Source organism: Rhizobacter sp. Root1238 (assembly GCF_001425825.1).
Lineage (GTDB): Bacteria > Pseudomonadota > Gammaproteobacteria > Burkholderiales > Burkholderiaceae_C > Rhizobacter.
On record NZ_LMDM01000015.1, the window covers coordinates 1 to 115,343 of the forward strand.

The following is a 115,343-nucleotide window of genomic DNA, read 5'->3' on the forward strand; positions in this document are numbered from 1 at the left end:
ACTGACTGTCGCCGACACTGACTGTCGCCGACTGTTTGACCACAGCGAACGAAGTGAGCGGAGGGAGTTTCGGCGACGGGCCATGAAGCCAGCCAGCGGAGGGAAGTCCTCGGCCCTCTGGGGGCCGAGGACCGCCCCCGACGGCGCGCCACAGCCTCCCCACCCGCGCCTTTGCCAAACGAACCGACCCGTCAAGCAGCCGGCAGCGTCTTCGTGAACAAGGTCGCCCCGGTCAGGTCCTTCAGGTTCACCGTGAAGGCCTTGGTCTTCGCATCGATGTCGACCTGCCCGAAGAACTGGTAGCCCTCGCTCGGCGCCGTGTTCTGCACCGGTGGCGCCTTTTCGTAGACCACCTGCACGCCGAACGTCGCGTCGGGCTTGTTCGGCCCGAAGCTGCCGGCGTTCAGCGGACCGGAGATGAACTCCCAGAACGGCAGGAAGTCGCTGAACTTCGCCTTGCGCGGGTCGTAGAAATTCGCCGCCGTGTAGTGCACGTCGGCCGTCAGCCAGACGATGTTCTTGATGTTCGCCCGCTTGATCTCGCGCAGCAGCCGCGCGATCTCCAGCTCGCGGCCGAGCGGCACGCCGTCGTCGCCGTTGGCGATCGCCTCCCACTTGTCGCGGCCCTGCGCGTCCTTGCCGTCGGGCACCTGCACGCCGATCGGCATGTCGGCGGCGATCACCTTCCAGGTCGCCTTCGAACGCTTCAGCCCGTCGAGCAGCCACGCGATCTGCGGGCGTCCCATGAACGCGCTCTCGGCGGTCTCGGCGGTCTGCAGGTTGGCACCGTTCGGGCCGCGGTAGCTGCGCATGTCGACGACGAACACGTCGAGCAGCGGCCCCTGCGGCAGATGGCGGTACACCCGCTCGCTCTCGGCATCGGGCCCGCGGCGCAGCGGCGCGTACTCGAGGAACGCGCGGCTCGCGCGCGCCACCAGCAGCGGCACGTTCTTCTCGGTGTAGCGCGCGTCGCCCGACACGTCCTTCGAGTCCGACCAGTTGTTGCTGACCTCGTGGTCGTCCCACTGCCAGATCTGCGGCACCTCGGCCGACAGGCGCCGGATGTTGGCATCCATCAGGTTGTAGCGGTAGCGCCCGCGGTATTCGTTCAGCGTCTCGGCCACCTTGCTGACCTCTTCGGTCACCAGGTTGTTCCAGGTGCTGCCGTCGGGCAACTTCAGCTGCGCGGCGATCGGGCCGTCGGCATAGATCGTGTCGCCGCTGTGCAGGAAGAAATCGGGGTTCACCTTGCGGATCTGTTCGTAGATCTTCATGCCGCCCCAGGCCTCGTTGATGCCGAAGCCCTGGCCGGCGGTGTCGCCGCTCCAGGCGAAACGCACATCGCGCAACGGCTTGCCATGCGAGGCCGCCGGCAAACGCAAGTGGCCCGGCATCGGCTCGGACAGCACGCGCTCGTTGTGCAGGTCCTGCAGCACGACGCGGTAGAACACCTCCTGGCCCGCCGGCAGGCCCGTCAGGTCGACGCGGCCGGTGAAGTCGCTGTCTTCGAGCAGGTGCGGCCCGCGCACGCGGTTCAGGTTGGCGAAGCTCGCCGTGCTCGACCACTCGACCCACAGGCGCGCCGGCCGGTCGCTGCGCGTCCAGACGATCGCGCTGTCGGCCCGCGCATCGCCAGACTGCACGCCGGACGGAAACTGCGGACGCATCGCATCGCGCGTGACCACCGCGGCCGCACCGGACGGGGCCGGCTGGGCCGACGACAGCCCCGGCACGGTGCCCGCACCCGCCAACAGCAACGCGTTCGACAAGAAGATCCGGCGGTCCATTCGATTCGTCCTCGGTGATGCATGAAAACGCGCAGTCTGCGGTGCCCGTGTGGCAGCTTCATGAACCGATCCGACACCGCGGGCGCTGTCCTGGTCGGCAATTGCGCAGACACCGTGCAGGCGATGCATTTCACAGAACGCGGCATCAACAACTTGTATGGCCGGGCATGAGCCGCTTGGGCTCCGTTCTGATTACGCTTGTGACGCGGCCGATGGCAGGCCAGCACCGTTCAGGGAGAAGCCCATTGAGTCACCTTCATGCATCGACCGCATCGGCCGCCTGGGCCCATGTCGTGACCCGATTGACGTGGCGCCTGGCGTGCCACCACCTGCGCCGCATGCGCACGCTGGTGCCGCCGATCGCGCTGCTGGTCGGCGGCGCATACGGTTGCCTGGCGGCCAGCCATTTCGGCATCGGCGATGCGGCCGCCGTGCTGATGGTGCCCGGCGACCTCGGCCTCGCCGGCCGGGGCCCCGATGCGCTGCTGCTGTTCTGGACGCTGTCCTATGCCTTGCTGCCGCTGCAGGTGATGGGGCTGAACGACGTGTCGACGCGGTGGCAGCTGATCGAGCAACTGCGGCCGCTGGCCCTGCACGCCGCACCACTCAGGCCGGGTCGGCGGAACCTCCGGTACGCCGCCGCGGCGATCGCCGTGCTGGCGTTGCTCGGCATCGGGAAGATCCTGTTCGGCTCTGCCGCGCGGGACCTGGCGGTCCAGACGCCGGGCGCGCTGCTCGCCTTCCTGGTCGTCAACTGGCTGCTGCTGCACCTGCTGATGGCGATCGTCACGCTGACCACTTCCTTCTTCGCCGCCTGCGGCAGCAACGCGCCGGGCAGCCGCGACACGACCGATCGCCTGCGGCCCTGGGCCGATTCGCGCCATGCGTCGGGCTGACGGGTTCGCGGTCGACAACTGAAAGGAAGGAAACGAACGCCAGTCCGCGGGCTTCTCCCCGGACGGCTGGCGCGCCGATTGCCTAAGCTGCCGCATGGCCCTCGTGCAGCCGCTTTCGTCCGTGCCGGCGGTGTCCACCGCGGGTGGGCCGCGGCCCACCGGCGCAGGTGCGGGCGCCCCGGCCATCCTCGACATCGAGGCCTCGGGCTTCGGCCGCGACAGCTACCCGATCGAGGTCGGCTACGTGCTGCCCGACGGCAGCAGCTTCTGCAGCCTGATCCGGCCGGCGCGCCACTGGACGCACTGGGATCCGGCCGCCGAGCAGGTGCACCAGATCCGCCGCGAGACGCTGCTGGTGCACGGCCGGCCGGTGCCCGAGGTCGCGCAATGGCTGAACGACCAGCTGCACGGCTTGACGCTCTACAGCGATGGCTGGGCCCACGACTACCCCTGGCTCGGTGCGCTGTATGAAGAAGCAGGCCTGGTGCCGAGCTTCCGGCTTGACAACCTGCGCTCGCTGTTGACAGAAGCCGAAGCCCGCGACTGGTATGCCACCAAGCAGGCCGTCAGCAATGAGCTGGGGCTGACTCGGCACCGGGCAAGTGCGGATGCGCGCTTGCTGCAACGCACGCTGCTGCGGCTGCGCGAGTGAATCGCCGCCAAGCCAATTCCACCGTGATCGCCGGCTCGGGTCCGGCACTTGCATACAACGGCCCGCCACACGCCTGCCGAGTGGGCCGAGCGGCCGGAACGCCTCATTTTGGTGAGCCGGCTTGTATGCAACCGATCCATGCCTCACGCTGGTGCCTGCCATCCGCAACAAGCCCGAACACATTGCCGACCGCATCGTCGACGCGATCCTCGCGCGCAAGCTCGCGCCCGGTGCCCGCCTCGGTGAACAGCCGCTCGCCGACCTGTTCGGCGTCAGCCGAACCATCGTCCGCGAAGCGCTGACTCGGCTGGCGGCGCGCGGCATGGTCGAGGTCAATTCGCGCCGCGGCTGGTTCGTCGTGCAGCCGTCGCCGGAGGACGCACGCGAGGCGTTCGCCGCGCGGCGCCTGATCGAGACCGGCCTGCTGCAGTCGCTGGCCGCACCGCTGGCCGGCGCGCCGCTGCGACGGCTGCGTGCGCACGTGGCGCAGGAGCAGGCCGCGGTGGCGGCGGCCGATGCGGGCGAGCGCAGCTTCCTGCTCGGGGACTTCCACGTCTGCCTCGCCGAGTGCGCCGGCAACGGCACGCTGGCCGAGATCCTGCGCGACCTGACCGCCCGCACCACGCTGATCGCGGTGCTGTACCAGTCGAACCACGAGGCCGCGCAGTCGTGTGCCGAGCATGCCGGGATCGTCGCCGCGCTCGAACGCGGCGATGCGGCCGCCGCCGCCGAGCTGATGCGCCGCCACATCGACAGCGTGGCCGCCCACCTCGACCCGAGCGGGGCCGTCGACCCGCTGGCCTCGCTGCGCAGCGCGCTGTCGCCGGTCGGGAATGGAAAAAAGACAGGCAAGGCACAGCCCTTGCATACAAGCCCGCCGGTCGCACCCGATTCTTCTTCCTCATCCACCCCGGAGTACTGACGATGAGCCACCGCTGTTTCCTGAAAGCCCTCGGCCTGCTGGCCGCCGCCCCGCTGCTGTTCGCGGCGTCCGCCGCGCTGGCGCAGACCGCGCTCGACGACGTGCTGGCGAAGAAGCTGATCACGATCGCGATCCCGACCGACTACCCGCCGTACGGCTTCGTCGGCACCGACCTGAAGCCGCAGGGCCTGGACGTCGACATGGCCACGCTGATCGCCGCGAAGCTGGGCGTGAAGGTCGAGCTGGTGCCGGTGACGAGCTCGAACCGCATCCCGTACCTGCAGACGAAGAAGGCCGATCTGGTGATCTCGACGCTCGGCAAGAACCCCGAGCGCGAGAAGGTGATCGACTTCACCGCCGCGTACTCGCCGTTCTTCCAGGCGGTGTTCGGCCCGAAGACGCTGACGGTGAAGACGCCCGCCGACCTGGCCGGCAAGAGCATCGGCGTGACGCGCGGCGCGATGGAAGACCAGGAGCTCGGCAAGATCGCGCCGTCGGGCCTGGACGTGAAGCGCTTCGAGGACAACAACGTGACCGTCTCGGCCTATGTGTCGGGCCAGACCCAGCTGATCGCGACCGGCGCGTCGGTGGCCGGCGCGATGATGGCGAAGAACCCGCAGCTCGGCACCGAGTTCAAGCTGCTGCTGAAGGACTCGCCGAACTTCATCGGCGTGGCCAAGGGCGAGGACAAGCTGCGCGCGAAGGTCAACGAGGTCATTGCCGACGCGAAGAAGAGCGGCGAGCTCGACAAGATGGCGGTGAGGTGGCTCGGCCGGCCCGCCGGCGATCTCCCGCAGTAATCCAAGCCAAGCCGCGATGATCAGCCTCGACTTCCCGGCCGTGCTGGCCGAGTGGCCGCTGATGGCCAAGGGCGTGGGCATCACGCTCGCGCTGACCGGCGTGTCGGCGGTGTTCGGCCTCGGGCTCGGCGTGGCCTGCGCGTGGGCGCGGCTGCACGGCGCGGCAGGGCTGCGCTTCGCGGCCGGCGCCTACGTGGAGCTGATCCGCAACACGCCGTTCATCGTGCAGCTGTTCTTCCTGTTCTTCGGGCTGCCGAGCCTGGGCGTGCGGCTGTCGCCCGAGGCCGCGTCGGTGCTCGCGATGGTGATCAACCTCGGCGCCTATGCGGCCGAGATCGTGCGGGCCGGCATCGCCGCCACACCGCGCGGCCAGATCGAGGCGGCGCGCAGCCTGGCGCTCAGCGAGATCCAGGTGTTCACCCGCGTCGTGCTGCCGCCGGCGCTGAAGCGCGTGTGGCCGGCGATGGTCAGCCAGATCGTCATCGTGATGCTGGGTTCGGCGGTCTGCGGGCAGATCGCGACGGCCGAGCTCTCGCATGCGGTGAACCTGATCCAGGGGCGCAACTTCCGGGCCTTCGAGGCCTTCATCGTCGGCACCGCGATCTACCTGGTGCTGTCGATCGCGCTGCGCCGGTTGCTGAACTGGGTCGGCCCCCGCTTCATCTTCGGAAAGTAGCCAATGGTCGACTTCACGCTGTGGGAGATCCTGCGCAACCTGCTGCTCGCGCTGCGCTGGACGGTGGCGCTGTCGCTGGTCGCCTTCATCGGCGGCGCGATCGTCGGGCTGGCGCTGCTGGTCGCGCGGCTGGCGAAGCTGCCGGGCGCCGAGCGGCTGGTGGCCGGCTACGTGCAGCTGTTCCAGGGCACGCCGCTGCTGATGCAGTTGTTCTTCCTGTTCTTCGGGCTGTCGGGCCTGGGGCTGTCGCTGTCGAACTGGACCGCCGCGGCCATCGCGCTGACGCTCTACAGCAGCGCGTTCTTCACCGAGATCTGGCGCGGCTGCGTCAACGCGGTGCCGAAAGGCCAGTGGGAGGCGTCGAGCGCGCTCGCGATGAACCTGGGCGAGCAGCTGCGCCACGTGATCGGTCCGCAGGCGCTGCGGGTCGCGGTGCCGCCGACGGTCGGCTTCGCGGTGCAGATCATCAAGGGCACCGCGCTCGCGTCGGTGATCGGCTTCGCCGAGCTGACCAAGACCGGCTCGACGATCGCCAACGCGACCTTCCGGCCGTTCACCGTGTTCGCGTTCGTCGCGCTGCTGTATTTCGCGTTGTGCTTCCCGGTGTCCCTGTGGGCCCGTTCGCTGGAGAGAAAACTGCATGGCCACGCCTGAAGTCATCGTCGAGATCGCCGCGCTGCGCAAGCGCTTCGGCACGAACGAGGTGCTGAAGGGCATCGACCTGTCGGTGACGCGCGGCGAGGTGATCGCGATCATCGGCAAGAGCGGCTCGGGCAAGAGCACGCTGTTGCGCTGCGTGAACGGGCTGGAGCAGTTCCAGGAGGGCACGCTGACAGTCGACGGCCAGCCGCTGCTGCACGGCAATGCGGCGGCGATGCGCGCGCTGCGCCAGCGCGTCGGGATGATCTTCCAGGGCTTCAACCTGTTCCCTCACCTCAGCGTGGGCCGCAACGTGATGCTCGCGCCGACGCTGGTCAAGAAGAAGGCGAACCCGGACTGCACCGAACAGGCGCGCAAGCTGCTGGAGCGCGTCGGGCTGGCCGAGAAGTTCGATGCGCAGCCGGAGCAGTTGTCGGGCGGCCAGCAGCAGCGTGTCGCGATCGCGCGGGCGCTCGCGATGGAACCGGCGGTGCTGCTGTGCGACGAGATCACGTCGGCGCTGGACCCGGAGCTGGTCGGCGAGGTGCTGCGCGTCGTCGAGACGCTGGCCGACGAGGGCATGACGCTGCTGATGGTCACGCACGAGATGAACTTCGCCCGCAAGGTCGCCGACCGCGTGGTGTTCATGCATGCCGGGCGGATTCACGAGGTCGGCTCGCCGGAGCAGGTGTTCGGCGCGCCGCAGACGGCAGAGTTGAAGCAGTTCCTGTCGGCGTTGCACTGACACTGCACTGCCTGAATCGAGCAGGTTCAGCGGCGCGCTGAAAAGCGGAGAGAATCGACCGGAGGGCAGAATGAGCTGCCATGAGGAACGATGAATCCATGCTTTGCCGACCTGGAGCGCCACCGTGATCAAGCGGGTCCATGAGAAGAATCAGCTGTCACGACTGGTTCTGAACGGCTACAAGTCGATCGCCGGATGCGACATCGATCTGTGCCGTCTCAATGTTCTGATCGGCGCCAACGGTGCCGGCAAGTCGAACTTCATCGGCTTCTTCCGACTGATCAGCAGAATCCTTGACGAGCAGTTGCAGAACACCGTCGGCGCGGCCGGTGGTCCAGACGCACTGCTGCACTTCGGCCGCAAGACCACCGAGGAAATGCGCGCCGAGCTCTACTTCGGAAGCCACCACGGCTACAAGTTCAATCTGCGTCCGACGCAGGACAACCGGATGATGTTCGCCCGCGAGGTGCTCTGGTGGAATTTCCGGGGTGAGCAGCAGCCGCATACCGGACATTTCGAGACCCGCTTCGCTGAGCCGGCGGAGCACGACTCGATCCAGGATGCGGTGGTGAGCGCCATGCGCAGCTGGCGCGTCCATCACTTCCACGACACCGGCGCAACTGCCTTGGTCAAGCAGATTCACGCGATCAACGACAACGAGTACCTGCGCGAAGACGGTCGCAACCTCGCGGCCTTCCTCTACCGTCTGCAACAACACCACGCCGCGCACTACAAGCGCATCGTCAAGTCCATCCAGCTGGTCGCGCCTTCATTCGGCGATTTCCACTTGCGTCCGACGGTTGGCAACGCCGAGAAGATCCAGTTGGAGTGGACCGAGGCAGGCCAGGACGCGCCGTTCAACGCCAGCGCACTGTCCGACGGCACGCTGCGCTTCATCTGCCTGGCGACCGTGCTGCAACAGCCAGAAGCGTTCATGCCGTCGTCCATCCTGATCGACGAACCCGAGCTGGGCCTGCATCCCTACGCCATCGCGGTGCTCGGCGCCATGATGAAGTCGGTGACCCAACAGTACCAACTCATCATCTCGACCCAATCGGTGGATCTGGTGAACGAGTTCGATGCCGAGGACCTCGTCGTCGTCGACAAGAGCGGCGGCGCGTCGACATTCAAGCGATTGGACTCGAACGAGCTATCCGACTGGCTCGCCGATTACAGCCTCGGCGAGCTCTGGAAGAAGAACCTGCTGGGTGGGAGACCCACGCGGTGAAGCGGGTCCACATCCTGGTAGAGGGGCAGACCGAAGAGACTTTCGTGCGCGAGCTGCTCGTCGAGCACTGCGCGCGCGCAGGCGTCTACGTCACGCCGATCCTGTTGCGCACGAGTCCCGGCCACAAGGGCGGTGTGACCCGCTATGCCAAGGTCAAGCCGCAGATAGCTCGCCTGTGCAGGCACGACTCGACGTCGGTCGTGACGACGTTGATCGATCTCTACGCTCTGCCGAAGGACTTTCCCGGCCAGGCAGATGCGGATTTTCCGATCCAAGGGAGAGGCGCGCAGAAGGCCGAGTTCATCGAAGCAAGCTGGGCCGCCGACATCGACGAGCACAACTTCATCCCGCACCTCATGGTGCACGAATTCGAGGCGCTGCTCTTCGTTGAGCCCGAGCGATTCGCCGACTGGACAGACACGCAGGCCGTCGTCGAGCAACTGCAGGCCGCGGCAGCGGCCCACCACACACCTGAGGACATCAACGACAGCCCGCACACCGCGCCGTCGAAACGCATTCTGCAGGCCATGCCGGCATACCAGAAGAAATTTCACGGCCCACTGATCGCCAGTGAGATCGGGCTGGACGCACTTCGACAGGCATGCCCTCATTTCGGGGCATGGCTGACACGGGTGGAAGCACTCGCCGAAGACGCGCCACCGCAACCTTAGCCGCCGTTCAACTCCTTGCGCTTGCGCTCGTCTTCGAGTTCGCGCGCCCGCACGCAATGCGGGTGGTCGTGGAACGCCGGGTTGGTCTCGCACTCGCGCAGGATGCAGGTCAGGCGCGCGAGGAACTTGCGTGCGCCGCAGGCTTCGCCCGGCGTCTTCGGGCCGGCGGCCTCGGTGGCGGCCGCCGCGGCGGGCGTCGTGGCGACGGCCGGCTGCGCAGCCTGGGTCGTCGACGGCAGCTCGGCCACGGCAGCCTTCGGTTCGGCGCGGTGCTTGGCAGCCCCAGCAGTGGCCTTGCCATCGGCCGCCTGCGCGGCGGCGGGCTCCGACGCCGCGGCATCCGCCACGGCCGGCAGTGTCGCCACCGCAGCAGGCTCGACGACCGCGGCGACCGGCGCCGACGCCGGCGGCTCGATCGCGATCGGCGCGGGCGCCGACGCGGCAGCCGGCTCGGCGTAGGTCGGTTCCACCTCGGGCCCGCCGCGACCCTTCATCGCGAACACCGCCGCGATCGCCAGCACGGCGACACCGGCCAGGCCGGCGATCAGCACGCCGCGGCGCTTCGGCGGCTCGGCCGCCGGCAGTGCAGCGACCTCGCGGCGCGGCGGCGCCGGGGGTGGCGGTGACAGCGGCGGTGACGGAACCACAGCCGCGGTCCGTGGCGCGACCGCCGTCTTCGGCTGCGTTGCCGCCACCGTCGGCTGGAACACCGTCGGCTGCCCGTCGATCGGCTGCGTCGGCGACCACGCGGCCTGCACCTGCTCGCGCGACACCGGCTGCGTCGCCTCGCCGTCGGCCAGCGGCCGCTCCGGCGGCACGAGCCGCCCGTCGAGCGCATCGCGGAACTGCGCGACGTTCTGCGGCCGGTGGCTCGGCCGCACCGCGAGCGCCCAGTCGATCGAGCGCAGCAGCGGCTGGCCGATGGTGCCGCGCTGCACTTCATCGAGCTGCGCGAGCGGCTTGGCATCGTCGTGCACCGCGCGCGCGGCCGACGGCACCGGCGGCCGGCCGGTGATCACGAAATGCAGCACCGCGCCGAGCGCGTACAGGTCGGTCCACGGCCCCTGGCGCAGCTGGCCGACGTCGGCGTACTGCTCGATCGGCGCGTAGTTCGGCTTCAGGATGGCGGTCAGCGTCTGCGTGCGGTCGCCGATCACTCGGCGCGCGGCGCCGAAATCCAGCAGCACCGGCAGCCCCGACGGCAGCAGCAGGATGTTGTCGGGCGCGATGTCGCGGTGGAACACGTCTTCGTCGTGCAGCACCTGCAGCGCGCCGAGCAGCGGGTCGATCACGCCGCGGATCCACGCATCGCTCGGCACGCCGGCGAGCGCCTTGCGTTCTTCCTTCAGCGTGCGGCCGGCGTAGTACGGCATCACCATGTAGGCGGTGCCGTTGGCTTCCCAGAAGCGGTAGACCTTGACCAGCGACGGGTGGTCGAAGCGCGCGAGCAGCTTGGCCTCGTTGACGAACGAGCGCAGCCCGATGCCGAAGGTCTCGAGGTGCGACTGCGAGCGCAGCGACACCTGGTCGCCATCGCCGCGGGCGGCCATCGCGGCGGGCATGTACTCCTTGATCGCGACCTGGCGCTCCAGCGCATGGTCCATCGCGAGGTAGACGATGCCGAAGCCGCCGACACCGAGCACGCGCAGGATCTCGAACTCGCCGAGCCGGGTGCCGGGACGCAGCGCGCCCTGGTCGTCTTGAAGGCCCGCGCTGCCGGTCGGTGTGCTCATCGGGCCAGTTTACCCGGCGACTTCGCCCCTACACTTCCGCCGTCCCGTCCACCACCCTTCGTCGACCCGACCATGACCACCGACAAGATCACCGCCGCCATCTCCACCCGCGCCAACGTCTACTTCGACGGCAAATGCGTCTCGCACGGCATCGAGCTCGCCGACGGCAGCAAGAAGAGCGTCGGCGTGATCCTGCCGGCCACGCTGCGTTTCACGACCGGCGCGCCGGAGGTGATGGAGGTCGTCGAAGGCGGCTGCCGCATCCGCCTCGACGGCAGCGAGGCCTGGCAGTCGTACGCTGCCGGCCAGTCGTTCTCGGTGCCGGGCCAGTCGGCCTTCGACATCGAGGTGACCAGCACGATGCACTACATCTGCCACTTCGGTTGACGGGCTGGCGCGGCCGAGCCGCGCACCGGCGACAGGCCATGCCGTGAAACCAATGCAAAATCCGTCAGATGGGACGATGGGTACTTTGGAGCGGATGGGGGGATCGACGCCGAGCCGGCCTGCTGCTGGCCGCGGTCGGCCTGTGCTGGATCGCAGGCGCGGCGCGCGCGGCGGACGCGCCCGAAGGCAAGCCGCTGCTGACGATCATCGGCGGCATCCAGCACCGCAACGGCCCTGACGGCCTGTCATTCGATGCAGCGGCGCTGCAGAAGCTGCCGCAGCTCAGCTTCTGGACCCGCACGCCGTGGTACGCGACGCCGCGCAAGTTCACCGGCGTGCGGCTGCGCGACCTGCTGGCCGCCGCCGGTGCGCAGGGCCAGCTGGTGCGTGCGGTGGCGTTGAACGACTACAAGGTCGACATCCCGATCGAGGACGCTGCGACCAGCGACGTGATGGTGGCCTGGCTGCTCGACGACAAGCCGATGCCGGTGCGCGACAAGGGGCCCCTCGTCATCATCTACCCGTTCGACGACCAGCCCGAGCTGCGCACCGCGGTGCACTACGGCCGAGCGGTCTGGCAGCTGCGGCTGCTCGACATCCGATGACCGGCGCGCCGCCGCCGGTGACTGCGCCCCGCCGCGGCTGGCTGGTGATGCTGGCGACCACGCTGGTGCTCGCGCTGGCCGCCGCCGCCTATGTGCAGTGGCGCCAGTACGACCTGCTCGACAGCAGCGTGCACTACCAGAACGACGCGCTCGGCTGGAGCTTTTTCCAGCTGGAGACCGAGCACCTGCGGCTGCGCAACGAGATGCACGTGGCGCTGGCCGACCTGTCGCTCGCGCAATCGCGTGCCGCGCCGCGCGAGTCGCTGCAGAACCGCTACGACATCTTCGTGAGCCGCATCGGCCTGGTCGACCACGAGCGCGCGGCGCGCATCATGCCGGACCACGGCATCTACACGCAGGCGATGCTGCAGGTGCGCGCCTTCGTCGACGAGGCCGACCGCTACCTCGGCGAGAAACCGGCGGCCGCGCTCGACGTCGCCGCGCTGCGCCAGCTGCTGGTGCAGCTCGACGGGCTGAGCGTGCCGCTGCACGAGCTGTCGCTCGGCGCGTCGCACCTGCTGTACGAGCGGGTCTCGCAGCGCAATGCGGCAGTGCGTACGCAATCGAAGCTGAGCCTCGGCCTGACGCTGTTCCAGTGCGTGCTGCTGATCGCCTTCGCGCTGATCGTGCTGCGGCAGTTCCGCAGCCTGTCCGAACGCGGCGAGCGGCTGCAGGCGCTGGCCGACAACCTGGCGGTGGCCCGCACCGAGGCCGAATCGGCCAGTCGCGCGAAGAGCGTGTTCCTGGCCAACATGAGCCACGAGATCCGCACGCCCTTCCACGGCATGCTGGGGATGATGTCGCTGCTGCAGGACACCCCGCTGTCGAAGCAGCAGGCCGGCTTCCTGGCCACCGCGAAGGATTCGGCGAACCACCTGCTCGCGATCCTGAACGACATCCTCGACATCTCGAAGCTCGAATCGGGCAACCTGCAGGTCGCGCCGCAGCCGCTGGACCTGGTGGCGATGCTCGGCCAGGTCGATGCGCTGATGCGGGTGCAGGCGCATGCCAAGGGCCTGCAGCTGCAGGTCAGCATCGCGCCCGACGTGCCGCACTGGGTGAATGCCGACGCGACGCGGCTGAAGCAGATCCTGTTCAACCTGCTGAGCAACGCGCTGAAGTTCTCGAACGCCGGCATGGTGAGCCTGGCGGTGACGCGGCAGGCCGACGGCGCGCTGCTGTTCAGCGTGGTCGACACCGGCATCGGCATGGACGCCGCGATGCTCTCCCGCTTGTTCCAGCGCTTCTCACAGGGCGACGACACCACCTCGCGCCGCCACGGCGGCGCCGGACTCGGGCTGGAGATCTCGCGCAGCCTGGCGCGCTTGATGGGCGGCGACATCGCGGTCAGCAGCCAGGCCGGCGTCGGCAGCCGCTTCGTCGTGACGCTGCCGCTGCCGGCGGTCGCGGCACCGGGCGGCGCCATGCCGGGCCTCGCCGCCGACGGCACGGCGCCCGCCCGACCGTTGCGCGTGCTGGTCGCCGAAGACCATCCGGTGAACCGCGCCTACCTGGAGGCGGTGCTCGACAAGCTGGGCCACCAGGCGGTGTTCAGCGAGAACGGCGAGCAGGCGGTGCGCGCGGTGCAGGCGCAGGACTTCGACGTCGTGCTGATGGACCTGCACATGCCGTTGATGGACGGCTTCGCGGCGGCGCGCGCGATCCGCGCAATGCCGCCGCCGAAGGGCGAGCTGCCGATCATCGCGCTCACCGCCGACGCGTTCCAGGAATCGCAGGAGCGCACCCGCCAGGCCGGCATGAACGGCTTCCTGACGAAGCCGGCGCACCTGCCGCAACTGCGCGAGGTGCTCGGCCGCTACGGGCAGCAGGCGACGCCGGTGTTCGCCGCGGTCGACGGCAGCACGGCGGCCGCATCGGCCTCGCCGCTCGACCAGGCGACGGTCGACAACGTCAGCGTCGCGCTGTCGCCGGGCAAGTACGCCGAGCTGCTCGGCCGCTTCTTCGGCCTGCACAGCGGCACGCTGCAATCGCTGCGGCAGACCCACGGCCGGCGCGACCACGAGAGCATGCGCAGCCAGGCGCATGCGCTGAAGGGCGCGGCACTGAGCCTCGGGCTGCGCAGCGTGGCCGACAGCGCGACGCGGCTGCAGGAGGCCGCGGCCGAAGGCTCCACGACACCGGTCGAGCCGCTGCTCGACGAGCTGGACCGGCACATGGGGATCACGCGCGACCTGTGCGTGAAGCTCGGGCTGCTGTAGCCCGGCGGGCTACGGGCCCTGGCGCCAGCGCGCCGCCGCCTGCCCGCGCGTGTCGACGCCCAGCTTGCCGAGCAGGTTGGCCACGTGCCGCTTCACGGTGTGCGGGCTCAGTTCGAGCCCGCGCGCGATCAGCTTGTTGCTGTCGCCGGCGGCCAGGCGGGCGAGCACCTCGCGCTCGCGTTCGCTGAGGCCGGCCAGGCCTTCCGAACGCCCACGCGGCACGGCCGCGTCGTCGTCCTGCGGCACCCGCGCCGCCGCACCGCCCGGCCGTGCCGCGCGCACGGCGGGGTCTTCGCGCGGCGCAAGCGTCGCGGCCAGCCGGCCCAGCATCGCCTTCTGGTCCGTCGACAGCCGCTCGCCCCAGCGCGTGTCGCGCAGCCTCTGCAGCACCGGCCAGCCGCACAGCAGCGCGCCGCCGACCGAGCCGCCCGCCATCGCCCGTGCGATCCACGGCCGCAGCGTCGCCGCGGCCTCGTCGAGCGCACCCAGCCGCAGCCGCACGTCGGCCAGCAGCACCGTCGCCTGCCCGGCCGGGAAGAAGCACGACGGCTCGTGGTCGATCGCCAGCGGCGCCAGCAGCGCCTGCGCGTCGTGCAGCCGCCCGTCGACCAACGCGACGAACGCGCGGCTGAAGCGGTGGCCGTCGTCGGCGGCCGCCCATTCGCACGGGTTCGGCACCTGCGCGAGCCGGGCGTCCAGCTCGCGCAGCGTGGCCTCGTCCTGCAGGATCCACGCGGCGCGGCTGTGCGTGAAGATCGCCTCGGACTCGTGCGTCAGCCGGTTCGGTGCCGAGCCGTGTTCGGCGATGTCGTGCCGGCATTCCAGCGCCGCCGCATACGCCGCCTCGCGCCGGCCGCCCACCGCATCGACCAGCATGTGCGCCAGGTGGTTCTCGGTCAGCACGCTGCGCGGCCGGCCGAGCCAGCGGCAGTCTTCGTCGGCGCGCGCCAGCCAGTGCCCGGCCTCGTCGAGCCGGCCGGCCGAGAACGCCAGCCACACCCGCGCATGCAGCACGCCGGCGCGCAGCTGCGTCGGCGTGTCGCCGAACAACGCGGTCGCGCGCTCGCCGAAGCGATCCAGCAGCCCGTCCATGCCCGGCATGCCGACCCACAGGCTGTGGAAGAAGCAGGCGTCCCACACCGCTGGCTCGGGCACGCGCTCCAGCGCCTGCAGCATCTGCGCGAACCACGGCGCCACGTCGGCCGCGCGCGCCTGCGCATACGCCGCCCAGGCCGCACCGAAGCACACGATGGCGCGTGTGCCGTCGTCCAGCGGCAGCGCCAGCAGCTTCGGCAGCTCGCGCGCGGCCACCTCGGTCTGCGCCATGTTCTCCATCGCGAGGCAGGCATACGCCCGTGCTCGCCAGGCCTGCGCCTCCCGGCCGGCCGCCCGGAAGCCGGCCTCGGCCTGCTGCATCGCGGCCAGCATCGTGTCGAACGCGAAGGTCGGGAAGCAGCTCAGCCCGCGCAGGAAATGCAGCTCGGGCCGGCGCTCGAACTCGGCCGGCGGAAACAGCGCCAGCATGCGCGCGAGGCTCGGCCCGCCGCCGATCGCCAGCAGCTCGGCGCCGCGCCCGGCCACCGCCTGCGCCGCTTCGTCCCAGGCGCCGGCGCGCGCCAGGTAGCCGACGGCGCGCGGCAGGTCGTCTTCGCCCTCGGCCGCGCGGCGCAGCAAGGTCGGCAGCTCGTCGGCGCGCTCGCGCTGCAGGCGGTCTTCGAGGAAATCGCGGAACAGGTCGTGCAGGCGCAGCGTCAGCTCGTCGGCATCGAGCACGCTGACGAACAGGCCGCGCCGCTCCACCTCGGCCAGCAGCCGCGCCGCATGCGGCGACCCGCTGACGTGGGCGCAGCGCGCGGCGGTCAGCTCCGGCAGCACCGCGCAGCACAGCAGGAAGCTGCGCAACTCGGCCGGCATGTCGTCGAGCACCTCGGCCGCGAGGTAGTCGAACAGGTGGCGCTGCGTCAGCACGCCGGCCCGCGCGCCGTTGCCGCCGGGCCGGGCCGACAGGTTCAGGCGCAGCCCGGCGGCCCAGCCGTCGGTGCGCTCCAGCAGCTCGCGCGCGACGTCGGCATCCGCCGGCAGCCCGGCGCCGGCCAGCAGCGCGGCCACCTCGTCCTGGTTGAAGCGCAGCTCGTACTGGCGGAACTCGCCGAGTTCGCCGGCCGCGCGCCAGCGGCCCATCGCAAGCGGCGGCTCGAGCCGGCTCGCCATCGCGACGCTCCAGCGCGCCGGCAGCCGTTCGATCACCCACTGCAGCAGCTCGAACACCTGCGGGTCGGCGATGCGGTGCACGTCGTCGAGCACCAGCAGGCCGCGCGCCGCCTCGGCACCCGCCAGCGCGTTGATCAGCTCGTCGGCCACCGCACGCAGTCCGCGCTCGCCGAGCGCCAGCGTGGCCAGCGCATCCGGGTCGACGCGCCACGGCAGGTCGTGCGGCTCCAGCGCGCGGCCCAGGCACGCGAGGAAGCGCGGCAACTGGTCGTCCTCGTCGGCGCTGACCCACGCGAGCGCGGTGCCCGGCGGCAGCCACCGGATCTGCCGCGCCAACGCCGAGGTCTTGCCGTAGCCGGCCGGCGCGAGCAGCAGGGTCAACCGCCGCTGCAGCAGCGAGGCGCCCAGCGCGAGCTCCAGCGCCGGCCGCCCGACCAAGCTGGTGCGTGGCCGCGGCGGCTGGATCTTGGCCAGCGCGAAGGCGTGGGAAGCGGGAGCGGACGACATCGCGGGATTCTGATGGCGCCAGGCGACGCCGAGCCCGCGCACGACCTCCTCAAATGGGGGGATGGCCCGCCGTCTCGCGACCGGATGGCTCTTTCGGCCGATGCGGCGCGGGGCCGCGGCCCGCAGCATCGCGACATGCTCGTCATCAACCACAGCGCCCTGCCCCGCGACCCGCCGGACGGCCCGAACCCGCGTGTCGGCGTCGCCGGGTTCGCCCAGGGCATCCGCGGCTTCGAGGCCTTCACGCAGCAGCTGGAGCCGGGCGCGTCCACCGGCACGCGGCACCACGACGGCGAGCTGGCCATCCTGGTGCTGCAGGGCAGCGGCAAGCTGCAGCTGCCCGACGGCCCGCAGCGCTTCCAGGCGCCGTGCACGCTGGTCGTGCCGCCGGGTGCCGAGCACCAGGTCGTCAACCATGGCGGCGGCCTGTTGCAACTGGTGACGGTCGCGGCTCCCCCAAAGGGGGTGGCTCCTCGTTGACGCGGCCGCTGGCTCCTTCGGGCGATGTGGCGCCGCGGCGGCGCCGGAACACTGCGAACCTCACTGCAACACCCCGGCGGAGCCCGAGAGATGAACAAGTGGTTGAAACGCGGCGCCTTCACGGTGACCGCCCTGGTCGCGGCCTCGGCCGCCGCGCTGGTGCTCGGCGCGCAGCTGGGCGAGCGCAAGATGCAGCGCCAGGTCGCGCTGCAGGTCGGCGCGGTGACGCTGCCGGGCGACGCGGCGGGGCTGGCGCGCGGCAAGTACCTGTACCTGTCGCGCGGCTGCACCGAATGCCATGGCGTCGATGGCGCCGGCAAGGACGTGGTCAACGACGGCAAGGGCATGCGGGTGCGGGCGCCCAACATCACGCCGGCAGCTGGCAGCGCGGTCGAGCGCTACACCGTCGCCGACTGGGTGCGCACCGTGCGCCACGGCGTGAAGCCCGACGGCCGCCCGGCGATCGTGATGCCGAGCGAGGACTACAACCGGCTGACCGATGCCGACCTCGGCGCGCTGGTCGCCTGGCTGCGGCAGATGCCGCCCGCGCCGGGTGGCCCGGCGGTGATCGAGTTCCCGCTGCCGGTGAAGGCGCTGTATGCCGCCGGCGTGATCCACGATGCCGCCGAGATCATCGACCACGCGCTGCCGCCGTCGCAGCCGGTGCCGGAAGCGGCAACCGCGGCGCACGGTGCCTATGTCGCGAACGCCTGCATCGGCTGCCACGGCGCCGGCTTGTCGGGCGGGCGCATTCCCGGCGCGCCGCCCGAGTGGCCGGCCGCCGCGAACCTGACGCCGGGCGACGGCAGCGCGATGGCGCGCTACGCCGATGCCGATGCGTTCATCCAGATGCTGCGCAGCGGCCGCCGCCCCGACGGCAGCGCGGTCGACCGCGTGATGCCGTTCGAGTCGCTGCAGGCGCTGAACGACACCGACGCGCAGGCGCTGTACCTGCACCTGAAGGGGCTCGCACCGCGACCCGCCGGCAAGCGCTGAAGCCTTTCCTTTTTTTCACAGAGAGACTCCGATGAAAAATTCGTTCCTCCACGGGCTGGCCGCCTTGCTCGCCAGCCTCGCGCTGGCCGCCTGCGGCGGCGGCGATTCCAACAATGGCGGCAACACGACGCCGCCGCCGGCCACCGCCAGCGTCACCGGTCACGTCGTCGACATGGACAGCGACCTGGCCGTGGCCGACGCCACCGTCAGCGCCGGCGCGGCGAGCACGAAGACCGCCGCCGACGGCAGCTTCACGCTGACCGGCGTCGCGCCGGCCGAGCGCGTCAGCGTCAAGGTCGAGGCCGCCGGGCACGGCGCGAACGTCGCCGTGGTCAAGCTCACCGGCGGCGGCACCGGCAACACCGCCGACATCCGCGTGCGCCTGCTGAAGCTCGCCGCACCGCAGACCTTCGATGCCGCGGCCGCCGCCACCATCGGCAATGCCGCCGGCACCGCGCAGGTGGCGCTGCCCGCCAACAGCCTGGTCGACGCCACGACCGGTGCGCCGGTGGCCGGCACCGTGTCGGTCAGCGTCACGCCGGTCGACCCGGCGCGCGATCCCGAGCGCATGCCCGGCGGCTACACGACGCTGCAGAACGGCAGCGTGCGCACGATCGAGAGCTTCGGCGCGGTCAAGGTCGACCTGCGCGATGCCGACGGCAAGCGCTTGAACCTGAAGCCCGGCAGCAGCGCCACGGTGCGCATCCCGCTGTCGACCCGCTCGCCGAACCCGCCCGCCAGCGTGCCGCTGTGGCATTTCGACGAAGCCAGCGCGCGCTGGGTGCAGGAAGGCACGGCCACGCTCGCCGGCACCGGCGCGAACCAGTACTACGAAGGCACCGTCACGCACTTCAGCTACTGGAACGCCGACCAGATCGCCGAGACGGTCGAACTCGAAGGCTGCGTGAAGACCGCCGACGGCAAGCCGGCGGCGAACGTGCTCGTCAGCACCAGCGGTGTCGACTACTCGGGTCGCAGTTCGGCGGTGACCGACGACAACGGCCACTTCGTCGTGCAGGTGCGCAAGGATTCGACCACCTCGGTGTGGGCCGCGACCGACAAGCTCGTGACGCCGATCCACCAGGTGACGATGGGCAGCGAGAACGGCGCGATGACCGAGTGCATGGTGCTCGAGACCGCGACCACCGGCAGCAAGCTCGCGCCGAAGGTGACGAGCAACCCGCGCGCGCAGACGGTCGCGATCGGCGAGACCGTGGTGTTCTACGCCACCATCGACGGCACGCAGCCGATGACCTACGTCTGGCTGCGCAACGGCGTCGAGATCGCCGGCAGCGACAGCAGCTTCCTGTGGCTGCCCGAGGTGACGCTGGCCGACAACGGCGCCGTCTACAGCCTGCGCGGCACGAACGCCGCCGGCAGCGTGACCACACTGGCCGCGAAGCTCACCGTCAGCGCGACGCCGATCCCGCCGACGCTGGTGTTCGCGCCGCGTGACACGACGGTCGATTCCGGCGAGCTCGCGGTCTTCTCGGTGGCGGTGAACGGCAGCGCGCCGTTCACCTACCAATGGAAGCGCAACGGCCAGCCGATCGCCGGTGCGACCGCCGCCGTGTACACCTTCGCGACGGTGGATGCCGACGACGGTGCGCTGTTCAGCGTGTCCGTCGGCAACGCCGGCGGCACGCTGCAGACCGATGCCGCGAAGCTGACGGTGGTGCCGGCGCAATCGGCCCCGGTGATCACGACGCAGCCGCGGGGCATCGTCGTCAACGTCGGCAGCACCGCGACCTTCGCGGTCGAGGCCAAGGGCAGCGCGCCGCTGAGCTACCAGTGGCAGCGCAACGGCACCGACATCGCCGGCGCGACCGGCCCGCTGCTGACGCTGGATGCGGTGACCGCCGCCGACAATGGCGCGCAGTTCCAGGTGGTCGTGAAGAACCCGAAGGGCAGCATCACCAGCGCCGCCGCGACGTTGACGGTCAACCAGGCCAGCGACGACCAGCAGGCGAAGCTGCTCGCGCTGATGACCGCGTGGCTGCCGGGCATGGAAGCCGCCGGTGCACCGCTGCAGTTCGCCGACGATGACTTCAAGATGCTCCGGCTCGACGCGGTGTGTGCCGGCGGCACGGCCGCGGTCACGCTCGACGGCGCCGCCGCTCCCGCCGCGGGCAGCACGCTGCCCACCGGCAACCACACGCTGGCCGCGCAGTTCACCGGCTGCCAGACCGAAGACGCGTCGGTGTACAGCGGCACCAGCAGCCTGGCGTACAGCTTCGCCGACCTGGCGCACCGCGTCGGCTCGGCGCAGTCGACGGTGACCGACTTCCGCGTGACGGCCAACGACATCAACGACACCGAGAAGACGAGCCGCGTGCAGGGCAACGCGAAGGTCGAGCTCGACGGCAGCCTGAACGGCACGACCGAGACCACGAAGCTGCGCTACCTGCCGGCCAACGGGCTGACCGTGACCGACGTGGCGAGCCAGTCGGTGACGACCTTCACCGGCGGCAATGCGCTGATGCACACGGTGACGCAGGGCGTGGAGCCCACGGTGCAGACGCTGCTGATCCGCGAGGAGTACGCACAGCTCGCGTTCAGCCGCGGCGGCGTGAACTACACGGTCGACGGCTTCTTCCAGCTCGACTTCGGCACGCAACCCGGCAGCCTGAGCGGCAGCGGCACCGTGACGATCAGCGGCAACGGCCAGGTGATCGGCCGCGTGCGCGGCACGTCCGGCGGGCTGGTGGTCGAGATCGTCAACGGCGGCCTGCTCGGCATGCTGCCGCCGGCGAAGCCGCAGTCGGCAACGACCGTCGCACGATCGCTCGCGAAAGCCGCCGCCCGCGGCCGCTGATCAGAGCACCCCGGTCGTCATCGCCTTCAGGGTGGCGGCGGCCCGGGTCGTGCACTCCAGCTTGCGGAAGATGTTCTCCAGGTGGGCCCGCACGGTGCTCGGGCTGATGCCGAGCGTGCGGGCCGCTTCCTTGTTGCTTTCGCCGAGGCTGATGCAACGCAGCACCTCGACCTCGCGGCCGGTCAGGGTCGAGGCCGGCTCCGCATCGGCCCGCGCCGCGACGGCGCGGGAGGCGCCGCCCAATGCGGCCACCACGTCGGCATCGAACAGCCCGCGCTGCGCGTCGCGCTGCAGCTGTGCCAGCGCCTCGTCGAACGACAGCGCGGCCCGGCCCGGGCGGGCAGTCTGCAGCATCGCCGATTGCGTCGCCACCGCGAGCACGCGGGCCTCGGCGCCGATCGCCGCGCCGGACACGCCGCGGAAGAAACCCGAACCGTCGAGGCGCTCGTCGGCATGCGAGGCGAGCTCGGCCTCGTCGGCCAGGCTGCCGATGCGGCGCGCGGCGCGCGCGGTCCAGTACGGCACCAGCCGCAGCCGCTCCATCGCCGATTCGCTCGGCGCGCTGGGCTGGTCCCACAGCGCGTTCGGCACCGCCGCACGGCCCATGCCGTGCACCAGGCCCGCGCGGTACAGCCGCTGGCGCGACAGCGCCGGCAGGCCCAGGCGCTCGGCGCAGGCGGCGGCCACCTGCGCGACACGGCGCGAGTAGCCGGTCAGCCACGGCAGCTTCAGGTCGATCACGTCGGCGATCAGTTCGAGCGAGGTGGTGTCGGTGCCGATGACCGGCGCGGTGTCGACGCAGGCCGGGTCCTGCTCCAGCGTGTGCAGCCAGTCGACCGCATGGCGACGCACTGCCTCGACCAGCTCGGCCGGGTAGGCCGCAGCGGCGCGCGAGGCCAGGTAGCTCAGCGCGCGCTCGAGGTCGTAGACGCGGCTGAAGATCTCCAGGTCGCTCGCGGCCGAGACGATGAACACCTCGGCCGGGATCTCGGGCGGGCGCAGGCCGTGCGGGCCGTGGCCGTCATGGCGCTCGAAGACCTGGCGCAGCGACCGTTCGACGGCCGGCGGCATGCCGAGCGTGTGGGCGACGTCGCCGGACACCTCGCAGTGGATCTGCGCGAGCGGCGCGATCGAGCCGGCCAGGTGCGCCGGCAGGCCGGCCGCGAGCATCGCCTGCCGGCCGCCGACGTCGTCGCCCATCAGTTCGGAGAACTCCGGCGCGTTCGCGGTGCAGCCCGACCAGCGCAGCAGCGAGACGTAGGCGGCGTGGGAGCAGGTGTCGCCACCCAGCCCGAGCGCCGCCGCGAGCTGCGCCGCGATCCATGCGGTGCGCGCCGAATGGTCGACCGGTTGGCCCATGCTGAGGTCGCCGACAAAGGCGAGCGCCTTGACGGCATCGAAGACGGTGACCCGGGCGTCGGGCAGCGCGGCGGAGGGGGAGGACATCGGTCGAAGGACTCTGGAAATGAAGAAGGGCCCGCCGCACGCGGCAGGCCCCCGCATCATGCCGCGATCAGCGGGCGGCTTGCGTGGCCTGCACCGCGTCCAGGATGACCGCTGCCACCTTGGCGGGCTGCGACTGCTGCGGCACGTGGCTGCTGGCGACGCTCGAGACCTTGGCATGGATCGCCTTGGCCATCGCGCGCTGCTGCTCCGGCACGATCATGTGGTCGTTGTCGGCGACGAGGTACCACGACGGCTTCTGCTTCCACGCGGCGACCGACACCTTCTGCTCGAAGGCCTTCGCCTGGATCGGGCCTTGCGTCGCGGTCATCACCGCGGTCGCGGCGGCGGGCAGGTCCTGCGCGAAGTGCTGGCTCATGCCTTCCTGCGTCAGCGACAGGAAGCCGCCGCCGTCGGCCTTCAGGTGGGCCAGGCCGGCGCCGGGCGCGAAGCCCTTGCCGACGTCGCCGACCGACTGGCCGGCGTCCGGCGCGAAGGCGGCGACGTAGACGAGGCCGGCGACCTTGGCGTTGTCGCCCGCTTCGGTGATGACCATGCCGCCCCACGAGTGGCCGACCAGCACGACCTTGCCGGGCTGCGCATCGATCGCGCGCTTCGCGGCGGCGACGTCGTCGGCCAGCGATGTCAGCGGGTTCTGCACCGCGACGACGTGCAGGCCCTTGGCCTGCAGCAGCGGCACGACCTTGGCCCAGTCGGAGCCGTCGGCGAACGCGCCGTGGACGATCACGACGCTGGGCTGGGTGGTGTCCGCAGCCGCCGGGGTGGCGGCAGCGGCCGAGGCAGCGACGATGGAGGCGGTGAGGCCGACGGTGGCCAGCTTGACGAGGTTCATGATGGTTTCCAGGTGCGTTGTCAGAGCACGAACTGTCCGCTCAGCTGCGGTTCGGCACCATCGGACGAACATCCGAGGCGGCTGCGAAGGCCGGGCCTGTCGCTGACCGTCTCGCCCGCCCATCCGAAGCGCAGTGGACATCTTGATCGTGCCCACTGATTGCACCTGCCCCGGACGCTATCGCGCCCGCGCCGTCACATGCAAGGTCACGCCGGCATGCTGCTGCAAACGGCTGATCACGGCGAAGAGATTGCGAGCCTGGGGATTTCCCATCGGACCGAACATGCGAATGAGGCTTTTCGGTGAGGTGCCCGTGGCGGCGCCGAGCTTCTCGAAACCAACCGTGGCCTTGATGTAGTCGCGCAGAATCCCCTTGCCGGTTTCTACGTCGCCAGCCAGCATCGTTTCCACGCCTTCCTTGAGCAGCGCATCGCGAAACGCGGGATCGGCCAGCACTCGCGCCTGAACCGTCTGCTTGAAATCTCTTGTGAGGGCCATGGCTTACTTCTCCAATCGTTTGCGCCGCTTGTAGTTCGCCCAGCGAGCTTGCGCGGACTCGATGTCGTGCTGCTGCCGCCTCTTGGTCCCACCGGCGAGCAGGTCAGACTGGCAACCACCTCAACAGGTAGTTCGTCATCCGCCGCGCGGCCCCCCGGTGCGCAGCCGCGAACGCCCTCGCCTGCGCCGCGCGTTGCTCGCGCTCCGGGCTGTCGAGCAGCGCACACGCCGTGCCGACGCCCGCCGCCATGTCCGCCACCCGCAGGGCCGCCCCGGCGGCCTGCGACAGCTCCGCCGCCTGCGCGAAGTTGAAGGTGTGCGGCCCCATCACGATCGGGCAGCCGCAGGCCGCCGCTTCGATCAGGTTCTGCCCGCCCAGCGGCGCGAAGCTGCCGCCGAGCAGCGCCACGTCGGACATCGCGTAGTACAGCGCCATCTCGCGCATCGAATCGCCCAGCCACACGTCGGCGCCCGACGCATCGGCCGGCGGCGTGTCGCCCCAGCCGCTGCGCCGCGCGAGCGTGAACCCGGCCGCCTGCACCAGCGCGGCGACCTCGTCGAAGCGCTGCGGATGGCGCGGCACGATCAGCAGCAGCGGGCGGTCCGCCGGCGGTTGCTTCGCCCACTCGGCCAGCAGCATCGCCTCCTCGCCCTCGCGCATCACCGCGCCCAGCAGCACCGGCCGCGCGAGCGCATGCCGCCACGCACGGCCGCGCGCCAGCAGGGCCTCGTCCGGCGCCATGTCGAACTTCAGGTTGCCGCAGACGACCACCTCGCGCGCGCCCGAATCGCGCAGCCGCTGCGCATCGGCCTCGGTCTGCGCCAGCACCAGCGTGATCGCCTCGACCGCCGGCCGCAGCACCGCCGCCAGCCGCTCGCCCTGGCGCCGGCTCTTCTCGCTGAGCCGCGCATTCGCCAGCACCACCGGAATGCCGCTGCCCTGCGCGCGCCGCAGCAGGTTGGGCCAGATCTCGGTTTCCATCAGCACGCCGACGCGTGGACGGAACTGCTCGAAGAAGCGCTGCACGACGCCCGGCGTGTCGTACGGCAGCCAGGCCTGCGCATCGCCGTCGCGCAGCAGCGCCTTGCCGGCCTCGCGGCCGGTGGCGGTGCCGTGCGTCAGCAGCAGCCGCAGGTTCGGCCGCTCGGCGCGCAAGGCGTCGATCAAGGCCGCTGCCGCCAGCGTCTCGCCGAGCGACACCGCATGCACCCACACGTCGCCGACCCAGCGCTCGCCACGGTAGTCGCCCAGCCGCTCCAGCACCTTGTGCCGGTACAGCGGCTCGGCCCGGCCGCGCAGCCACAGCCGCAGCAGGTAGGCCGGCTTCAGCGACGCCAGCAGCAGCGAATAGGCCTGCCGTGCCAGCCATTGCCGCCAGGTGGCGGTCGGAACATCGTGTGCGGGATCCACGGCGCCCGTCATGCCCGCGCCGCGGCGCGCACGACCTGCCAGGCGGCCCACACCAGGTCGACCTCCGGCGTCGGCGTGCGTTCGACCGACACCTGGTGCCGGTGGCCGTGCGCCATCTGCGGGCCGGTACGCCACGCGGTCGGAAAGTTGTACAGCTGCACATGCGGCAGCCCGAGCGCGACCGCGATGTGGCTCAGCCCGCTGTCGACACCGATCACGCCCTGCGCCGCGCCCATGCGGTCGACCAGCGCGTCGAGCGACATCGCCGGCCACACCTCGGCATGCGCACCGAAGGCCTGCTGCAGGCGCTGCGCGCGCGCCAGCTCCTCGGCCCCCGCATGCGGCAGCGCGATGCGCCAGCCGGAGCCGATGCAGCGCTGGCCGAATTCGATCCAGTGCTGCTCGGGCCACAGCTTGTCGTCGCGCGAACTGCCGTGCACGAACACCAGCGTCGGCGGCGGCAGCGGCTGCGCATCGGCGCGCAGCCCGAACTGCGGCGGACCCTGCACGGTGTAGTTCAGCGCCATGCCGGCCAGCTTGCGCGAGCGGTCGAGCGCATGCACGTGCGGCTCCATCGCGAGCGGCTGGTCGATCAGCCAGCGCGCCGGCCATTCGAAGCCGGAGCCGTCGGTGCGGTTCGCGAGGCCGAAGCTCGGCCCGTCGGCCAGCCGCGCGACCAGCGCCGATTTGGTCAGGCCCTGCAGGTCGAGCACCGCGTCGTAGCGGTGCTGCCCCAGCTGCCGGCGGAATGCGCGCCATTCGTCGCGCACCGGGCGCGTCCACCACGCGCGGCGCCAGCGGCGCTGCGCGCATTCGATCACCTCGCTGACGCCGTGCACGCGCCGCACCAGCGGCGCGAAGCCCGGCTCGACGACCCAGTCGACCTGCGCATGGCGGTAGACCGCCCGCAGGTCGTGGACGACAGGCATCGCATGCACCACGTCGCCGAGTGACGACAGCTTGACGATCAGGACGCGCACGACGACGGCGACGCGGTCAATGCGCGGCGGCCGCGATCTGCGCGTCGGGCTTGGCCACGCGCAGCGCGGCCATGAAGTCGGCCTCGATGCGGTGCAGCGCCGCCTCGGTGTGCCCTTCGAAGCGCAGCACCAGCACCGGCGTGGTGTTCGACGAACGGATCAGCCCGAAGCCGTCGTCGTACTCGGCACGCAGCCCGTCGATCGTGATGATCTCCTTCGCGCCGGGGAAGCGCGCGCCGTCGAGCAGCTTCTGCACCACCTGCTTCGGCTCGCCTTCGTCGCACGCGACGTTCAGCTCGGGCGTGCTGAAGCTGGTCGGCAGCGCGTTCAGCACCTGGCTAGGGTTCTTGCCGCGCGACAGGATCTCCAGCAGGCGCGCCGCGGTGTAGGTGGCATCGTCGAAGCCGTACCAGCGCTCGCCGAAGAAGATGTGGCCGCTCATCTCGCCGGCCAGCGGCGCCTTCAGCTCCTTCATCTTCGCCTTCACGAGCGAGTGGCCGGTCTTCCACATCAGCGGCTTGCCGCCGGCGGCGCGGATGGTCGGCGCGAGGCGCTGCGTGCACTTCACGTCGAAGATGATGGTGCCGCCCTGGTTGCGCGACAGCACGTCGGTGGCAAACAGCATCAGCTGGCGATCGGGGTAGATGATGTTGCCTTCCTTCGTGACCACGCCGAGCCGGTCGCCGTCGCCGTCGAACGCGAGGCCCAGCTCGGCATCGGTCTCCTTCACGGTGCGGATCAGGTCGGCCAGGTTCTCGGGCTTGCTCGGGTCCGGGTGGTGGTTCGGGAAATCGCCGTCGACCTCGGAGTAGAGCTCGGTCACCTCGCAGCCGAGCGCGCGCAGGATGCCGGGCGCCGACGCACCGGGGATGCCGTTGCCGGAGTCGACGACGATCTTCATCCTGCGGGCCAGCTTGCAGTCGCCGACGATGCGTGCGCGGTACTCGGCCAGCACGTCCATCGTGCCGGTGCGGCCGCTGGCCACGGTGTAGTTCTCGGCCTCCATGCGGATGCGCAGCGCCTGGATCTCGTCGCCGTAGATCGCGCGGCCGGCCAGCACCATCTTGAAGCCGTTGTAGTCCTTCGGGTTATGGCTGCCGGTGACCTGGATGCCGCTGTTGCAGCCATGCTGGCCGCGCGTGGCGGCCACGTAGTACAGCATCGGCGTCGTCACGGCGCCGATGTCAACGACGTCGAGCCCGGTCGACGCGAGGCCGCGGATCAGCGCGGCGACCAGGCCCGGCCCCGACAGGCGGCCGTCACGGCCCACCGCCACGGCCTTCTCACCCGCCTTCAGTGCTTCGCTGCCGAAGGCACGGCCCAGGTGCTCCGCGAACGCTTCGTCGATCGTCTTGCCGACGATGCCGCGGATGTCATAGGCCTTGAAGTTGGACGCAGTCACTTGCATTCGGTTTCTCCTGGAGAGGTGCGCATTGTAGGGAGCGTCTGACATGCAGCCTTCGGGCCAACGCGATGCAGACGCAGCCCACAGCGGGCCGAGCGCCGGGCCGCCCCAAGCCGGCCCGCGTCCCCTCGGGGGACCGTTCGGCGTACTCGCCGGACGAGGGGTCGTCGATATGTCCGAAAACGGCGAGTCTTGCCGCGCCAGGGTTCGATAATGACGCCATGCCTTCCTTCGATTCCGATGCCGCCTACCTGGCCATCAAGGCCCGCGACGCCCGCTTCGACGGCCGCTGGTTCGTCGGCGTCACGTCCACCGGCATTTATTGCCGACCGATTTGCCGCGTGCGCACGCCGCGCCGCGAGAACTGCGTGTTCTTCGACACGCCGGCCCAGGCCGAGGCGGCGAGCTTCCGCCCCTGCATGAAGTGCCGGCCCGAGGTCGCGCCCGGGCCGGGGCTCGCGTGGACGGTGATGGATGCATCTCGCACGCTGGCCCGCCAGGCGGCGCACTGGCTGGACCATGCGGCGGCCGAGGAAGAAACGCCGTCGATCGCGGCACTGGCCGCGCACCTGGGCGTCAGCGACCGCCACCTGCGGCGCATCTTCGCGGCCGAGCATGGCGTGACGCCGCTGCAGTACGTGCAGACACGCCGGCTGCTGCTGGCCAAGCAGCTGCTGACCGACACCCGCTTGCCGGTCGCGCAGGTCGCGCTGGCGAGCGGCTTTCGCAGCCTGCGGCGCTTCAACGCCGCCTTCGCCGACAGCTACCGGATGAGCCCGACGCGGCTGCGCGGCGATGCCACCCCCGAGGCCGTCTCGCCCGCCGACGGCGTGACGGTCACGCTCGGCTTCCGCACGCCCTACGACACGGCCGCGATGCTGCGCTTCCTGACGGCGCGCGCGGTGCCGGGCGTCGAGGCGGTCGAGGCCTGCAGCGTGCGGCGCAGCGTGCGCGCCGGCGTGCTCGGACCCGAGGCCGGCTGGCTCGAAGCCGCGTTCATCGACGCGACGCCGACGCGCCCGGCCAGCCTGCGGCTGCGCTATGCGCCGACGCTCGCGCGGCACAGCGGCCGCGTCGTGATGGCGGTGCGGCGCTGGCTCGACCTCGATGCCGCGCCGCAGACCATCGACGACGCGCTGCACGACCTGCCCGGAGCGCCGGGCCTGCGGATGCCGGGCAGCATCGACGCGTTCGAGATGGCCGTGCGCGCCGTGCTCGGCCAGCAGGTCACGGTCGCGGCGGCGCGCACGCTGGCACGGCGGCTGATCGAGCGCTTCGGCGAGCCGATCGCCACGCCGTGGGACGACATCGCCCGCGGCTTCCCGTCGCCGGCCGTGCTGGCCGCGGCGCCGCTTGCGCACATCGCCGAACTCGGCATCATCCGCACCCGTGTCGGCGCGATCCAGGCGCTCGCGAACGCCTGGCCCGAGCTGACGCGGCTGCTCGCGTTGCCGCACCAGCCCGAGGCGCTGATGACGGCGCTGGCCGGGCTGCCCGGCATCGGCCCGTGGACGGCGCACTACCTCGCGATGCGCGCGCTCGGCTGGCCCGACGCCTTCCCACCGAAGGACGTCGCGGTGCTGAATGCGATGAAGACCTTGTTCGGCACGCAGAACCAGCGCGAAGCCGATGCCCGCGCCGAGGCCTGGCGGCCCTGGCGCTCCTATGCGGTGCTCAGGTTGTGGAACAGCCTGGCGCCTTTGCCGCTCGCTTCAACCTCTACCGGAGACACCTGATGAACACCTCCAGCACACTCAACCGCCGCCTGCAGGCCGTCTGCACCGCGCAAGCCGCCTTCGATTCGCCGCTAGGTCCGATGCTGCTCGCGCGCACCGCGAACGGCGTGGCCGGCATGTGGTTCGAAGGCCAGAAGGCCCATCCGGGCGAGTTGCCCACGGTGCCGCACGACCCGGACGATCCGCTGCTGAAGGAAGCGGCCCGGCAGCTGCGCGACTACTTCGCCGGAACGCGCACGCAGTTCGAGCTGCCGCTGGACCTGCAGGGCACGCCGTTCCAGCAGATCGTCTGGCAGGCGCTGCTGCGCATCCCGGCCGGCGGCACCTGCACCTATGCGGCGATCGCGCGCGAGGTCGGCGCGCCGCAGGCGGTGCGGGCGGTCGGCGCGGCGGTCGGGCGCAACCCGGTCTCGGTGATCGTGCCGTGCCACCGCGTGCTGGGCCATGACGGCAGCCTCACCGGCTATGCCGGCGGCCTGCACCGCAAGCAGGCGCTGCTGCAACTCGAAGGCGTCGGTGGAATGCAGGAGGCCTTGTCTTGAAGCGCGCCGATGCGATCGAACTGACCGGGCTCGCCGCGATCTGGGGCGCCTCCTTCCTCTTCATGCGCATGGGCGCGGCCGAGTTCGGCCCCGTCGCGCTGGCGGCCGTGCGCGTCTGGGGCGCCACGCTGTTCCTGCTGCCGCTGCTCGCGCTGCGCGGCCAGGCCGGCGCGCTGCGCGCGCACTGGCGGCCGATCTTCGTCGTCGGCATCACGAACTCGGCGCTGCCCTTCCTGTGCTTCAGCTACGCCGCGCTGTCGATCACGGCCGGGCTGTCGTCGATCTTCAATGCCGCGACGCCATTGTTCGGCGCGCTGATCGCCTGGGGCTGGCTGCGCGACAAGCTGACGCCTGCGCGCATCGCGGGCCTCGCGATCGGCTTCCTCGGCGTGCTGTGGCTCGCGTGGGACAAGGCGAGCTTCAAGCCGGGCGCGAGCAGCGGCTGGGCGGTGCTCGCCTGCCTGGCGGCGACGCTGCTGTACGGCTTCTCGGGCAGCTTCACGAAGCGCTACCTGACCGGCGTGCCGCCGCTCGCGGTCGCCACCGGCAGCCAGCTGTCGTCGGCGCTGCTGCTGGCAGTGCCGGCGCTGGTGTGGTGGCCCGCCGCGATGCCGTCGATCACCGCGTGGTCGGCCGCGGCGCTGCTGGCGGTGGGCTGCACCGGCATCGCGTACATCCTGTTCTTCCGGCTGATCGCCCACATCGGGCCGGCGAACGCGTTGTCGGTCACCTTCCTGATCCCGGTGTTCGCGGTGCTGTGGGGCTGGCTGTTCCTGCACGAAGGCCTGACGCCGCAGATGCTCGCCGGCTGTGCGGTGATCCTGCTCGGCACCAGCCTGACGACCGGTGTGCTGAAACCGCCTGCCTGGTTTTCCAGACATTTCGCCTGATTTGCATGGTTTTCCAGTCAATGTATAGTGAAGCAATCATTCTGATGAAAATGATTGCTTTGCCATGCAAACCGATGCCACGCCGCGGGTTTCCCAGATCGTCGAGCCGCAGCAGCCGCTGCCTGCACAGCTGAAGGCCTTGCGCCGTGCCGGCCGCCGCTCGCTGGTGAGCCTGGCCGAGCGCACCGGGCTGAGCCGGCTGACCGTGGCGGCGGCCGAAGGCCAGGCCGATGCGCGGCTGTCGACGCTGACCGCGCTGTTCGACGAACTCGGCTACACGCTGGTGCCGGTGCCCAAGGCGCTGCTGGCCGAGACGGTCGCGTTCATCGCCAACCAGGGGCAGTCGGTGTCGCTGCCGGCCGGTGTCAGCGCGCCGCTCGGGGTGGCGCAGCAGGCGTTCCGGTACGGCGTCGACAAGACCACCAACATCGACGACGACGACGACGGCGAGACGCCCTCATGAACCGCCACGCCGGTCGCCACACCGACCCGATCACGATGGCCGAGCTGCGGCTGCACGTGCCCGATGCGGCACAGCCGCGGCGCATCGGCTGGCTGTCGCAGGTCGGCGACAACATCCGCGTGTCGTTCGACGAGGCCTACGTCGGCGACGCGACCCGGCCGACGCTGTCGCAGCTGTACCGCGGGGCCGACGAGGCACAGACCCGCGCGATCCTTTCGGCCGTCAACGACGAACGCCTGGTGCGCATCGGCCGGCTGCCGGTGTTCTTCGAGAACATGCTGCCCGAGGGGCACAACCGCGACCGGCTGGCCGAGCGGCGCGGCGTCGAGCGCGACGACGAGTTCGAGCTGCTGGCCGCCGCCGGCCACGACCTGCCCGGCGCGCTGGAAGTGCTGCCGGCGCATGAGGTTCCGACCGGCGTGGTCGAGCTGCATGCGACGAAACGGCTGGAGCCGCTGGAGCCGTCGGCGGTGGCCGCGCCGGTCGAAGACGGCTTCTCGCTCGGCGGCTTCGTCACCAAGTTCTCGATGGTGCACCGCGGCGCGCGCTATGTGGTGCGCAGCGGCACCGAGGCCGGCGAGGTGCTGGTGAAGCTGCCGTCAACGGCGTACCCGGACCTGGTGCACAACGAGGCATGCTGCTACCGGTTGGCCGAGGCGGTCGGCGTGCGCACGGCCGGCGCGAGTGCGCGGCCGGTGGCCGAGCTCGAGCTGCCCGGTGTCGCACTGCCGTTCAGCCACTACCTGCACGTGCCGCGCTTCGACCGCCGGCCGCTGCTCGACGGCCGCACGCAGCGCGTGCACTTCGAGGAGCTGACGCAGGCGCTCGGCATCGACAGCCGCCGCAAGTACCGCGACCTGCCGGCCGCGATGCGGGCCTTGCTGGTGCTGCTGAAGCAATCCCCGGCCAGCGACGTGCACGATCTCGACGAGGTGTTCCGCCGCTGGACGGCGTATGCGCTGATGGGCAACACCGATGCGCATTCGAAGAACTGGGCGCTGCTGTACGAAGACGGCATGCACCCGCGGCTCGCGCCGGCCTATGACATGGTGTGCGTCGCGGCCTACTTCGATCCGGCCGACCCGCGCGCGCTGTCGCAGAACCGCCGGATGGACGAATCGCTGAAGGCGTGGAACGAAAATGCCGCGGAGGCGCTGGCCAAGGCGGCAGGCCTGCTGGCGTTCAACCGGTTCCGGCGCGTCGTGCGCGAGACGAGCGAACGTGCCCGCGCGCTGTGGCCTGCGCTGCTGGCGGAGGCGCCGGAGCGCGTTGTGAGAACCATCACGCAGCGGTTGGCGTAGCGCGGCTACGAGCAGCTGTTCACCAGCTTCCCGTACAGCGTGTTCAGGTCCAGCTGCGACTGGAACCCCGCCGGCGCGTGGCCGTAGAAGCCGCTGTCGCGCAGCCGTTGCCCGACAGTGGGTGGCCCGGCGTGCCAAGCGTCGGGTAGTAGACGATGCCGTCCTGGTTGGCCGCGCCGTTGAAATTCGACGCATACGGCCAGGCCTTCAGCCCATGGCCCTTGGCCTCCTGCACCGTCTTCATGCGGTTGGTGCCGTTGTCCATCTCGAACGACACCGTGCCGTCGAGGTTTCATGGCCGTTGCGGTACGGGCTGCCGGCCGGCGTGAACGCGAAGAAATCGGTGTGGAAGACGGTGATCATTCCCTCCATCGTGCCGAACGGCGTGCCGTCCTTGCGCACCGAGATGATCGCGCCTTCGAGGTCGTTCTCGTGCTCCTGGTCGAAGGCCGTGTCCGACCAGTCGCGCGGGTGGTAGAACGAATAGCTGATGAACCAGTGCGTGCAGCTCTCTGCTCTCTCCCCTCGTGCCACGGTTGATGTGGCTGCGAGGGGAGGGAGCGCCGATGTCGCGTCGATGGCCCGACGCGGTCAGAACGATGGCAGCGCAAGCCGCTCAGCGGTCGTAGTACGGATCGTCCGGATGGCGGTGCGACGGGATGAAACTTCCGCGCGGCGGCGTGTTGTAGCTGACGCTGCTGACCGGATCCGAAGGGCCCGACACGCGCTGGCGGGGAGCGAGCGTCTGCTGGTACCGGCTCTCCGGCGTGTAGTACCGGCTCTGGTCCTCCGGATGCGGCGCATGCATCGGGTAATTCCGGTTGAACTGCGAGTACATCGCACCGGCCGCATCGGGACCTGAAATGCTCGAGCCCGGGTTGTGATGCCGGTACATCGCGGCCGCGCCGTCGGCCGTGTACGGCGTCATCGGGAACACTGCCGAATGGGTGGGTTGAGGTCCACCACGGCCATACCGCGCCTCGCGCATCGGCGGAATGTGGCTCTGGCGGAAGACTCCCGCTTCACCGTGATACAGCGGGTCGTGCGACGGCGGCCGCGACGAGGCCACCATCACGTTGCCACCCTGGCTGTCCATGATGTGCCGGCCCGGGTTCACGACATAGACGCCGTCGGTGCTGGCGCGGCCCGTGGGGTCGCCGATGCCGACGTGGTGGCCTGCGTGCAGGCCGACGTCGGAAATGCTGTCGTAGTTGCGTTCATCCGTCGTGTGCCGGTAGACCTCGACGCCCTGCGGACGCGGCAGGTCGCGCCGCGGCGCCCGCGTCGACGCGCTGGGACGCGGGTAGCCGCCGTCCGACTCGTCGCCCGACGAGATGGAATCGAAGCTGTCGCGCCGCCGGCGACCGCCGCCGCCGCCGGGGATGCCGATGGCCGACGAGCGCGACGGCGACGGGCCCCATGAATCGTCCGTCGGACCGCGCGAACGGCTTGGGATGTCGCGCGGCTGGGACCTGCTGCTGGCGGGTTGGTACGAGCCGTAGCGCGGCCCGAGGCGTCCGTTGTCCATCGTGAATTCCTTTTCAATCCGGTTTGAATGAGGAATTCAGTATTCGACCGGCAGCGGTGGTGATCACCGGATTCATGCGAAGGCAACGGGGCCGAATCCGAAGCCCGGTCCTTCGACTTTGTATCAATCGAACGCCAAGGTCTCGTCGCCGGCGCCCGCTTCGCAGCCCGGGCCGAGCGGCTGCCAGCCGCGGCGCACCACCACCTTGTGCTCGTCGTGGCACAGCTCCACGCGCTCGGCCTGCGGCAGCTGCCGGTGCACGAAAGCCTCGATCGCGGCCGGCGTGCTGATGTGCAGCGCCATCGCGTAGAGGTCGTCGCGCGGGTGGTCGTCGACGTGGATCAACGGCACGAACTGCGCCGCGAACATCAGCCCGTGCGAGCCGATCTCGACCGGCGCCGGCGCGTAGCCCTGCGCCTTCAGCCACTGCTGCGCCTGCTCGCGCGAAACGCGGCCCGGGTCGAAGCCGCCCCAGGCGCTGGCGATCAGCTCCATCACCCATTGGTTGCAGTTCTGGTAGCGCGTGCTGAACACGTAGGCATTGGCGCTGTAGCGGGCCGCCAGCAGGTCGAGCGCCAGCCGGCGGTCGAGCGACGTGCGCGCGAGCGCGGCGCCCTCGGCTTCGGGCAGCAGCACGATCGAGACGTGGCCGATGGACGGCCGGTCGGCACCGAGCAGGAAGCCGGCTACGCCCTGGTCGAAGAGGCGCGGACGCGATTCCTCGCAGGCGTAGTAGAGCTGGCGCACCGACCAGGCGCTGTCGGCATCGGCTTTCAGCAGGATGCCGGCGTGCGAATAGAGCAGCCCGAAGCGGCTCAGGTCCAGCCCCGAGCGCGAGATCAAGGCCACGTTGCGGCCCGAGCGATCGAGTTGCCGGCGCACCACGGCGGCGAAGCGCAGCAGCTTGTCCTGCTGGCCGGCATCGATCGCCGCCGGGCGATCGCAGAACTGCGCGCTGGCGGCCTGCGCGCCGCCGCACCAGGCACCGCAGGCCAGCACCGCCGCCGCGACCGCCGTGCGGCCGCGGGGCACCGTCACAGCGTGACGACGCGCGAATCGAGGTCGCGCCGCCAGTCGTCGGTCAGCACGAGGAAGAAGGCCTCGCGGGTGTCGACACGGGCGAACTCGAAACCGTACGGGCGCTGATTCGCCTGCACCAGGTCCCCGGTGCCGAGCGGCCGCGCAGCGAGCGCCTGGCGCGGCAACTCGAGGATGAACTCGCGCGACGCACCGTCCGCGGTGGCCTGCAGCGTCAGCTGCATCATCGCGGGGCGGCCGGCGACTTCCGCCACCTCGGCCACCTCGATCACGCGGTACTGGCCTTCGGCGACGTCCTTGTCGCGCTTCGAGCTGTTGCTCGACCCCTTGATCGAATCGGACACGCTGCCGGACGAGGCCGATCCGGCACTCGAGGCCGACGAAGCGAAGCTCTCGGCCTGGACCGGCAGCTGGGTGCCGAGGGCCAGCAGCGACAGCGCGGACAGGCAGGTCGCGCGAATGAGGGGCAGTCGGGTCATGGTCATCCTTCGGTGATGCGGGACAAGGGACGCGGGGTACGGCGCAGCATAGCCGACGACGCGCGAGAATCCGCCCATGCCCCGCCCCCCTCCGCTGACACCCCGCAAGGCACCGCAGCAGGCCCGTTCGCAGCGCACGGTCGAAGCGCTGCTCGAGGCCGCGGCGCAGGTGCTCGAAGCCCGCGGCATGGCCGGCTTCAACACGAACGCGGTGGCCGAGCGGGCGGGCGTCGGCATCGGCTCGCTGTACCAATACTTCCCGTCCAAGGAGGCGCTGACGCTCGGGCTGATGCAGCGCGAGGGCGAGCGCTTCCATGCCGAGGCGCGGGCCGCGCTGGCGCAGCCGGACGGCGCGACCGCCTTGCGCGTGCTGATCGCCGCCTCGGTGGCGCAGCAGCTGCGGCGGCCCGAGCTGGCGCGCCTGCTCGATGTCGAAGAGAGCCGTCCCGAGCTGCGTGCCGCGGTGGTCAAGGGGGCGTTCCGCTCGGTGGTCGCCGAGTTGCTGGGGCGCGCCGACCTGCCGCGCCAGCCCGACCCCGAACGGGCGGTCGACGATGTCGGCGCCATCGTGCGCGGCCTCGTCGACGGTGCCGGGGAACGCGGCGAATCCGACGAGCCGGCGCTGCGCCGGCGCGTCGAGGCCGCCGTCTTCGGCTACCTGCGCCTGGCCGCCGTCAGCCCCGAAAGCGAGTCGGACAAGCGCTGAGCCGCCGTCCGTCCCGGGGCCGGCCGAGCGCCTGCCGATGCGAGTAGATCGAACGGCCCCCGCTTCCTACGATGCCGTCCTTTCTCACCCGAGGCATCGCCCCATGAACCACATCACCACCACCATGAAGCTCAACCACCTGAGCTTCCCGTCGAACGACCTCGCCGCGAGCACCCGCTTCTTCGAGCAGCGGCTCGGCTGCACGTCCACCGCCCACCCGGGCTACAACATCCTGAAGCGGCCCGGCTTCGACATCGTGCTCGAGCAGGCGCAGGGCTTCCAGGTCGACTGGCCGCACAACTTCCACATCGGCTTCGAGCTGCCGACGGCCGAGGACGTGCGCACGCTGTACGAGCGCTTCAAGGCCGACGGCATCGAGATCCAGGTCGAGCTGGTGCGCAGCCCGCGCGGCACGCGCTTCTTCTGCGTCGCGCCCGGCGGCTTGCTGGTCGAGATCAACACCCGTGCCGATGCGCCGGAAGCCGTCCGCGCGACGATGACCTGACAGCCCTCACCCCCGGGAGGACCCGCCCCTCCCGACCCATCGGTTAAGGCCAATACGACCTCCATTCGCGCCAAGGGAGGTCGATGTGCGAGAAAGTACACAGTCGAATCCCACACTCGCCGGAGAAGATAGCCCTGTTACGAACAGCAACAATGTTGGGACAGGGAGTACAAAAAGAATGGAAGCTATCTCGGATGTGCGATGCATGGCCGTGCTCGTACCGGACGGATCCAGCATCGTCGGCGTGGCCGGTCCGGCCGAAGTGTTCACCGTGGCCAACGCGCTGCTCGCGCGGGCCAACCGGCCCCCGGCCTACCGCGTCGCCTGTGTCTCGCGGCACGGCGGCGGGGTCGCCACCTCGGCGGGGTTCGCGCTGCAGACCCAGCCGCTGGACAGCCTGCCACCGGCCACCGTCGACACGCTGCTGGTGTGCGGCGGCCCGGAGATCGGGCCGGCGCTGCGCGATGCGGTGCTGATCGACTGGATCGCCCAGGCCGCACCGAAGGCGCGGCGCGTCGGCTCGATCGGCACCGGTTCGTTCCTGCTGGCCGCCGCCGGCCTGTTGAATGGCCAGCGCGCGGTCACGCTGGCGGGGAATGGCGACGATTTCAGGGCACGCTTCCCGCGCGTGCAACTCGAAGACGACCCGATCTACGTGCAGTCGGGCAAGTTCTGGACGGCCGCCGGCATGACGGCCGGCATCGACATGGCACTCGCGCTGGTGCGCGCCGACCTGGGTCCGCAGATCGGGCTGGACGTCGCCCGCACGCTGGTCGTGTTCATGGCGCGCTCCGGCAGCCAGGCGCAGCGCAGCACCTTGCTGAACCTGCAGGAGCGCCTCGCGCAACGCGGCACCGACAGCATGCTGACCGACCTGCTCGGCTGGGTCGCGACGCGCCTGAGCCAGCCCACCACGGTGACCGACATGGCCGGGCGCGCCGGCATGAGCCCGCGCAATTTCGCCCGCTTCTTCGTGCGCAGCACCGGGCAGACGCCGGCCAAGGTGGTGGAGCAGCTGCGCGTCGAGCGTGCCTGCCACCTGCTGGAGTCGTCGCCGGTGTCGATCAAGGCGATCGCGGCCCAGAGCGGCTTCGTCGACGACGAACGCATGCGCCGTGCGTTCGTTCGCCAGCTCGGCTGCACGCCGGCCGAATACCGCGCCCGCCTCGGCGGCGCGGACCTGCGCGCCCGCAGGCCGGGTTCCGGGCAACGGCACACGCGTCGCGCGCCGTTGGCGCAGCACGAGATCCGCCCGCAAGGAGAACCCGCATGACCGAGCTGTTGCTGTGGCTCGGCAGTGCGGCGGTGCTCCTGGCGGCCGGCGTGGCGACCGGCTGGCACTTCGGGCGGGCGCGCGAGATGAAGCGGGTGTCGCGCCGCGTCTCCATCGTGCTGGGCCAGGTCGAGCGCCGGCACAGGAAGGAGCTGAACCGCTTCCAGACCACCTTCGCGAAACAGGCGCAGGAGCTGAAGGAGGTGCGGGCGAAGCAACGCCTGCGCGAGGCGGCCGACCACCCGGCGAGCGCGCAGGTGCAGGTGCGCTCGCCGGGGTATCCGCAGGCGACATCCCGTTCGCTGAGTTCGCTGAGTTCGCTGACCGAAAGGCCGACGCTGCCGGAGCACGGCTTCGCGCCGACGCAGCCGATGCAGCATGCCAACCGCTGACCCCCGATCACCGAGACCCCACGCGCGCCCATGCACACCCCGTACATCGCCCTGCAGTTCCCGACCGTGCCGGCGCCGTTCGCGCCGACGCCGTCGGGCAGGCCCCTGACGCAGCGGCTCAGCGAAGACGCCGGTTTCCTGCACGACTACCTGCGCGACGGCCTGAACCTGATCGAGCCGTTCCGGACCGCCGAACACTACGCCGGCTTCCTGACGGTGCTGTACCACATGCTCGCCGACGTTCGGCGGCTCTATGCCGACGAGGAAGTCTGGCGCGTGATCCCCGACCCCGAGCTGGTCGACGCACCGCGCGCGCGCCGCATGGAGGCCGATCTGCAAGACCTGCGGGCCTGGCCGCCGAACCCCGGCGCGACACCGGCGACCCATGGCCTCGGGCTGATGGAGGCGCTGGGCTGGCTGTATGCGAGCGAGGGCCTGATGCTGAGCCTGGACATGATGGCGCAGGCGCAGAACCTCGGCGAGCAGCTCGGCCTGAGCGAGACGCACGGCGGGCGCCACCTGCTGTCGCCGCTGGCCAGCCGCACCCGCGCATGGCGAAGCCTGGCTGCGGTGCTCGACTCGGCCCGCTTCTCGCACGGGCAGGGCACCGACTTCGTGTCGGGCGCGAGCCTCGCGTACCACCGCCTCGACGAGCTGCTGTCGCTGGCACTGCGGCCGCGCACCGACACCGAGCCGGCCGAGATGGCCTGAACGGCTCGACATCGGGCACCGGCGCGGGCCGAGGTAGCCTTGCGCGATGGATTCCCTGATCACTGCCTCGGCGCGCGCGCTGGCCGCCGGCGACCCGCTCGGCGCGCTGAAGCGGATCGCGCTGCGCGACGACCCGCCGGCGCTGGCGCTGCGCGGCATCGCGATGGCGCAACTCGGTGAGCACCCGCGCGCCCGCGAACTGCTGCGCAGCGCGGCCCGCGGCTTCGGCGCGCATGAAGGGCTGGCGCGGGCGCGCTGCGTCGTCGCCGAGGCCGAGGTGGCGCTGGCGATGCGCGACCTCGGCGGCTCGCCGCGCGCGCTGGCCGATGCCGCGCTCGCACTCGAGGCGCGCGACGACCACGCGAATGCGCTGCAGGCGCGCCTGATCGCCGCGCGCCGGCTGCTGCTGCTGGGCCGGCTCGACGAGGCCGGCGCCGCGCTCGCGCAGCTCGATGTGCGCGGGCTGCCGGCATCGCTCGCGGCCGTGGCCGAACTGAGCGCCGCCGAACTCGCGCTGCGCTCGCTGCGGCCCGTGCCGGCGCGTGCGGCGCTCGTTCGCGCGCAGGCGGCCGCGGAGCGTGCCGGCGTGCCCGCGCTCGCCGCCGAGGTGGCCGAGGCACAGGCCGCGCTCGACCGGCCGGCCGCGCGCCGCGTGCGCCACCCCGACGCCGGCGGCGAACAGGCCTTGCGCATCGACGAGGTCGCGGCGCTGCTGGGCTCCGACGCGCTGGTCGTCGATGCCTGCCGCCACGGGCTGCAGGCGGCGGACACCTGGTTGCCGCTGGCCCGCCGGCCGGTGCTGTTCGGGCTGGCGCGCGCGCTGGCGCAGGCGTGGCCGGGCGACGTCGACCGCGACGAGCTGATCGAGCGTGTGTTCAACACCCGCCGCCCCGACGCGACGCACCGGGCGCGGCTGCGGGTCGAGATCGGCCGGCTGCGCGCGCTGGTCAAGCCGCTGGCCGACCTCGAAGCGACCTCGCGCGGCTTCGTGCTCCAGCCGCGCGGTGCGCGCGAGGTCGTGCTGCTCGCACCGCCGATCGATGGCGACCCGGGTTCGCTGCTGGCGCTGCTGTGCGACGGTGCGGCCTGGTCGACCTCGGCTTTGGCGCTGGCCCTCGGCGCCAGCCAGCGCACCGTGCAGCGCGCGCTCGCCGAGCTCGAAGCCGCCGGCCGCGTGCGGGCGATCGGGCAGGCGCGCTCGCGCCGCTGGCTCGCACCGCCGCTGGCCGGTTTCACGACGATCTTGTTACTCCCTGCTGCGCTGCCGATTGCATAGAGTTGTCTCACGGCGCCGATCCGCGGCGCGAGACAAGGAGCAGCAGTGAACCTCAAGACCCCGCAGACCCCGGCCCCCCGGGCGCGCATGGCCGAGATCGTGCGCGAGTACGGCCCGTTCGGCGATTCGACCAAGGTGGCCGGCGTCACGCACGACGGCCACCAGGTGTGGGCCGCCACCGGCGCCGCGCTGGTGGCGTTCGATCCGGCGAGCGGCAACACGACGCGCACGCTGAAGCTGCCCTGCGATGCCGGCACCGCGTTCGACGGCACCCACCTGTACCAGATCGCCGAATCGCGCATCGACAAGATCGACCCGGTGAGCGGCCAGGTGCTGGCGTCGATTCCGGCACCGGGCCACGGCGGCGACTCGGGGCTCGCATGGGCCGAGGGCAGCCTGTGGGTCGGGCAGCACCGCGAACGCAGGATCCACCAGATCGACCCGGCCACTGGCGCGATCCGGCGGACCATCGAATCCAACCGCTTCGTCACCGGCGTGACCTGGGTCGACGGCGAGCTGTGGCACGGCACCTGGGAGGGCGACGAGAGCGAGGTGCGTCGCATCGACCCGCAGAGCGGCGCCGTGCTGGACCGGCTGACGATGCCGGCCGGCGTCAACGTCAGCGGACTCGAATCCGATGGCGCCGACCTCTTCTATTGCGGCGGCGGCGGCACCGGCAAGGTCCGCGCCGTGCGGCGCCCGAAAGCGTGAGCGGCTGGACGCTCGCATCGCCCTCTCTTCATCCCTCCCCTCAACCCGTCCTTCCACCCGAACGGCTCGCCGAGCCGAGGAGCATCGCCATGAGCACTGACAACACCGTGAACCATCCCGTCGTTTCCCGTGACCGCTGGATCGCCGAGCGCAAGGCGCTGCTGGAGCGCGAGAAGGCGCTGACCCGGCAGCACGACGAACTGGCGCGCCAGCGCCGCGCGCTGCCGTGGGTGCGCGTCGAGACCGACTACCTCTTCGACACCCCCGACGGCAAGCGCTCGCTGGCCGAGCTGTTCGAAGGCCGCCGGCAACTCGTGGTGCAGCACTTCATGCTCGCACCCGGCTGGGAAGCGGGCTGCAAGAGCTGCTCGTTCATGGCCGACCACCTCGACGGGGCCGTGCCGCACCTGGCGCATCGCGACGTCGCGATGCTGGTGGTGTCGCGCGCGCCGCTGGCCGAGATCGAGCGCTTTCGCGAACGCATGGGCTGGCAGTTCCGCTGGGTGTCGTCGAACGGCACCGACTTCAACCGCGATTTCGGCGTCACGTTCACGCCGGACGAGGTGGCGCGCGGCGAGGCCTACTACAACTACAAGCTGCAGCCGTTCCCGGCCGAAGAGGCGCCCGGCATCAGCGTGTTCTGCAAGGACGACGCCGGCCGGGTGTTCCACACCTACTCGACCTTCGGGCGCGGCGTCGAGCTGATGATGGGCACCTACGACCTGCTGGACCTGACGCCGAAGGGCCGCGACGAAGAGGGCATGAGCCACACGATGGAGTGGGTGCGCCATCACGACCGCTACGAGACCGCGCCGCCCGCGAAGGCAGCAGCGGCTTCGTGCTGCTCGGCGCATGCCTGAGCCATGGCCAGCCTGTGGCCGTGGCTGGCGCTCGCCGGGCTCGGTGCCTTGCACGGGCTGAGCCCGCTCAACGGCTGGGGGCTCGTGGCGGCCTGCGGCCTGCGCATGCGCGAGAGAGCGCCGGTGCGCCGGGCGCTGTGCGCCATCGGCCTCGGGCATGTGGCGTCGATCGTGGCGGTGGCGTTCGTGTTCGCGCACGGCGGGTCGGTGGACCGGGACAGCGTCTGGTGGGTGGCCGGTGGGCTGCTGGCCATGCTGCTCATCGGGGTGGCGGCCTGTCGCGCGCTGCGAGGCCCGGCAGCACCCGCCGCGGCCGGCGCCTCGAACGCCGGCCGCGCGCTGATGGCGACATGGTCGTTCCTGATGACCACCGCGCACGGCGCCGGCCCTGATGCTGGTGCCGGCGTTCATGCCGCTGTGCCTCGCCGGCAACCCGGCGCGCGAAATCACCGCGTCGGGCTCGCTGGGCCTCGCGCTGGCGGCCGTGCTGGTTCACACGGCGGCGATGCTGGCCACCACCGGCCTCGTCGCCACCGGCGTCTGCCGCGGCGTCGCTGCGATGCGGCGATAAGATGGCCTCGTGGCAGTGCCAGGAGAAAAAGTGACTGAGATGAAAAGGTTGCCGACGGCCGTTCCCGGACTTGACGAGATCCTGCACGGAGGTCTGTTCGAAGGCGGCGTCTACATCCTCGAAGGGCCTCCGGGCGTCGGCAAGACGACCCTCGCGAACCAGATCGCCTACCAGGCGCATGCCAACGACGGCACCAAGACGCTCTACGTGACCCTGCTCGCCGAGTCGCACTCGCGCATGGTGCAGCACATGCAGGGCCAGGCCTACTTCAAGCCCGAAGCGGTCAATTCCGCGGTGATCTACGTCAGCGCCTACCGCGAACTGGAGCAGCAAGGCCTGAAGGCCGTCGTCGACCTGGTGCGCGGCGAACTGGCACGGCACAAGGCCTCGCTGTTCGTCGTCGACGGCCTGGTCGTCGAGAACCAGGAACTGGGGCCCGACGAGCGCATCCGGCAGTTCGTCCACGGCTTGCAGAGCGTGGCCTCCGCGATGACCTGCACCGGCCTGCTGCTGACCAGCGGCGGCAACCGCTCGCTCAACGCCGAGCAGACGATGGTCGACGGCATCTTCGCGTTCGAGGACTACGTCTACCAATGGCGCGCCGAGCGCCGGATCCAGATCCGCAAGTTCCGCGGCAGCGCGGTCGAGCGGGGCATGCACACGTTCTGCATCACCGATGAGGGGCTGCGCTTCTTCCCGCGGCTCGAAGGCCTGCCCTGGAACCCGCGTGCCGATGCGCATGCCGACGAGCGGCCTGTTTCTTCGGGGATGGCGGCGCTGGACGATGCCTGTGTTCACGGCGGCTTCGTCCGCGGCAGCAGCACGGTGGTGGTCGGCGACAGTGGCGCCGGCAAGACCTTGTTCGCGTTGGCGTTTGCCGCGCAGGCCAGCCTGCAGCAGCGGTGCCTGCTGCTGACGAGCGCCGACGCTCCCGGCGATCTCGTCCGTTTCGGCGAAGCCTTCTCGCTGCCCATTTCCGACGGCATCGACAGCGGCGCACTGGAGATCCAGTGGGAGCCGCAGGAAGACGAGGGCATGGACCAGATCGGGCACAAGCTGCTGCGGCTCGTCGACGAGTTCGGCTCGAAACGACTGGTGATCGACGGCCTGGCTGCACTCGCCGACACCGTCGCGTTTCCCGAGCGGGGCTATCGGTTTATCGGGCGCCTATTGCGCGAATTGAAGGCGAGGGGCGTAACGTCGGTGTTCACATTGGATCCGGCCGCGCTCGGATCCGCGGCGGGCAGGCCCTCGGCCGAGGGCCTGATCGCCTGGTTCGACAATGTGCTGGAGATGTCGCAGGCTGTCGGGGCGGAGGATGGCCGCGAACTGGCCATCCGGAAGATGCGTGGGGTGCGCGTGACTCGCACCAGGTTTCAGTTCGGGTGTGGCGCAGCCGGACTGACGGTGTCGTAACTTTTCGGGAGCACCATGCCGATGAAGTTGATCCTGATAGTCGAAGACGAGTACGGAAACGCCGAAGTGCTGCAGATGCTGCTGGAGGCGGAAGGCTACCGGGTGGCCGCGGCAGCGAATGGCAAGGCCGCGCTGGACTTGTTGGGCGGCGAGAAGCCGGCCGCGATTCTTTCGGATTTCATGATGCCGCACATGACCGGCAGCGAACTGGGCCTCGCGTTGCGAGCCAATCCTGCACTCGCCGACATCCCGTTCGTCTTCGTCAGCGCCAGCGATGAGGCCGTCGTGCACGAGCTGTTCAAGGATTACGACGCGTTCGTCAAGAAGCCGATCGAGGCAGAGAGCCTGTTGCAGCTGGTGGCGCACTTCGTCGCGAACGGACGGCCGGCGGAGCAGGACAGGCGAGACCCGGAAGTCGATCGCTCGATGCGACTGCTGCTGCGCGGCGTGAAGTTTCCGCCCGGCTGAACGGTCGAGGGCCGTCGCGGGTGGCGTTGTCGCCCGCTCGTCAGCGCGCCTGCGCGCGCAGCGTTCCCGGCGGCACACCGAAGATGCGTTTGAAGGCGCGGCTGAAGGAGGCTTCGGACTCATACCCCAGGCGCTGGGCGATGTCGGCGACGGTCGCTCCACCGTGACGCAGCCATCCGCCGGCCACGTGCATGCGCCAGTGCGCGAGATAGCGCGCCGGCGACAGCCCCACCGCCGCGCTGAAGCGCTCGGTGAAGACCGACCGCGACAAGCCCGCGATCGCGGCCAGCGCAACGACCGTCCAGAGATGACCCGGCTGGCGATGGATCGCCGCGAGCGCCCGGCCGATCTGCGCGTCGCGCGCACCGGCCATCCACCCCTTCAGGTCTTCCGCGTGGGTCTCGGCCCAGCTGCGCACCATGCAGGTGACCACCGCATCGGCGAGCCGCGCCATCACGGTCGCGGCGCCGACGCGGCGCGATGCCACTTCGGCCGCCATCAGCGACAGCAGCGCAGGCAGTGCGGGGTCGCTCGCATCGGCGCGCCGCAGGACCAGGACCGCCGGCATCAGTTGCGTGAGCGGGTGCACGGCCGGTTCGTCGAACTCGAGCGAGCAGCACACGATCAGCGAGCGCGCACCGCCACCGCCGGCGCGCATGTTGTGCGTGGTGGGACCGATCGGATCCTGCTCGAACTCCTCGAGCGGCCGGACACGGGAGTCGAGCGCGTCGGCAATGGCATGACCGGTGCCGCGCGGCAGCAGCGCCACATCGCCCGCGCCGATCCGGATCGGCTCCTGCGACGGAAGCTTCAGCCAGCATCCGCCCTCGACCGCGAAGTGGAAACACACGCCGTCCTGGGGCGGAATCTGCACGCCCCAGGGCGCGGTCATGTCGGTGCGGCAGTAGGACGCGCGCACCAGCCGCAGGTCCTGCAGGACCGGGCTCATCAGGTCGAGGTCGGGTGGCGGTGCGCTCATGCCGAGGAGTTTGCGCGGGCTGAGCGCACGCGTCGGGTGCGGGGTCTTCAGCGCGGCGGCGCGGTGCGTGCGTTCGCCATCGGTTCGCTCACGGGGCGGTGCGCGTGTAGACGGCGCGGGTCGCCAGCGCCTCCTTGCGGCCCGGTGGCGTGAAGTAGAGCTCGATGACGTGGCGGTCCTGATTCTCGATGTGGATCACCGTGCGCATCGGGACCACCTTGCCGACGAAGTCCTCGCCCGCGACGCCCTGGTCGACGAAGGTGCCGAAGAGGTCGATGCGCGTGCCCGGCACCGACCCCGACTGGCTGGCATATCGCATCATTCCGGCGTTCGTCTCGTCGATGGTGACCCATTCGTAGCGCGCGGCCATGTTGTCGTAGCCGAGCCAGCCGCGGCGCCAGTAGCGCGACTTCATCAGCGTGCCTTCGGTCGTGTCCTCGAGGTAGCGGCCACCGGCCACCCATTGGCGGCGGGTGACGATGTCATCGGACGTGATCGGCGGAGCGTCTTCGCGCCGACCCAGCGTCGCGTAGACGCCCATCTGCACGCGCCAGGTGCCCGCCAGCGGTGCGAGCGCGAGATGGCCCGGGCCCGGCAAGCCGCGACGCACCCACGCCGGCATGTCGGTGGGCGCTGCAGCCACGGGCGTGGTGGCGCCGTCCTTGTCCTTGTCCTGCGCCTGCGCGGCGCCGAGCGCGATGCCGAGCACCGCGATGCCGACGGCCCTGATGGGCACACGCTGCCAGCGGTTGTTCATGAAGACCTCTCGTGAATGCAAAGGCTCAGTGTGCCCACCGACACGGCCTGCAACCATGGCCCGGTGACCGGTTTGGCTGGCCGTTTGTCTTGCTCGCCTGTGGAGACACTCGATCCCCGAGGACGCTTCTGGATTGCGTCTCCAGAAGCGGAAAAGCCCTTTTGACGATATTTCGATAATTCTCGTACAGTCAACACATGGAACAGGACGACGTGATTCGGGCGCTCGCTGCGCTTGCCCACCCCTTGCGACTCCAGGTCTTCAGGGCCTTGGTCGTTGCCGGCCCGAGTGGAATGACGCCGGGCGTGATGAGCGAAGGGCTCGGAACCGTGCCCACGACCTTGTCCTTCCACCTCAAGGAACTGATGAGCGCCGGCCTGGTAACGCAGGAGCGCGTCAGCCGCCATCTCGTCTACCGGGCCGCCTATGACCAGATGAACGGCGTCATCGGCTTTCTCACCGAAAACTGCTGCGCAGGCGAATCCTGCGCAGTGCAACCCGAGTCCGCCAGGTGCGGATGCTGACTCACCCACAGGAGACCGACATGAAGCGATTCCACGTCCATGCCCACGTGCAGGATCTGCAGGCCAGCATTGCCTTCTATTCGAAGATGTTCTCCGCGGAGCCCACCCGTGTCGAGAGCGACTACGCGAAGTGGATGATCGAGGATCCCCGCATCAACTTCGCGATCTCCACGCGGGGCGGCACACCCGGGGTCGACCACCTCGGCATCCAGGCCGACACCGACGAGGAACTCGCAGCGTTGAAGGCGAGCGCCGAGGCGGCCGACATGACGCTGCTGGACGTGGGCGAAACGAGTTGCTGCTACGCGCGCAGCGACAAGTATTGGCTGACCGACCCGCAAGGCATCGCCTGGGAGCAGTTCCGGACGCTGGGCAACATCCCCGTGTTCAGCGAGAAGTCGCCGACGATGGAGCCCAGCTCAGCCGCCTGCTGTGCGACCCGCACGCCTCGCGGCAAGCCTCTCAACGTTCCCCTGACGGCGGCGCCCTCCCCGTCCTGCTGCTGACGCCTCGATGCCCAGGTTCAGCCTGCCTCGCTCGCCGAGCTTCTCGGGACCGCTCTGGCAGCACGATCTCGTTCGAAGCCCGGGCCCTCGGTCTGTGTCAGCACGGTGTTCCGCCTGCAGTCCCGTCGCGGGGCTGTAGGCAGAGGTCCAGGTGGGGGGTGAAGAGAGTCAGGGCGTGAACGGCAACGCGGCCTCGAAGCCTTCCAGTTCTTCGGCCAGCGTCCCGCGGCTGCGGAAATTCCGGCCGGCCTTGCCATACCAATACTCGGCATCTTCCAGGTCGCCCTCTTGAATGTGCAAGATGCCGTGCAGCCAGGCAGCCAAGGGCGAGTCGTCCTGCTGAACGAGGTTGTGCGCCTCGGTCCATTGCCCGGCCCGCAGGTGAACCAGCACTTGGCAAAGAAGGGCGTGGTTCATGCCACCAGCCGGATTCAGGGCGCACAGCCGTCGAGGCCGCAGACCGGTGGCGCGTCGTCCTTCGCCGCCGCAGTGGCACCACCTGTCTGCTGCGCCAGCCAGCTGCGCCAGGCGTCCGGTTGGCCAAGGTAGGGGCCGACGTCCACGATCGTGAAGCGGCCTTCGCGCTCCAACGCGACGGTCGGGAAGCCCTGGCCCCCCACGCGCGCCAGCAGCGCCCGGCTCCGTTCGATGTGAGCCGCCGTGGCTGCGCCATCGAGTCGCTGGTACGCGCTGCCGAAGGCTTCGGCGTCCAGCCCGAGCTCTGCGGCCAGTTCCTCGAGCACAGCGCGCTCGGCGATGCGACGGCCCTCGACGTAGTGCGCCTTCTGCAGGCGCGCCAGCATGTCCAGCCCGGCACCCGCCAGTTCATCGGCGGCCAAGATCGCGGTGATGGGCGGCGCCGAATCCAGCACCGCGCCAGTGTCACGCAGCAGGCCTTCGAAGTAGGCCTGCCCGAAGGGCTGACCCGTGGCCTGCGCTATGCGGCGATCGTGGGCCATCACGAACTGGCGCAACTCGGGCGTGACGGCGCGGCGTGCAGCGCCCGCCATCATGCCGCCGCCGTGCGCCTGCACGCGAAGCGTGTCGCGCGCCACACGGACCAGCGGCGCGGCGCCGTAGCACCAGCCGCACAGCGGGTCGTGGATGTAATGCAGGGTCGCGGTGCTCATGGTCAATCTCAGTCCCGAAGGATGAACTACGAATGCAAACATTCTGCGGCTGCCCGCGAGCTTCAGGCTGCACTGACCTCCGCTTCCTGCCGATGTCGATGGGCATGACCGCGCAGCATGTCGACTTGACGCAACGCTTCTGGTGAGGAGGCGGGTAACCATTTGCATCGTCATCAATCGATAAGGATTTCCGGACCTGCCCTCTTCTACGCTCGCCTCTCAACGAGGAGACCTGCGTGTCCAACAGCAAAGTTCAGTTCAACGCTTCGCACCCCGCCCGGCCGGATGTCATGCGCCGCAGGCTGTCCATGGGGCTGGGCCTGCTTCCCATGCTCCCCGCACTGCCGCTGCTGCCGGGCTGCCGTGACGACGACGATGACGCCTCCGCAGATGCCCGCGCTGCCGGCCTGCGGGCTCCGGCCTCGGAGAGCGGCACCTTCCGCCACCCGGGACTGCTGGTCACCGAAGACGACGCCAGCCGCATTCGCGCGCTCATCAAGGCAGGCCAGGAGCCGTGGACTGGTTGGTGGAACAAGCTGTGCGCCGAGCGCAACGCCGCCTTGGACGCCAAGCCCACTCCGCTGCCGGCGGTCTACCGGGCTGACAGCAGCAAGTACGCACTGTATGGCGACATCTGGCGCGCCTGGACCCTGGTGCTGCGCTGGAAGCTCTCCGACCCGCAGGACAACCGCTATGCCGACAAGGCCGTGGAGTTCCTCGACGCGTGGGCGAACACGTTGAAGGAGGTCGGGACGGTTCCTCCCGGATCCACAGCCCATGACGACCACACCTTCATCATCCTGGCCGGCATCCAGGGCCACCAGCTGGCGCAGATCGGCGAGATCCTGCGCACCTACCCCGGCTGGGCGCCGGCGAGCCTGAAGCGCTTCCAGGAGATGCTGCTTAAGGTCTTCGCCCCGGTCTCGTCGTCGTTCCTCAGCGACGGGCGCATCGGGTCCCATGCCAACTGGGACCTGGCCTCGCTGGCCGGCGCCATGGCCATCGGCGTGTTCTGCGACCAGCCCGACCTGTACCGGCTGGCCTGCGATTGCTACGCGGGCAACAACCGCGGCAAGCTCAGGAATTTCGGCAATGGCTCGATCATGCATGGCGTCTACTTCATGCATCCGGGCCACTTCGGGCAGTGGGAGGAGAGCGGCCGCGACCAGGGCCATTCGACGCTGGGCATGTCGCTCGGCGGCGACCTGCTGGAGATGGCCTGGAACCAGGGCGACGATCTCTACGGGATGTACAACAACCGCTTCCTGGCAGCGGCGGAGTACGTGGCGCGCTCCAACCTGCTGGACGAGAACGGCAAGCCCTACCCGCTGCCGTATGCGCGCGAACACAATCCGTCGCAGCCCCACACCTCCCTGTGGACCGAGGTGAACCAGTCGTTCCAGCACGGCCGCAACGCCTGGGAGCCCATCTACAACCACTACGTCAACCGCATGGGACTGGCCGCACCCAACGTCACGCGCATGGCCTTGCAGTGCGAGCCGAAGTACGGCGGCAGCAGCGACGACGTCTGGTGGCCGACGCTGATCCATCGCCGTCCGGGCTATTCCGAGACGATGAAGCCGGCGTCGGGCCTCACCGCCCACCTGCGCGGCGACCGCGTCGTGCTGTCGTGGTGGGGCAGCCTCGGCGCAACCTCGTATGCGGTCAAGCGAGGCCCCGGGGCCGACGGCCCCTTCAGCCTCCTGCGCACGGTGCCGGCGAGCGAGCTGCTCACCTACAGCGATACACCGCCCAAGGGCGTCTGGTTCTACCAGGTCACCGCCCAAGGCGTCGGTGCCCCGAGCGAGGGCTCCAACGTGGCCCGCATCGCCGTTTCGGGCGAGCCCCGCTTGTCGATGCCGCTGAACGGCGTGAACAACACCGGGACCGCCGGCACGCTGTTCACCGCCGCCGGCACCTCGGCCTCGGTGGAGGGCAAGCTGCTGGACGGTGCCGCCTGGGGCGAGGGTCGCCGCAACGACAAGGCCCTCGTGTTCGACGGCAAGAAGGCGGGCCTGCAACTGCCGGCAGGACTGTTCAGCGACCTGGACGACTTCAGCGTGTCCCTGTGGGCCTACGCCAACTCGCTGCACTGGGACAGCTGCCTGTTCTTCGCGGGGCAGGATGCGTTCTCCTGCATGTTCATTGCCCCCCAGGCGGGCAAGGGGCTGCGTTTCGGGATCTACGGCGCAACACACAATGATGCGCAGGTGGTGGAAGCCCCCTGGTTCATGCCGATTCGCCGCTGGGTCCATGTGGCGGTCACGCTGCAGGGCAACACCGGGCGGCTCTACGTCGACGGCACCGAAGTGGCGAAATCCGACGACATCCTGCTGTCGCCGCGCCAGGTCGGCGACCAGGTGACCTTCCTGGGACGCAACTGGTCGCATCCGTCGTTCGACGGCCGCATCCAGGACTTCCGCGTGCATGCTGGCGCGCTGAGTGCAGCAGAGATTGCCGCACTGGCGCAGTGACGATGGAGGATCCGGCAGCGGCCGGATCGTGCTCCCCGCGGCGCGTCGCGTCGCGTGCTGCAACGCATCGAGCAGTGGTCCGTGATTTGGAATTCGAGCGAACCCGCAGCACAAGCTTCAGGCAGCGCTCAGAAGCGGAAAAGCCCTTGCAACTCAGTGAGCTGCAAGGGCTTTTTGTTGGCGGAGTGGACGGGGCTCGAACCCGCGACCCCCGGCGTGACAGGCCGGTATTCTAACCAACTGAACTACCACTCCAATTTCTTCTTACCGCAGCGGGTTTCCGTTTCGATTCGCAGCCTTTCAGCCGTCGACTCTCTGCGCAAGCCCCGCCAAACTTGGCGTCCCCTAGGGGATTCGAACCCCTGTAATCACCGTGAAAGGGTGGTGTCCTAGGCCTCTAGACGAAGGGGACAGAAACTCTTCACATCTTCACCACTTCGAACAGCGCACCCCGACTCGAAGTCTTGGTGGAGGTAAGCGGGATCGAACCGCTGACCTCTTGCATGCCATGCAAGCGCTCTCCCAGCTGAGCTATACCCCCTTGGGTTCCCTGTCGGCCGCTCTTTCGAGCCACCTTCAGACGCTGCGCTGTTCTCACTAGCGAAGACCACGATTATAGGCAGATTTTTCAGGCCTTCTGGAGACGCTCCAGAATTTTTTCGCGCGCGAACAGCTCGAGCACCGCATCGACCGACGGCGTCTGCGCACGCCCGCACACCAGCACGCGAACCGCATGCGCCAGCTGCGGCATCTTGAGGCCATGCGCCGCAAGCGTCTCCTTGATCGCGACCGCGATCGCGGGCTTGCTCCACTCGCTCAGCGCAGCGAGCTTGTCGCGCAGCGTCGCGAGCGCCGGCCTGACCGCATCGGTCACGTGGGCCGCCAGGTCTTCGGCGCTCGGTGCCACGTCGGCGAAATACATCTGCAGCCAGTCGGCCAGTTCCACCGTCGTCGAGCAACGGTCCTTGAACAGGCCGCAGCGCGCGGCCACCTCGTCGTCCGACACGCTGATGCCGCGGCGCGCGAACTGCCCCACCACCAGCGCGGCCAGGCGGCGCTCGTCGATGGTCTTCAGGTAGTGCGCGTTGACCCATGCGAGCTTCGCCGCATCCCACTGCGCCGGGCTCTTCGACAGGTGGGTGCCGTCGAACCACGACACCAGCTGCTCGCGCGTGAACAGCTCTTCGTCGCCATGGCTCCAGCCCAGGCGCGCCAGGTAGTTCAGCATCGCCTCCGGCAGGAAACCGTTCTCCTCGTACGCCGTCACGCTGACCGCGCCGCGCCGCTTCGACAGCTTCTGCCCGTCGTCGCCGAGGATCACCGGCACGTGGCCGAACAGCGGCAGCGGCGCCTTCAGCGCATTGAAGATGTTGATCTGCCACGGCGTGTTGTTCACATGCTCGTCGCCGCGGAACACGTGGCTGATCGCCATGTCCCAGTCGTCGACGACCACCGCGAAGTTGTAGGTCGGCACGCCGTCGGCCCGCATGATGATCAGGTCGTCGATCTCCTTGTTCGCGATGCTGATCGGGCCCTTGACCAGGTCGTCCCAGGTGACGATGCCGTCGTGCGGATTGGCAAAGCGGATCACCGGTTCCACGCCGGCCGGCAGCGCCGGCAGCGTCTTGCCCGGCGCGGGGCGCCAGCGGCCGTCGTAGTGCGTCTTCTCGCCGCGCGCACGTTGTTCCTCGCGCATCACGTCGAGTTCCCCGGGCGTCGTGTAGCAGCGGTAGGCGCTGCCTTCGGCGAGCATCTGGTCGACCACCGCGCGGTAGCGCTCGAGCCGCTGCATCTGGTAGATCGGGCCCTCGTTGTAGTCGAGCCCGAGCCAGCGCATCGACGCGATGATCTGGTCGACCGAATCCTGCGTCGAGCGGGCGACGTCGGTGTCTTCGATGCGCAGCACGAACTCGCCGCCGAAGTGGCGCGCGAAGGCCCACGAGTACAGCGCGGTGCGGGCCGTGCCCAGGTGCAGGAAGCCGGTGGGCGACGGGGCGATGCGGGTGCGGATCGGTCGGGTCATGGTGTCGGGATCAAAGGAAATCGAGGCCGGCCAAGCCACGCAGCAGGTCGGCCTTCAGGTCTTGCACGTCGTCCAGGCCGACGGCCACGCGGACCAGGCCCTGCGTGATGCCGGCGGCCTGGCGCTGGTCTTCGGTCAGGCGGCCGTGCGAGGTGCTGGCCGGGTGCGTGATCGTGGTCTTGGTGTCGCCCAGGTTGGCGGTGATCGAGCAGACCTGCGTCTGGTCGATCACGTGGAAGGCGTTCTTGCGCGCGCTCGTGGCGTCGGTGCTCTTCACGGTGAACGACACCACAGCGCCGCCCGAGCCCGATTGCTGCGCCATCGCCAGGTCGTGCTGCGGGTGCGAACGCAGGCCGGGGTAGAACACCCGCGCCACCTGCGGCTGCTGCTCGAGCCAGCCTGCCAGTTCAAGTGCGCGATCGCCCTGCGCCTGCATCCGGATCGACAGCGTCTCCAGGCCCTTCAGCACCACCCAGGCGTTGAACGGCGACAGCGACATCCCCGCGCTGCGCATCACCGGAACGAACCTGTCGTTGATCAACGACTCCGGTCCGCAGACCGCACCGGCGATCACGCGCCCCTGCCCGTCGAGGTACTTGGTGCCCGAATGCACGACCAGGTCGGCCCCGTACTCGATCGGCCTCTGCAGCGCCGGCGAGCAGAAGCAGTTGTCGACCGCCAGCAGCGCGCCGGCATCGTGCGCGATCTGCGCCAGCGCACGGATGTCGCAGACCTCGGTCAGCGGGTTGGTCGGCGATTCGGCGAACAGCAGCTTCGTGTTCGGCTTCACCGCCCGCCGCCAGTCGTCGGGATCGGTCTGCGACACGAACGTGGTCTCGACGCCGAACTTCGCGAACTCGCGGCCGAACAACATGATGGTCGAGCCGAACACGCTGCGCGAGCAGATCACATGGTCGCCGGCCTTCAGCAGCGCCATGCCGAGCAGCAGGATCGCGCTCATGCCGCTGGCCGTGCCGATGCAGGCCTGCGCGCCTTCGAGCGCCGCCAGGCGGCGCTCGAACATGGTCACCGTCGGGTTGCTGAAGCGCGAGTAGATGAAGGCGTCTTCCTCGTTCGCGAAACGCGCGGCGGCACTCGCCGCGTCGGGCTGCACGAAGCTGCTGGTCAGGAACAGCGCCTCGGAATTCTCGCCCCACGCGCTCGGCGGCAGGCCTTCGCGCACGGCCAGCGTGTCGCGCCGCACGTCGGCCGGCAGCTCGACGCGCGGAATGCCTCGCTTCGCCGGCGCGCCGGCCATCAGCCGCGCTCCGTCGTTGCGCTCTGCAGTGCGAGGCGCGAGCGGTCGGCGTTTTCCTCCTCGTCGCCGCCCTGGGACTTCCGCTGCGTGGCGATCGCGTCGAAATCGGCGGCCGTCACGTCGCCGGTCACGTAGTAGCCGTCGAAGCACGAGGCCTCGAAGCCGTTCAGCGTCGGGTTCAGCGCGCCGACGACCTTCTTCATCGCGGCCACGTCCTGGTAGATCAGCGCGTCGGCGCCGATGAACTGGCGGATCTCCTCGATGCTGCGGTTGTGCGCGATCAGCTCTTCGCTGGTCGGCATGTCGATGCCGTACACATTCGGGAAGCGCACCGGCGGCGCGGCCGACGCCATGTAGACCTTGCGCGCACCGGCGTCGCGCGCCATCTGCACGATCTCCTTCGACGTGGTGCCGCGCACGATGGAGTCGTCGACCAGCAGCACGTTGCGGCCCTTGAATTCCACCGCGATCGCGTTGAGCTTCTGGCGCACCGATTTCTTGCGCACGCCCTGCCCCGGCATGATGAAGGTGCGGCCGACGTAGCGGTTCTTCACGAAGCCTTCGCGGTACGGCTTGCCGATCTTCTGCGCGAGCTGCATCGCCGAAGGGCGGCTCGATTCGGGGATCGGGATCACCACGTCGATCTCGTTCGGCGGCATCGTCGAGATCAGGCGCTGCGCCAGCGTCTCCCCCATGTTGAGGCGCGCCTGGTAGACCGACACGCCGTCCATCACCGAATCGGGCCGCGCCAGGTACACGAACTCGAACATGCAGGGGTTCAGCGTCGGGTTCTCGGCGCACTGCTGCGTGTGGATCTTGCCGGCCAGGTCGACGAAGATCGCCTCGCCCGGCGCCACGTCGCGGATCAGCTTGCGGCCGGTGCCTTCGAGCGCCACCGATTCGCTGGCCACCATCACGTCCGGGCCGTCGGGCGTCATCACTTCGCCGAAGCACAGCGGGCGGATGCCGTACGGGTCGCGGAAGGCCAGCAGGCCGTAGCCGGCGATCAGCGCGACCACCGCGTACGAGCCCTTGATGCGCTTGTGCACCGCGCCGACCGCCTTGAAGATCTCGTCGGTGGTCAACGGCAGGTTGCGGGCGGCCATTTCGAGTTCGTGCGCGAGGACGTTGATCAGCACCTCGGTGTCGCTCTCGGTGTTGATGTGGCGGCGATCGACGTCGAACAGCTCCTGCTTCAGCGAATGCGCGTTGGTCAGGTTGCCGTTGTGCACCAGCACGATGCCGAACGGCGCGTTGACGTAGAAAGGCTGCGCCTCTTCCTCGTTGTAGGCGTTGCCGGCGGTCGGGTAGCGCACCTGGCCCAGGCCGACGGTGCCCGGCAGCCCGCGCATGTTGCGGGTGCGGAACACGTCGCGCACCATGCCGCGCGCCTTGTGCATGAAGCACTTGGTGCCCTGCATCGTGACGATGCCGGCGGCGTCCTGGCCGCGGTGCTGCAGCAGCAGCAGCGCGTCGTAGATCATCTGGTTGACCGGCGTCTTCGAGATCACGCCAACGATGCCGCACATGGGAGAGTCCTTGCGTTGTTCAACCGGTCCGCGTCATGCGGGCAGGTGGGAAGAGAGTTGAGGCGGAAGCAGAGGCTTCAAGCCCGCCAGGGCTGCATTGAGCCACGGCGCGCCGGCCGATGCGCGCCAGGCCGGCGATGTCACCAGCGGTGTCATGCCCACCACCATGCCGACAGCCAGCAGCACGACCACGCCGCGCAGCAGTCCGAAGAAGCCGCCGAGCAGGCGGTCGATGAGGCTCAGCGGCGTCACGTGGATCAGGAAGCGCAGCAGCCGCGCCAGGATGCCCCAGACGATCAGCGCCGCGACGAAGGTGAGCGCGAACGCGGCCGCCTGGTTGATGCCGGAGCCGATGCGGCCGACCGGAATGTGCGGTGCGACCATCGGCGTCAACCATTGGGCAGCGAACCAGGCCGCGAACCAGCCGACCAGCGACAGCAGCTCGAACACCAGGCCGCGCACGAGGCCCACCAGGACGGAAAGGCCCAGGATGCCGAGAAAAATTGCATCGACCCAGCCCATCGGCGCCGTCACAGCGTCAGGATGGCCGACGGCAGGCCGGCGGTCTTGATCTTCGCAGCCGCCTTGTCGGCCTCGTCGCGCGACGCGAACGGGCCGACCCGCACGCGGATGCGGTTGCCGGCCGAGGTCTCGACCACCTGGGTGTAGGTCTTCAGCCCGAGCTTCTCGACCTTGTGACGGGCATCGCGAGCGGCCGTCAGCTCGGCGAATGCACCGACCTGCACGACGAAGCGGCCGGCGGCCTCGGGCGTCGCGGGCTTGCCGTCGAGCAGGGCCTGCACGCGGGCGCTGTCGTTGGGCTTGGCGGCGGGCTTGTCGGTCGGCTTGCGCTCGACCGGCGCAGGCGCAGGCGCGGGTGCCGGCGTCGGCTTCGGGGTGACCGCGGCCACGACCGGCGGCGGTGCCACCGCAGCCGGTGCCGAGGCCGGCAGCTCGCGGCCCGCATCGGCGACGTTCTCGGTGATCACGCTCGGCGGCAGCGGCGCCGGCTTCGCGGCGGCGGCCCTGACACCGGTCGATGCAGGCGCCGGCGCGGGCGCGGCCGAGGTGTCGCGCCGCAGCTCCACCGGCGTGTCGACCGGCAACGGCCGCGGCTGGGTTTCGAACAACAGCGGGAAGCCGATCACGCCGGCGATCACCAGCACGGCCGCGCCGACGAGCCGCTGGCGCGCGCGCGTGCGGGCCTGTGCGACGGTGTCGGGAGATTCGGCCACCGGGGGCGCCTTCGCCTTGGACGAGGCCTTGGCAGCGCGGTCGGACACGTTGTTGGGCGCGCTGTTGGGCATGCCATTGGCCGCATTGCCCGTGTTGCGCTTCAGGAAGGACAGCAGACCCATGAAGAGCTGATTCCAGGTGAGCAGAGAGCGATCAGCTCAGGTGCTTGGCAGAGAGACGGGGGATGCCGTCCTTCAGCACGCCGCCCACGGTGAAGAACGAGCCGAAGACGACGATTCTATCAGCCGGGTCTGCGGTCACTATCGTCGCGCGCAGGGCCTCGTCGGGGTTCGTGTGACGGAATGTGGTGACCGGGCCCGGGCCCTTCAGCGCAAGGCGTTCGTGCAGTTGCTGCAGATCGGCCGCGGTGGCCGCCCGCGCGATCGGCAGGTCGGTGAAATGCCACGTGTCGACCAGCGGCGCCATGCGGCGGATGATCGCTTCGAGGTCCTTGTCGGCCATCGCGCCGAACACCACGTGCGTGCGCGGGAAGAAACCCATCTGGTCGAGGTTCTCGGCCAGCGCGCCGACCGCATGCGGGTTGTGCGCGACGTCGAGCACCAGCGTCGGCTGGCCGGGCACGATCTGGAAGCGTCCGGTCAGCTCGACCGACGCGAAGCCGTTGCGCACCGCCTGCGCGGTGATCGGCAGCCGGTCGCGCAGCGCCTCGAACGCGGCCAGCGCGGCCGACGCGTTCAGCAGCTGGTTCGCGCCGCGCAGCGCCGGGTAGGCGAGTCCGTTGAAGCGCTTGTCGCGCCCGCCCCAGCCCCATTGCTGCTGGTCGCCGGCGTAGTTGAAGTCGCGGCCGAGCAGCCGCAGGTCGGCACCGATCTCGGCGGCACGCGCGACGATGCTGGCCGGCACCATCGGGTCGCCGACCACCACCGGCTTGCCGGTGCGCATGATGCCGGCCTTCTCGCGGCCGATCGACTCGCGGTCGGTGCCGAGGTAGGCGGTGTGGTCGATGTCGATGCTGGTGATGACCGCGCAGTCGGTGTCGATCGCGTTGACGGTGTCGAGCCGGCCGCCGAGGCCGACCTCGAGGATCACCATGTCGAGCGGCGCGCTCGCGAGCAGCCGCAGGATCGCCATCGTCGTGAACTCGAAGTAGGTCAGCGGCATGCCGGCGCGCGCGTCCTCGACGGCCTGGAAGTGCGGGATCAGCTCGGCCGCGTCGACGCTGCGGCCGTTCACGCGGCAACGCTCCTCGAAGTGCACGAAGTGCGGCTTGATGTAGAGCCCGACGCGGTAGCCGGCCTGCAGCCCGATCGATTCCAGCATCGCGCAGGTGGACCCCTTGCCGTTGGTGCCGGCCACCGTGATCACCGGCACCTGGAAATCGATGCCCAGCCGCTGCTTGATCAGCAGGCTGCGCTCGAGGCCCATGTCGATGTCCTTGGAGTGCAACTGCTCGCAGTGGGCGAGCCAGTCGGCGAGGGTGGTCGGTGTGGCCATGGTGGTGTCAGAAGAAGGAAAGGCGGCCGAGGCCGCCTTTCAGTGGGGCAGCGAGGTTCGGTGTCAGGCCACCGCGTCGGCGCTCTGGCGCTGCAGCATCGCCAGCGAGCGGGCGATCGTCGTGCGCAGTTCGCGCCGGTCGACGATGCCGTCGATGGCACCGGTCTTGACCAGGAACTCGGCGCGCTGGAAGCCCTCGGGCAGCTTCTCGCGCACGGTGTTCTCGATCACGCGCGGGCCGGCAAAGCCGATCAGCGCCTTCGGCTCGGCCAGCACGATGTCGCCGACGAACGCGAAGCTCGCCGAGACACCGCCCATCGTCGGATCGGTCAGCACGCTGATGTACGGCAGCTTCGCCTTCGCCAGCAGCGTCAGCGCGGCATTGGTCTTGGCCATCTGCATCAGGCTCAGCAGGCCCTCCTGCATGCGCGCGCCGCCAGTGGCCGCGAAGCTGACGAACGGCACCTTCTGCTCGACCGCCGCCTCGACGCCGCGCACGAAGCGCTCGCCGACCACCGAGCCCATCGAGCCGCCCATGAAGTCGAACTCGAAGCAGGCCGCCACCAGCGGGATGCTGAGCACCGCGCCGCCCATCACGATCAGCGCATCGGTCTCGCCGGTGCTCTCGAGCGATTCCTTCAGCCGTTCGGGGTAGCGCTTGCTGTCCTTGAACTTCAGCGCGTCGACCGGCAGCACCTCCTGGCCGATCTCGTAGCGGCCTTCGCCGTCGAGGAAGGCATCGAGCCGCGCGCGGGCGCGGATGCGGTGGTGGTGGCCGCACTTCGGGCAGACGTTGATGTTCTGCTCGAGGTCGCTCTTGTAGAGCACGGTGTCGCACGACGGGCACTTGATCCACAGGCCTTCGGGCACCGTGCGGCGCTCGCTCGGGTCCGTCTGCTGCATCTTCGGCGGAAGCAGTTTCTCGAGCCAACTCATGCGGGAGCTCCTTTCAGGGTATCGAGGGCGGCGCGGATCTCGGCGATGAACGCCGCGGCCGCGGGGACGACATTGTCGCGCGTCTGGGTGTCGAGCAATTGCACGATGCGGGAGCCGATGACCACCGCATCCGACACCCTGGCGACCGCGATGGCGGTCTCGGCGTCGCGGATGCCGAAGCCTACACCCACCGGCACCTGCACATGGGCCTGGATCCGCGGCACCATCCGGGCCACCGCGTCGGTGTCGAGGTGGCCGGCGCCGGTCACGCCCTTCAGCGACACGTAGTAGACATAGCCGCTCGCGATGCGGCCGACGTCTTTCATGCGCTGCTCGGTGGACGTGGGCGCGAGCAGGAAGATCGGGTCGAGCTGCTTCGCCTTCAGCCGGGCGGCGAAGGCCTCGCATTCCTCGGGCGGGTAGTCGACGACCAGCACGCCGTCGACGCCGGCCTCGGCGGCATCGCGCACGAAGGCGCTCTCACCGGCGTCCGCGGCATGGCGCTGGTCGTAGCGCTCCACCGGGTTCGCGTAGCCCATCAGCACCAGCGGCGTCGTCGTGTTGCGGGCCCGGAAGCCGCGCACGTAGTCGAGCACCTGCACCATGCCGATCTTCTTCGCCAGCGCGCGCTCGGCGGCCTTCTGGATCACGGGGCCGTCGGCCATCGGGTCGGAGAACGGCACGCCGAGCTCGATCACGTCGGCGCCGGCATCGGCCATCGCGAGCATCAGCTCGACCGTCGCATCCGGGTACGGGTCGCCGGCGGTGATGTACGGGATCAGCGCCTTGCGGCCTTCCTTCTTCAGTGCGGCGAAACGGTTGGCGATGCGGCTCATGCGGCCCCCTTGACGGTCTGGCCCGCTTCGGACGGTTGCGCATAGACCTTCTGGCCCGACAGGTCGGCGACGGTGCCGATGTCCTTGTCGCCACGGCCGGACAGGTTGACCAGCAGGTGCTGGTCGGGGCGCATCGTCGGCGCGAGCTTCATCGCATGCGCGACCGCATGCGAGGACTCCAGCGCCGGGATGATGCCCTCGGTGCGGCACAGGTAGTGGAAGGCCTTCAGCGCCTCGTCGTCGGTGATGCCGACGTACTCGGCACGACCGGTGTCCTTCAGGTACGCATGCTCCGGGCCGACGCCGGGGTAGTCGAGGCCGGCGGAGATCGAGTGCGTCTCGATGATCTGGCCGTTCTCGTCCTGCAGCAGGTAGGTGCGGTTGCCGTGCAGCACGCCGGGCGAGCCGGCGCTGAGGCTCGCGGCATGCTTGCCGGAGTCGAGCCCCTGCCCGGCCGCCTCGACGCCGATCAGCCGCGTGCCGGCATGCTCGATGTAGGGATAGAAGATGCCCATCGCGTTGCTGCCGCCACCCACGCTCGCGATCACCGCATCGGGCTGGCGGCCGGCGAGCTCGGGCATCTGCAGCAGGCATTCGTCGCCGATCACGCGCTGGAAGTCGCGCACCATCGCCGGGTACGGGTGCGGGCCGGCCACCGTGCCGATGATGTAGAAGGTGTTCTCGACGTTCGTGACCCAGTCGCGCAGTGCCTCGTTCAGCGCGTCTTTCAGCGTCTTCGAGCCGCTCTCGACCGGCACCACGCTCGCGCCGAGCAGCTTCATGCGGTAGACGTTGGGCGACTGGCGCTTGACGTCTTCGCTGCCCATGTAGACGACGCACTCCATGCCGTAACGCGCACAGATGGTGGCGGTGGCCACACCGTGCTGGCCGGCACCGGTCTCGGCGATCACGCGCGGCTTGCCCATGCGGCGGGCCAGCAGCGCCTGCCCGATGGTGTTGTTGATCTTGTGCGCGCCGGTGTGGTTGAGGTCCTCGCGCTTCAGGTAGATCTGCGCGCCGCCCAGTTCGCGGCTCATGCGCGCCGCGTGGTAGACCGGGCTCGGCCGGCCGACGAAGTGCTTCAGTTCGCGCTGGTACTCGGCCAGGAAGGCCGGGTCGCGCTGCGCCTCGGCGTAGGCCGCTTTCAGTTCATCGAGCGCGTGGATCAGGGTCTCGGCGACGAAGGTGCCGCCATAGGGCCCGAAATGCCCGCTGGCATCGGGCTGCTGGTATTTCGACATGGATTGACTCGCTTCAGGTGGGGGTGCTGGCTGCGGTGGTGGATGCCAGTGCATCGGCTTCGCGCACCGCGCAGCAGAAACGGCGGATCGCCTCGGCATCCTTGATGCCCTTGGCACTCTCTACGCCGGAACTCACGTCAACGGCCCAGGGCCGCACCCGAAGAATTCCTTCGATCACATTTCCGGCATGCAACCCACCAGACAAAACGACTGGAGAGCGCACGTTTCGAGGAATGAGTGACCAATCAAAGACCTTTCCGCCTCCGCCATACCCGTCGACATGGGCATCGAGCAACAGCCCCTGGGCGAGCGGGAACTGAGCCGCGAAGTCTAGCAAATCGAAATCCCCCGCCATGCGTGCGGCCCGCAGGAACGGGCGGCCGGCCGCGGCGCAATCGGCCGGCGTCTCGTCGCCGTGGAACTGCGCCAGCAGATTCGGGATCGCGGCGACCGCGCTCGCGATCAGCGCCGGTGCCGCGTTGACGAACAGCGTCACCGGCGTGACGAAGGGCGGCAGCCGGCGCGCCAGTTCGGCCGCGCGCTCGACGCTGACGTGCCGCGGGCTGCGCTCGTACAGCACGAAGCCGACCGCATCGGCGCCGGACTCGACGGCAGCGTCGACATCCGCCTCGCGCGTCAGGCCGCAGATCTTGATTCGGGTGCGAACGCTCATCGGTTCAGCTCGGTGCCACCAGGGAGCCAGTCCATCGGCGGCGTGTGGCTCGGGATCTCGAAGCGCGCATCGTAGTACGGCCCGGTGAAGTACAGCCCGTCCGGGGAGAAGGTCGGCGCCGCGGCGCTGCGCGAGCGCGAGGCCAGCACCTCGGCCATCCAGCCCGGCGCACGCTGCCCGGCGCCGACCGCCACCAGGCAGCCCATGATGTTGCGCACCATGTGGTGCAGGAAGGCGTTGCCGTCGAAATCGAAACGCCAGTACGCGCCGAAGCGCCGGATGCGGACCTCGCGCAGCGTCTTCACCGGCGTCGGCGACTGGCATTCGGCGGCGCGGAAGGCGCTGAAATCATGCTCGCCGATCAGCACCGCGGCGGCCTCGCGCATTGCATCGCCGTCGAGCGGGCGGAACACCCAGCCGGCCGCGCCGGCGCCGATCGCCGCGCGCACGCGCGACTCGAGCAGCAGGTAGGCGTAGCGGCGGCCGTGCGCGCTGTTGCGGGCATGGAAGTCATCGGGCACCGGCCGGCACCACTGCACCGCGATGTCGGACGGCAGGAAGCGGTTGGTGCCGCGCATCCACGATTCGGTCTCGCGCGGCACCGGTGCGTGCAGGTGCACCACCTGGTTCAGCGCATGCACGCCGGCATCGGTGCGACCGGCGCACATCGTGCGAACGGGCGTGGCCGCGAATTGCGACAACGCCCGTTCGAGATGGTCCTGGATCGTCTGCCCACCCGGCTGGCTCTGCCAGCCGCGGTAGGCCTGGCCCTGGTAGCTGATACCGAGGGCCAGCTTCGGCTCGTTCACCCCAGGTCGCTGAGCATGGCCTGGGCGCGCGTCTTGGTCGCGCCGCTCGCCTTGGCGATCACTTCCTGCAGCAGATCGCGGGCACCTTCCATGTCGCCGATCTGGCGGAATTCCTCAGCCAGTTCGAGCTTGCGCGCGATCGGGTCGGAGCCGTCGTCCGGGGCGTCGCCCAGGTCGATGTCACCGAACTCGTTCTTCGAGGCCGGTGCGGCAGCTGCGGCACGCGAAGCGGCCGGCGCGGGGATCGTCGAATCGCCAAGATCCAGCGAGATGCTGGACAGGTCGAAATCCATCGGCGCGCTGGCGGGCGCGCTGCGCGCCGGGGCCGGCGCGGCGCGCGGCGGCGGGGGCGGCGGATCCAGCGGCAGGTCGAAGCTCATGTCGTCCAGCGCGTGGCCGACCTCGCCGGTCGGCAGCGGCTGGGTCTCTTCCGGCAGGTGCGGCGCCGACACGGCCGAGCCGCTCGGCAGCGCCAGGTCGAGGTCGAGGTCCATGCCGCCGCCGGTGGTGTCGAACCCACTGCCGTGCGAACCGCTGGCACCGAATTCCGAAGGCGACGGCAGCACCGATTGCGGCATCGTGCTGGCGCCCAGCACCTCGGCCGACGGCCGTGCCTGGCCCTGGCCGGTGGATGGCGCGCCACCCGGGCGGTACATCGGGTTTTCCGGATCGATCTGCTGGCCGATCTCCTGGGCCTTGGCCCAGTCCTCGCCCTCGCCGCCGGTCAGGCCGAACAGCTGCGTCGCGAGCAGTTCGAAGCCCTTGGTGTCGCGGCGCTTCGCATAGACCTCGAGCAGCTTGGTGCGGATCGCCAGGCGCTCGGGGCTCGCGCGCATGGCCTCCTTCAGGATCTCTTCGGCTTGCAAGTCGCGGCCATAGGCCAGGTAGACATCGGCCTCGGCCACTGGATCCACGTCGCCGATGGCATCGAGCTGGCTCAGCGAGTAGCTCATCGACGACGAAGCTCCGCCGGCGTCACGCGTGTCGATGCGTTGTCCGCCGCTGGCCCCGAAGAAAGAATCCGGCTGCAGACGACTTTCCAGGAAAGAGGTCTCACCGCTGTCGCGCTTCGCGCGCTTGCTGAAGCGCCAGGCCGCGAAACCGCCGAGCAGCAGCACGGCGATGCCGCCGAGCAGCGCCGGCAGGTTGTCATCGAACAGCGACGACAGGAAGCTGGGTTCGGGCGCCGGGGCAGGCGCCGGAGCCGGCGCGGGCTTCGGCGGCGCGACGGCGACGACCGGTGCGCTGGCCGCTTCGGGCGCCGATGCGGCCGCGACCGGCGCGGCTTCGGCAGGGGCCGAGGCCGGCGTCTCGATCACCGGCGCGGGTGCCGGTGCCGCTGCAGGCGCCTGGATCGGTGCCGGCGGGGGAGCCGGAACCGGTGCGGGCACCGGCGCAGGCGCGGGAACCGGCGCGGGCGCTGGGGCCGGCGGGGGCGGCGGCGGCGTGACCGGCGGCTTCACCGGCACGTTCACCGCAGCCGGCGCGGGCGCTTGCGCCGGCGACCCGGCCTTGGCGCCGGCCGAGGCCTGGCCGAGCTTCTTCAGCTCTTCGACGTTCTTCGAGAGTTCGGCGACGCGCGACGAGTTTTCCTTCGCCTCGCGTTCCTTCGCGACCTTCGCTTCCGGGGTCGACGCGGTGCCCTTGCTCAGCGTCAGCTTGTCGGGCGTCGGGGCGGCGGCCTTCTTGCGGTCGTCGACCTCGGCCTGCACGGTGCCGCTGGTCTGGCGCGACGCGCCTTCGACCTTCGACGGTGCCACGCCGCTCGCCAGGCGCTGGCGGTAGGCGCCGAAGTCGGCGCTCTGCGCCTGGATCAGCTGGCGCGCTTCGGTCGGCGTGATGGCCTTCGCGGTCTCGGCGGACGGCACGGCCAGCACGGCACCGGCCTTCAGCCGGTTCATGTTGTTGTTCAGGAACGCGTCCGGGTTGCCCTGGTACAGCGACGCCAGCATCTGGTCGAGCGAGACGCCCTGGCGCCTGGTGTTGCCGGCAATGCGCGACAGCGTGTCGCCCTGCTTGACCTTGTACTCGTCGGCGCCCGAGCCGGTTTCGGCTCCGGTGTCGGCGGACGGTGCAGCGGCGACGCGCGGCGTATTGCGTGCCGGTGCCGGCGGTGCATCGGCGGTGACCGCCGGGCGCGGCGCCGGTGCCGGACGGGTCGAGCGCGGTGCGGAAGCAGGCGCGGCCGCCGACGGCGCGTCAGTGGCCGACGACAGCGCCGGCGACGTGGCCGGCGGTGCGGCGGCCAGCGTGCGCGTCGACGGCGGGTCGAACAGCATCGTGTATTCGCGGACCAGGCGGCCGGTCGACCAGGTGATCTCGAGGATCACGTCGACGAAGGGCTCCTGCACCGCGCGATCGCTGGTGACCTTCAGGAAGGCCCGACCGTCGGGGCGGCGCTGCAGCACGACCTGCGTGGCCGGCAGCACCTGGTTGTAGTCGACACCGGCGGCGCGGTACGACTCCGGCGGCGCGATGCGCACGTTCAGGTTCGAGGCTTCTTCGGGCGTCAGGCTGGTGACGTCGATTTCCGCGCGCAGGGTTTCACCAAGCGCCGACTGGACCGCCAAGCGGCCGAGGCCGAGCGCCCAGGCGTTGGTGGCAGACAGGCACATGGCAGCGATGGCCACGCCGGTCAGTGCAAAGCGGCGAGCGAACAGCGAATTTCTTTTCAAGGCGTCTCCCAAGTGGAGGTGGCGGGCAGTGTGCAAAGGCCCCCGTCGATTGGCACAGTTCTTATGATTTTTCAAACGGAACCAGCACGCACCCCAGGCGCAGTAGAAAACACAATAACATCAACTAGATACGAAGACAAGCTCATGCAATGGCTGACATTCCCGCCGGAGGCGGGATTCGGGCCATCCCGGGAGTGTCCTGTTGCAGTGAGGCAACGCAACCGGACACCCCGTCTTCATTGGTAACTTCTTGTCAATGCCGCTCGTCAGTGCCCGAGCAGGATCCTCAGCATGCGGCGCAGCGGTTCGGCCGCACCCCACAGCAACTGGTCGCCGATGGTGAAGGCGCCGAGGTACTCCGGCCCCATGGCCATCTTGCGCAGACGCCCGACCGGAATCGTCATCGTGCCGGTCACCGACACCGGCGTCAGGTCCGCAAGCGTCGCCTCGCGCGTGTTCGGCACGACCTTGACCCAGGCGTTGTCGTTGGCGATCAACGCTTCGATGTCGGCCATTGGCACGTCTTTCTTGAGCTTGAACGTCAGCGCCTGGCTGTGGCAGCGCATCGCGCCGATGCGCACGCAGAAGCCGTCGACCGGCACGGGCGGCGTGCCGAAGCCCGCGCCCTGGCCGAGGATCTTGTTGGTCTCGGCCTCGCCCTTCCACTCTTCCTTGCTCATGCCGTTGCCCAGGTCCTTGTCGATCCAGGGAATCAGGCTGCCGGCCAGCGGGGCACCGAAGTTGGCGGTCTCGGCGCCGGAGAGTGAGCGCTGCTTCGCGGCGACCTTGCGGTCGATCTCGAGGATGGCGCTCTTCGGATCGTCGAGCAGCGAGCGCACCTCGGCGTTCAGCGTGCCGAACTGCGTCAGCAGCTCGCGCATGTGCTGCGCGCCGCCGCCCGAGGCCGCCTGGTAGGTCTGCGTGCTCATCCACTCGACCAGGCCGGCCTTGTAGAGCGCGCCGACGCCCATCAGCATGCAGCTGACGGTGCAGTTGCCGCCGATCCAGTCGCGCCCGCCGGCGGCCAGCGCGTTCTTGATGACCGGCATGTTGACCGGGTCGAGCACGATGACCGCGTTGTCCTTCATGCGCAGCGACGACGCCGCATCGATCCAGTGGCCGTTCCAGCCGGTGTTGCGCAGCTTCGGGTAGACCTCGTTCGTGTAGTCGCCACCCTGGCAGGTGATGACGATCTCGCAGCGCTTCAGCGCCTCGATGTCGTTCGCATCCTGCAGCGTGGTCTCGTTCTTCGCGTAGGCGGGCGCCTTGCCGCCGGCGTTGCTGGTGCTGAAGAACACCGGCTCGATCAGTTCGAAGTCGTTTTCCTGCGCCATGCGGTCGATCAGCACCGACCCCACCATGCCGCGCCAGCCCACCAGGCCGACCAATCTCGTAGCCATCTTGATTCCTGTCGTTGAATTCGTGTCGTGAAAGAGAGAAGAAGCGAACGGATCAGCCGTTCGCTTTCAGGTGGGCGACAACAGCGTCGCCCATCTCCTTCGTGCCCACCTTCGTGGTGCCTTCACTGTGGATGTCGGCGGTGCGCAGGCCCTTCGCCAGCACCGCCTTGACGGCCGCCTCGATGCGCTGCGCCGCCGCTTCCTGGTTCAGGCTGAAGCGCAGCATCATCGCGGCCGACAGGATCGTGGCCAGCGGGTTCGCGATGCCCTTGCCGGCGATGTCGGGCGCCGAGCCGTGGCTCGGCTCGTACAGCCCCTGGTTCTTCGCGTTCAGCGAGGCCGACGGCAGCATCCCGATCGAGCCGGTCAGCATCGCGGCCTCGTCGCTGAGGATGTCGCCGAACATGTTGCCGGTGACGATCACGTCGAGCCGCTTCGGATCCTTCACCAGCTGCATCGCGGCGTTGTCGACGTACATGTGCTCCAGCGCCACGTCGGGGTACTGCGCATGCACCTCGGTGACGACGTCGCGCCAGAACTGGAAGGTCTCCAGCACGTTGGCCTTGTCGACGCTCAGCAGCTTCTTGCGGCGCTTGCGCGCGGCCTGGAACGCGACGTGCGCGATGCGCTCGATCTCGGGGCGCGAGTAGCGCATCGTGTCGAAGGCCTCGTCGGCGCCGGCGAACGCGCCATCGGGCGACGCGCGGCGACCGCGCGGCTGGCCGAAGTAGATGTCGCCGGTCAGCTCGCGGATGATCAGCAGGTCGAGGCCGGCCACGATCTCGGGCTTCAGCGTCGACGCATGCGTCAGCTCTTCGTAGCAGATCGCCGGACGGAAGTTGGCGAACAGCTCCAGGTTCTTGCGCAGGCCGAGGATGGCCTGCTCCGGCCGCAGGTGGCGTTCGAGCTTGTCGTATTTCCAGTCGCCGACGGCGCCGAACAGCACGGCATCGGCCGACTTGGCCAGCGCGAGCGTGGCTTCGGGCAGCGGGTGGCCATGGGCCGCATAGGCCGCACCGCCGACCTCGGCGCTCTCGGTCTCGAAGCGCAGGTCGAGGCAGCCGAGCACCTTGACGGCCTCGGCCATGATCTCCACCCCGATGCCGTCACCCGGCAGGATCGCAATCTTCACGAATCATTCCTTCTTGGATCAGACGCGCTGGGCCAGCCAGGGCTTCTGCAACAGACGCTCTGCTTCGAACGCGCGGATCTTGTCGGCATGGCGCAGCGTGAGGCCGATGTCGTCAAAGCCGTTGAGCAGGCAGAATTTTCGGAAGGGCTGGACATCGAACGGGATCGCCTCGCCGTCCGGCCGTTCCACGACCTGGCGTTCCAGGTCGATCGTCAGCTTGTAGCCGACAAACGCGTTCACCTCGTCGAACAGGCGGCTCACCTCGTGCTCGGGCAGCACGATCGGCAGCAGGCCGTTCTTGAAGCAGTTGTTGAAGAAGATGTCGGCATAGCTCGGCGCGATGATGGCGCGGAAGCCGTACTGGTCGAGCGCCCACGGCGCATGCTCGCGCGACGAGCCGCAGCCGAAGTTCTTGCGCGTCACCAGCACCGAAGCGCCCTGGTAGCGCGGCTGGTTCAGCACGAAATCGGGGTTGCGCTTGCGGCTGGCCGGGTCCTGCCCCGGCTCGCCGTGGTCCAGGTAACGCCATTCGTCGAACAGGTTGGGGCCGAAGCCCGACTTCTTGATCGACTTCAGGAACTGCTTCGGGATGATCGCGTCGGTGTCGACGTTCTCGCGGTCGAGCGGAGCGACCAGCCCGGTGTGGATGCGAAAGGCTTGCATGGTCCGGGTCTCCTTCAGGACAGCCGACGCACGTCGACGAAATGGCCCTGCATCGCTGCAGCCGCCGCCATCGCCGGGCTGACCAGGTGGGTGCGCCCACCGGCGCCCTGGCGGCCCTCGAAGTTGCGGTTCGACGTGGACGCACAGCGCTCGCCCGGCTCGAGCCGGTCGGCGTTCATCGCGAGGCACATCGAGCAGCCCGGCTCGCGCCATTCGAAGCCGGCGCCGCGGAACACCACGTCGAGTCCTTCGCGTTCGGCCTGTTCCTTCACGAGGCCCGAACCCGGCACCACCAGCGCCAGCTTGACATTCGACGCCAGCTTGCCGCCGATGCGGCGCACGACGGCGGCCGCTTCGCGCAGGTCTTCGATGCGCGAGTTGGTGCACGAGCCGATGAACACCTTGTCGATCAGGATGTCGGCGATCGGCTTGTTCGGCTCCAGCGCCATGTACTGCAGCGCGCGCTCCATCGCACCGCGCTTGCCGCTGTCCTTCTCGCGGTCCGGGTCCGGCACGCGGTCGTCGATGGCCAGCACCATCTCGGGCGAGGTGCCCCAGGTGACCTGCGGGCGGATGGTCGACGCGTCGAGCTCGACGACGGCATCGAAGTGCGCGCCCGGGTCGGTGTGCAGCGTGCGCCAGTAGGTGACCGCATGGTCCCATTCGACGCCGGCCGGCGTGAACGGGCGGCCCTTCACGTAGGCGATGGTGGTGTCGTCGACGCCGACCAGGCCGGCGCGCGCGCCGGCTTCGATCGCCATGTTGCACACCGTCATGCGGCCTTCCATGCTCAGTGCACGGATCGCGCTGCCGGCGAACTCGATGGTGTAGCCGGTGCCGCCGGCGGTGCCGATCTTGCCGATGATGGCCAGCACGATGTCTTTCGCGCTGCAGCCGCGCGACAGCACGCCGTCGACCTTCACCAGCATGTTCTTCGCCTTGCGCGCCAGCAGCGTCTGCGTGGCCAGCACGTGCTCGACCTCGCTGGTGCCGATGCCGTGCGCCAGCGCACCGAAGGCGCCGTGCGTGGAGGTGTGCGAATCGCCGCAGACCACCGTCATGCCCGGCAGCGTGGCGCCTTGCTCCGGGCCGATCACGTGGACGATGCCCTGGCGCTTGTCGTTCATCTTGAACTGCGTGATGCCGACGCGGTCGCAGTTGGCGTCCAGCGTGTCGACCTGCAGCTTCGAGATCGGGTCGGCGATGCCGTGCGAGCGGTCGGTGGTCGGCACGTTGTGGTCGCTGACCGCCAGGTTGGCCGACAGGCGCCACACCTTGCGGTGCGCCAGGTCCAGGCCCTCGAATGCCTGCGGGCTGGTGACTTCATGCACCAGGTGGCGGTCGATGTAGAGGACGGCGGTGCCATCGTCTTCGGTGTGGACGACGTGTTCGTCCCAGATCTTGTCGTAGAGCGTTCGTGCCATGGGGCGCTTCCGGTGGAAAACTCTGGCGAATTGCGGATTTTAGGCGCTGAACAATGAAAAACCCCGGCGCCAGGCCGGGGTTTTCGCAGGGGTGAGTTCAGGCTGCTTGCCGGCGGGGCTCAGTTTCGCTGCGCAATGGGTTTCACATTGCGCTGCGTGGCACCGTGGAATAGCTGGCGCGGACGGCCGATCTTGTACTCCGGGTCACCGATCATCTCGTTCAGCTGGGCGATCCAGCCGACGGTGCGCGCCAGCGCGAACACGGCCGTGAACAGGCTGACCGGGATGCCGATCGCGCGCTGCACGATGCCCGAGTAGAAGTCGACGTTCGGGTACAGCTTGCGGGCGACGAAGTACTCGTCTTCCAGCGCGATCTTCTCGAGTTCCATCGCGAGCTTGAACAGCGGGTCGTTCTGCAGGCCCAGCGCGTTCAGCACCTCGTGGCAGGTCTCGCGCATCAGCTTGGCGCGCGGGTCGTAGTTCTTGTAGACGCGGTGACCGAAGCCCATCAGCTTGATGCCGGAGTTCTTGTCCTTGACCTGCTTGATGAACTCGCCGATCTTCTCGACGCCACCCATCTTCTGCACGTCTTCCAGCATGTTCAGCGCCGCCTCGTTGGCACCGCCGTGCGCCGGGCCCCACAGGCAGGCCACGCCGGCCGCGATGGCCGCGAACGGGTTGGTGCCCGACGAGCCGCACAGGCGCACCGTCGACGTCGACGCGTTCTGCTCGTGGTCGGCATGCAGGATGAAGATGCGGTCCATCGCGCGCACCAGCACCTCGTTCGGCTCGTAGTCCTCGCACGGCGTCGCGAACATCATGCGCATGAAGTTGCCCGAGTACGACAGGTCGTTCTTCGGGTAGATGTACGGCTGGCCGATGCCGTACTTGTAGGCCATCGCCACCAGCGTCGGCATCTTCGCGATCAGGCGGATCGCCGAGATCTCGCGGTGCTTCGGGTTGTTGATGTCGGTGCTGTCGTGATAGAAGGCCGACAGCCCGCCGACCAGGCCGGTCAGCACCGCCATCGGGTGCGCGTCGCGGCGGAAGCCGCGCAGGAAGAACTGCATCTGCTCGTTGACCATCGTGTGGTTGGTCACCAGCTTGACGAAATCGGTCTTCTCGGTCTCGTTCGGCAGTTCGCCGTTCAGCAGCAGGTAGCAGGTCTCGAGGTAGTCGCAGTTGGTCGCGAGCTGCTCGATCGGGTAGCCGCGGTACAGCAGCTCGCCCTTGTCGCCGTCGATGTAGGTGATGCTCGACTGGCAGGCGGCGGTCGACAGGAAGCCCGGGTCGTAGGTGAACTTGCCGGTCTGCGCGTACAGCTTGCGGATGTCGATCACGTCCGGACCGATCGTGCCCTTGTAGACCGGCAGGTCCATCGCAGGGCTGCCATCGGAGAACGACAGGGTGGCTTTCACGTCGGACGGGGTCATGAGCGTTCCTTCAGAGGTAGTAAGACTTTATACGCACGCGCCATCTAGTGCCGGGCGCGCATCAGCTGAAGCACTTCCAGCACATCGGCCCGGTGCAGGTCACCATCGGGTTCCTTGCGGGCGAGCAACAGGTCGAGCAGATCGTTGTCGGACAGGTCCATCAGCAGCGCGAGGCCTTCTGCCTGCCGGACCGTCAGCGCGGACTCATGACGCGCGAAGAACCGCTCGACGAACAGGTCGTTCTCGAGCAGGCCGCGCCGGCAACGCCAGCGCAGCTTGCTGAGGGCACGTTCATCGAGCAGCGTGTCGGTCATGTGGAGTTCAGACGGCTCTGCGAACCATCAGTTCCTTGATCTTGCCGATCGCCTTGGTGGGGTTCAAACCCTTCGGGCAGACGTCGACGCAATTCATGATGGTGTGGCAGCGGAACAGGCGGTACGGGTCCTCGAGGTTGTCGAGGCGGCCGGCGGTGTCCTGGTCGCGGCTGTCGGCAATGAAGCGGTAGGCCTGCAGCAAGCCGGCGGGGCCGACGAACTTGTCGGGGTTCCACCAGAAGCTCGGGCAACTGGTCGAGCAGCTGGCGCACAGGATGCACTCGTACAGGCCGTTCAGTTCCTCGCGCTCTTCCGGCGACTGCAGGCGCTCCTTCTCGGGCGGCGGCATGTCGTTGACGAGGTAGGGCTTGATCGAGTTGTACTGCGTGAAGAACTGCGTCATGTCGACGATCAGGTCGCGCACCACCGGCAGGCCGGGCAGCGGCTTCAGCACGACGACATCGGGCAGCGTGCGCATGTTGGTCAGGCACGCGAGGCCGTTCTTGCCGTTGATGTTCATCGCATCCGAACCGCAGACGCCTTCGCGGCACGAGCGGCGGAAGCTGATGGTCGGGTCGACCGCCTTCAGCTTCATCAGCGCATCGAGCAGCATGCGCTCGCTGCCGTCGAGCTCGACCTCGATCGTCTGCATGCGCGGCTTGGTGTCGGTGTCGGGGTCGTACCGATAGATCTGGAAAACACGCTTGGTCATGAAATGCTTTCGACGTTCTTGTGGCGATGGCTCAGAACGAGCGGACCTTCGGCGGGATCGATTCGGCCGTCAGCGGAGTCAGCTTGACCGGCTTGTAGTCGAGGCGGTTGCCTTCGCTGTACCACAGCGAGTGCTTCATCCAGACCTTGTCGTTGCGGCCGTTCGGGAATTCGGGCGAGTCGGCGTAGTCGTTGACGGTGTGGGCGCCGCGGCTTTCGTGGCGGGCTGCGGCCGAGATCATCGTGGCCAGTGCGGCTTCGATCAGGTTCTCGACCTCCAGCGCCTCGATGCGCGCGGTGTTGAACACCTTGGACTTGTCGGCCAGGTGGATGTTCTTCACGCGCTCGGCGATCGCCTTGACCTGCTCGACGCCTTCGTCCATCGTGGCCTGCGTGCGGAACACGCCGGCATGCTTCTGCATCGAGTTGCGCAGGTCGTTGGCCACGTCCTGCGCGTACTCGCCACCGCTGCTGGCCTCGTACTTGTTCAGGCGGGCCAGCGTGCGCTCGGCGGCATCGGCCGGCAGCGCCTTGTGCGCCTTGGTCTTCAGCGCCGAGTCGACGATGTGGTTGCCGGCCGCGCGGCCGAACACCAGCAGGTCGAGCAGCGAGTTCGTGCCCAGGCGGTTCGCGCCGTGCACGCTGACGCAGGAGCATTCGCCGACCGCGTACAGCCCGTTGACCACCGCGTTCGGGTCGCCGTCCTTCGGCACGACCACCTGGCCGTGGATGTTGGTCGGGATGCCGCCCATCTGGTAGTGGATGGTCGGCACGACCGGGATCGGCTCCTTCGTGATGTCGACGTTCGCGAAGTTGTGGCCGATCTCCAGCACGCTGGGCAGGCGCTTCATGATCGTCTCGGAGCCGAGGTGGGTCATGTCGAGCACGACGTAGTCCTTGTTCGGACCGCAGCCGCGCCCTTCCTTGATCTCCTGGTCCATGCAGCGCGAGACGAAATCGCGCGGCGCCAGGTCTTTCAGCGTCGGCGCATAGCGCTCCATGAAGCGCTCGCCATCGCTGTTGCGCAGGATCGCGCCTTCGCCGCGGCAACCTTCGGTCAGCAGCACGCCGGCCCCGGCCACGCCGGTCGGGTGGAACTGCCAGAACTCCATGTCTTCCAGCGGGATGCCGGCACGCGCCGCCATGCCCAGGCCGTCGCCGGTGTTGATGAAGGCGTTGGTCGATGCCGCGAAGATGCGCCCTGCCCCGCCGGTGGCCAGCAGCACGGTCTTGGCTTCGAGGATGTGCAGCTCGCCGGTTTCCATCTCGAGCGCAGTGACGCCGACCACGTCGCCCTCGGCGTCGCGGATCAGGTCGAGCGCCATCCACTCGACGAAGAAGTGCGTGCGCGCCTTGACGTTCTGCTGGTACAGCGTGTGCAGCATCGCGTGGCCGGTGCGGTCGGCAGCGGCGCAGGCGCGCTGCACCGGCTTCTCGCCGTAGTTGGCGGTGTGGCCGCCGAACGGGCGCTGGTAGATGGTGCCGTCGGGGTTGCGGTCGAACGGCATCCCGAAGTGTTCGAGCTCGTAGACCACCTTCGGCGCTTCGCGGCACATGAACTCGATCGCGTCCTGGTCGCCGAGCCAGTCGGAGCCCTTCACCGTGTCGAAGAAGTGGTAGTGCCAGTTGTCTTCGGACATGTTGCCGAGCGACGCGCCGATGCCGCCTTGCGCGGCCACCGTGTGCGAACGGGTCGGGAACACCTTGGACAGCACGGCGACGTTCAGGCCGGCGCGGGCCAGTTGCAGCGAGGCGCGCATGCCCGAGCCGCCGGCGCCGACGATGACGACGTCGAACTTGCGCCTGGAGATCGAAGAAGAAGAGAAGCTCACGTCACAGTCTCCAGAGCACTTGAATCGCCCAGCCGGCACAGCCGACCAGCCACACCAGCGTGAACACCTGCAGCGCCAGCTTGACGCCGACCGGCTTCACGTAGTCCATCAGCACGTCGCGCACGCCGACCCACACGTGGTACGCGAGCGAGACGATCACGACGAAGGTCAGCACCTTCATCCATTGGCGCGAGAAGATGTTCGCCCATTTGTCGTAGCCCATCGGGCCCGGCAGCAGCACCTGCACGATCAGCGCGACCGTGAACAGCGCCATCACCAGCGCGGTGGCGCGCTGGGCCATCCAGTCGCGCAGTCCGTAGTGCGCGCCGACGACCAGGCGCTTGGAACCATAGTTCGTTGTCATGGGGTGCGCCTCAGAAGAACAGCTTGTAGCCGAGGACCAGCGTCAGCAACACGCTCAGCACCAGCGTGACCAGCGCCGACTGGCGGCCGAATTCCTTGCTGACCGAGTGGGTCGCGTCCATCCACAGGTGGCGCACGCCGGCGATGAAGTGATGCAGGTAGGCCCAGATCAGCGCGAGCGTCGCGAGCTTGACGAACCAGGCCGGCACGAAGCCGAAGCCACCCATGAAGACGCCGGTGAACTGCGAGTACGAGACCTCGGAGGTCAGGCTCGTGTCGAACATCCAGACGATGAACGGGAGCAGCACGAACATCAGCAGGCCGCTGACGCGATGCAGGATCGACACCCAGCCTGCGAGGGGCAGCCGGTAGTGGGTGGCGTCGATCAGACGCATCGTTCCTGGCCTCCGTGAGGAGATTGGCTTGGAAATCTCTGTCATACCCACCTTGTTTGCATGTTGTGTGCGAGACGAAACCGAAAGATTTTATTGCAATGCAGCACGTTCGCGTGCGGTGCGAAGAAGCAACCGCGGGCGAATGATGCGCCTTCGCGGCTAGCTGAGTTCGTTCCTGTAGTAATGCGAGCGCGTGTTGTAGAGGCCGCGCCGCAGCTCGACCGGCTTGTCGCCATAGGTGCGCGACAGCCGCTCCACGCTGAGCAGCGGCTCGCCGACCGGCACGCCCAGCAGTTCGGCCGCGCCGGCGTCGGCCGCCACCGCCCGCAATTGTTCTTCGGCGCGGATCATGCGCACGCCGAATTCGGTTTCGAACAGGCCGTACAGCGGCCCGCGGTAGCCGGTGAGGCGCTCGGCCGTCAGCCCCTTGAACAGCGAGGCCGGCAGCCAGATGTCGTCCAGCACCACCGGCACGCGCTTGAACTGCAGCAGCCGGCGGATCTGGATCGCCGCGTCGCCGGACTTCAGTTCGAGCGCGCGGGAAATCTCGGCACCCGGCCGCTGGCGGCGGCAATCGATGACATGGCGTGTCGCGCCGCCGATCTCGCCGTCGTCCGGCATCAACCGCAGGAAGCGGTACTGGATCTTCTCTTCGGCATGCGTCGCGACGAAGGTGCCCTTGCCCTGGCGGCGCACCAGCAGGTTCTCGTCGGCCATCGCATCGATCGCCTTGCGCACCGTGCCCTGGCTGACCTTGTAGCGCGCGGCCAGCTCCATCTCGCTCGGGATCGCCTCGCCCGGCTTCCATTCGCCGCTCTGCAGGCTGCGCGTGATCAGCCCCTTGATCTGCTGGTACAGCGGGCTGAAGGCCGGCCCGCCGGCGTCGGCAGGCGGCGCTTCGCCGGCAGCGGCAAGCGCGGCGACAGCGGAGGAAGGGGTCGAGGTGGCCATGAGACCGCGATTGCAGCACAGCTCGGCCCTTGCCGTCCATGACTGCTGGAAGATGTCTTATATAAGACATAAGATCCTTGACAGAGGGCAGGGTCGCCACCTAGACTCCCCTACACTTCGGGCTCGCACAGCAGGCTGCACCAAGCCTCTTCTTGCAGCGCTGTCATCGACCACTGAACCCTGCGGAGACTCCCCATGAGCAAGAAACCCGTTCGCGTTGCCGTCACCGGTGCCGCTGGCCAGATCGGCTACGCCCTGCTGTTCCGTATCGCCTCCGGCGAGATGCTGGGCAAGGACCAGCCGGTGATCCTGCAGCTGCTCGAGATCCCCGACGAGAAGGCCCAGAAGGCGCTGAAGGGCGTGATGATGGAACTCGACGATTGCGCGTTCCCGCTGCTGGCCGGCATGGAAGCGCACGGCGATGCCAACACCGCCTTCAAGGACACCGATTACGCGCTGCTGGTCGGTGCCCGCCCGCGCGGTCCCGGCATGGAGCGCAAGGACCTGCTGGCCGCCAACGCGCAGATCTTCACCGCGCAGGGCAAGGCGCTGAACGCCGTCGCGTCGCGCAACGTCAAGGTGCTGGTGGTCGGCAACCCGGCCAACACCAACGCCTACATCGCGATGAAGAGCGCCCCCGACCTGCCGCGCAAGAACTTCACCGCGATGCTGCGCCTGGACCACAACCGCGCCGCGTCGCAGATCGCCGCGAAGACCGGCAAGCCGGTGTCGAGCATCGAGAAGCTGGCCGTGTGGGGCAACCACTCGCCGACGATGTACGCCGACTACCGCTTTGCCACCATCGACGGCAAGTCGGTCAAGGAGCTGATCAACGACGACGTGTGGAACAAGGACACGTTCCTGCCGACCGTCGGCAAGCGCGGCGCCGCGATCATCGAGGCGCGTGGCCTCAGCTCGGCGGCATCGGCCGCCAACGCCGCGATCGACCACATGCGCGACTGGGCGCTGGGCAGCAACGGCAAGTGGGTCACGATGGGCATCGCGTCCGACGGCCAGTACGGCATCCCGAAGGACACGATGTTCGGCTTCCCGGTCACCACCGCCGGCGGCGAATACAAGCTGGTCGAAGGCCTGCCGATCGACGCGTTCTCGCAAGAGCGCATCAACCTGACGCTGAAAGAACTGCAAGAAGAGCAGGAAGGCGTCAAGCACCTGCTGTAAGCACGGCTGCGGGCCCGAGAGAAGGCCGGACTGCATCCGGCCTTTTTTTCGGCTCGACCTCCACGGAGCACACGATGAGCGACTGGAATCCCGACCTCTACAAGCAGTTCGAAGACGAGCGCACGCGCCCGGCGCGCGATCTGCTGGCGCAGGTGGGTTCCATCCCGGCCGGCCCGGTGTTCGACCTCGGATGCGGACCGGGCAATTCGACCGAGCTGCTGGTGGGCCGCTTCCCCGGCGCGCAGGTCATCGGCACGGATACCTCCGAAGCGATGCTCGCCAGTGCCCGCGAACGCCTGCCGGGCTGCGTGTTCGAGCAGAGCGACATCTCGGCGTGGCGGCCCGCGTCGCCCGCCGCGCTGGTCTACGCGAACGCCTCGTTGCAATGGGTGCCCGACCACGCGAGGCTGCTGCCGCGGCTGTTCGCCGAACTGGCACCCGGTGGCACGCTCGCGATCCAGATGCCCGACAACCGGGACGAGCCGACGCACCGATTGATGCGGGAGACCGCCGCGCTCGCGCCGTGGGCCGAACCGATCGGCAACGCCGATGCCAAGCGCACGCCGATGCTCGGCGTCGGCGGCTACTACGACCTGCTCGCGCCGCTGGCCGCGCGGGTTCAGGTGTGGCGCACCGCGTACCAGCACCCGATGGCCGACGCCGCCGCGATCGTCGAATGGGTGCGCGCCACCGGGCTGAAGCCGTTCATCGATCCGTTGCCGCCGGCGCTGCGCGCCTCGTTCCTCGAGGCGTACACCCGCCGCATCGCCGAGGCCTACCCGGCGCATGCCGACGGCCGGCTGCTGCTGGCGTTCCCGCGGCTGTTCATCGTGGCGCAGAAGGCGGCGTGATGGCGATCCATCCGCGCGACATCCTGTTCGGCGCCGGCGACATGCTGCCCGCGCTGCCCGTCTGCGACCACTACGCCGGCGTCGAAGCGCGCATGCACAAGAGCCTGGCACTGCAGGCCGAGCTCGGGCCGGTGTTCGACATCACGCTCGATTGCGAAGACGGCGCGCCGGTCGGCGGCGAGGCCGAGCATGCGCAGATGGTCGCGTCGTTCGTGATGTCGCCGGCCAACCGCCACGGCCGCGTCGGCGCCCGCGTGCATGCACCCGATGACGCGGCCTTCGACGGCGACGTCGACACGCTGGTGAAGCTGGCCGGCACCCGGCTGGCCTACCTGATGGTGCCGAAGGTCGAGAGCCTCGCGCAGCTGCAGGCCGCGGTCTCGTCGATCGACGCCGCGTGCGAGCGCCATGGCCTGGAACGCCAGATCCCGGTCCACGCGCTGATCGAGACGCACGGCGCGCTGCGCGAGGTCGATGCGATCGCCGCGCACCCGCGCATCGAGTCGCTGTCGTTCGGGCTGATGGATTTCGTCTCGGCGCACCGCGGCGCGATCGGCCACCAGGCGATGAGCGCCACCGGCCAGTTCGAGCACCCGCTGGTGCTGCGCGCGAAGCTGGCGATCTCGGCCGCCTGCCACGGCCACGGCAAGGTGCCGTCGCACTGCGTGGTGACCGAGTTCCGCAAGCTCGACCTGCTGCAGGCGGCGGCGTCGAAGGCCGCGCGCCAGCTCGGCTACCTGCGCATGTGGAGCATCCACCCCGACCAGGTCCGCACCATCGTCGATGCGTTCGCGCCGACTGCCGCCGAAACCGACCTCGCGACCGAGATCCTGATGGCGGCCCAGGCGGCGCAGTGGGCGCCGACCAGCCACCGCGACACGCTGCACGACCGTGCCAGCTACCGCTATTACTGGCACGTGCTGGAGCGCGCCGCCCGCACCGGGCAGCCGTTGCCCATCGAGGTGCGGCAGGCCTTCTTCGCGGAGGGGCCGTGATGTATTCCACGACCTCGCGCGGCAAGTGCGCAACAAGCCATCAAATTGTTTCAAAGACGCGGGTTGGCCGGCGATGTGTGCCACCACCCACCTCCACAATCGCTCCTTCTCACAACCTGTTGGAGCGACACGATGTCCCGCAACCTGATTCTTGCTCTGGCCTTCGGCCTGACCTCGGCCGCTGCCATGGCCGCCGATCCCGCCACGCCGGCCAAGCCGGCCGCGAAGCCCGCTGCCACCGCGGCGAAGAAGGCCCCGCCCAAGAAGGTGGAAGCCACGCTGCCGGCCGCCGACCAGGCCCAGCTCGATGCCGCCGAGCGCACGCTGTACGGCCCGTACGAATGCGAGTTCGATCAGAAGATCGACGTCTCGATCAACCCGAAATTCCCCGGTTACGTCGACGTGGCCTTCGGCAAGAAGCTGTTCACGATGAAGCCGGTGTCGTCGTCGACGGGTGCGCTGCGCCTGGAAGACGTCAAGGGCGTCGCGCTGCTGCTGCAGATCGCCAACAAGTCGATGCTGATGGACACCAAGGTTGGCCAACGCCTGGTCGACGGCTGCGTCCACGAGAAACAACGGGCTGCCGCTGCGGCCGCCGGCAAGTAATCGCCGACGGTCTCCGGAGACCGATGCCTGCGCCCTGCCCCGCCCAGCGGGTGCAGGGCTTTTCCTTTTCCTGAACGTCATTGCCCCCGGAGAACCGCATGCTTCAAGCCTATCGCCAACATGTTGCCGAACGCGCCGCCCTCGGCATCCCGCCGCTGCCGCTGTCGGCCGCGCAGACCGCCGAACTGATCGAGCTGCTGAAGGTGCCGCCGGCCGGTGAAGGCGCGAACCTGGTCTACCTGTTGACCCACCGCGTGCCCGCGGGTGTGGACGATGCGGCCAAGGTGAAGGCCTCGTACCTCGCCGCCGTTGCGCATGGCACCGAACCCAATTCCCTGATTTCCCGCGAGCTGGCGACCGAGCTTCTGGGCACGATGCTCGGCGGCTACAACATCAGCCCGCTGATCGACCTGCTGGACGACGCCGCGGTAGGCGCCGTCGCCGCCAAGGGCCTGAAGGGCACCTTGCTGATGTTCGACCAGTTCCACGACGTGAAGGCCAAGGCCGACAAGGGCAACGACCACGCCCGTGCGGTGCTGCAGAGCTGGGCCGATGCCGAATGGTTCACGTCGCGCCCCGAGGTGCCGGCGTCGATCACCGTCAGCATCTTCAAGGTCGGTGGCGAGACCAACACCGACGACCTGTCGCCGGCGCCCGACGCCTGGAGCCGCCCCGACATCCCGCTGCATGCACTGGCGATGCTGAAGAACGCGCGCCCCGGCATCACGCCGGAAGAAGACGGCAAGCGCGGCCCGATCAAGTTCATCGAGGATCTGCGCGCCAAGGGCCACCTGGTGGCCTATGCCGGCGATGTCGTCGGCACCGGCTCCAGCCGCAAGTCGGCCACCAACTCGGTGCTGTGGTTCACCGGCGAAGACATTCCGTACGTGCCGAACAAGCGTTTCGGCGGCGTGTGCCTGGGCAACAAGATCGCGCCGATCTTCTACAACACGATGGAAGACGCCGGTGCGCTGCCAATCGAGCTCGACGTCAGCCAGATGGCGATGGGCGACGTGGTCGAGCTGCGCCCGTATGAAGGCAAGGCGCTGAAGAACGGCCAGGTGATCGCCGAGTTCAAGGTCAAGAGCGAGGTGCTGTTCGACGAGGTGCGCGCCGGTGGCCGCATTCCGCTGATCGTCGGTCGCGGCCTGACCGCGAAGGCGCGCGAGGCGCTGGGCCTGGCGCCGTCGACGCTGTTCCGCCTGCCGCAGAGCCCGGTCGACACCAAGAAGGGTTACTCGCTGGCGCAGAAGATGGTCGGTAAGGCCTGCGGCCTGCCGGTCGTCAACGGCCAGCAGCAGGGCGTGCGCCCTGGCACGTACTGCGAGCCGCGCATGACCAGCGTAGGGTCGCAGGACACCACGGGCCCGATGACGCGCGACGAGCTGAAGGACCTGGCCTGCCTGGGCTTCAGCGCCGACCTGGTGATGCAGAGCTTCTGCCACACCGCGGCCTACCCGAAGCCGGTCGACGTGAAGATGCACCACGAGCTGCCGGAGTTCATCAGCACGCGTGGCGGCATCTCGCTGCGCCCGGGTGACGGCGTGATCCACAGCTGGCTGAACCGTTTCCTGCTGCCCGACACCGTCGGCACCGGCGGCGACAGCCACACCCGCTTCCCGATCGGCATCAGCTTCCCGGCAGGTTCCGGCCTGGTGGCGTTCGCGGCCGCCACCGGCGTGATGCCGCTGGACATGCCGGAGAGCGTGCTGGTGCGCTTCAAGGGCACGATGCAGCCGGGGGTCACGCTGCGCGACCTGGTCAACGCGATCCCGCTGTATGCGATCAAGCAAGGCCTGCTGACGGTCGACAAGAAGGGCAAGAAGAACATCTTCTCGGGCCGCATCCTCGAGATCGAAGGGCTGCCCGAGCTGAAGGTGGAGCAGGCGTTCGAGCTGAGCGACGCGTCGGCCGAGCGTTCGGCGGCCGGCTGCACGGTGCACCTGAACAAGGAACCGATCATCGAGTACATCAACAGCAACATCACGCTGATGAAGTGGATGATCGCGCAGGGGTATGCCGATGCGCGCACGCTGGAGCGCCGCATTGCCGCGCAGGAAGCCTGGCTTGCGAACCCGCAGCTGCTGAAGGGCGACGCCGATGCCGACTATGCGGCGGTGATCGAGATCGACCTGGCCGACGTGCACGAGCCGATCGTCGCGTGCCCGAACGACCCGGACGACGTGAAGACGCTGGCCGAGGTGTCGGGCGCGAAGATCGACGAGGTGTTCATCGGGTCGTGCATGACGAACATCGGCCACTTCCGGGCCGCCAGCAAGCTGCTCGAGGGCAAGCGCGACATCCCGGTGAAGCTGTGGGTGGCACCGCCGACCAAGATGGACGCGCACCAGCTGACCGAGGAAGGCCACTATGGCGTGCTCGGCACGGCCGGTGCCCGCATGGAGATGCCGGGCTGCAGCCTGTGCATGGGCAACCAGGCGCAGGTGAAGGAAGGCGCGACGGTGTTCTCGACCAGCACGCGCAACTTCCCGAACCGGCTGGGCAAGAACAGCAACGTCTACCTCGGCTCGGCCGAGCTGGCGTCGATCTGCTCGAAGCTCGGGCGCATTCCGACGAAGGACGAGTACATGGCTGACATGGGGGTGCTGACGGCGGCCTCGGACAAGGTCTACCAGTACCTGAACTTCGACCGGATCAAGGAGTATTCCGAGGCTTGAGTTTCGTCTGCTCGCTCACGTGCGCTGCAAAGGCGCGGGTGGGGAGGCTGTGGCGCGCCGTCAGGTGCGGTCTTCGCCCCTGGCGGGGCGAAGACTGCCCTGCGCTGACTGGCTTCATGGCCCGTCGCCGAAACTCCCTCCGCTCACTTCGTTCGCTGTGGTCAAACAGTCGGCGACAGTCAGTCCACGAAGCGCGCTGCGCGCGCGGGCCATGAATCCAGCCAGCTCCGGCGCCCCCTCCTTATTGGCGCGCCACAGCCTCCCCACCCGCGCCTTTCGCAGTCCACGAAGCGCGCTGCGCGCGCGGGCCATGAATCCAGCCAGCTCCGGCGCCCCCTCCTTATTGGCGCGCCACAGCCTCCCCACCCGCGCCTTTGCGAACAACGCTCGCTGTGTTGGGGGGAAAAGACTGAAGTGACCGACAAGCATGCAGGCGTCTGCGCGCTTGTCGGTCACTTCAGTCTTTTCCCCCCAACAAGAGCGGGTGGTGCTTAGCGGCGTGGCGGGTGAGGGGCTGGGCTTGGGGCGATTTCTGAGGCGACGGAGAAGATCGGCTTTGGGGATGGCGCGCGCCAGCGCGCTTCGTAGACTGACTCATCGGCACTGTTTGACCACAACGAACGAAGTGAGTGGAGGGAGTTTGCCGATGCATCCCCAAAGCCGATCTTCGCAGTGGAGTCGGCCCGCCAGGGCCGACCGCCTCGGCATGAGCCCCAAGCCCAGCCCCTCACCCGCCGCGACGCGACGCGACGAAGAGATCAGTCCCGATCCGGTGCAATCTCGGTGGCGTAGTCGACCAGCGCACCAAGAATGTCCTGCGCCCGTTCATCCTCCGCCAGCGCTTCGGACTCCTGCAGCCCATCGATCCGGTCGAAGAACGCCTGCAGCGTCAGTGCCCCCCCTGCCCCGTCGTGCAGCTTGTGCACCCGGTGCTCCAGCCACTGCGCCTGCTCGGCCTCGCTGAGCGTCTGCGGGAAGTTGCGCGCCCGATAACGGAACAGGATCTCCGCCAGCCGCGGGTCGGCGAATGCCGGCCGCTTGTCGGCCAGCTGCTGCGGCGACAGGCCGCGCAGCCGCTGCAGCGCCTTGCGGTCTTCATTGCCGACGAAGCCGCCGTACAGGTCTTCGTCCACGTCCGGCTTCGTGCCCGGCGCCGGCCGCTCGAACACCGCCGGCCACATGCCGGCCAGCAAATGCCCCTGCTTCGCGGCAAGCTCCGCGTGCGCCATCGCCAGCGGCACGTCGACACCCCACTTCGCCGCCACCGCATCGCTCAGCGTCTTCAGATTGCCGATCACCATCGGCGACTTGTTGATGTGGATCGTCTTGATCGGCAGCCGCGCCACGCCCTCCGGCAGGTCATCCGCCTTGCTGAACATGCGCAGCCGGATCGTCTCGACGTCCAGCGTGAACAGCTCCGACGGATCGCTCGCCAGGTCCCACACGATCAATTCGTTCTTGTTGCTCGGGTGCGGCGCCAGCGGCCACACCAGCGCCATGCAGCCGCGCTCGACGCCGTACATGCCCGAGATGTGCAGGAACGGCCGGCCCACGCCCATCTCCTGGATCACCTCGTCCTTGCGGCGCAGCTTCAGTGCGAAATCCCACAGCCGCGGCTGGCGTGACTTGATCAGCTTCGCCAGCGCGATGGTCGCCCGCACGTCCGACAAGGCATCGTGCGCCGCTTCGTGCGCCAGCCCGTTCGCGGCCGTCAGATGCTCCAGCTTGAACGACGGCCGGCCGTCGTCATGCGTCGGCCAGGTGATGCCCTCCGGCCGCAACGCCCAGGTCAGCCGCACCACGTCGAGCAGATCCCAGCGCCCGCACTGGTTCTGCCACTCGCGCGCGTACGGGTCGATCAGGTTGCGCCAGAACAGGTGGCGCGTGACCTCGTCGTCGAAGCGGATCGTGTTGTAGCCGACACCGATGGTGCCCGGCTGCGCCAGCTGCGCCTCGATCGCGTCGGCGAACGCATGCTCGGGCACGCCGCGCTCCAGGCAGGTCTGCGGAAGGATGCCGGTCAGCAGGCACGACTCCGGGTCGGGCAGGTAGTCGGGCGCCGGCTGGCAATACACCATCAGCTCGCCACCGGGCAGCTCGTTCAGGTCGGCATCGGTGCGGATGCCGGCGAACTGCGCCGGCCGGTCATGGCGCGGCACGCGGCCGAAGGTTTCGTAGTCATGCCAGTAGAACGTGAAATCGGTCATGGCGCGCAATCTACCAGCACCGGCCGAAGCAGACCCAAACCAGACGGATTGCGCAAACAGCGCCGTATCCGCGCCTCATTTGCACCTTAAGGGCAAGACACATGTATCCGATATTCCCGTTTGACTGGGTCCGGTTTGGATCAGGTGCACGCACCGCCGCCGACCCCGCAAACGAATTCCACACAAAGGACGCCCTTCATGGCCAGCATCATTCAGTTCCTGACGACCGCTCAGATCGCCGGCTTGTCCACGAAGTCCATCGCCGGGCTGACGACCGAGGACTGGGCAGCGTTCAACACCGCGCAGTTCCAGGCACTGACGACGACGCAAGTCGCCGCGATCCCGTCGACCAACGTCTCCGCGATCGGCACCGCCGAACTCGCCGTGATGGAAACGCAGGACCTGCGGGCACTGACGTCGACCACGCTGCGCGCGCTGAACTCCGACCAGCTCGGCGCCTTCAGCTCCGACCAGTTCGCCGCGCTGACGACCGCCCAGGTCGCGTCGCTGACGACCATGCAGATCTCGCAGCTCGGCACCGACGACCTGAACGCGCTGACGACCAACCAGTTCGCCGCGCTGACCACCGCACAGGCCGCCGCGCTGACCTCGGACCAGATCCCGACGCTCGAATCGTCGGACCTGCGCTCGCTGAGCTCGGCCGCGATCCGCAACCTGTCGACCGCCCAGATCGATGCGCTGACCTCCGACCAGATGGGCCAGCTGACCACCTCGCAGGTGGCCGCGATGACGACCGCCCAGCTGGCCAACCTGGTCACCGACGACCTGAACGCGATGAACACCGCGCAGTTCGCCGCGCTGTCCACCGCGCAAGTCGTCGCGCTGACGCCGACGCAGGTCGCCGGCCTGCAGTCCGATGACCTGCGCGCACTGAGCACCGCCCAGTACGCCGCGATGACCACCGCCCAGGTCGCCGCGCTGACCACCGACCAGTTGCCCAACCTCGAATCGAGCGACCTGCGTGCCATCAGCACTGCCGCGCTGCGCCAGCTGAACTCCGACCAGCTCGGTTCGCTGACCAGCGACCAGTTCGCCGCACTCACCACCGGCCAGGTCGCGGCCCTGACGACGACCCAGCTGTCGACGCTCGGCACCGATGACCTGAACGCGCTGACAACCACGCAATTCGCCGCGCTGTCGACCGCCCAGGCCGCGTCGCTGACGACCGACCAGATTCCGACCCTCGAGACCAACGACCTGCGCGCGCTGAGCACCGCCGCGCTGAAGGGCTGGACCACCGCGCAGATCGATGCACTGACCTCCGACCAGATGGGCGCGCTGACGACCGCCCAGGTCGCCGGCCTGACCACCGCGCAACTGGCCAACCTGACCACCGACGACCTGAACGCGCTGAACACCGCGCAGTTCGCCGCACTGTCCACCGCGCAAGTCGTGGCCCTGACCCCGACGCAGATCGCCGGCCTGCAGACCGATGACCTGCGCGCACTGAGCACCGCCCAGTTCGCCGCGCTGACCACCGCGCAAGTCGGCGCGCTGACCAGCGACCAGATTCCGCACCTCGAATCGGCCGACCTGCGTGCGATCAGCACCGCGGGCATCCGCGGCCTGAACAGCGACCAGTTCGGCGCACTGACCTCGGACCAGGTCGCCTCGCTGACGACCGGCCAGGTCTCGGCGCTGACGACCGGCCAGCTGTCGTCGCTGACCTCCGATTCGCTGAACGCACTGAGCACCACGCAGTTCGGCGTGCTGTCGACGGCACAAGCCGCCGCGCTGACATCCGACCAGATCCCGCACCTGGAGTCGTCCGACCTGCGTGCGCTGAGCACCGCCGCGATCCGCAACTGGAGCACCGCGCAGATCGACGCGCTGACCTCCGACCAGATGGGCCAGCTGACGACCGCGCAGGTCGCCGGCCTGACGACCGCCCAGCTGAGCAACCTGGTCACCGACGACCTGAACGCACTGTCGACGAACCAGTTCGCCGCACTGTCCACCGCGCAAGTCGCCGCACTGACGCCGACGCAGATCGCCGGCCTGCAGTCCGATGACCTGCGTGCATTGAGCACCGCCCAGTTCGCTGCGCTGACGACCGCCCAGGTCGCCGCACTGACCACCGACCAGCTGCCCAACCTCGAATCGAGCGACCTGCGTGCCATCAGCACCGCCGCGCTGCGCCAGCTGAACTCCGACCAGCTCGGCTCGCTGACCAGCGACCAGATGGCCGCGCTGACCACCGGCCAGGTCGCCGCGCTGACGACGACCCAGCTGTCCACCCTCGGCACCGACGACCTGAACGCGCTGACGACCACGCAGTTCGCGACGCTGTCGACCGCGCAAGCCGCTTCGCTGACCACCGACCAGATCCCGACGCTCGAATCGGCCGACCTGCGCGCGCTGAGCACCGCCGCGCTGCGCAACTGGACCACCGCGCAGATCGACGCGCTGAGCTCCGACCAGATGGGCCAGCTGACGACCTCGCAGGTCGCCGCACTGACCACGTCCCAACTGGCCAACCTGGGCACCGACGACCTGAACGCGATGAACACCGCGCAGTTCGTCGCGCTGTCGACCGCCCAGGTCGCCGCGCTGACCCCGACGCAGATCGCCGGCCTGCAATCCGATGACCTGCGCGCGCTGACCACCGGCCAGTACGCCGCACTGACCACCGCCCAGGTCGCCGCGCTGACCAGCGACCAGATGCCCAACATCGAGTCCTCGGACCTGCGTGCGATCAGCACCGCCGGCATCCGTGGCCTCAACAGCGACCAGTTCGCCGCGCTGACCTCCGACCAGATCGCGTCGCTGACGACCACGCAGGTGGCCGCGCTGACGACCACGCAGATCGCGTCGCTGGCTTCGGACGACCTGAACGCACTGAGCACCGCGCAATTCACCGCGATGTCGAGCGCGCAGACCGCCGCGCTGACCACCGACCAGATCCCGCACCTGGAGTCGTCGGACCTGCGCACGCTGAGCACCGCTGCACTGCGCAGCTGGAGCACCGCGCAGATCGACGCGCTGACGTCCGACCAGATGGGCCAGCTGACGACCGCGCAAGTGGCCGGCCTGACGACCACCCAGCTGACGAACCTGACGACCGACGACCTGAACGCGATGAACACCGCGCAGTTCGCCGCGCTGTCCACCGCCCAGGTCGCGTCGCTGACCACCGCCCAGATCGCCGGCCTGCAGTCCGATGACCTGCGCGCACTGAGCACCGCGCAATACGCCGCGATGAACTCGGCCCAGGCCGGTGCGCTGACGACCGACCAGATCCCGAACCTCGAATCGGCCGACCTGCGCGCGCTCAGCACCGCCGCGATCCGCGCGCTGAACACCGACCAGATCAATGCGCTGACCTCCGACCAGATGGCCCAGCTGACGACCGCCCAGGTCGCCGCGCTGACCTCGACGCCGCAGGTCGACGGCCTGAACACCAACAACCTGAACGCGCTGACGACCGCGCAGTTCGCCGCGATGACGACCGCCCAGGCCGCCGCCATCACGACGACGCAGATGTCGAACCTGGAGACGCAGGACCTGCGTGCGCTGAGCACCGCCGCGATCCGCGCGCTGAACAGCGACCAGCTGGCCGCGCTGAACTCCGACCACATGGGCGCGCTGAGCACGGCCCAGGTGGCCTCGCTGACGACGACCCAGGTCGCCAATCTGACGACCGAAGACCTGAATGCGCTGAACACCGCCGACTTCGCCGCGCTGTCGACCGCCCAGGTCGCCGCGCTGAAGGTGGCCCAGGTCGCCGGCCTCGAAACCGACGACCTGCGTGCGATGACGACGGCGCAGTTCGCCGCGCTGTCGACTGCCCAGGTCGGCGCGCTGACCAGCGACCAGATCCCGCACCTCGAATCGGCTGACCTGCGTGCGATCAGCACCGCCGGCATCCGCGGCCTGAACAGCGACCAGTTCGCTGCGCTGACCTCGGACCAGGTGGCATCGCTGACGACCGCGCAAGTCGCCGCGTTGACGACCACGCAGCTCGCCTCGCTGAGCTCCGACTCGCTGAACGCACTGAGCACCGCCCAGTTCGCGATCCTGTCGACGGCCCAGGCCGCCGCGCTGACGTCCGACCAGATCCCGCACCTGGAATCGTCCGACCTGCGTGCGCTGAGCACCGCCGCGATCCGCAACTGGAGCACCGCGCAGATCGACGCGCTGACCTCTGACCAGATGGGCCAGCTGACGACCGCCCAGGTCGCCGGCCTGACGACTGCCCAGCTGAGCAACCTGGTCACCGACGACCTGAACGCGCTGTCGACGAACCAGTTCGCCGCACTGTCCACCGCGCAAGTCGCCGCACTGACGCCGACGCAGATCGCCGGCCTGCAGTCCGATGACCTGCGCGCGCTGAGCACCGCCCAGTTCGCTGCGCTGACGACCGCCCAGGTCGCCGCGCTGACGACCGACCAGCTGCCCAACCTCGAATCGGCCGACCTGCGTGCGATCAGCACGACGGCACTGCGCCAGCTGAACTCCGACCAGCTCGGTTCGCTGACCAGCGACCAGTTCGCCGCACTCACCACCGGCCAGGTCGCCGCACTGACGACGACCCAGCTGTCGACGCTCGGCACCGATGACCTGAACGCGCTGACGACCAACCAGTTCGCCGTGCTGTCGACCGCGCAGGCCGCCGCGCTGACGACCGACCAGATCCCGCACCTGGAATCGGCCGACCTGCGTTCGCTGAGCACCGCCGCGCTGCGCAACTGGACCACCGCGCAGATCGACGCGCTGACCAGCGACCAGATGGGCCAGCTGACGACCGCCCAGGTCGCCGGCCTGACGACCGCCCAGCTGAGCAATCTGGTCACCGACGACCTGAACGCGATGAACACCGCGCAGTTCGTCGCGTTGAGCACCGCACAGGTCGCCGGCCTGACCGCGACGCAGATCGCCGGCCTGCAGTCCGATGACCTGCGTGCGCTGACGACGGCCCAGTACGCCGCGCTGAACACCGCGCAAGTGGCCGCGCTGACCACCGACCAGATTCCGAACCTGGAATCGGCCGACCTGCGCGCCATCAGCACCGCCGCGCTGCGCCAGCTGAACTCCGACCAGCTCGGTGCGTTGACCAGCGACCAGTTCGCTGCGCTGACGACCGCCCAGGTCGCCGCGCTGACGCCGGCGCAGCTGGCCGGCCTCGGCTCCGACGACCTGAACGCGCTGACGACCAACCAGTTCGCGATCCTGTCGACCGCCCAGGCCGCCGCGCTGACGACCGACCAGATCCCGCACCTGGAATCGGCCGACCTGCGCGCGCTGAGCACCGCCGCGATCCGCAACTGGACCACGGCCCAGATCGACGCGCTGACCTCCGACCAGATGGGCCAGCTGACGACCACCCAGGTCGCCGGCCTGACGACCGCCCAGCTGAGCAACCTGGTCACCGACGACCTGAACGCGATGAACACCGCGCAGTTCGCTGCGCTGTCGACCGCGCAAGTCGCGTCGCTCACGCCTACCCAGATCGCCGGGCTGCAATCCGATGACCTGCGTGCGCTGACCACCGCCCAGTACGCCGCGATGAACTCGGCCCAGGTCGGTGCACTGACGACCGACCAGATCCCGAACCTCGAATCGGCCGACCTGCGTGCCATCAGCACCACCGCGATCCGCGCGCTGAACAGCGACCAGCTGGCTGCCCTCGACTCGAGCCAGATCGGCGCGCTGACGACCGGCCAGGTCGCCGCGCTGACGACCACGCAGCTGTCGACGCTGAACAGCGACGACCTGCGCGCACTGACGACGCAGCAGTACGCCGCGCTGTCGACCACGCAAGTCGCGTCGCTGACCACCGACCAGATCCCGGTGCTCGAATCGACCGACCTGCGCACGCTGAGCACCGCCGCGCTGCGTTCGTGGAACACCGACCAGCTGAACGCGCTGACGTCCGACCAGATGGGCCAGCTGACGACCGCGCAAGTGGCCGGCCTGACGACGACCCAGCTGAGCAACCTGACGACCGACGACCTGAACGCGCTGAACACCGCCGACTTCGCCGCGCTGACGACCGCCCAGGTCGCTTCGCTGAAGGTCAGCCAGATCGCCGGTCTGGAGACCGATGACCTGCGCGCGATGACGACGGCGCACTACGCCGCGCTGTCGACCGCGCAAGTCGGTGCCCTCACCAGCGACCAGATCCCGCACCTGGAATCGGCTGACCTGCGTGCCATCAGCACCGCCGGCATCCGCGGCCTGAACAGCGACCAGTTCGCTGCGCTGACCTCGGACCAGGTGGCTTCGCTGACGACCGCGCAAGTCGCCGCGCTGACGACCACCCAGCTGTCGTCGCTGAGTTCCGACTCGCTGAACGCGCTGAGCACCGCCCAGTTCGCGATCCTGTCGACCGCGCAAGTCGCTTCGCTGACCACCGACCAGATTCCGACGCTGGAATCGGCCGACCTGCGGGCCCTGAGCACCGCCGCGCTGCGTTCGTGGAACACCGACCAGTTGAACGCGCTGACGTCCGACCAGATGGGCCAGCTGACGACCGCCCAGGTGGCCGGCCTGACGACGACCCAGCTGTCGAACCTGACCAGCACCGACCTGAACGCACTGAACACCGCCGACTTCGCCGCGCTGTCGACCGCCCAGGTCGCTTCGCTGACGGTCGGCCAGGTGGCTGGCCTGGAGACCGACGACCTGCGTGCCATGACCACGGCGCAGTACGCCGCGCTCAGCACCGCGCAAGTCGGCGCGCTGACCAGTGACCAGATCCCGCACCTGGAGTCGGCTGACCTGCGTGCCATCAGCACCGCCGGCATCCGTGGCCTGAACAGCGACCAGTTCGCTGCGCTGACCTCGGATCAAGTGGCCTCGCTGACGACCGCGCAAGTGGCCGCGCTGACGACGACCCAGCTGTCGTCGCTGACCTCCGACTCGCTGAACGCGCTGAGCACCGCCCAGTTCGCGATCCTGTCGACCGCCCAGGCCGCGTCGCTGACCTCCGACCAGATCCCGCACCTGGAATCGTCGGACCTGCGCGCGCTGAGCACCGCCGCGATCCGCAACTGGAGCACCGCGCAGGTCGATGCACTGACCAGCGACCAGATGGGCCAGCTGACGACCGCGCAAGTGGCCGCCCTGACCACGGCTCAACTGAGCAACCTGGTCACCGACGACCTGAACGCGCTGAACACGGCTGACTTCGCCGCGCTGTCGACCGCCCAGGTCGCTTCGCTGACGGCCACGCAGATCGCCGGCCTGCAGTCGGACGACCTGCGGGCGATGACCACGGCGCACTTCGCCGCGCTGTCGACCACGCAAGTCGCCGCGCTGACGACCGACCAGCTGCCGAACCTCGAATCGGCCGACCTGCGTGCGATCAGCACCACCGCGCTGCGCCAGCTCGATTCCGCGCAGCTCGGTTCGCTGACCAGCGACCAGTTCGCCGCGCTGACGACCGCGCAAGTGGCCGCGCTGACGACGACCCAGCTGTCGCAACTCGGCACCGACGACCTGAACGCGCTGACGACGACGCAATTCGCGACGCTGTCGACTGCCCAGGCCGCCGCGCTGACCACCGACCAGATCCCGACGCTCGAATCGGCCGACCTGCGTGCGCTGAGCACCGCCGCGATCCGCAACTGGACCACGGCGCAGATCGATGCACTGACCTCTGACCAGATGGGCCAGCTGACGACCGCGCAAGTGGCCGCCCTGACCACCTCGCAGCTGTCGAACCTGACCAGCACCGACCTGAACGCGCTGAACACCGCCGACTTCGCCGCGCTGTCGACCGCCCAGGTCGCTTCGCTGACGGTCGGCCAGGTGGCTGGCCTGGAGACCGACGACCTGCGGGCGATGACCACGGCGCACTACGCCGCGCTCAGCACCGCGCAAGTCGGCGCGCTGACCAGCGACCAGATCCCGCACCTGGAATCGGCCGACCTGCGCGCCATCAGCACCGCCGGCATCCGCGGCCTGAACAGCGACCAGTTCGCTGCGCTGACCTCGGACCAGGTCGCGTCGCTGACGACCGCGCAAGTGGGCGCACTGACGACGACCCAGTTGTCGTCGCTGAGCTCCGACTCGCTGAACGCGCTGAGCACCGCCCAGTTCGCGATCCTGTCGACTGCGCAAGTCGCTTCGCTGACCTCCGACCAGATCCCGCACCTGGAATCGTCGGACCTGCGTGCACTGAGCACCTCGGCCATCGCCAACATGAGCACCGCGCAGATCGACGCGCTGAGCTCCGACCAGATGGGCCAGTTGACGGTGGCCCAGGTCGCCGCGATGACCACGGCGCAACTGAGCAACCTGGTCACCGACGACCTGAACGCCTTCGGCACCGCGCAGTTCGCGGCGATGTCGACGGCCCAGGTGGCCTCGCTGACGGTCACCCAGATCGCCGGCCTCGCGTCGGACGACCTGCGTGCGCTGACGACGGCCCAGTACGCGGCACTGACCACGGCCCAGGCGCATGCGCTGACGACCGACCAGATGCCGAACCTGGAGTCGTCCGACCTGCGCGCGCTGAGCACCAACGCGATCCGTGCGCTCGACTCCGACCAGCTGGCGGCGCTGACGTCCGACCAGATGGCGGCACTGACCACCGGCCAGGTGGCGGCGCTGACGGCCAGCCAGGTCGGCACGCTGACCACCGACGACCTGAACGCGCTGACCACCAGCCAGTTCGCGGTCTTCTCGACGGCGCAGGTGCAGACCTTGACGAGCGACCAGATGGCCGCCCTGCAGACCGACGACTTGCGTGCGCTGAGCACCGCGGCGCTGCGTTCGCTGAGCACCGCCCAGCTGGACGCGATGGGCTCCGACCAGTTCGCCGCGCTGACGACGGCGCAGGTCGCTTCGCTGACCACCACGCAGATCTCCAGCCTGTCGAGTGACGACCTGAATGCGCTGACCGGCACGCAGTTCGCTGCGCTGACCACCGCGCAGTCGGCGTCGCTGACCGCGTCGCAGATTGGCACGATGGCAACCGACGACCTGCAAGCCCTGACGACGGCGCACTATGCGTCGCTGTCGGCGACCCAGGTGCTCGGCATCACCACCGACCAGATCTCGGTGATCGAGACGCAGGACCTGCGCGCGCTGACCTCGACCTCGCTGCGCGCCCTGACCGATGCGCAGCTGGGCGAACTGACAACCACCCAGCTGTCTTCGCTGGGCGGCCAGGTCAGCAACCTGACGACGTCGCAGATCTCGCACCTGGCGACCGACGACCTGAACGCGTTCAACGCCTCGCAGTTCCTGGTGATGAACACGGCGCAGATCCAGTCGCTGACGGTCACGCAGATCGGCAACCTGGAGACCGCGGACATCCATGCGCTGAGCACGGCCGCGATCCAGTCGCTGACGACCGACCAGGTGATGGCCATCACGACCGACACCTTCCAGGCGCTGAGCGCGGCGCAGATCGCCGCGTTCACCACCGCCCAGGTGCATTCGCTGACGACCGACCAGATCGTCGCGCTGACGACCACGCAGACGATGGCGCTGGAGACCCAGGACATCGCAGCGATGACGATGACGCAGATCTCGGCCTTCGAAGGCCAGGACATCGCGGTGATGTCGTCGCCGCAGCTGGATGCCTTCATGGCGGCCTCGCCGATCGTGCTGGACCTGAACGGCGACGGCGTCTCCACCGTCTCGGCGGCGCACGGCGTCAACTTCGACCTGAACGCCACCGGCCATGCCAACAAGGTGGGCTGGGCGTCTTCGACCGACGGCATCCTGGTGATGGACCGCAACGGCGACGGCAGGATCAACGACGGCACCGAGCTGTTCGGCGTCGCCACCGTGAAGGCCGACGGCACCCGCGCCGGCAACGGTTACGAGGCCATGAAGATCGAGGACACGAACCACGACGGCAAGCTGACCGCCGCGGACGTGAACTTCGACAAGCTGAAGGTGTGGGTCGATGCCAACCAGGACGGCATCTCCGAGGCGGGCGAGCTGAAGGGCCTTGCCGACTTCGGGATCGTCTCGCTCGACCTGCATGCCGCGAGCGGCACGACGGTGCAGAACGGCAACCTGCTGGGCCTGGTGTCGAGCTACACGACGACCGACGGCGCGAAGCACGACATGGCGGACGTCTGGTTCGGCAAGGCGCCGACGACCGATGCGGCAGCAGCCAAGGAACTGCCGGTGCAACTGGCCGACGTGCTGGCGGCACCGACCAGCGACGTGCTGGCGGGCAGCAGCGCACCGACGGTGGCGGCGACGCAACCGACGGCGCACGCCGCGGTGCACGTCGACCACAAGCTGCTGGCCGACGAAGAGCACCTGAAGAACATCGGCCCGCTGATCTGATCACGGCCACCGATGGCGCGGCACGCACTCCCTGAGGTGCGTGCCGCGCTCTCACGCCCGTCACCCGCACCCCTGCCCGCATGAAATTCGGCTTCGTCAAGTGGTTGGTGAGCAAGCTGCTGCCTTCGGCCTGGCGGGACCTGTTCTCGTCCGACGGCAGCACGGCGGGCTCGGCCACGCCGACGCCGCCGGTCAGCACCTCCAACACCACCGGGCTCACCGACGCCCAGGTGCAGGCGCTGACGACGCAGCAGATCGCCGGCATGACGACCAGCGAGCTGAACGCGCTGACGACCGCGCAGTTCGCGATGCTGACGCCGGTGCAGGCCGGCGCGATCACCCCGCAGCAGGCCACGAACCTGGAGACGGCCGACCTGCGCGCGCTGACCACCGCGGCGATCCGCGGCTGGAGCAGTGCGCAGCTGGCCGCGCTGACGACGCAGGAGATCAGCCTGCTGACCACCGCGCAGGTGGCGGCGCTGTCGCCGGCGCCGATCGCCGCATTGGCGACCGCGGCGCTGAACGCGATGACGACCGCCGAGTTCGCGGTGCTGAACAGCGCGCAGGTGGCAGCGCTGACCACGCAGCAGATCTCGCACCTGGAGACCGCCGACCTGCGGGCATTGACGACGGCCGCGCTGCGCGGGTTCTCGGCTGCGCAGCTCGACGCCTTGACCACCGCGCAGATCGCGGTGCTGAGCACGGCCCAGGTCGGCGCGCTGACGACGGACCAGATCGGCGGGCTGCTGCCGGCCCAGATCGGCGCGCTGACCACGGCCCAGGTCGCGGTGCTGTCGCCGGCGCAGGTGGCGGTGCTCGGCACCGATGACCTGCAGCAGATGTCGACACAGCAGTTCGCCGCCCTCACGTCGGCGCAGGCTGCGGCGCTGAGCGCGGCACAGCTGGCCGCGCTGCCGACGGTCGACTGGGCCGCGCTGACGACCGCCGCGATCCGCAGCATCGACCCGGCGGCGCTGGCCGCGGTGACGACCGACGAAATCGCCGCGCTGACCACCGCGCAGGCCGCGGTGCTGAACGCGGCGCAGATCGCGGCGCTGTCGACCGACCAGATCGCGGCGCTGGAGACGGCCGACCTGCGGGCGCTGAGCTCGGCCGCGTTCCGTGCGCTGAGCGCGTCGCAGATCGACGCGCTGACGCCCGCGCAGCTCGCGGTGCTGACCACCGCGCAGATCGCATCGCTGACGCCGGCACAGGTGGCTTCGTTCAACAGCGACGACCTGCAGGCGCTCGGCACCGCGCAGTTCGCCGCGCTGTCGTCGGCGCAGGTCGCGGCGCTGTCGCCGACCCAGGTGGCGAGCCTCGAAACGGCCGACTGGGCGGCGCTGAACACCGCGGCGATCAAGGCGCTGAGTGCCGCTTCGGTCGCCGCGTTGACGACCGCCGAGATCGCCGCAATGACGACGGCCCAGGCGGCGGCGCTGACCGCCACGCAGGCCGCCGTGCTGACGACGGAGCAGATGCAGGCGCTGGAAACCGCCGACCTGCGCGCGCTGAGCTCGGCCGCGTTCCGCGCGCTGACGCCGGCGCAGGTGGAAGCGCTCGGCTCGGACCAGTTCGCCGCACTGACGACCGCGCAGATCGCGTCGCTGACCGGCCCGCAGGTTGCGGCGCTGCCGACCGACTACCTGAACGCGCTGACGACCACGCAGTTCGCGGCGTTGTCGACCGCGCAGGCCGCGGCGCTGACACCGACCCAGGTGGCGGCGCTGGAGACGGCCGACGTGGCGGCGCTGAGCAGCGGTGCGGTGCGGGCGCTTGGTGCCGCGGCCGTTGCCGCGTTGACGACCGACGAGATCGTCGCGATGAGCACCGCGCAGTTCGCCGCGCTGACCAGCGTGCAGGCAGCCGTGCTGGACGCCACGCAAGTGGCGGCGATGGAGACACAGGACCTGCGTGCGCTCGGCACGGCAGCATTCCATGCGCTCGGCAGCGACCAGCTCGGGGTCTTGAGCACCCATCAGTTCGCCGCGTTGACGACGGCGCAGATCGTGGCGCTGGGCACCGACCAGATCGCCGGATTGAGCACCGACCACATCGCCGCGCTGACGACCGCGCAGACGGTGGCGCTGGAGACGGCCGACATCGCTGCCATGTCGCTGCAGCAGGTGGCCGCGATCACGCCGGAAGACCTCGGCGTGATGACGGGCGCGCAGATCTCGGCGCTGCTGTCGGTGACGCCGATCGTGCTCGACCTCGCCGGCACCGGCATTCACACGACGGCGGCGGCTCAGGGCGTGAGCTTCGACCTCGCGGCAACCGGCAGCGCGGCGCGCACCGGGTGGATCGCGGAAGGCTCCGCGCTGCTGGCGCTGGACCGCAACCACGATGGTGCGGTCAACGACGGCAGCGAGCTGTTCGGCATCGGCACGCGGCTGGCGGACGGCACGCGGGCCGCGAACGGTTATGCCGCGCTGGCGCCGCTGGACGGCAACCACGACGGGTTGATCAGCGCCGCCGACGCGCAGTTCAAGGACCTGCGCGTGTGGGTGGATGCGAACCACGACGGCAAGACGGATGCGGGCGAGCTGAAATCGCTGGCGGACGTGGGCGTGGTGTCGCTGGACCTGCACGCGATCGCCGGGACTGCGGTCGACCACGGCAACCTGCTGGGCCTGGTGTCGAACGTGACGATGAGCGATGGCTCGCAGCACCAGATGGCGGATGTGTGGTTTGCGAAGGAGAAGAGTGCGGCGCCTGCGGTGCAGTTGAGCGAACTGCTAGCGGCGCCTGCGGCCGAGGTGCTGGTGCACGAGGCCGCACAGCCGGCGACCGCCGTTGCCTCCGCGGCATCTGCCCATCCGTCCAGCCCGGCTCTCAATGCCGAGTTGCATCGACTCCTGGCCGAAGGAGCCCGGGACAACGGCCCCTTGATCTGAAACAGGTGAGTCGCCGTCACGTGGGTGGACGGTGAGCGATCTTCCTGGACACCTGTTTGCGGAACCCGGCTGGCGGCGGCGCCACTCATTGCGCATCTGCGTTCTTCGAGTTGTGTCATGCGGCCAATCAGCCTCTCCACCGGATCATCCTCCACCCGTTCGAAGGATGGGTCCGCCCCCATCAAGGTGTCTGCGGCCTCCGGCGTGTCGGACACCCGGACCTTGGCGAAACAGCACCCGGCATTGCAGGAAGTGATCGGAGACGATCCAGCATGCCGCGACAGGATTGCCGACCCGGGGTGGACCGAGCCGGTCTTCAGCCAGCTCACATCAAATGAAGTCGTTTTGCGGGACCGATTGATCGCCTTTCTGGAACAGCATGATCTGGACGACGATGGTCACGCAGTGAATCGAGTTGCAGACATCAAAATAACGGCTCTCGATGGAATCCTGTCTTTCAAACGCCTGAACGCACCGACGAGCGACGATCCTGCCGCCAGGGATTTTGATTTCCACTCGAACCCGACTGAAGAAAAAAACCTGCTCGATTTCACCCGTATGATCTTGCAGAAATCAGGCCAGCTCGAGTACATGGCCACCAATATTGAGCATCTCGCCAACGCCGATTGGCAGGTTGTTCTGACGCTCGAATACGTTACCAAACGATCGTCCAGCCTGACCTTTCTCCACAAGGACGGCCCATCAGATGGAAAGTATGTATTTTCCAATCTGGTCTATCTGAATTCGCTGGAAACGCTCAGTTTTGAATACATTCCTGACGAATCATTCGACGTCGGTGCAACGGCACTTCCCTTCACGCTGAAAGATGAGCTGCGCGAGCGGCAGGCAAAAACGCCTTCGGACTATTTGAAGTGCCAGCGAATTTCACCTGACGCGGTCGTGAGCTGGTGCGACTCGCTGCTGGTGCATTCAACGCCACTTCGACGCAGTCGCAAAGTCGATGGACAGGTCGTGAAGGAGAAATATCTGAGCGAACTCGCCAAAAGCCATGGCCCAAGCGGCGCGAAGTACCTCTTCAACGCCGCGCACGAAAAAATGAAGGTAAATCCTTCCACAATTGAGGCCAATTCTCAAACTGAAAAGATGGGCAGGATTGCCGTCCTTCTGGCATCGGCCGAACAATTTTATCCTGACGAGTTGCAAGCCGCAGGGGTATCGGATTCAATCATTGAATCGATGTTCGAGAACCCTATCGACGCATACTATGCGAGTGAGTACACCCAATACAATTCCGATCTCACATCCGGCGAATTGGTGACGATACCGAGGCACAAGGCTGGGCGGTTGAAGAGAGAATTGAGCGAAGGACTTCTGGCCGATGAGGTTTCGAAGCGATATACCTCGGTACGCCCTTCGTTCATGAACTTGGTCGTGCAAATACTTCCCGCCGATTCGACTCAGCTGTAGCGGCTGTGCAAGAGCCCGCAGTACTTTGCCTCGGCGTCAGTCATGTGCACGAAAATGGCGCATGGCCTCACTGCCGGAGGTCGAGGCGGGCAGCCGCACAACGCGCCCGCGGATTTAATCTCCCGGCCATCGGACCGCAGGTCTATGCTTGGCGCGCCCCAGCAGCACGGAGTCCGCGCCATGAAGCTGAATCTGAAACTGCCCCTGGCCTTTGGATTCACGCTCGCCTTGCTGTTGATCGCCGCGCTGTTCGGCATTCGCCAGCTCGACCGCTCCCTCACCGCCTATGACACTGTCGTGCAGACCCATGCGGCGCACGAGCGCGCTGCGGCCGCGCTGGAAAACAGCTTCAAGACCCAGGTCCAGGAGTGGAAGAACACGCTGCTGCGCGGCAAGGACCCACAACAGCTCGAGCGCTACTGGGGCGCGTTCCAGAAGGAAGACCGGTCGGTGGCCGACGGCGCCGCCCGCCTGCGCGAGGCGCTGCCCGACGGCGAGAGCCGCGCGCTGGTCGAGAAGTTCGCGCAGGCGCATGCACGCATGGGCGAAGGCTACCGGCAGGGGTACGCCGCCTTCACCGCGGCCGGCTTCGACCCGGCGGCCGGCGACAACGGCGTGAAGGGCATGGACCGCGAGCCGGTGAAGCTGCTCGGCGAGGCGGCGCAGCGCATCGCGGCCGAGAGCGCGCAGATCGCGGCGCAGGCCTCGGCCGACGGACGACACGCGATCCGGCTGAGCCTGGTGGTGATGTTCGGCGTGACGCTGCTGGGCATCGTCGTCGGCATCGGCGTGAGCCGCACCATCGTGAAGCCGCTCGACCAGGCGGTGCAGGTGGCGCAGGCGGTGGCCTCCGGTGACCTGACGGTGGCGGTGCAGGCGCGCACCCGCGACGAAACCGGCCTGCTGCTGCAGGCGCTGGCCGAGATGCAGGCGCGGCTGACCGCGCTGGTGCGCGGCGTGCGGGCCAATGCCGAGGGCGTGGCGACCGCCAGTGCCGAGATCGCGCAAGGCAACAACGACCTGAGCCTGCGCACCGAGCAGCAGGCGGCGGCGCTGGAGGAGACGGCGGCGTCGATGGACGAACTGGGCGCTGCTGTGCGGCAGAACGCCGACAACGCGGTGCAGGCGAACCAGCTGGCGAATGGTGCGAGCTCGGTGGCGATGAAGGGCGGCGAGGTGGTGTCGAACGTCGTGCAGACGATGCGGGGCATCCACGACAGCTCGAACCAGATCGCCGCGATCATCGACACCATCGACGGCATCGCATTCCAGACCAACATCCTCGCGCTGAATGCCGCGGTGGAGGCCGCCCGCGCCGGCGAGCAGGGGCGCGGCTTCGCGGTGGTGGCCGGCGAGGTGCGTGCGCTGGCGCAGCGCAGCGCGGCGGCGGCCAAGGAGATCTCGGCGCTGATCGGCGCGAGCGTCGACCGCGTGGCGCAAGGCAGCGCGCTGGTCGACCAGGCGGGCACGACGATGAACGAGGTCGTCGACGCGATCCGCCGCGTGACGGTGCTGATGGGCGAGATCAGCACCGCCACCGGCGAGCAGAGCACCGGCGTCGCCCAGGTGGGCAGCGCGATCACGCAGATGGACCAGGCGACGCAGCAGAACGCGGCGCTGGTCGAGGAAAGTGCCGCGGCGGCGGAGAGCCTGAAGCTGCAGGCACAACGGCTGGTGGATGCGGTGGCGGTGTTTCGGTTGCCGGGGGTGGTTTGACCCTGACCAGCCAAGCGAGGCGCGTACACCGGGAGGGAACAAGCGGCGTGATCCGCCAGCGAGCGATGGCCTGCGCATGCCAACGCCGTCTCATGCTGAGTGGCGCACGACGTCAGCCACCGTGTGGCTTCAGCGGCTTCGCCATTCACTCATTCACTTCACAGGAACGCAACCATGGACAATTCCATAGCGGCTCGGCGACTCCAGCGCCTTCAAACGTGGGTTCGTCCCGAAGCCGTTCCACGGGAGTTGGCTGGCGGCACGCGCAATCGCTCTCCAGTCCGCGTCCAGAGCGTGGATCGCTGCTCGCATGGGGGTCAATACATATCCGCCAACCGCAACGTATGCGCATTGCGCGAGTCATCCACCGCCCGCACCACATGCCGCTCGTCGGCAATGGTCTGGAACAGGTCGATGCCCTTGGTCGCCTTGCCGCCTGAATCCTGGTCGCCGCGGTACGAGATGGTCGAACGAGGTTGCCCGTTCATCATCTCGCCGTTGCACAGCGACAGGAATTCCCAGGACGCCATCCGCGCGCCGGCCGCCCACGCGTCGCCGTCCTGGATGTCGCCGTCGTCCACCGCGCGGCACATCACCGACATGTAGCCGCTGTCGACCCCCGGCGCGAAGTTGGCCGGGTTCACGTCGGAGTGCGGGCAGTAGTAGCAGTCGATCGGCACCATCTTGAAGAGCCGGATCAGCGATTCAAGCATCGGCACCGAGTGGTACCAGAAGGTGTTGGTCTCGCGCTGCAGGTTGCCGCGGTGGTTGTATTCCAGCGTGTGCCCCTCGCGGCGCATCACGTTGGTCGACACGATCATCAGCCCGTTCTTCTTCAGCAGCGGCCGGATCCCGGCCAGCACGTGCATCGGCGAGAACACGTGGTACAGCACGCCCGACAGGTTGATGAAGTCGAAGCCGCCCTCGTCCTTCAGCTTCACGCTCAGGTCGTACAGCAGGCCGATCTGCTTGAAATCGAAGTTGACGCCGTAGATCGTCTTGATCGCGTTCATCTTCTTCTCGCAGTGCGGCAGCGCGTCGGTGGCCAGCACGCGCTTCGCGCCCTGGCGCGTCATCAGCGTCGGGATCAGGCCCTCCATGCTGCCGATGTCCAAGCAATCCATGCCCTGCAGGTTCGCGTTGCGCAACAGCATGCGCGGCATCATCGGCACGCGCGGCATGTGCGTGCCCTTGGTGATCAGCCCCGGCGCCAGCTCGACGTTGTAGTACCACCAGTCGTTGGCCACCGATGCGATGAGTTCGTCGTGCATGTTCTCGTCTCCTGGTTGTTGACGTGCTGGTTCAAACGATGTTCTGCACCTGCCCGACGATCACCGCCGGATTGCCGGCGATCACCGACAGCGGCGGCGCATCGAACTTCGGCGGCACCACCGTGCCGGCCGCGATCACGCTGCCGCGCCCGATGCGGCAGCCCTTCAGCAGCGTCACGCGGCTGCCGATGAAGACCTCGTCCTCGATCACCACCGGTCGCGGCTGCTGGTCCGGCAGGTGCCGCTGGCCGAGCGCGAGCTGGTGCGCGTTGGAGTCCATCACCTGGAACTCCGAGCCGATCAGGCAACGCCGGCCGATGTGGATGGCCGCGCCTTCGGACACGATCACCGCGCGGTTGTTGATGGTCGTGCCGTCGCCGATCTCGATCAGCGATTGCGGCGTGCGCGCCTCGACGTAGCTGCAGGCATAGCTGCCCGGCGAACGCGGCACGCCGAACACCACCGTCGGCGCGAGCCGGATGCGGCCGCTGCCCTTGAAGACGGTCGGCGTCAGCAGGTTGACGACGCGCGCTGCGCCCTCCGGCGCAGCCGTCACCTCGACGCTCGCCTTGTCGGACACATGGAAGAAGTAGTGCACCAGCAGCGCCCGCACCCAGGTCTCGAGTTCGAACGGGTTGCTGTTCGAAATCCAGGCCTTGTAGCGATCGAGCTTCAGCATGATCGCGGCGTGCTCAGAAGCCGTGTGTCGCGAGGAAGTCGTTCCAGGCCGCGATGAAGCGCTCCTCGGCGCCGGCCGTGCCCGCCGCCAGCTCGGGCAGCAGCGCGCAGAACGGCTGCATGTCGGGCTGGCTGCCGTAGCGCACGTTGAGCGCCGGCTGGATGATGCGGCAGCACTGCTGCAGCAGCTCGTCGCTCAGCCGGCCGATGCGGTGCCCGCCGACGGCCAGCGCGACGAAGCCCAGGTGCGCGCCTTTCATGAACGGGCTGTTGACGTTCGACGAGTTCTGCCCCGCGCTGATGCGGAAGTAGCCCAGGTGGTCCTGGATGTGGCACAGCGGGCGGCGGATGCTCGCCGCGACGAAGGCGCCCAGGTCCCACAGCCCGGCGTACGACACGTCGCCGAGCGCCGGCTTCAGCAGCAGGTCGGCACAGTCGGCGCGAAAGATCGCGTTCGAGAATTCGCCGAAGTAGTTCTTGCACTCGGCGACCGTGCTCATGAACATCACGTCGTCGTTCAACGCGATCATGCGGCTGGCGTTGTTGGCGATCGCCGCCGGCACCGGCTGCCCCGTCATCGGGTGGCCCAGCTCGTTGGCCACCCAGCGCCGGCTCACCGAGCACGAGAAGTTCGCCGATGCATGCGCCACCAGGTGGCGCTCGTAGAACTCGGGGTACATCACGTCGTCGTCGAGCATCACGTGCAGCAGCTCCGAGCGGCCGTCCCACAGCCGCACCAGCTGCTTCAGGTTCTCGTAGGCGCCGTTGCGCGGTCCCTCGTGGAACTCGATGTCCAGACCCGCCAGCAGCGGCTTGTAAGGCTCCGAGAAGAAGACCTCGCGGAATTCGCCATGCGGGCTGTCGTCGGAAATGATGACCTTCTGCGACGGCCGCGTCTGGTAGCGCAGCGAGTTCAGCAGGTCGAGGATGTAGCGGGTCTTGTAGGCGGGGATCAGTGTCGTGATGTTCATCGCGTTCAGCCCAATGCCTTCACCGCGTCGCGCACCGCGTGGATCACCTGCTCGGTCTGCTCGACGCTCTGGGTCGGCCCGATCGGCAGGCTCAGCACCTGCGCGTGCATGGCCTCGGAGATCGGCAGCGCACCGCGCGCGATGCCGAGCGACGCATACGCCGGCTGCAGGTGCGGCGCGACCGGGTAGTGGATGACCGTGCCGACGCTGGCATCGGCCAGCCGTTTCGCAAGCGCATCGCGCTGCCGGTGCCGCACGACGAACAGGTGCCAGGCCGGCTCGGCCCAGGCCGGCACCACCGGCAGCACCAGGTCGAGCCCGGCCAGGCCTTGCAGGTAGCGCTGCGCGATGGCCGCACGGTGCCGGTTGTCGGCGTCGAGCTTCGGCAGCTTCACGCGCAGCAGCGCGGCCTGCAGCTCGTCGAGCCGCGAGTTGTAGCCGATCACCTCGTTGTGGTACTTCACCTTCGAGCCGTAGTTGCGCAGCTCGCGCAGGCGGGCTGCCACGCCTTCGTCGTGCGTCGTCACGGCACCGCCGTCGCCGAGCGCGCCGAGGTTCTTGCCGGGGTAGAAGCTCCAGGCCACCGCGTCGCCATGCGCGCCCAGGCGTTCGCCCTTGTAGCGCGCGGCATGGGCCTGCGCGCCGTCTTCGATGACCCGCAGCCGGTGGCGGCGCGCGATCTCGAGGATCGGCGTCATGTCGGCCGGCTGGCCGTACAGGTGCACCGGCATGACGGCCTTGGTGCGCGGCGTGATGGCGGCCTCGAGGCGCGCCGGGTCGATGTTGTGCGTGCGTTCGTCGGGCTCCACCGGCACCGGCGTCGCACCGACGTGCGTGACGGCCAGCCAGGTCGCGATGTAGGTGTTCGACGGCACGATCACCTCGTCGCCCGCGCCGATGTCGAACGCGCGCAGCGCGAGGCTCAGCGCATCGAGCCCGTTGGCCACGCCGACGCAGTGCGCCGCGCCGCAATAGGCCGCGTACTCCTGCTCGAAGCGCTTCAGCTCGTCGCCCATGATGTACCAGCCCGAATCGAGCACGCGCTCGAAGGCGGCCACCAGCTCGGCACGCTGCTGCAGCTGGACGGACTTCAGGTCGAGGAAGGGAACCATCTCAGTGCCCGCCCGGCCGCCCGAAGGGCACTGAGCGCCCCCTCGGGGGGCAGCGAACGAAGAGAGCTTGGGGGTTGTCCATTGTCAGATGCTCACCTTGAGAGGGTCGGGCAGGAAACGGGCATAGCGCTTCATCGCCTCACGGATCGCCGCGTTCGCCAGCGTGTACTCGATCTCGACGTCGTCCTGCGAGACCCGCTGGGCGCCGAAGCGCTCGTGGAAGGCGCAGACGCGCTCATTCGCGAGGTTGACCTGAAAGTGCGCATTCGTAAAGCCCAGGGTATCGAGGGCATACGCGTAGACCATCAGCGCCGACTCGATGGCCGCCGATGACGGTGCCGCGTCCGACAGGATCCAGCTGCCCCAGCAGAAGCTGCTCTGGCCGTCGACCGTGCGGCCGTCGTAGAGGCGCACGGTGCCGAGCTTGTCGCCGGCCAGGTTCTCGATGACGAAGTAAGCCTCGCCGTCGCGCTGCGCATAGGCGGCCAGCCAGGCCTGCTGGTCGGCCAGCGCGCCCGAGGTGCGCGACAGGTGGCGCGACTTGCTCTCGTCGGTGCGCAGCCCGAGGATGAACTCGGCATCGGCCAGCGCGGCGTCGCGGAATGCGAGGGTCTTGCCTTGAAGGCGCCCCGCCTTGGCCAGCCGCGGCGCGGTCATGCCTGGGCAACCAGGTCGGTGAACACGCCGTAGTCGCGGATGTAGTCCGCGGCGTCGTAGTAGTCGGAGGCGAACACCATCAGCATCGCGTCCGGCGAGTACTTGTACTGCACGCCCCAGGTCATCGGCGGCAGGTACAGGCCGCGCTGCGGCGAGTCGAGCACCACCTCGACGCGGCGCTTGCCGTCGTCGGCCACCACCGCGCAGCTGCCCTTCAGGCAGATCAGGAACTGGTGGCAGCGGTGGTGGGCATGCTCGCCGCGGATCTCGCGGCTGGGCACGCCGAACACCATGAAATAACGCAGCGGCTTGAACGGCACATGGCGGTCGAACTCGCCGACCGTCAGGTCGCCGCGCAGGTCGTGGATCACCGGGAAATGGTGCACCGTGACACCGTGCACCGGCGTGGTCTCGATCTTGAAGCCGTTGGCGGCGCTCGGCACATGCACCGCGCTCGCCGGGCCCTTGTCGGTATCGACATAGCCGACGATCGCGGCCGGGTTGCCTTCGACGATGGCACCGGGCGGCACCGAACGCGTGACGACCGAGCCGGGGCGCACGACCGCCTTGGCGGCGATCGTCAGGCCGCCGTAGACCGTCGAATTGGCACCGATCCACGCCTGGCGGCGCACGGTGGTGCCGACCGGCTCGTGGCCTTCGGCCTCGACGAACACCACGTTGGCGCCGATCTGGCAGCCGGCCTCGATGACCACGCCGCGGCAGATGTGCGCGCCGCTCTTGACGACGCAGTCGCCGTGCACGTGCGCCTCGGGGTCGATGAAGGCCTGCGGGTGCAGCGCGTGCGGGGCCAGCAGGCTGGTGTCGTTGGTTCCCATGGTGTCGGTGTCTTTCCGTAGTGGCCGGATCAGAGGAAGTTCATTGCAGCCAGGCGCCGATGCCCAGCCCCAGCGAGCGCAGCAGCGCATTCGCCTGCTCGCCGTCGTACAGCGCGTTGACGTAGGCGACGCGCAGGCCGTAGTGGTCGCCCTCGGCGGCCATCACGTCGAACAGCGAACGCCGGCCGAGCTGCTGCCACTGCTGCAGCGTGAAGTTGCGCACCCGGTCGCTGTCGCGCAGCACGCTGATGACACGCTGCGCGCGGTCGAAGGCGGAGGTCGCCTGCTCGTGCACCTCGCTCATGCGGAAGCGCCGGCCTTCCAGCGCATCGGCACGCTGCAGCTTCGCGGCCTCGGCCCGCTTGCGCGCGGCGGCGCTGGAGTAGTCGTTGCTGGCGTTGTAGAGCGGGATGTTGAAGCTGACGCCGGCCGACCAGTTGGTGCCGTCGCCGGCGCCCTTGGCCTTGCTGCCGCCCACCGTCCAGTTGACCTGCGGCTTCTGGCCGGCCACCACCGCGCGGGCGTAGCTGTCGGCCGCCTCGGCCTGCTGGTCGAGCTGGGCGATCTCGGCGGCGCGGTCGGCCTGGGCCAGCAGTTCGTCGAGCTTGGGCACGTCGAGCAGCACCGACGACAGGCCTTCGGTCGGCGGCAGGCCGTCGCCGACGAAGCGGCGCAGCTTGACCTCGATCTGGCGCACCATCGACAGCGTCTGCACCTGCTGCAGGTCGGCCTGCTGCTGGTTCTTCTGCGCCTGCACCAGCTCGCTGGTGCGGCCCTTGTCGGCGCGCACGATGGTTTCCAGCGCCTCGACCAGGCAGCTCATCTTGCGCGAGTACTGCTGGTAGACCTGCGCCTGCATGCGGTAGCGGCTGCGGTCGAGCGCGAGCGAGACGGTCTGCAGCGCGACCTGCTCCTGCGCGCTGAGCTGGCCCTGGCGCGCGGCCTCGGCCAGGTGGCTGCGCCAGTCGGTCAGCTGGGTGATGCGCCCGCCGTCGAACAGCGGCGCGCTGATGCTGAGGCCCAGGCGGGCCTGGTTGCCGCTGAGGGATTCGGTGTTGGGGGCCGAGCTGCCGACGCGGCCCAGCGTGCCGGTCAGGCCGGCCTGCGGGCGGCTCGACATGCGGGTTTCGTCGACATCGGCCGCGGCCGCTTCGGCCAGCAGTTTCGCCGCGCCGATCGACTGGCTGCGCCGCACCGCTTCCTGGACCATCGACTGCAGCGACACGCGCGGCCCGCCGGCATCGCCCGCGAGCGGCCTACCGCCGTAGCTGACGCTGGACTCCACGCCTTCGTCGTCGATGCAGCGGGCGACCGCAGGCAGCGCGACGGCGGTGGCCACCAGCACGCCGGCAAGGCGCAGGGTGTAGGACGGACGGACGGTCATGACACGGGACTCCAGGAACGACCGCAGCTGCGGCACCCTGGAAGTACACCGCGGCCGCCCTGTGAGCGATGTCCGGAAAATGCCCGGCTTTTGCGGCCAGTTCCGCCCAGCCGTCGCTTTGGACCCTAGACGTGCCAAAGAACGGCCTCCTAAGCTGCGCGACCGATTCAGCCCCCCAGGACGCGCGAATGAGCACCCAGAGCACCGTTGGCGATGCAGGCGACAACACCCTGACCGGCAGCACGAAAAGCGAAGAGTTCACGGGCGGCAAGGGCAGCGACACCGTCATCTACGCCGCGGGCGGTGGGCAGGACACGCTGCTGGCGACCTACGACACCACCGCCGGCAAGGTCGACACGCTGCAGCTGAACGGCATCGCGCCCGAGAACCTGCAGTTCAGCCGCGACGGGAACGACCTGGTGATCGGTTTCAGGACCAGCAGCACCGACCGCGTCACGGTCAAGTACTTCTTCCTCGGCGACGACCCGGGCAGCGCCTTCAACCCGATGCAGCGGATCACCTTCGTGGATCCGGACGGCGAGCCCGCCAACCCGGCCATCGTGCCCTTCTCGTTCGCGAAGATCATCCAGGTGCTGGCCACCGGTGGTGCCGGCGACGACGATCTGCGCGGGACGGCCCTCGCCGACACGCTGATCGGCGGCGCCGGCAACGACACCCTCACCGGCGGCAAGGGCAACGACCAGTACCAGTTCAACCCCGGCGATGGCCAGGACGTGATCGCGTCCACCTCGGATTCCGACGCCACGCGCGTCGACACGCTGCGCCTTGGCACCGGTTTGTCGCCGGACCGACTGAGCTTCTCGAGCACCGGCAGCGGCGGCACCTCGCTGCTGATCCGATTCGCCGATTCGACCGACCAGATCACCGTCGAGAACTTCCTCAGCGGCGACAAGACCGCCAACAACTACAGCCCGCTGCAGCGCATCACCTTCGCGGACGACGCCACGCAACTGAAGGCCGCGGACATCCTCGCGGCGCTGTACGGCGGCACCGCCGGCGCGGACAACCAGCATGGGACCGGCGGCAACGATTCGATCACCGGCCTGGCCGGCAACGACGTGATCGATGCACGCGCCGGCAACGACACCTTGGTCGGCGGTGCCGGCGACGACACGCTGAACGGCGGCACCGGCAACGACGACTACCGCTACACCCGCGGCGACGGCAACGACTTGATCAAGCTGCAGAACGACACCAGTTCGGGCAAGCTCAACACGCTGCACTTCAGCGCAGGCATCGTCGCCGCCGATGTCACGCTGACCCGGTCGGGCAGCTCGCTCCTCATCGGCATCACCGGCCAGGGCACGATTCCCGCCAGCACCATCGCCGTCGAGAACTTCTGTTTCACCGCCGGTTCCGACAGCAGCTTCAACCCGCTGCAGCAGATCGTCTTCGATGGCGTACAAGCCTCCGATGGCAATGCGCTCCGCTGGAATCTGACGACGATGCAGGCCGGCTTCGCGTCCGATACCGGCTCGAGCAACTCCAGCAACCAGCCGGCCACCGGTCCCGACCTGCTCACCGGCACCGTCGGTGCCGACACCCTCGTCGGCGGCACCGGCAACGACACCCTCGACGCCGGCATGGGCAACGACACCTGTGTCTTCAACCCCGGCGATGGCCACGACACGATCCTCGCCACCCAGGACACCACGACCGGCAGGGTCGACACGCTGCAGCTGAACGGCATCGTCTCGACCAACCTCACGCTGACCCGCAGCGACGGCGACCTGGTGATCGGCTTCAAGGACAAGTCCGGCGACAGCATCACGGTGAAGCGGTTCTTCCTGAACGACGACCCGTACAACGCCTGCAACCCGCTGCAGCAGATCACCTTCAAGAGCGCCGACGGGACCACCGCGCAGAGCCCGGTCGGCTCGCTCGGCATCGCCCAGATCCTCACCGCGATGGCCACCGGTACCGCCGGCAACGACCGGCTGCGCGGTACGGCCGGCAACGACACCCTCATCGGCCACGCCGGCGACGACACGCTGATCGGCGGCAATGGCGACGACGTGATCGAGTTCACCGTCGGCGACGGCAAGGACCTGGTCGCCGCGCTGACGCAGGATGCGCGGCCCAACAGGAACGACACGCTGCTGATCCACGGCACGTCCGGCAAAACGGCGATCACCGCCGACATGCTGACGCTCGGCACGTCAGGTACCTCGCTCGTGATCCAGGTCGGCAGTGCCGACGACCGGATCACCGTCGAGAACTTCTTCTTCCAGGACGACCCGCACAACGGCTACAACCCGCTGCAGGCGATCGTCTTCGACGACACGACCCGACTCGACGTCACGACGATCCTCGCGAAGCTCCATGGCGGCACCGCTGCGAACGACGCTTTGCGCGGCACCAGCGGCGGCGACACCATCACCGGACTGGCAGGCAACGACACCATCGACGGCCGTGGCGGCGACGATCGGATCGACGGCGGTGCCGGCAACGACCTGATCGATGGCGGCAAGGGCAACGACACGATCTGGTTCGGCGTCGGCGACGGCCAGGACACGCTGCAGGCGGCGTATGACAGCACCAGCGGCAGGACCGACACGCTGATGCTGAAGTCCGACATCGTCGAGGCCGACCTGACGCTGACCCGCTCCGGCGCGGACCTGATCATCTCGGTCCACAAGGAGGGCGCCACGACCACCGACACGATCACCGTCAAGAATTTCTCGTTCGCGCCCGGCAGCGACACCTCCTACAACCCGCTGCAGGCCATCACGTTCGCGGGTGTCAAGACCGCCCAGAAAGATGCACAAGGCGATTTCATCGATCTCGGCTGGAAGCTCTCGGACATCCAGGGCAAGGTCGGCGGATCCGGCAGCGGCGGCCCACGCACCGGCAGCGACGAAGCCGACACGATCAAGGGCACCGACGGCAACGACCTGATCACCGGCAACGGTGGCAACGACACCATCGATGGCGGCAAGGGCAACGACACCTATGTGTTCAACACCGGCGATGGTTCGGACGTGCTCTCGGTCAGCCGGGACACGACGATCGGCCGCAACGACACGCTCCAGCTGTCAGACATCACCAGCCTGCAGGCCACGTTCACCCGCAGCGGCAGCGACCTGATCATCGGCATGCCCGTCGACCCCGACACGAAAGTCCACTCCGACCAGATCACGGTCAAGGGCTTCTACCTGCTCAACGATCCTTCCAACAGCTACAACCCGCTGCAATCGATCGAGTTCTCCGACGACACGAAAGACCGGGCCTGGATCATCGCTCAGGCCAACATCGGCACCAGCGGGAACGACAGGCTGGTCGGCACCGTCGGCGCCGACAGGCTCGAAGGCGGCAAGGGCGACGACACGCTCATCGGCGGGCAAGGCAACGACACCTACACGTTCAACGTCGGCGACGGGCGGGACACGATCACCAGCACGACATCGGACTCGACGCTCAATCGCAAGGACACCTTGAACCTCGTCGGCACGAACTTGTCGAAGGCCAACCTCGTGCTCGAAACCTCGGGCTCCTCGCTGATCATCGGCCTCGCCGGCAACATCACCGACCAGATCACGGTGACGAACTTCCTGGCGAGCGACACCGCCTCCAACAAGTCCAACCCGCTGCAGGCGATCACGTTCAACGGCAGCAACGAACTCGATCTCGACGGCATCCTCGACAAGCTGTACGAAGGCACGACCGGTGCCGACAGCCTGCGGGGTACCGTCGACGCCGACAGCATCACCGGCGGCGCCGGCGACGACACGCTGGACGGACGCGCCGGCAACGACACCTTGTATGGCGGCACCGGAAACGACACGATCACCGGCGGCAGCGGCAACAACGTCTACGCGTTCCACGCCGGAGACGGCCAGGACCTGCTGAAAAGCTACACCGACACCTCGCGCGCGAAGGACAGCACGCTGAAGATCTTTGGCTACGGCACCGACGACATCGTGGTGACGAAACTGAAGACGACACTGGTCCTCAGCTTCAACGCCAAGAACGCGACCAACACCGACAAGATCACGGTGAGCAACTTCGATTTCACCGGCGGTGGCAACGACTACAACCCGTTGCAGAACATCTACTTCGCGAGCTCGGACACGACCTGGACCGGCACCGCCGGGATCGTCAAGCACATCACCGGCATCACCGTGTCAGGCAACGACCAGGACAACGGCTTGAGCGGCAACTTGGGCGATGACACGCTGACAGGGGGTGCCGGTGACGACACGCTGTACGGCCTGGCCGGCGACGACCAGCTGACCGGCGGCCTCGGCGACGACGTCATCGACGGCGGCGACGGCAACGACACCTACTGCTTCGACCACGGCGATGGCAACGACACGCTGGTCGGGACCCCCGACTCGTCAAGCGATCTGGATACGCTGGCCTTCGGAACCGGCCTCGACCTCAGCGACCTGGCGCTGACCCGGGTGGGAACGTCGCTGGTGACCTACACCGACAAGAAGACCAGCGACAACACCGACCAGATCACGGTCGAGGACTTCAGCTTCAGCAGCGGCGACGACACCACCTCGAATCCGCTGCAGGCCATCACCTCGAGCAGTGGCAACTGGGATCTCGCCGCCATCCGCGGCAAGGTCGCCGGGCTGGCGCGCACGGGCGACAGCGGCGCCAACACGCTGCGCGGCGCCGACCTGAAGGACACCCTCGACGGGGGAGCCGGCGACGACGCGCTGTTCGGCTATGGCGGCGACGACGACCTGACCGGCGGCGCGGGCAATGACTGGGTGAACGGTGGCGACGGCGACGACACCTACCACTTCAACTCGGGCGACGGCAGCGACACGCTGTCCGGAAGCGCCGACTCGAACACGGCCGTGAACAACACGCTGGCCTTGAACGGCAGCGGTTCCAACGTCGCGATGCTGACCCGGATCGGAACGTCGCTGGTGATCTACATGAACACCTCCGCCGACGACACCGACCAGATCACCGTGGAGGACTTCAGTTTCAGCGCTGGCGATGGCAATACCTCGAACCCGCTGCAGGCCATCGACTGGAGCGGCACCTCCAACGACTGGAACCTCGAACGCATCCGCACGGAGGTTTCCGGTCTGCGTCGCGGCGGCAACGAACTGGCGAACACGGTGCGAGGCGGGGACCTGAATGACACGCTGGCCGGCGAAGATGGCAACGACACCTTGGTCGGGTATGCCGGCAATGATGATCTGACGGGCGGAAAGGGCGACGACTCGGTGAACGGTGGCGAAGGCAACGACACCTACCACTTCGCGCCTGGGGAAGGCAACGACACGATCGTCGACAGCGGCGGCGACGACACCTTGTCCATGGCGGCGTCCAACGCCCTCGTGTATTTCAAGCAGGACGGTGACGACCTGGACATCTACACCTACAGTTCGGGCACGTCCACCTCCGCAGCGGACGTCGTCCGCGTCGATGATTGGTTCCTGAGCACCGACCACCAGATCGAAAGCATTGTCACCACCGTCAATGGAACTCATACCTTGAGTTCCACCGACGTGGCGTCCCTGGTGACCGCGATGGCGGATTTCGACCTGCCGGCCACCGGGGCCGGATTGAGCGCGACCGACGGCTGGAACGACGTCTTGACGGCCATCGGCAAGTACTGGAAAAGCTAGGCGCGTTGCATGACGGACGACACCGCAACGGGCCGCCTGCCCGCCCCCGCGCGACTGCCCGACAGCGGCCTCGCCTGCCTGCTGATGATGGCCCGCCTGCATGGCGTGGCCGCCGACGGCGAGCAGCTTGCGCATGAGTTCGGCGACAGCAGCCGCTGCTTCGGTACCGCCGACATCCTGCAGGCCGCGGCGCGGCTGCAGCTGCAGGCGAAGGCCGTCCAGACGACGGCCGAGCGGCTGGCCACCACGGCGCTGCCGGCCGTCGCCTGTGCGCGCCCGGCAACAGCCACCGCCGACGCCACCTCGCCGCACTACTTCCTCATCGCGAAGGTCGATGGCGACAGGGTGCTGATCCACGACCCGGCGGTCGGCCGGCCGGAGCTGCTGAGCCACGACGAGCTGCGCGCGCGCTGGTCCGGCGAGCTGATCCTGTTCGCATCGCGCGTCTCGGCCGGTCGCGAATGGGGCAAGTTCGACTTCACCTGGTTCATCCCATCGGTCGTGCGCCATCGCCGGCTGCTCGCCCAGGTGCTGCTGGTCAGCCTCGCGCTGCAGCTGTTCGCGCTGGTCACGCCGCTGTTCTTCCAGGTGGTGATGGACAAGGTGCTGGTGCACCGCGGCTTCACGACACTCGACGTGATCGCGATCGGCCTGGGCACCGTGATGGTATTCGAGGTCGTGCTGACGGCCTTGCGCACCTACGTTTTCTCGCACACCACCAGCCGCATCGACGTCGAGCTCGGCGCGCGGCTGTTCCGCCACCTGCTGGCGCTGCCGCTCGCGTACTTCCAGGCGCGGCGCGTCGGCGATTCGGTGGCGCGCGTGCGCGAGCTCGAGAACATCCGCAGCTTCCTGACCGGCAACGCGATCACCGTCGTGCTCGACCTGCTGTTCTCGGTCGTCTTCATCGCGGTGATGCTGTGCTACAGCGGGTGGCTGACGCTGATCGTGCTGGCTTCGCTGCCGTGCTACCTGCTGCTGTCGCTGGCGCTCACGCCGCTGTTGCGCGCGCGCCTGGCCGAGAAGTTCAACCGCGGCGCCGAGAACCAGGCCTTCCTGGTCGAGACGGTGAACGGCATCGACACCGTCAAGTCGATGGCGGTCGAGCCGCAGTGGACACGCCGCTGGGACCAGCAGCTCGCCGCCTACGTGTCGGCCAGCTTCCGCACCACGACGATCGCGAGCCTCGCGCAGGGCGGCGTCTCGCTGGTGTCGAAGGCGGTGACGCTCGCGACGCTGTACTTCGGCGCGCGGCTGGTCATCGACGGCAGCCTGTCGGTCGGCCAGCTCGTCGTCTTCAACATGCTCGCCGGCCAGGTCGCGCAGCCGGTGATGCGCCTGGCCCAGCTGTGGACCGATTTCCAGCAGACCGGCGTGTCGATGCAGCGCCTGGGCGACATCCTCGACACCCACACCGAAAGCGGCGGCGCGCGCGGCAGCCTGCCGCGGCTGGCCGGCCGCATCACCTTCGACGACGTGCAGTTCCGCTACCGGCCCGACCGCGCGCCGGTGATCGAGAACCTGTCGATCGACATCGCGGCCGGCGAGGTGATCGGCATCGTCGGCCGCTCCGGCTCGGGCAAGAGCACGCTCGCGAAGCTGCTGCAGCGGCTGTACGTGGTCGAGCGCGGGCGGGTGCTGATCGACGGCATCGACCTGTCGACCATCGAATCGAGCTCGCTGCGCCGCCAGATCGGCGTGGTGCTGCAGGACAACATGCTGTTCAACCGCAGCATCCGCGAGAACATCGCGCTGGCCGATGCCGGCGCGCCGCTCGACGCGGTGATCCAGGCGGCGACGCTCGCCGGCGCGCACGAGTTCATCACCGCGCTGCCCGAAGGCTACGACACGCTGGTCGGCGAGCACGGCTCGACGCTGTCGGGCGGGCAGCGCCAGCGGC

The 115,343-nt window shown here is 68.9% G+C and carries 94 protein-coding genes and 3 tRNA genes (1 of these 97 running past the window's edge); 45 read left to right on the forward strand and 52 right to left on the reverse strand.

Going from position 1 to position 115,343, the window contains the following annotated elements; all coding sequences use genetic code 11:
- Positions 1-191: 191 nt before the first annotated feature.
- Positions 192-1,787 carry an alkaline phosphatase gene (locus tag ASC98_RS13355; RefSeq protein ID WP_056811575.1) on the reverse strand — a complete coding sequence of 532 codons (1,596 nt, stop codon included), beginning with the start codon at positions 1,785-1,787 and terminating at the stop codon, positions 192-194.
- Positions 1,788-2,032: 245 nt separating this feature from the next.
- Between ASC98_RS13355 and ASC98_RS13360 the strand changes: the two genes are divergently transcribed.
- From ASC98_RS13360 to ASC98_RS13400, 9 genes are all read left to right on the forward strand, one after another.
- Complete coding sequence (locus ASC98_RS13360; protein WP_157597703.1) at positions 2,033-2,683, forward strand: hypothetical protein; 651 nt, start codon at positions 2,033-2,035, stop codon at positions 2,681-2,683.
- A 94-nt stretch (positions 2,684-2,777) separates the two neighbouring features.
- Positions 2,778-3,335 (forward strand): hypothetical protein, encoded by a 558-nt coding sequence (locus ASC98_RS13365; RefSeq protein WP_235581255.1) that lies wholly within the window; start codon positions 2,778-2,780, stop codon positions 3,333-3,335.
- Positions 3,336-3,495: 160 nt separating this feature from the next.
- Positions 3,496-4,257, forward strand: coding sequence for a GntR family transcriptional regulator (locus ASC98_RS13370; RefSeq protein WP_056812123.1), 762 nt, complete (start codon positions 3,496-3,498; stop codon positions 4,255-4,257).
- A gap of 2 nt (positions 4,258-4,259) precedes the next feature.
- Positions 4,260-5,057 (forward strand): transporter substrate-binding domain-containing protein, encoded by a 798-nt coding sequence (locus tag ASC98_RS13375; protein ID WP_056811581.1) that lies wholly within the window; start codon positions 4,260-4,262, stop codon positions 5,055-5,057.
- Between the two features lie 16 nt (positions 5,058-5,073).
- Entirely contained in the window at positions 5,074-5,733 is a 660-nt protein-coding gene (locus tag ASC98_RS13380) for an amino acid ABC transporter permease (RefSeq protein WP_056811583.1), read from the forward strand.
- A gap of 3 nt (positions 5,734-5,736) precedes the next feature.
- Positions 5,737-6,387, forward strand: coding sequence for an amino acid ABC transporter permease (locus tag ASC98_RS13385; RefSeq protein WP_056811586.1), 651 nt, complete (start codon positions 5,737-5,739; stop codon positions 6,385-6,387).
- Positions 6,374-7,117, forward strand: coding sequence for an amino acid ABC transporter ATP-binding protein (locus tag ASC98_RS13390; protein ID WP_056811589.1), 744 nt, complete (start codon positions 6,374-6,376; stop codon positions 7,115-7,117). Before ASC98_RS13385 ends, ASC98_RS13390 begins: the two co-directional genes overlap by 14 nt.
- Positions 7,118-7,241: 124 nt before the next feature.
- Positions 7,242-8,345 carry an AAA family ATPase gene (locus tag ASC98_RS13395; protein WP_157597702.1) on the forward strand — a complete coding sequence of 368 codons (1,104 nt, stop codon included), beginning with the start codon at positions 7,242-7,244 and terminating at the stop codon, positions 8,343-8,345.
- Positions 8,342-9,016 (forward strand): DUF4276 family protein, encoded by a 675-nt coding sequence (locus ASC98_RS13400; RefSeq protein WP_056811591.1) that lies wholly within the window; start codon positions 8,342-8,344, stop codon positions 9,014-9,016. Before ASC98_RS13395 ends, ASC98_RS13400 begins: the two co-directional genes overlap by 4 nt.
- On the opposite strand, the gene ASC98_RS31290 is transcribed toward ASC98_RS13400, so the two are convergent.
- Positions 9,013-10,749: a serine/threonine-protein kinase gene (locus ASC98_RS31290; RefSeq protein ID WP_056811594.1), complete on the reverse strand. Its 1,737-nt coding sequence runs from the start codon at positions 10,747-10,749 to the stop codon at positions 9,013-9,015. The genes ASC98_RS13400 and ASC98_RS31290 overlap by 4 nt on opposite strands.
- A gap of 72 nt (positions 10,750-10,821) precedes the next feature.
- Here ASC98_RS31290 and ASC98_RS13410 point away from each other — a divergent pair, with 72 nt between their 5' ends.
- From ASC98_RS13410 to ASC98_RS13420, 3 genes are all read left to right on the forward strand, one after another.
- Positions 10,822-11,136: a pyrimidine/purine nucleoside phosphorylase gene (locus ASC98_RS13410; protein ID WP_056811597.1), complete on the forward strand. Its 315-nt coding sequence runs from the start codon at positions 10,822-10,824 to the stop codon at positions 11,134-11,136.
- A gap of 68 nt (positions 11,137-11,204) precedes the next feature.
- The gene (locus tag ASC98_RS13415; protein ID WP_082541625.1) at positions 11,205-11,741 is read left to right on the forward strand and encodes a molybdopterin-dependent oxidoreductase; all 537 of its coding nucleotides are present in this window, start codon (positions 11,205-11,207) and stop codon (positions 11,739-11,741) included.
- A gap of 17 nt (positions 11,742-11,758) precedes the next feature.
- Entirely contained in the window at positions 11,759-13,960 is a 2,202-nt protein-coding gene (locus ASC98_RS13420) for an ATP-binding protein (protein WP_162249228.1), read from the forward strand.
- Positions 13,961-13,969: 9 nt separating this feature from the next.
- Here ASC98_RS13420 and ASC98_RS13425 read toward each other — a convergent pair whose 3' ends face one another.
- Positions 13,970-16,678 (reverse strand): LuxR C-terminal-related transcriptional regulator, encoded by a 2,709-nt coding sequence (locus tag ASC98_RS13425; RefSeq protein ID WP_082541624.1) that lies wholly within the window; start codon positions 16,676-16,678, stop codon positions 13,970-13,972.
- A 135-nt stretch (positions 16,679-16,813) separates the two neighbouring features.
- On the opposite strand from ASC98_RS13425, the gene ASC98_RS13430 reads away from it, so the two are divergent.
- From ASC98_RS13430 to ASC98_RS13440, 3 genes are all read left to right on the forward strand, one after another.
- Positions 16,814-17,158, forward strand: a complete 345-nt coding sequence (locus ASC98_RS13430) for a cupin domain-containing protein (protein ID WP_162249227.1) — start codon at positions 16,814-16,816, stop codon at positions 17,156-17,158.
- Positions 17,159-17,248: 90 nt separating this feature from the next.
- Complete coding sequence (locus ASC98_RS13435; protein ID WP_056811611.1) at positions 17,249-18,154, forward strand: cytochrome c; 906 nt, start codon at positions 17,249-17,251, stop codon at positions 18,152-18,154.
- Between the two features lie 31 nt (positions 18,155-18,185).
- Positions 18,186-20,969, forward strand: a complete 2,784-nt coding sequence (locus ASC98_RS13440) for an immunoglobulin domain-containing protein (RefSeq protein WP_056811613.1) — start codon at positions 18,186-18,188, stop codon at positions 20,967-20,969.
- Here ASC98_RS13440 and ASC98_RS13445 read toward each other — a convergent pair whose 3' ends face one another.
- The 6 genes from ASC98_RS13445 to ASC98_RS13470 form a co-directional block, all read right to left on the reverse strand.
- Complete coding sequence (locus tag ASC98_RS13445; protein ID WP_056811616.1) at positions 20,970-22,415, reverse strand: HD domain-containing phosphohydrolase; 1,446 nt, start codon at positions 22,413-22,415, stop codon at positions 20,970-20,972.
- 67 nt (positions 22,416-22,482) lie between these two features.
- Positions 22,483-23,265, reverse strand: coding sequence for an alpha/beta fold hydrolase (locus ASC98_RS13450; protein ID WP_082541623.1), 783 nt, complete (start codon positions 23,263-23,265; stop codon positions 22,483-22,485).
- A gap of 177 nt (positions 23,266-23,442) precedes the next feature.
- Positions 23,443-23,763 (reverse strand): hypothetical protein, encoded by a 321-nt coding sequence (locus ASC98_RS13455; RefSeq protein ID WP_056811619.1) that lies wholly within the window; start codon positions 23,761-23,763, stop codon positions 23,443-23,445.
- Between the two features lie 103 nt (positions 23,764-23,866).
- Positions 23,867-25,174 (reverse strand): 3-deoxy-D-manno-octulosonic acid transferase, encoded by a 1,308-nt coding sequence (locus ASC98_RS13460; protein ID WP_369820413.1) that lies wholly within the window; start codon positions 25,172-25,174, stop codon positions 23,867-23,869.
- Between the two features lie 8 nt (positions 25,175-25,182).
- Positions 25,183-26,154 (reverse strand): lipopolysaccharide heptosyltransferase I, encoded by a 972-nt coding sequence (gene waaC / locus ASC98_RS13465; protein WP_056811622.1) that lies wholly within the window; start codon positions 26,152-26,154, stop codon positions 25,183-25,185.
- A 16-nt stretch (positions 26,155-26,170) separates the two neighbouring features.
- Positions 26,171-27,562 carry a phosphomannomutase/phosphoglucomutase gene (locus ASC98_RS13470; protein ID WP_056811624.1) on the reverse strand — a complete coding sequence of 464 codons (1,392 nt, stop codon included), beginning with the start codon at positions 27,560-27,562 and terminating at the stop codon, positions 26,171-26,173.
- A gap of 218 nt (positions 27,563-27,780) precedes the next feature.
- On the opposite strand from ASC98_RS13470, the gene ASC98_RS13475 reads away from it, so the two are divergent.
- The 5 genes from ASC98_RS13475 (at position 27,781) to ASC98_RS13495 (ending at position 32,491) form a co-directional block, all read left to right on the forward strand.
- Positions 27,781-29,295, forward strand: coding sequence for a DNA-3-methyladenine glycosylase 2 family protein (locus ASC98_RS13475; RefSeq protein ID WP_056820022.1), 1,515 nt, complete (start codon positions 27,781-27,783; stop codon positions 29,293-29,295).
- Positions 29,295-29,837 carry a methylated-DNA--[protein]-cysteine S-methyltransferase gene (locus ASC98_RS13480; RefSeq protein WP_056811631.1) on the forward strand — a complete coding sequence of 181 codons (543 nt, stop codon included), beginning with the start codon at positions 29,295-29,297 and terminating at the stop codon, positions 29,835-29,837. The genes ASC98_RS13475 and ASC98_RS13480 overlap by 1 nt, the downstream gene beginning before the upstream one ends.
- A complete protein-coding gene (locus ASC98_RS13485; RefSeq protein ID WP_056811634.1) occupies positions 29,834-30,727 on the forward strand; it encodes a DMT family transporter in 894 nt (297 codons plus the stop codon). Before ASC98_RS13480 ends, ASC98_RS13485 begins: the two co-directional genes overlap by 4 nt.
- 64 nt (positions 30,728-30,791) lie before the next feature.
- Positions 30,792-31,190: an Lrp/AsnC family transcriptional regulator gene (locus ASC98_RS13490; RefSeq protein ID WP_056811636.1), complete on the forward strand. Its 399-nt coding sequence runs from the start codon at positions 30,792-30,794 to the stop codon at positions 31,188-31,190.
- Complete coding sequence (locus ASC98_RS13495) at positions 31,187-32,491, forward strand: type II toxin-antitoxin system HipA family toxin (RefSeq protein ID WP_235581256.1); 1,305 nt, start codon at positions 31,187-31,189, stop codon at positions 32,489-32,491. Before ASC98_RS13490 ends, ASC98_RS13495 begins: the two co-directional genes overlap by 4 nt.
- A 43-nt stretch (positions 32,492-32,534) precedes the next feature.
- Here the strand turns inward: ASC98_RS13495 and ASC98_RS13500 are convergent, their stop codons facing one another.
- From ASC98_RS13500 to ASC98_RS13515, 5 genes are all read right to left on the reverse strand, one after another.
- The gene (locus ASC98_RS13500; RefSeq protein ID WP_157597701.1) at positions 32,535-32,756 is read right to left on the reverse strand and encodes a hypothetical protein; all 222 of its coding nucleotides are present in this window, start codon (positions 32,754-32,756) and stop codon (positions 32,535-32,537) included.
- Entirely contained in the window at positions 32,732-33,025 is a 294-nt protein-coding gene (locus ASC98_RS30355) for a hypothetical protein (protein WP_157597700.1), read from the reverse strand. Before ASC98_RS30355 ends, ASC98_RS13500 begins: the two co-directional genes overlap by 25 nt.
- 82 nt (positions 33,026-33,107) lie before the next feature.
- A complete protein-coding gene (locus ASC98_RS13505; protein WP_056811643.1) occupies positions 33,108-34,019 on the reverse strand; it encodes a hypothetical protein in 912 nt (303 codons plus the stop codon).
- Between the two features lie 123 nt (positions 34,020-34,142).
- Positions 34,143-35,051, reverse strand: a complete 909-nt coding sequence (locus tag ASC98_RS13510; protein WP_200952971.1) for a DUF2145 domain-containing protein — start codon at positions 35,049-35,051, stop codon at positions 34,143-34,145.
- A 2-nt stretch (positions 35,052-35,053) separates the two neighbouring features.
- Positions 35,054-35,536: a hypothetical protein gene (locus tag ASC98_RS13515; RefSeq protein WP_056812141.1), complete on the reverse strand. Its 483-nt coding sequence runs from the start codon at positions 35,534-35,536 to the stop codon at positions 35,054-35,056.
- A 76-nt stretch (positions 35,537-35,612) separates the two neighbouring features.
- Between ASC98_RS13515 and ASC98_RS13520 the strand changes: the two genes are divergently transcribed.
- The 11 genes from ASC98_RS13520 (at position 35,613) to ASC98_RS13570 (ending at position 44,425) form a co-directional block, all read left to right on the forward strand.
- Complete coding sequence (locus ASC98_RS13520; protein ID WP_056811650.1) at positions 35,613-36,242, forward strand: TetR/AcrR family transcriptional regulator; 630 nt, start codon at positions 35,613-35,615, stop codon at positions 36,240-36,242.
- A gap of 103 nt (positions 36,243-36,345) precedes the next feature.
- Positions 36,346-36,747, forward strand: a complete 402-nt coding sequence (locus ASC98_RS13525; RefSeq protein WP_235581257.1) for a VOC family protein — start codon at positions 36,346-36,348, stop codon at positions 36,745-36,747.
- A gap of 205 nt (positions 36,748-36,952) precedes the next feature.
- Entirely contained in the window at positions 36,953-38,020 is a 1,068-nt protein-coding gene (locus tag ASC98_RS13530) for a GlxA family transcriptional regulator (protein WP_056811653.1), read from the forward strand.
- Positions 38,017-38,412: a hypothetical protein gene (locus tag ASC98_RS13535; RefSeq protein ID WP_056811656.1), complete on the forward strand. Its 396-nt coding sequence runs from the start codon at positions 38,017-38,019 to the stop codon at positions 38,410-38,412. Before ASC98_RS13530 ends, ASC98_RS13535 begins: the two co-directional genes overlap by 4 nt.
- A 30-nt stretch (positions 38,413-38,442) precedes the next feature.
- Positions 38,443-39,123 (forward strand): biliverdin-producing heme oxygenase, encoded by a 681-nt coding sequence (locus tag ASC98_RS13540; protein WP_056811659.1) that lies wholly within the window; start codon positions 38,443-38,445, stop codon positions 39,121-39,123.
- Between the two features lie 46 nt (positions 39,124-39,169).
- Positions 39,170-40,399: a hypothetical protein gene (locus tag ASC98_RS13545; protein ID WP_056811662.1), complete on the forward strand. Its 1,230-nt coding sequence runs from the start codon at positions 39,170-39,172 to the stop codon at positions 40,397-40,399.
- Between the two features lie 87 nt (positions 40,400-40,486).
- Entirely contained in the window at positions 40,487-41,110 is a 624-nt protein-coding gene (locus tag ASC98_RS13550) for a PQQ-binding-like beta-propeller repeat protein (RefSeq protein ID WP_056811665.1), read from the forward strand.
- A gap of 89 nt (positions 41,111-41,199) precedes the next feature.
- Positions 41,200-41,970, forward strand: coding sequence for a thioredoxin family protein (locus ASC98_RS13555; RefSeq protein WP_056811667.1), 771 nt, complete (start codon positions 41,200-41,202; stop codon positions 41,968-41,970).
- Between the two features lie 391 nt (positions 41,971-42,361).
- Positions 42,362-42,541, forward strand: coding sequence for a hypothetical protein (locus ASC98_RS30360; protein ID WP_056820025.1), 180 nt, complete (start codon positions 42,362-42,364; stop codon positions 42,539-42,541).
- A gap of 39 nt (positions 42,542-42,580) precedes the next feature.
- Positions 42,581-43,957, forward strand: a complete 1,377-nt coding sequence (locus ASC98_RS13565; protein ID WP_082541621.1) for an ATPase domain-containing protein — start codon at positions 42,581-42,583, stop codon at positions 43,955-43,957.
- A 21-nt stretch (positions 43,958-43,978) separates the two neighbouring features.
- Complete coding sequence (locus tag ASC98_RS13570; RefSeq protein ID WP_056811678.1) at positions 43,979-44,425, forward strand: response regulator; 447 nt, start codon at positions 43,979-43,981, stop codon at positions 44,423-44,425.
- A gap of 40 nt (positions 44,426-44,465) precedes the next feature.
- On the opposite strand, the gene ASC98_RS13575 is transcribed toward ASC98_RS13570, so the two are convergent.
- On the reverse strand, positions 44,466-45,374 hold the full coding sequence (locus ASC98_RS13575; RefSeq protein ID WP_200952957.1) for an AraC family transcriptional regulator: 909 nt from the start codon (positions 45,372-45,374) through the stop codon (positions 44,466-44,468).
- Between the two features lie 118 nt (positions 45,375-45,492).
- Complete coding sequence (locus ASC98_RS13580) at positions 45,493-46,161, reverse strand: DUF1579 family protein (protein ID WP_056811684.1); 669 nt, start codon at positions 46,159-46,161, stop codon at positions 45,493-45,495.
- A 197-nt stretch (positions 46,162-46,358) separates the two neighbouring features.
- Between ASC98_RS13580 and ASC98_RS13585 the strand changes: the two genes are divergently transcribed.
- Both ASC98_RS13585 and ASC98_RS13590 read left to right on the forward strand, forming a co-directional pair.
- Positions 46,359-46,685, forward strand: coding sequence for a helix-turn-helix transcriptional regulator (locus ASC98_RS13585; RefSeq protein WP_056811686.1), 327 nt, complete (start codon positions 46,359-46,361; stop codon positions 46,683-46,685).
- Between the two features lie 20 nt (positions 46,686-46,705).
- A complete protein-coding gene (locus ASC98_RS13590) occupies positions 46,706-47,191 on the forward strand; it encodes an ArsI/CadI family heavy metal resistance metalloenzyme (RefSeq protein WP_056812148.1) in 486 nt (161 codons plus the stop codon).
- 168 nt (positions 47,192-47,359) lie between these two features.
- Here the strand turns inward: ASC98_RS13590 and ASC98_RS13595 are convergent, their stop codons facing one another.
- Together ASC98_RS13595 and ASC98_RS13600 are read right to left on the reverse strand one after the other, a co-directional pair.
- Positions 47,360-47,608, reverse strand: coding sequence for a hypothetical protein (locus ASC98_RS13595; RefSeq protein WP_056811688.1), 249 nt, complete (start codon positions 47,606-47,608; stop codon positions 47,360-47,362).
- 14 nt (positions 47,609-47,622) lie between these two features.
- On the reverse strand, positions 47,623-48,321 hold the full coding sequence (locus ASC98_RS13600) for a DsbA family protein (protein ID WP_056811691.1): 699 nt from the start codon (positions 48,319-48,321) through the stop codon (positions 47,623-47,625).
- A 329-nt stretch (positions 48,322-48,650) separates the two neighbouring features.
- Here ASC98_RS13600 and ASC98_RS13605 point away from each other — a divergent pair, with 329 nt between their 5' ends.
- Positions 48,651-50,795, forward strand: coding sequence for a LamG-like jellyroll fold domain-containing protein (locus ASC98_RS13605; RefSeq protein WP_235581258.1), 2,145 nt, complete (start codon positions 48,651-48,653; stop codon positions 50,793-50,795).
- 178 nt (positions 50,796-50,973) lie between these two features.
- Here ASC98_RS13605 and ASC98_RS13610 read toward each other — a convergent pair.
- The 26 genes from ASC98_RS13610 to ASC98_RS13735 all read right to left on the reverse strand — a co-directional run bounded on the left by ASC98_RS13610 (position 50,974) and on the right by ASC98_RS13735 (position 76,084).
- A tRNA-Asp gene (locus tag ASC98_RS13610) sits at positions 50,974-51,050 on the reverse strand.
- Between the two features lie 81 nt (positions 51,051-51,131).
- Positions 51,132-51,207: transfer RNA gene (locus ASC98_RS13615), tRNA-Glu, on the reverse strand.
- 53 nt (positions 51,208-51,260) lie between these two features.
- Positions 51,261-51,336, reverse strand: a tRNA-Ala gene (locus tag ASC98_RS13620).
- A gap of 87 nt (positions 51,337-51,423) precedes the next feature.
- Positions 51,424-52,818 (reverse strand): glutamate--tRNA ligase, encoded by a 1,395-nt coding sequence (gene gltX, locus ASC98_RS13625; RefSeq protein WP_056811748.1) that lies wholly within the window; start codon positions 52,816-52,818, stop codon positions 51,424-51,426.
- A 10-nt stretch (positions 52,819-52,828) separates the two neighbouring features.
- Positions 52,829-54,076 (reverse strand): O-succinylhomoserine sulfhydrylase, encoded by a 1,248-nt coding sequence (locus tag ASC98_RS13630; RefSeq protein ID WP_056811751.1) that lies wholly within the window; start codon positions 54,074-54,076, stop codon positions 52,829-52,831.
- A complete protein-coding gene (gene purF / locus ASC98_RS13635) occupies positions 54,076-55,605 on the reverse strand; it encodes an amidophosphoribosyltransferase (protein WP_056811754.1) in 1,530 nt (509 codons plus the stop codon). The genes ASC98_RS13630 and purF overlap by 1 nt, the downstream gene beginning before the upstream one ends.
- 33 nt (positions 55,606-55,638) lie before the next feature.
- The gene (locus ASC98_RS13640) at positions 55,639-56,139 is read right to left on the reverse strand and encodes a CvpA family protein (RefSeq protein WP_235581259.1); all 501 of its coding nucleotides are present in this window, start codon (positions 56,137-56,139) and stop codon (positions 55,639-55,641) included.
- Positions 56,136-56,963: an SPOR domain-containing protein gene (locus ASC98_RS13645; protein ID WP_235581260.1), complete on the reverse strand. Its 828-nt coding sequence runs from the start codon at positions 56,961-56,963 to the stop codon at positions 56,136-56,138. Before ASC98_RS13645 ends, ASC98_RS13640 begins: the two co-directional genes overlap by 4 nt.
- Positions 56,964-56,994: 31 nt before the next feature.
- Positions 56,995-58,296 carry a bifunctional tetrahydrofolate synthase/dihydrofolate synthase gene (folC, locus tag ASC98_RS13650; protein ID WP_056811758.1) on the reverse strand — a complete coding sequence of 434 codons (1,302 nt, stop codon included), beginning with the start codon at positions 58,294-58,296 and terminating at the stop codon, positions 56,995-56,997.
- 63 nt (positions 58,297-58,359) lie between these two features.
- Positions 58,360-59,232, reverse strand: coding sequence for an acetyl-CoA carboxylase, carboxyltransferase subunit beta (gene accD, locus ASC98_RS13655; protein ID WP_056811761.1), 873 nt, complete (start codon positions 59,230-59,232; stop codon positions 58,360-58,362).
- Positions 59,229-60,068 carry a tryptophan synthase subunit alpha gene (gene trpA, locus ASC98_RS13660; RefSeq protein ID WP_056811763.1) on the reverse strand — a complete coding sequence of 280 codons (840 nt, stop codon included), beginning with the start codon at positions 60,066-60,068 and terminating at the stop codon, positions 59,229-59,231. Before trpA ends, accD begins: the two co-directional genes overlap by 4 nt.
- Positions 60,065-61,309 carry a tryptophan synthase subunit beta gene (gene trpB / locus ASC98_RS13665; protein WP_056811766.1) on the reverse strand — a complete coding sequence of 415 codons (1,245 nt, stop codon included), beginning with the start codon at positions 61,307-61,309 and terminating at the stop codon, positions 60,065-60,067. The genes trpA and trpB overlap by 4 nt, the downstream gene beginning before the upstream one ends.
- A gap of 13 nt (positions 61,310-61,322) precedes the next feature.
- Positions 61,323-61,982 carry a phosphoribosylanthranilate isomerase gene (locus ASC98_RS13670; protein ID WP_056811768.1) on the reverse strand — a complete coding sequence of 220 codons (660 nt, stop codon included), beginning with the start codon at positions 61,980-61,982 and terminating at the stop codon, positions 61,323-61,325.
- A complete protein-coding gene (gene truA / locus ASC98_RS13675; RefSeq protein WP_056811771.1) occupies positions 61,979-62,791 on the reverse strand; it encodes a tRNA pseudouridine(38-40) synthase TruA in 813 nt (270 codons plus the stop codon). Before truA ends, ASC98_RS13670 begins: the two co-directional genes overlap by 4 nt.
- Positions 62,788-65,466 (reverse strand): FimV/HubP family polar landmark protein, encoded by a 2,679-nt coding sequence (locus ASC98_RS13680; RefSeq protein WP_235581261.1) that lies wholly within the window; start codon positions 65,464-65,466, stop codon positions 62,788-62,790. Before ASC98_RS13680 ends, truA begins: the two co-directional genes overlap by 4 nt.
- Before the next feature lie 266 nt (positions 65,467-65,732).
- Positions 65,733-66,866, reverse strand: a complete 1,134-nt coding sequence (gene asd, locus ASC98_RS13685; protein ID WP_056811776.1) for an aspartate-semialdehyde dehydrogenase — start codon at positions 66,864-66,866, stop codon at positions 65,733-65,735.
- Between the two features lie 52 nt (positions 66,867-66,918).
- Positions 66,919-67,998 carry a 3-isopropylmalate dehydrogenase gene (gene leuB, locus ASC98_RS13690; protein WP_056811779.1) on the reverse strand — a complete coding sequence of 360 codons (1,080 nt, stop codon included), beginning with the start codon at positions 67,996-67,998 and terminating at the stop codon, positions 66,919-66,921.
- A gap of 18 nt (positions 67,999-68,016) precedes the next feature.
- On the reverse strand, positions 68,017-68,661 hold the full coding sequence (gene leuD / locus ASC98_RS13695) for a 3-isopropylmalate dehydratase small subunit (protein WP_056811782.1): 645 nt from the start codon (positions 68,659-68,661) through the stop codon (positions 68,017-68,019).
- Between the two features lie 14 nt (positions 68,662-68,675).
- Complete coding sequence (gene leuC, locus ASC98_RS13700) at positions 68,676-70,085, reverse strand: 3-isopropylmalate dehydratase large subunit (RefSeq protein ID WP_056811785.1); 1,410 nt, start codon at positions 70,083-70,085, stop codon at positions 68,676-68,678.
- A gap of 119 nt (positions 70,086-70,204) precedes the next feature.
- Positions 70,205-71,518 carry a citrate synthase gene (gene gltA, locus ASC98_RS13705; protein WP_056811788.1) on the reverse strand — a complete coding sequence of 438 codons (1,314 nt, stop codon included), beginning with the start codon at positions 71,516-71,518 and terminating at the stop codon, positions 70,205-70,207.
- A gap of 44 nt (positions 71,519-71,562) precedes the next feature.
- Complete coding sequence (locus tag ASC98_RS13710) at positions 71,563-71,832, reverse strand: succinate dehydrogenase assembly factor 2 (protein ID WP_056811790.1); 270 nt, start codon at positions 71,830-71,832, stop codon at positions 71,563-71,565.
- A 7-nt stretch (positions 71,833-71,839) separates the two neighbouring features.
- Complete coding sequence (locus ASC98_RS13715) at positions 71,840-72,544, reverse strand: succinate dehydrogenase iron-sulfur subunit (protein WP_056811792.1); 705 nt, start codon at positions 72,542-72,544, stop codon at positions 71,840-71,842.
- A 31-nt stretch (positions 72,545-72,575) separates the two neighbouring features.
- A complete protein-coding gene (gene sdhA / locus ASC98_RS13720; RefSeq protein WP_369820421.1) occupies positions 72,576-74,303 on the reverse strand; it encodes a succinate dehydrogenase flavoprotein subunit in 1,728 nt (575 codons plus the stop codon).
- 73 nt (positions 74,304-74,376) lie between these two features.
- Complete coding sequence (gene sdhD / locus ASC98_RS13725; protein WP_056811798.1) at positions 74,377-74,739, reverse strand: succinate dehydrogenase, hydrophobic membrane anchor protein; 363 nt, start codon at positions 74,737-74,739, stop codon at positions 74,377-74,379.
- A gap of 10 nt (positions 74,740-74,749) precedes the next feature.
- Entirely contained in the window at positions 74,750-75,178 is a 429-nt protein-coding gene (gene sdhC / locus ASC98_RS13730; RefSeq protein WP_056811801.1) for a succinate dehydrogenase, cytochrome b556 subunit, read from the reverse strand.
- A gap of 114 nt (positions 75,179-75,292) precedes the next feature.
- A complete protein-coding gene (locus tag ASC98_RS13735) occupies positions 75,293-76,084 on the reverse strand; it encodes a GntR family transcriptional regulator (protein ID WP_082541618.1) in 792 nt (263 codons plus the stop codon).
- A 195-nt stretch (positions 76,085-76,279) separates the two neighbouring features.
- Here ASC98_RS13735 and ASC98_RS13740 point away from each other — a divergent pair, with 195 nt between their 5' ends.
- The 5 genes from ASC98_RS13740 (at position 76,280) to acnB (ending at position 82,396) form a co-directional block, all read left to right on the forward strand.
- Positions 76,280-77,266 (forward strand): malate dehydrogenase, encoded by a 987-nt coding sequence (locus tag ASC98_RS13740; RefSeq protein ID WP_056811804.1) that lies wholly within the window; start codon positions 76,280-76,282, stop codon positions 77,264-77,266.
- A 74-nt stretch (positions 77,267-77,340) separates the two neighbouring features.
- A complete protein-coding gene (gene tam, locus ASC98_RS13745; RefSeq protein WP_056811807.1) occupies positions 77,341-78,117 on the forward strand; it encodes a trans-aconitate 2-methyltransferase in 777 nt (258 codons plus the stop codon).
- Complete coding sequence (locus tag ASC98_RS13750) at positions 78,117-79,112, forward strand: CoA ester lyase (RefSeq protein WP_056811810.1); 996 nt, start codon at positions 78,117-78,119, stop codon at positions 79,110-79,112. Before tam ends, ASC98_RS13750 begins: the two co-directional genes overlap by 1 nt.
- 132 nt (positions 79,113-79,244) lie before the next feature.
- Positions 79,245-79,718: a hypothetical protein gene (locus tag ASC98_RS13755; protein ID WP_056811813.1), complete on the forward strand. Its 474-nt coding sequence runs from the start codon at positions 79,245-79,247 to the stop codon at positions 79,716-79,718.
- Between the two features lie 98 nt (positions 79,719-79,816).
- On the forward strand, positions 79,817-82,396 hold the full coding sequence (acnB, locus tag ASC98_RS13760) for a bifunctional aconitate hydratase 2/2-methylisocitrate dehydratase (protein ID WP_056811816.1): 2,580 nt from the start codon (positions 79,817-79,819) through the stop codon (positions 82,394-82,396).
- A 758-nt stretch (positions 82,397-83,154) separates the two neighbouring features.
- Here acnB and sbcB read toward each other — a convergent pair.
- A complete protein-coding gene (sbcB, locus tag ASC98_RS13765; protein ID WP_056811819.1) occupies positions 83,155-84,603 on the reverse strand; it encodes an exodeoxyribonuclease I in 1,449 nt (482 codons plus the stop codon).
- Between the two features lie 198 nt (positions 84,604-84,801).
- Between sbcB and ASC98_RS13770 the strand changes: the two genes are divergently transcribed.
- The 4 genes from ASC98_RS13770 to ASC98_RS13785 all read left to right on the forward strand — a co-directional run bounded on the left by ASC98_RS13770 (position 84,802) and on the right by ASC98_RS13785 (position 100,919).
- Positions 84,802-94,878, forward strand: a complete 10,077-nt coding sequence (locus tag ASC98_RS13770) for a hypothetical protein (RefSeq protein ID WP_056811822.1) — start codon at positions 84,802-84,804, stop codon at positions 94,876-94,878.
- 80 nt (positions 94,879-94,958) lie between these two features.
- Positions 94,959-97,775 (forward strand): hypothetical protein, encoded by a 2,817-nt coding sequence (locus tag ASC98_RS13775; protein ID WP_056811826.1) that lies wholly within the window; start codon positions 94,959-94,961, stop codon positions 97,773-97,775.
- 117 nt (positions 97,776-97,892) lie between these two features.
- Positions 97,893-99,203 (forward strand): hypothetical protein, encoded by a 1,311-nt coding sequence (locus tag ASC98_RS30365; protein ID WP_157597698.1) that lies wholly within the window; start codon positions 97,893-97,895, stop codon positions 99,201-99,203.
- Positions 99,204-99,383: 180 nt separating this feature from the next.
- Positions 99,384-100,919 carry a methyl-accepting chemotaxis protein gene (locus ASC98_RS13785; RefSeq protein ID WP_056811832.1) on the forward strand — a complete coding sequence of 512 codons (1,536 nt, stop codon included), beginning with the start codon at positions 99,384-99,386 and terminating at the stop codon, positions 100,917-100,919.
- A 317-nt stretch (positions 100,920-101,236) separates the two neighbouring features.
- On the opposite strand, the gene ASC98_RS13790 is transcribed toward ASC98_RS13785, so the two are convergent.
- The 7 genes from ASC98_RS13790 to ASC98_RS13820 form a co-directional block, all read right to left on the reverse strand.
- Positions 101,237-102,190 (reverse strand): bifunctional 2-polyprenyl-6-hydroxyphenol methylase/3-demethylubiquinol 3-O-methyltransferase UbiG, encoded by a 954-nt coding sequence (locus ASC98_RS13790; protein WP_056811835.1) that lies wholly within the window; start codon positions 102,188-102,190, stop codon positions 101,237-101,239.
- Between the two features lie 31 nt (positions 102,191-102,221).
- Positions 102,222-102,869, reverse strand: a complete 648-nt coding sequence (locus ASC98_RS13795; RefSeq protein ID WP_056811841.1) for an acyltransferase — start codon at positions 102,867-102,869, stop codon at positions 102,222-102,224.
- A 13-nt stretch (positions 102,870-102,882) separates the two neighbouring features.
- Positions 102,883-103,839, reverse strand: coding sequence for a glycosyltransferase family A protein (locus tag ASC98_RS13800; protein WP_056811844.1), 957 nt, complete (start codon positions 103,837-103,839; stop codon positions 102,883-102,885).
- A 5-nt stretch (positions 103,840-103,844) separates the two neighbouring features.
- Complete coding sequence (locus tag ASC98_RS13805; protein WP_056811846.1) at positions 103,845-104,951, reverse strand: DegT/DnrJ/EryC1/StrS aminotransferase family protein; 1,107 nt, start codon at positions 104,949-104,951, stop codon at positions 103,845-103,847.
- 84 nt (positions 104,952-105,035) lie between these two features.
- Positions 105,036-105,608 (reverse strand): GNAT family N-acetyltransferase, encoded by a 573-nt coding sequence (locus ASC98_RS13810; RefSeq protein ID WP_056811849.1) that lies wholly within the window; start codon positions 105,606-105,608, stop codon positions 105,036-105,038.
- A complete protein-coding gene (locus ASC98_RS13815; protein ID WP_056811852.1) occupies positions 105,605-106,444 on the reverse strand; it encodes a WxcM-like domain-containing protein in 840 nt (279 codons plus the stop codon). The genes ASC98_RS13810 and ASC98_RS13815 overlap by 4 nt, the downstream gene beginning before the upstream one ends.
- Positions 106,445-106,484: 40 nt before the next feature.
- A complete protein-coding gene (locus ASC98_RS13820) occupies positions 106,485-107,828 on the reverse strand; it encodes a TolC family protein (RefSeq protein ID WP_056811855.1) in 1,344 nt (447 codons plus the stop codon).
- Positions 107,829-108,016: 188 nt separating this feature from the next.
- On the opposite strand from ASC98_RS13820, the gene ASC98_RS32120 reads away from it, so the two are divergent.
- On the forward strand, positions 108,017-113,443 hold the full coding sequence (locus ASC98_RS32120; protein ID WP_056811858.1) for an S-layer family protein: 5,427 nt from the start codon (positions 108,017-108,019) through the stop codon (positions 113,441-113,443).
- 9 nt (positions 113,444-113,452) lie between these two features.
- Positions 113,453-115,343, forward strand: partial view of a type I secretion system permease/ATPase gene (locus ASC98_RS13830; RefSeq protein ID WP_056811860.1) — the 5' portion only. The gene runs 284 nt beyond the window's last position; only the first 1,891 of its 2,175 coding nucleotides appear in the window; its start codon is at positions 113,453-113,455; its stop codon lies off the right edge, out of view.

Excerpts from the sequence above, each read along its gene's own strand:
- ASC98_RS13355 (WP_056811575.1), bottom strand. The coding sequence starts at position 1,787 with ATGGACCGCCGGATCTTCTTGTCGAACGCGTTGCTGTTGGCGGGTGCG.
- ASC98_RS13365 (WP_235581255.1), top strand. The coding sequence starts at position 2,778 with ATGGCCCTCGTGCAGCCGCTTTCGTCCGTGCCGGCGGTGTCCACCGCG.
- ASC98_RS13375 (WP_056811581.1), top strand. The coding sequence starts at position 4,260 with ATGAGCCACCGCTGTTTCCTGAAAGCCCTCGGCCTGCTGGCCGCCGCC.
- ASC98_RS13380 (WP_056811583.1), top strand. The coding sequence starts at position 5,074 with ATGATCAGCCTCGACTTCCCGGCCGTGCTGGCCGAGTGGCCGCTGATG.
- ASC98_RS13385 (WP_056811586.1), top strand. The coding sequence starts at position 5,737 with ATGGTCGACTTCACGCTGTGGGAGATCCTGCGCAACCTGCTGCTCGCG.
- ASC98_RS13390 (WP_056811589.1), top strand. The coding sequence starts at position 6,374 with ATGGCCACGCCTGAAGTCATCGTCGAGATCGCCGCGCTGCGCAAGCGC.
- ASC98_RS31290 (WP_056811594.1), bottom strand. The coding sequence starts at position 10,749 with ATGAGCACACCGACCGGCAGCGCGGGCCTTCAAGACGACCAGGGCGCG.
- ASC98_RS13410 (WP_056811597.1), top strand. The coding sequence starts at position 10,822 with ATGACCACCGACAAGATCACCGCCGCCATCTCCACCCGCGCCAACGTC.
- ASC98_RS13415 (WP_082541625.1), top strand. The coding sequence starts at position 11,205 with ATGGGACGATGGGTACTTTGGAGCGGATGGGGGGATCGACGCCGAGCC.
- ASC98_RS13425 (WP_082541624.1), bottom strand. The coding sequence starts at position 16,678 with ATGTCGTCCGCTCCCGCTTCCCACGCCTTCGCGCTGGCCAAGATCCAG.
- ASC98_RS13430 (WP_162249227.1), top strand. The coding sequence starts at position 16,814 with ATGCTCGTCATCAACCACAGCGCCCTGCCCCGCGACCCGCCGGACGGC.
- ASC98_RS13435 (WP_056811611.1), top strand. The coding sequence starts at position 17,249 with ATGAACAAGTGGTTGAAACGCGGCGCCTTCACGGTGACCGCCCTGGTC.
- ASC98_RS13440 (WP_056811613.1), top strand. The coding sequence starts at position 18,186 with ATGAAAAATTCGTTCCTCCACGGGCTGGCCGCCTTGCTCGCCAGCCTC.
- ASC98_RS13445 (WP_056811616.1), bottom strand. The coding sequence starts at position 22,415 with ATGTCCTCCCCCTCCGCCGCGCTGCCCGACGCCCGGGTCACCGTCTTC.
- ASC98_RS13450 (WP_082541623.1), bottom strand. The coding sequence starts at position 23,265 with ATGAACCTCGTCAAGCTGGCCACCGTCGGCCTCACCGCCTCCATCGTC.
- ASC98_RS13455 (WP_056811619.1), bottom strand. The coding sequence starts at position 23,763 with ATGGCCCTCACAAGAGATTTCAAGCAGACGGTTCAGGCGCGAGTGCTG.
- ASC98_RS13470 (WP_056811624.1), bottom strand. The coding sequence starts at position 27,562 with ATGCAAGTGACTGCGTCCAACTTCAAGGCCTATGACATCCGCGGCATC.
- ASC98_RS13475 (WP_056820022.1), top strand. The coding sequence starts at position 27,781 with ATGCCTTCCTTCGATTCCGATGCCGCCTACCTGGCCATCAAGGCCCGC.
- ASC98_RS13480 (WP_056811631.1), top strand. The coding sequence starts at position 29,295 with ATGAACACCTCCAGCACACTCAACCGCCGCCTGCAGGCCGTCTGCACC.
- ASC98_RS13490 (WP_056811636.1), top strand. The coding sequence starts at position 30,792 with ATGCAAACCGATGCCACGCCGCGGGTTTCCCAGATCGTCGAGCCGCAG.
- ASC98_RS13495 (WP_235581256.1), top strand. The coding sequence starts at position 31,187 with ATGAACCGCCACGCCGGTCGCCACACCGACCCGATCACGATGGCCGAG.
- ASC98_RS13500 (WP_157597701.1), bottom strand. The coding sequence starts at position 32,756 with ATGGACAACGGCACCAACCGCATGAAGACGGTGCAGGAGGCCAAGGGC.
- ASC98_RS13505 (WP_056811643.1), bottom strand. The coding sequence starts at position 34,019 with ATGGACAACGGACGCCTCGGGCCGCGCTACGGCTCGTACCAACCCGCC.
- ASC98_RS13515 (WP_056812141.1), bottom strand. The coding sequence starts at position 35,536 with ATGACCCGACTGCCCCTCATTCGCGCGACCTGCCTGTCCGCGCTGTCG.
- ASC98_RS13520 (WP_056811650.1), top strand. The coding sequence starts at position 35,613 with ATGCCCCGCCCCCCTCCGCTGACACCCCGCAAGGCACCGCAGCAGGCC.
- ASC98_RS13525 (WP_235581257.1), top strand. The coding sequence starts at position 36,346 with ATGAACCACATCACCACCACCATGAAGCTCAACCACCTGAGCTTCCCG.
- ASC98_RS13530 (WP_056811653.1), top strand. The coding sequence starts at position 36,953 with ATGGCCGTGCTCGTACCGGACGGATCCAGCATCGTCGGCGTGGCCGGT.
- ASC98_RS13535 (WP_056811656.1), top strand. The coding sequence starts at position 38,017 with ATGACCGAGCTGTTGCTGTGGCTCGGCAGTGCGGCGGTGCTCCTGGCG.
- ASC98_RS13540 (WP_056811659.1), top strand. The coding sequence starts at position 38,443 with ATGCACACCCCGTACATCGCCCTGCAGTTCCCGACCGTGCCGGCGCCG.
- ASC98_RS13545 (WP_056811662.1), top strand. The coding sequence starts at position 39,170 with ATGGATTCCCTGATCACTGCCTCGGCGCGCGCGCTGGCCGCCGGCGAC.
- ASC98_RS13550 (WP_056811665.1), top strand. The coding sequence starts at position 40,487 with ATGGCCGAGATCGTGCGCGAGTACGGCCCGTTCGGCGATTCGACCAAG.
- ASC98_RS13555 (WP_056811667.1), top strand. The coding sequence starts at position 41,200 with ATGAGCACTGACAACACCGTGAACCATCCCGTCGTTTCCCGTGACCGC.
- ASC98_RS30360 (WP_056820025.1), top strand. The coding sequence starts at position 42,362 with ATGCTGGTGCCGGCGTTCATGCCGCTGTGCCTCGCCGGCAACCCGGCG.
- ASC98_RS13565 (WP_082541621.1), top strand. The coding sequence starts at position 42,581 with ATGAAAAGGTTGCCGACGGCCGTTCCCGGACTTGACGAGATCCTGCAC.
- ASC98_RS13570 (WP_056811678.1), top strand. The coding sequence starts at position 43,979 with ATGAAGTTGATCCTGATAGTCGAAGACGAGTACGGAAACGCCGAAGTG.
- ASC98_RS13575 (WP_200952957.1), bottom strand. The coding sequence starts at position 45,374 with ATGAGCCCGGTCCTGCAGGACCTGCGGCTGGTGCGCGCGTCCTACTGC.
- ASC98_RS13580 (WP_056811684.1), bottom strand. The coding sequence starts at position 46,161 with ATGAACAACCGCTGGCAGCGTGTGCCCATCAGGGCCGTCGGCATCGCG.
- ASC98_RS13585 (WP_056811686.1), top strand. The coding sequence starts at position 46,359 with ATGGAACAGGACGACGTGATTCGGGCGCTCGCTGCGCTTGCCCACCCC.
- ASC98_RS13590 (WP_056812148.1), top strand. The coding sequence starts at position 46,706 with ATGAAGCGATTCCACGTCCATGCCCACGTGCAGGATCTGCAGGCCAGC.
- ASC98_RS13595 (WP_056811688.1), bottom strand. The coding sequence starts at position 47,608 with ATGAACCACGCCCTTCTTTGCCAAGTGCTGGTTCACCTGCGGGCCGGG.
- ASC98_RS13600 (WP_056811691.1), bottom strand. The coding sequence starts at position 48,321 with ATGAGCACCGCGACCCTGCATTACATCCACGACCCGCTGTGCGGCTGG.
- ASC98_RS13605 (WP_235581258.1), top strand. The coding sequence starts at position 48,651 with ATGCTCCCCGCACTGCCGCTGCTGCCGGGCTGCCGTGACGACGACGAT.
- gltX (WP_056811748.1), bottom strand. The coding sequence starts at position 52,818 with ATGACCCGACCGATCCGCACCCGCATCGCCCCGTCGCCCACCGGCTTC.
- ASC98_RS13630 (WP_056811751.1), bottom strand. The coding sequence starts at position 54,076 with ATGGCCGGCGCGCCGGCGAAGCGAGGCATTCCGCGCGTCGAGCTGCCG.
- purF (WP_056811754.1), bottom strand. The coding sequence starts at position 55,605 with ATGTGCGGCATCGTTGGCGTGATCTCGAAGACGCCGGTCAACCAGATG.
- ASC98_RS13645 (WP_235581260.1), bottom strand. The coding sequence starts at position 56,963 with ATGGGTCTGCTGTCCTTCCTGAAGCGCAACACGGGCAATGCGGCCAAT.
- folC (WP_056811758.1), bottom strand. The coding sequence starts at position 58,296 with ATGGCCACACCGACCACCCTCGCCGACTGGCTCGCCCACTGCGAGCAG.
- accD (WP_056811761.1), bottom strand. The coding sequence starts at position 59,232 with ATGAGTTGGCTCGAGAAACTGCTTCCGCCGAAGATGCAGCAGACGGAC.
- trpA (WP_056811763.1), bottom strand. The coding sequence starts at position 60,068 with ATGAGCCGCATCGCCAACCGTTTCGCCGCACTGAAGAAGGAAGGCCGC.
- trpB (WP_056811766.1), bottom strand. The coding sequence starts at position 61,309 with ATGTCGAAATACCAGCAGCCCGATGCCAGCGGGCATTTCGGGCCCTAT.
- ASC98_RS13670 (WP_056811768.1), bottom strand. The coding sequence starts at position 61,982 with ATGAGCGTTCGCACCCGAATCAAGATCTGCGGCCTGACGCGCGAGGCG.
- asd (WP_056811776.1), bottom strand. The coding sequence starts at position 66,866 with ATGGCTACGAGATTGGTCGGCCTGGTGGGCTGGCGCGGCATGGTGGGG.
- leuD (WP_056811782.1), bottom strand. The coding sequence starts at position 68,661 with ATGCAAGCCTTTCGCATCCACACCGGGCTGGTCGCTCCGCTCGACCGC.
- leuC (WP_056811785.1), bottom strand. The coding sequence starts at position 70,085 with ATGGCACGAACGCTCTACGACAAGATCTGGGACGAACACGTCGTCCAC.
- gltA (WP_056811788.1), bottom strand. The coding sequence starts at position 71,518 with ATGACCCCGTCCGACGTGAAAGCCACCCTGTCGTTCTCCGATGGCAGC.
- ASC98_RS13710 (WP_056811790.1), bottom strand. The coding sequence starts at position 71,832 with ATGACCGACACGCTGCTCGATGAACGTGCCCTCAGCAAGCTGCGCTGG.
- ASC98_RS13715 (WP_056811792.1), bottom strand. The coding sequence starts at position 72,544 with ATGACCAAGCGTGTTTTCCAGATCTATCGGTACGACCCCGACACCGAC.
- sdhA (WP_369820421.1), bottom strand. The coding sequence starts at position 74,303 with ATGCGCGCCTCGCTGCAACTGGCCCGCGCCGGCCTGAACGTCGCCGTG.
- sdhD (WP_056811798.1), bottom strand. The coding sequence starts at position 74,739 with ATGACAACGAACTATGGTTCCAAGCGCCTGGTCGTCGGCGCGCACTAC.
- sdhC (WP_056811801.1), bottom strand. The coding sequence starts at position 75,178 with ATGACAGAGATTTCCAAGCCAATCTCCTCACGGAGGCCAGGAACGATG.
- ASC98_RS13735 (WP_082541618.1), bottom strand. The coding sequence starts at position 76,084 with ATGGCCACCTCGACCCCTTCCTCCGCTGTCGCCGCGCTTGCCGCTGCC.
- ASC98_RS13740 (WP_056811804.1), top strand. The coding sequence starts at position 76,280 with ATGAGCAAGAAACCCGTTCGCGTTGCCGTCACCGGTGCCGCTGGCCAG.
- tam (WP_056811807.1), top strand. The coding sequence starts at position 77,341 with ATGAGCGACTGGAATCCCGACCTCTACAAGCAGTTCGAAGACGAGCGC.
- ASC98_RS13750 (WP_056811810.1), top strand. The coding sequence starts at position 78,117 with ATGGCGATCCATCCGCGCGACATCCTGTTCGGCGCCGGCGACATGCTG.
- ASC98_RS13755 (WP_056811813.1), top strand. The coding sequence starts at position 79,245 with ATGTCCCGCAACCTGATTCTTGCTCTGGCCTTCGGCCTGACCTCGGCC.
- acnB (WP_056811816.1), top strand. The coding sequence starts at position 79,817 with ATGCTTCAAGCCTATCGCCAACATGTTGCCGAACGCGCCGCCCTCGGC.
- sbcB (WP_056811819.1), bottom strand. The coding sequence starts at position 84,603 with ATGACCGATTTCACGTTCTACTGGCATGACTACGAAACCTTCGGCCGC.
- ASC98_RS13770 (WP_056811822.1), top strand. The coding sequence starts at position 84,802 with ATGGCCAGCATCATTCAGTTCCTGACGACCGCTCAGATCGCCGGCTTG.
- ASC98_RS13775 (WP_056811826.1), top strand. The coding sequence starts at position 94,959 with ATGAAATTCGGCTTCGTCAAGTGGTTGGTGAGCAAGCTGCTGCCTTCG.
- ASC98_RS30365 (WP_157597698.1), top strand. The coding sequence starts at position 97,893 with ATGCGGCCAATCAGCCTCTCCACCGGATCATCCTCCACCCGTTCGAAG.
- ASC98_RS13785 (WP_056811832.1), top strand. The coding sequence starts at position 99,384 with ATGAAGCTGAATCTGAAACTGCCCCTGGCCTTTGGATTCACGCTCGCC.
- ASC98_RS13790 (WP_056811835.1), bottom strand. The coding sequence starts at position 102,190 with ATGCACGACGAACTCATCGCATCGGTGGCCAACGACTGGTGGTACTAC.
- ASC98_RS13795 (WP_056811841.1), bottom strand. The coding sequence starts at position 102,869 with ATGCTGAAGCTCGATCGCTACAAGGCCTGGATTTCGAACAGCAACCCG.
- ASC98_RS13800 (WP_056811844.1), bottom strand. The coding sequence starts at position 103,839 with ATGAACATCACGACACTGATCCCCGCCTACAAGACCCGCTACATCCTC.
- ASC98_RS13805 (WP_056811846.1), bottom strand. The coding sequence starts at position 104,951 with ATGGTTCCCTTCCTCGACCTGAAGTCCGTCCAGCTGCAGCAGCGTGCC.
- ASC98_RS13810 (WP_056811849.1), bottom strand. The coding sequence starts at position 105,608 with ATGACCGCGCCGCGGCTGGCCAAGGCGGGGCGCCTTCAAGGCAAGACC.
- ASC98_RS13815 (WP_056811852.1), bottom strand. The coding sequence starts at position 106,444 with ATGGGAACCAACGACACCAGCCTGCTGGCCCCGCACGCGCTGCACCCG.
- ASC98_RS13820 (WP_056811855.1), bottom strand. The coding sequence starts at position 107,828 with ATGACCGTCCGTCCGTCCTACACCCTGCGCCTTGCCGGCGTGCTGGTG.
- ASC98_RS32120 (WP_056811858.1), top strand. The coding sequence starts at position 108,017 with ATGAGCACCCAGAGCACCGTTGGCGATGCAGGCGACAACACCCTGACC.